Source organism: Embleya scabrispora DSM 41855 (assembly GCF_000372745.1).
GTDB lineage: Bacteria > Actinomycetota > Actinomycetes > Streptomycetales > Streptomycetaceae > Embleya > Embleya scabrispora.
The window spans coordinates 1-98,504 of record NZ_KB889685.1; the positions used below are offsets into that span (position 1 = coordinate 1).

Consider the following 98,504-nt stretch of genomic DNA (forward strand, 5'->3'; position numbering starts at 1 on the left):
ACCTGGATGATCTTCTGGATGCGGCGGACCTCGCACGCGTTGAAGGCGCAGCTCCAGGGTCGGTTGGACCAGGCGCTGGCGATGGGCACCGGCGCGCTGGTGCTGACCGCGTTCCTGTCGGTGGGCCGCGAGGGCCTGGAGACCGCGGTGATCGTGTGGGGCACCGCCCGCTCCACCGGCGAGAACACCGACCCGATGATCGGCGTCGCCCTCGGCCTGGCCACCGCCGTCGTCCTGGGCTACCTCTTCTACGCCGGCGCCGTCCGGATCAACCTGGCCAAATTCTTCCTGTGGACCGGCGCCGGCCTGGTCGTCGTCGCCGCCGGCGTACTCGCCTACGGCGTCCACGACCTCCAGGAGGCCGACTTCCTCCCGGGCCTGACCGACCGCGCCTTCGACATCAGCGACACCATCCCCCCGGACAGCTGGTACGGCACCCTGCTCAAGGGCATCCTCAACTTCCAACCCGACCCCACGGTCCTCCAGGTCACCGTCTGGCTGCTCTACCTCGTCCCGGTCATGGCCCTGTTCTTCCTGCTCCCCAAGGGCGGCACCAAGAACCCGGCGCCGGCGCCGCAAGAGACCGCGACAGCCGCCTGAGCACCGCGCCAGGCATGCGCGAAGGGCCCGATCCCAGGTGCGGATCGGGCCCTTCGCGCAGGTGAGCGACGCGGCTTGGGAAATACTCAGGCGAACAACGCCTTGCCCCAGTAGTCGTCCGCACCGCGCACCCCGCCAGGGCAGGCGAACAGCGCCGAACCCACGTGCTGGATGTACTCGTTCATCGTGTCGTTCGCCGCCAACTGCTGCTGGAGCGGGATGAAGCCCTTGCGCGGGTCGCGCTGGTAGGCCAGGAAGAACAGGCCCGCCTCCAGCCGGCCGAGCCCGTCCGAGCCGTCCACGAACGAGTAGCCGCGGCGCAGGATGGTCACACCGTTGTTGGAGTCGGGGTGGGACAGCCGCACATGCGACTTCTCCGGCAGCGCCTTGAGCGGGACCACGTCGTGCTCGCCGGTCGCACCATGCGGCGCGCCGACGCCCTTGGACCGGCCGATGATGTCCTGCTGCTCCTGCAGCGAGGTCCGGTCCCAGGTCTCGATGTGCATCCGGATCCGGCGGGCGACCAGGTACGACCCGCCGCTCATCCACTGCGGGCCCTCGCCGGCCGGCACCCACACGTGCTCGCGCAGTCGGTCGGTCTCGGTACCGGCGATGTTGCGCGTGCCGTCCTTGAACCCGAACAGGTTGCGCGGCGTCATCGCCTCGGGCGTGGTCGAGGAGGTCTTGCCGAAGCCCAGCTGGGACCAGCGCACCGACACCACGCCGAAGCCGATCCTGGCCAGGTTGCGGATCGCGTGCACCGCGACCTGCGGGTCGTCCGAGCACGCCTGGACCGCGATGTCGCCGCCCGAGCGCTGCGGGTCGAGCTTGTCACCCGGGAACAAGGGCAGTTCGGCGAGCACCTCGGGCTTCTTCGCGGCGATCTGGAACCGGTCCTTGCCGTCCTTGGTGAACAGCGTGGGGCCGAACCCGACGGTGAGCGTGAGGTTGTTCGGCGGCAGGCCGACCGCCTCGCCGGTGTCGTCCGGCGGCGACTGTGGGACGCCGCTGTCCGCGCCGGTCCCGATCGCCTTGCCGGCGGTCATCGCGGCCGCCGCGGCGGTCCACTGCTGAAGCATGCGCACCAGCTTGGCGCGGTCGTCGGTGATCACGTCGAAGACGCAAAAGTGCAGCCGGTCCTGCACCGGCGTGGCGATACCGGCCTGATTGACGCCGTGGAAGTCGACCGCGCCCGGGGTCGGCGCGGACGACTTGTCGTCGGTCCCGGTGACCGCGGTGGCCACCCCGCCGGCCGCGGCGGCTCCGACCACGAGCGCACCGCCGGTCCAGCCCAGCAGGGCCCGCCGGCTGAAACCGTCGCCCGCTTGCTCGACCGCCTCGGTGCCGTGTTCGATCTCGGTCATGGTGCCCTCCCTATGGACGTTCGGTGCGGCGGCAGGCGTGCTGCGTCCGGCCTGGTGAAGCGGCCGATTGTTGGCGCGTTGCGACGTGGGGCATGACTAGGCGACGACGCCGGCCAGCTTGGACAGCGGCTCGCCGAGCGCGTTGACCGCGTCCGAGAGCTCCTTGCGCTTGGCGTCGTCGACGGTGTCGTAGGAAACGTAGCCCTCGCCCTGCTTGTACTTGTTCAGCAGGCCCTGGATCTTGGCGAACTCGCCGTCGAGGGTGCCGGCCAGCGCCGCGTCCTTCTCCGCCACGTACGGCTTCAGCAGGTCGAACGCCTTCTTCGCGCCGTCCACGTTGCCCACGAAGTCCCACAGGTCGGTGTGGCTGAACGCCTCTTCCTCACCGGTGACCTTGCCGGTGGCCACCTCGTCGAGGAGTTCCTTGGCGCCGTTGGCGATCGAGGTCGGGGTGATCTCGGCCGTGCCCACCTTCGACTGGAGCGTCTTGAGGTCGGCCAGCAGGCGGTCGGCGTAGCCCTTGTCCGCGTCGGTGATCTGCCCGGTCGTCCACAACGTCTTCTCGATCCGGTGCCAGCCGGACCACTCCTGACCCGGCTCCAGGTCCGCCTCGCGGGCGTCCATCTGCGGGTCGAGGTCGCCGAAGCTCTCCGCGACCGGCTCGATGGTCTCCCAGCCCAGGCGCGACTTGGGGTAGAGGTCCTTGGCCTTGGCCACGTCGCCGGCCTTGACCGCGTTCACGAACTCGGTGGCGATCGGCAACATCCGGTCGACGGTCTCGGTGGTGAAGGCGCGGTAGTGCGCGACCGCCTGGGCGAGTCGGGGGTCGACCGGCTTCTCGGCGGGCGTGCCGGCGACGGTGACGGTCTGTCGTATGCCGTCACCCTTCATGCCGGGCTTGCAGGCGACCTCGTACTTGCCGGCCTTGATCTCGAAGTTCAGCGTCGCCGAGGTGCCGGGGCCGATGTTCTCCCGCTCGGTGACGATCCGGTCGCCCTGGGCGTAGACGTACAACTCGGTGACCTGGCTGCCCTTGTTGGTCACCTTGATGCTGTTCTTGCCCGCCGACCAGTCCTTCTTGGCGACGTCGCACGACTTGTCCTTGGCGGTGACCTTGACCGCGTCGCCGGAGGATTCGTCACTGCTGCACGCGGTGAGCGCCAACGGCAACGCGAGCAGCAGCCCGGTGCCCAGCACGCGGACGGCGGGGCGGCGACGGACAACAGACATGGACTCTCCCGGGGACGAGAACAAGCGAAGACGGGTCCATGCCCGGCAGACGGACGACAGGGACCAGCGGAAATACAAAAGGGACAAAAAGCAATTATTAGGCAAGGCTAACCAAGCCTAGGCTTGGCTTATTTTGTCAGCCGAATGCCCCCATACAGTCAAGCCGAAGTAAAGGCGCGCCTCGTCGAGCGTGGATCGCATCACGTCCGGCCGGGGATCTCCGGCGCGGCAAAGCATGGCAAGCCGGGGAAATCCGTAGAGTCGGGCCGAGTCGGCGCAATCCGGAGCCCTGGCAATCACCTCGGAGCAGCCCGGCGGGGCAATGTGGCGGGCAACCCGCCGGGGCCTTGGCAGCCGATGCGAGCGCTCGCGCCCCGGACCCGGGCGTCGCGGCGATGACGGCTCCGGCGCCCGATGCGGTGATGGGCGACCCCGCCTCGTTCGCCCGCCCGCCCGGAGGGTTGCCCGCTCGCACGCCTTGCCCGCGCACACCCGTTCGCGTGTCACGGCACCCGCTCGGACACGAACGGCGCCGCCCGGCCGTCGGCCCGATCGCCGCAAACGTGCCGGTCACCGGGTCGATCCCGAGCACCGGCGGCGCCGGTCCGGCGGATCACGGCGAGCGGAGTGGGACCGAGGGCTAGGACCATTGGTTACTCATGAGTAGCATGGGGCTCGTACCCATCGCAGGAGGAGTGTGCGCTCGTGCCTCGTAACGTCCGGGACGTCGTCTTCGTAGACGGCGTCCGTACCCCCTTCGGCAAGGCCGGCCCCAAGGGCATCTACCACGAGACGCGAGCCGACGACCTCGTCATCGCGTGTATCCGTGAGCTGATGCGCCGCAACCCGTCGCTGCCGCCCGCCCGCGTGGACGAGGTCGCCATCGCGGCCACCACGCAGATCGGCGACCAGGGCCTGACCATCGGCCGCACCGCGGCGCTGCTCGCGGGTCTGCCGCGCGAGGTGCCCGGCTATTCGATCGACCGCATGTGCGCGGGCGCGATGACCGCGGTCACCACGGCCGCCGGCGGCATCGCGTTCGGCGCCTACGACGTCGTGGTCGCCGGCGGTGTCGAACACATGGGCCGCCACCCCATGGGCGAGGGCGCCGACCCGAACCCGCGGATCATCTCCGAGCAGCTCGTGGACCCGTCCGCGCTGGTCATGGGCAACACCGCGGAGAACATCCACGACCGCTTCCCGCAGCTGACCAAGGAGCGTGCCGACAGGTTCGCCGTGGGCAGCCAGGACAAGGCCGCCAAGGCGTACGCCGACAACAAGATCCAGCCCGACCTGGTGCCGGTCGCGGCCCGCTCGGTCGAGCAGGGCTGGGGCCTGTCCACCGTCGACGAGCCGATGCGCCCGGGCACCACGCTCGATGGCCTCGGCGCGCTGAAGACCCCGTTCCGTCCGCACGGCCGGGTCACCGCGGGCAACGCGGCCGGCCTCAACGACGGCGCGACCGCGTGCCTGCTCGCCTCCGAGGACGCCGCGCGTGAGCTGGGTCTGCCGATCAAGATGCGGCTCGTGCAGTTCGCCTTCGCGGGCGTCGAGCCCGAGGTGATGGGCATCGGCCCGGTCCCGGCCACCGAGAAGGCCCTGGAGCGCGCCGGCCTCACCATCGAGGACATCGGCCTGTTCGAACTGAACGAGGCGTTCGCGGTCCAGGTGTTGTCCTTCCTGGACCACTACAAGATCGCCGACGACGACCCGCGCGTGAACAAGTACGGCGGCGCGATCGCCTTCGGCCACCCTCTCGCCTCGTCCGGCGTGCGCCTGATGACGCAGCTCGCGCGCCAGTTCGAGGAACACCCCGAGGTCCGCTACGGCCTGACCTCGATGTGCATCGGGCTCGGCATGGGCGGGACCGTCATCTGGGAGAACCCGAACTGGACTGCGGACAGCGCGAACTCCGAGGGGAACGACAAGTGAGCGACCTGACCCGACTGGCCGCCGAGGTCTTCCCGGACGAGCTGGTCTCGCACTTCCCCGTACGCGTGCTCGACCTCCCGGGCGGCGCGGGCAAGTTCGCGCTGATCACGATCGACAACGGCTTCGACCACACCAAGCCGAACACGTTCGGCCCGGCCGGTCTGGGCGAACTGAACGGCGCGATCGACAAGGTCGAGGCCCTGGCCGCGGCGGGCGACATCGTCGCGGCGGGGGTGACCGGCAAGCCGTTCATCTTCGCGGTCGGCGCCGACCTCAAGGGCGTGGAGAAGGTCGGCCTGCGCGAGCACGCGCACGCCATCGGCAAGGCCGGCCACGACACGTTCAAGCGGCTGACCACGCTGTCCGTGCCCACCTTCGCGTTCTACAACGGCGCGGCGATGGGCGGCGGCGTCGAGATCGGCCTGGCCTGCACGTACCGCACCATCTCCACCGCGGTGCCGGCCTTCTCGCTGCCGGAGTGCTTCCTGGGTCTGGTCCCCGGCTGGGGCGGCTGCGTACTGCTGCCGAACCTGATCGGCCCGGACGACGCGGTCACCGTGATCATCGAGAACGCGCTGAACCAGAACCGGCAGCTCAACGGCCCCAAGGCATTCAAGCTCGGGATCGCGGACGCGCTGGTGGAGTCCGCCGACTTCCTGGCCCAGTCGCTGGTGTGGGCGGCCAAGGTCGTCTCCGGCGAGATCGTGGTCGAGCGAGCGGAGATCGACCGCGGCGCCGGTTGGGACGCGGCGATCGAGCGAGGTCGCGCGATCGCCGACTCGAAGGTGCACGGGGCCTCCCCCGCGCCGTACCGCGCGCTGGAGATCATCGACGCGGCGCGCTCCGCGCGATTCGGCGACGTCGCCTCGCTCCAAGCCGGCTTCGACGCCGAGGACGACGCGCTCGCCGACCTGATCATGGGCGACGAACTGCGCGCGGGGCTGTACTCGTTCAACCTGATCCAAAAGCGCGCCAAGCGCCCGGCCGGCGCCCCCGACCGAAAGCTCGCGCGCCCGGTCACCAAGGTCGGCGTGGTCGGCGCCGGGCTGATGGCCTCGCAGCTCGCGCTGCTGTTCGCACGTCGCCTGCGGGTGCCGGTCGTCCTGACCGACATCGACCAGGAGCGCGTGGACAAGGGCGTCGGCTACGTGCACGCCGAGGTCGACAAGCTCCTGCTCAAGAAGCGCGTCTCGGCGGACGCCGCGAACCGGCTCAAGGCGCTGGTGACCGGCTCGCTGACCAAGGACGCGTTCGCGGACGCCGACTTCGTGATCGAGGCCGTGTTCGAGGAGATGTCGGTCAAGCAGCAGGTGTTCGCCGAGGTCGAGGCCGTGGTCTCGCCGACCTGCATCCTGGCCACCAACACCTCGTCGTTGTCGATCACCGAGATGGCCGCCAAGCTGGCGCACCCCGAGCGGGTCGTGGGCTTCCACTTCTTCAACCCGGTCGCGGTCCTGCCGCTTTTGGAGATCGTCCGCGCGGAGCAGACCGACGACGGTGCGCTGGCCACCGCGTTCGCCGTCTCCAAGCAGCTCAAGAAGACCTCGGTCCTGGTCAAGGACGCCCCGGCATTCGTGGTCAACCGCGTCCTCACCCGCTTCCTGGGCGAGGTGCTGGCCGCGGTCGACGAGGGCACCCCGATCGAGGTCGCCGACAACGCGCTGGCCCCGCTCGGCCTGCCGATGTCCCCGATGGTCCTGCTCGAACTCGTCGGTCCGGCGATCGCCGCACACGTCGCCGAGACCCTGCACACGGCCTTCCCGGACCGCTTCGGCGTCTCCCCCAACCTGGAGCGCGTGGTCAAGGCCGGGAAGCGCTCCTTCCTGACCTGGGCCTCGGGCACCCAGGAGGTCGACCCCGAGGTCACCGCCCTGCTGGAGGTGGGCAACTCCCCCTCCACGGAGGAACAGGTCCGCGACCGCGCCTTGGCCGCCCTGGCCGACGAGATCAACCGCATGCTCGAAGAGGGCGTCGTCGCCGCCCCGCAGGACATCGACCTGTGCATGATCACCGGCGCCGGCTGGCCCTTCCACCTGGGCGGCATCACGCCATACCTGGACCGGGTGGGCGTGAGCGAGAAGACGGCGGGCAAGCGCTTCCTGCCCGCGGGCGTGGCCTCCGTGCCGCAGTAGCGGCTCGCGGCTGGGCGTGGGTGTAGGGCTCGGTGGGACCCGGGGTGGGTCCCGCCGGGGTCCGTGTCCGCGGCAGGCAACCGCACGCAGGGGTGGCTCCGTTGTTCGGAGCCACCCCTGCGGGGTTTTCGGGCCGGAGTCGGGTGAGGGGTTCGGCTAGGGGTCGGGTGGAGGATTCGCCTCGGGATCGGGCGAGGGATTCGTCCTGGGATCGGGCGACGGCTGGGGCGGGGAATCGGGCGACGAATTCATGGGTGGATCGGTCGAGGGGGCCCTCGGCAACGCCAGGACGTGGAGCGCGTGATCGCAGGCGGCGGCCTCGTCGGTGAAGTCGGCTACCACGTGCCATGCGCCGCGCTCGAAGACGCCGGTCTGCCAGGCCTCGGCGACTCGGCGCAGGAACACGAACTCGGGTGGGAGCGGTACGGGTTCGTGTGCGTCCTGAATCCACATCTCGCCCGGCGCCACGCCGCCTCGGCGCAGGGCGAGGAAGAGCTCGTGGCGATCCACCACCGCTCAGCGTGTCGGGGCGGCGGCAAGCAACGCGGATCCGGCCGGACCGTCGTCGTCGGGCTTGAGGTAGTCGTGCTCCAACAGCCATTTGACGTTGAGCCGTTGACCCTCGCCCGGGTTCACGAAGACCGGGTCCAGAAGGATCTGCCGTCCGCCGCCGGGCTGTTCGAACCACGCGGCGATGCGTCCCTGCCAGACCTTGAACGGCCGGGTGACCTCGTAACGGTGGTAGCCGCAGGGAAAGGCCGAATCGCGCGTCATCAGGTTCTGCGGCGGCAGGGCTCGCTTGGCGTACCGGTCGCCGGCGGGGGCGAGGAAGCTGCCGTACTCCGACCCGAAACGATCCAGGTCCTGACCGACCCGCAGGGTCGTCTCGTGCTTGTCGAGTTCGCCGTCGGTCCGGGCGAAGCCGTCGTCGGGCGGGTACTTCCAGACGTTCGCCTCGTTGTTCCAGTACTTGTCCAGGAACGCCGCCGATGACAGGTTTCCGGTCCGCCGGTAGCCGGACAACAGCGGGCCCACCGGCCGCTCCGCGCGGGTGGGCAGGTCATCCGGACCCAGCCGCTCGTCCCCGTCCAACGGCTTCACGCACACGACCCGCGCCGAACCCGTGCCGACGGCGGCGAACTTGGACTCCACGGGAGCCGCCTGGACGGTTCCGGCGGCAGCCAGCACGACACCGGCCAGCACAGCCCCGCCCGCCACCGCGACCAATCGCCCTCTTGCGAACATCCGCACGTGCCGCCTCTCGAGATCGCCCATCAGGAATAAGCCACTCATATCGCCCGGGGAGTCTTCGGCGGTGCTTCACCACTGCGAAGTCACCCGAAGGGATGCAGATCGCGCGGTGCGGCGGGGTGGCGGGGGTTCGGTGGGGCTGGGTTCGTGGCGGGGGGTTCGGTGACGGGGGGTTCGGTGGGGCTGGGTTCGGTGGCGGGGAATGGGTGGCTGGGAACAGGGCGGCAGGCGAGGAGGGCGACTGGGGACGGGGCCGGGCTCGGTGCCCGTCGAGGGGGCCGGCCGGGGTGCACGGCAGGATTGGGGGGTGAATGATCTGATTCGGGTGCCACAGGTCGGTGAGATGGAGCGGCTTCGCGAGATCGAGGTGGCGGCCGGGATGGCCTTCGCAGCGGTGGGGATGCCCGAGATCGCGGCGGACGAGCCGTTGTCCGTCGAGGAGTTGCACGCGTACCGGGCGGGCGGGCGATGCCTGGTGGTCGGAGCTTCGACGGAGTCGGCGCTGGGCTATGTGATTTGGGACCTCGTGGACGGCGCCGCGCACATCGAGCAGGTGTCCGTGCATCCCGACGGGGCGCGCCGGGGTCTGGGGCGGGCGCTGATCGATCGCGTGCAGGCGGACAGCGGGCTCGCGTTGACGTTGACCACGTTTCGGGATGTGGCATGGAACGCGCCGTACTACGCGCGGATCGGGTTCGGCGTACTCGACGCCGCCGAGGTGACGCCGGGCCTGGTGGCGATCCGGGCACACGAGGCGGCCATCGGGTTGGATCGGTGGCCTCGGGTGTGCATGCGGCGATCGGTCTCGTGGCGATCGGTTTCCTGACGACACTCTCGGGACGACGGGTCTCGTGACGACCGGTCTCGTAACGGCCCGACTTCTGGGGAGTGCTCACCTGGAGAACGGTTGACCGGCTACCGGTCCACCGACCACCGGTCTCGTAGTGTGCGTTCGCCTTCGATCTCGACATGGTTTACGAAATTCCCGGCAGTCTTTGCCGATTTCCCTGCCATTGCTGACGGCCGGTCAGCTAGCTTCTGCGCATGACGGATGCGCTGGGGGCAACGGACGAGTCCGCCGAGGTGGGCGGGACGGACGAAGCCGGCGGAGCGGACGAGGCCGGCCAGACGGGAGAGGCCGACAGATCGGACGGGGTCGACGGAGCGGACGCGCAAGCCGAGCCGACCTCGACGCCCGAGCGCAAGCCCTGGTCGCGGCGCCGCAAGGCGGTCGTGGGACTGGTCGCGCTGCTCACGCTGTCGCTGTTCGTGGTCGGTGGGTGCACGGTCTGGGTGGTGTACTCGCTCAACGCCAACATCAAGCGCATCGACGGAGTCTTCGACCGATCGAGCATCCCCGCCGCGGGACCGCGCCCACCGGCCGATCCCACCGCCGGCCGAGCGCTGAACATCCTGCTCGTCGGAATGGACGCGGCGGCGGCCGGCGCCGACCCCGAGGCGCTGGAGGGGCGGCGCAGCGACACCATGATGATCCTGCACCTGCCCGCCGGTCGGGCCTCGATCTCGGCGATCTCGCTGCCGCGCGACTCGTGGGTGTCGATCCCGGGACGCGGCGAGGCCAAGCTGAACGCGGCCTTTTCGTGGGGCGGCCCCGCACTGCTCGTGGCCACCATCGAGAACCTGACCGGGGTACGGATCGACCACTACGCGGCGGTGGACTTCGGCGGCTTCAAGGGCATGGTCGACGCGCTCGGCGGGGTGACGGTGGACGCCGACAAGGGCCGGGCCGAGCTGGACGGCAACGAGGCGCTCAAGTTCGTACGGCAGCGGTACGGGCTCGGTCGGGGCGACCTCGATCGGGTGGCGCACCAGCAGCAACTTCTGGGCGCGATCGCGGAGAAGGTCACCGCGGAGGGCGTGCTCGGCAGCCCGCTGCGCACCGAGAACCTGTTGCAGTCGCTGACCAAGTCGCTGACCGTCGACGACAACCTCAACTTCAAGGCACTGCTCGACCTGGCCACCGACCTCAAGGGCATCAGCGAAGCCGACCTGGCGTTTCGCACCGCCCCCGTCGCCGGCTTCGGCGAACGCGGAGGCGGCCAGAGCGTGGTCCTGCTCGACGACAAGCGCTGCAAGGAACTCTTCGCCGCGGTCCGCGCCGACATCCCCTGGCCGGAGCCGGCTCCCGGCGAACTGTGGCGGCCCTGAGCCCGTCACAAACGCCGCGTCGAGCGCACGGCGCAGTCGAGCGCTCAGCACAGTCGATGCAGGGCGCGGCGCGCGGCCTTGACCACCTCGGGGTCGGGGTGGGCAGCCTCGGCGAAGCGCAGCACGTCCTCGGCGCAGGGGTGGCCCATCGTCGCGAGTTCGCCGAAGACCACGTCGGCGCCCGGGCCCTGGCTGCCCGTCACCTCGGTGAGCAGGCCCAGTACGGCCGCCTCGTGCCGGCCGAGCAGCGCCGCGGCGGCGTTGTCCGCGGTCAACCAGGCCAGCGTGCGCAAGGTCGCGGGTGGCACTTCCTGGTCGTGGGTGAGGCGCCAGTTCCATACGTGCGGGGCGAGGGTGGGGTCGGCGACGGCCTCGGCGAGGGCGTGTTCGACGGCGGCCTCGGGCAGATCGGCGTCACCCACGTGGGCGAAGAGCATGAGCCGCTCGGTGGGGCCGGCCGCGCCCGCAACCGCACACAGTTCGGACAGCGCGGCGTCGACCGGGCGGCACGCGATCCAGCTCGCGAACGTCCGCGTCGCCACCGGTCGCGGCCATGCCCCCATCGCACCGAGCAGCCGGGCGCCCGACGCCGCGGTGTAGTCGTCGACGGTGGCGACGGGCAGCCCCTGCTCACGAAACATCCGGTGCACGAGCGTGCCACCGAGGCCGGTCAGCGTAATGCCCTCGGCGGTGCGCCGAACAATGCCGAGCGCGGCCAGCCGATCGGCGAGCAGGATCACCCCGACACGGACCCGATCGAGCAACTCGTCAGATGCCCGATCGGCGGGCACGGTGGCGGGCGGGCGCGGGTCGGTCGCGGGTGCAGGCGGGTGGGGGTCGGGCCCAGATGGGCTCAAGCCGGTCGCAGGCGCTGGCGGACACGTGTCGGAAACGGGCGGGCGCAGGTCGGCCGCAGGCATAGGCGGACGCGCATCGGACGCGGGCGCACGCGAGTCGGGCGCAGGCGCAGGCGAACTCGAGTCCGTCGCGGGCGAACTCGAGTCCGTCGCGGGCGCAGGCGGGTGCGAGTCGGTCGCGGGCACGGGCGGATACGGGTCGGTCGCCGGCACAGTCGCAGGCGGGTGCGAGTCGATTGCGGACGCAGGCGCAGGCGGGTGCGAGTCGGTCGCGGGTGCAGGGGCAGGCGTGCGCGAATCGGTCGCGGGCGGACGCGAGTCGGCCTCAGGTGCGGGCCGGCGCAGGTCCATCGCAGGCAGGCGTGACTCGGGCGCAGACGAGCGCGGGTCGGGCGTACCCGCAGCCGCAGCGCACAGTCGGCCCATCTCCCGGACCAGGTCGGGCGCGTCCAGGATCCGGCCGAGCGCGAACGCCTCGTCGTCGGCCGGCGGCTCGGTGGGCAGCGTCCGAACCACGTGGTCGAGGTCGCGACGCACCGCCAGGCCCACGAACAGTGACACCGGGAGCGGTCCGCCGAGTTGCACCAGGCCGGTGAACAGCGACGCGGCAAGCCCCTCGGGGACGTCCCATCGCTGCTCGTGGGCCTCGCCGAAGGTCGCGTTGTCCTCGGCCACCACCACCATCGCGCGCGCGGCGAGCGCGATCAGCTCGCGGTCACCGCCCTCGCGCCACACCCGCAGGCCGTCCGCGACGTGCACCGCGCCGTCGAGCAGGACCAGCAGACCGGTGCCCAAGGCAAGCGTCCAGCGCCGGTGCAGGGCATGCTCGCCCCGAGCGGTACGGGGCGGGCCGGCAACGGGGCGACAGGGTTGCTCGGGGATACCGAGATCGACCATGGCCCGGCGTGCGACCTCGTCCGTCAGTACCTCCTCCCCGGTGACCGGCAGTGGCCCGTGCTCCTCCACGTACTCCGCGAGCGCCGCCGCCTGCGCCAACAGCGGCGACATCCGAGCAGCCAGCGCGCACTCGGAGGTGGGTGGCACGTACAGCGGCGGCAGCGCGGGCTCGCTCGGCCCACCGCCCGGGCCGGTGAGCGGAGCGGGCACGCCGAGTTCGAGGAAGCGGGTGCGCAGCCCGTACAGTCCCAACGGGGTCAGCCGCACCGCCATGAACGGCGCGCCGCCGCCCACGAGCTCTCGGATCTCCAGGACACCGAACGCCCGCAGGTCGTCCATCTGGTGGGCCAATGTCAGGCCGGTGAACAGCGCCGGATCGGCCACCGAGGGCGACCTCGGCCGGCCGTCGGGCGTGTACGAGAGCAGTTCGAACAGCCCGCCCATCGGCACCCACCGCCCCGCGTGGTCGTACAACTCGCGCAACAGCTCGCGCATCACGTCGCCGCCGCGCAACACATGCCCGGCACGACGCACCGCCGGTCGCCCGGTGGCCTCGCCGACCGCCACGCCCTCCCACAGGCTCGACCACACGCGCAGCACGTCGCACGGCCGACCGACCGCCAAGGCCCGGGTAAGCGCGCCCGCGGTCGCGATGGTGCGGCCGACCTCGATCAGGCCCGCCGCACAGGCGATCGACCAGACATGGTGCAACGGCTCGACGTCGCGTGCGCTGCGAACACCCGCAACCGGTGCGTCGATACCCAGCAGTGACGCGGCCTCGGCGGCCGGCACCCGGCACAGGACACCGGTCGCGGTCACCGGCCGCCCACGACCGACCCAGCGGGCGAGGGTGAGCGCAGCGGCGAACGACGGCGCCGCCGACGCGGCCCGAGCCAACTCGCGCTCGTCCGGCAGCCGAACCGCCGGCAGCGCCCTACCGCGCCCGAAGCCAGTCGCGTAGCCCGCCACAAACAACTTCTTCGCCGAGCCCCAGCAGGTCGAATCCGCCATCCGGGCCGGGAGCTCGCCCTCGTGTCGATCCAGCACCGCGAGCAGCGGGTCGAGCCGGTCGCTGTCCGGATGCAGGGGCCCACGCTCGCGCAGGAACTCCAGGAACAAGCGCAGCGCGGGCACCACCAGACCCACCGTCTCCTCGCGGGGCAGCGCGACGTGCGCCGGCACCAACGTCTCCAGCAGCGCGTTCAGGTCGCCGGCGCGCCAGTGGGTGTGGTCGTCGATCCGCAGGCAGGCAACCCGCAGATCGAGCAACGTGCCCACGACGTCGATCATCCGCTCGGCGTCAGGGGCCGGCCGGCCCGCTCGCGAAAGCCACGTGCCGAAGTCGGCCACGATGCCGCAGGAATCGGGAGATAGCGCCACGTCGCAGAGCGTAGTGAGCGCCGCATCCGCTTCGCATGGATTTCGGACAATCCATGCGAAGCGGCAAGAGGCCGGCCCGAAGCGCTGTCGAGGAGCCCCCAACGCCCGTCCACGTACCCGCGCACGCACGCACTGACAGCCACTCACAACGCCGCCTGCGCCCACGACCACACTCGCCTACATCGGCACCCGCGCCCGCGGCCACCGACGCCTGCACCCTCTGACGACTGCGGCCCGCGCTCACCGACGCCTCCGCCGGCACCCGCAACCGATGCCACCGGCAACTGCGACCGCACTCGCCCGCACCCGCGACCACGGCCACGTGCCATGAACAACCGCAACCACACGCGCCGGCATCGCCGCCCGGGCCCTCCGACGACTACACCCGCATCCGCCGACGACCTTGCCCGCACCCCACTCGCTCATCGGCGCCGGGCGCCCTACGACTGCCGGCCTCGGCACCCGCGCCCGCGCCCGCAGGCATCGACCTCGGTGCCCGTCCGCACCCACCCCCGCCGGCACGGCACCTGCGCTCGCGACCACACACCCACGGCACCGGCTACCGGCTACCGGCTACCGGCTACCGGCTACCGGCTACCGGCTACCGGCTACCGGCTACCGGCTACCGACAATCTCAACCGCCGACACCCACACCCGGTGGCCTCACCTACCACCATCCGCGCCTGGCCCAACGCAGGGCCGCACCCGCGTCCCGCGTCCCCAACCGCTCGCAGGCGCAAGCACACGCCGGGCCTCTCGCCGGCGCCCGCCAACACCAACCGGCACTCGCGCCCAAGCCCCATCGCTCCGGCGCCCACCAACGCCGGCCGACACCGGCACCGCACCCGCCGGGGGCGTACGCCGCCTCGCCCACCACCTCACTCCCCCGCAAACCAACGCCCCCTCGCACCCGCACCGCCCCCACCGCCGCCAGGCACGCGTGTACGACCCGCACCGAACGGTGATGTCCGCCACTTTTGCTGACTAAGCGTCAGATCACCTGCGGACCTGCGTGAACACCCGCGCTCCGGCTCGGAAAAAGACAGCCGTCTCCCTTCAGGTGACGGGTCGTCAGGTGGCATGGTGACCCCAGCGCAGAGCACGGCCCGCGACGGCGGCCCCGCGCCGAGGCGACAACGTACGCGATCCACAGTGAGGTGCCCCCGTGCTGCTCGACCCTTCCGCCGCCCTGCTCACCGATCGCATCGCCGTGGTCACCGGCGCCGCCCGGGGAATCGGCGCGGCGACGGCCGTCGCACTGGCCCGGTTCGGCGCGGACGTCGCCATCTGCGACCGCGAGCCGATCGGCCTCCAGGAGACCGCAAAGGCGATCGAGGCGAGCGGCCGTCGGACGCTCGCGGTCGAACTCGACGTCCGCGACGGCGACGGCGTCGAGCGCTTCCTCCACGAGGCGCACAGCACACTCGGCGGTCTGGACATCCTCGTCAACAACGCCGGCGGCGGCTTCTGGTCGCCGTTCATGGAGGTCCGCCCCAAGGGCCAGACCGCACTGGTCGACGAGAACTTCACCTCCGTCACGCACGTGATCCGGCACGGCGCCCCGCTCATGCGCGAGGGCGGCTCGATCGTCAACGTGACCAGCATCGAGGCGTTCCGCGCGGCACCCGGCTTCGCGGTGTACGCCGCGATGAAGGCCGCGGTCGAACAACTCACCAAGTCGCTCGCCCTCGAACTCTCGGATCGCCGCATCCGGGTCAACTGCGTCGCCCCCGACGCGATCCCCACCCCCGGCGACGCCGGCCTCGCGGAGACGTTCGAGACCGACGAAGGCGCCTACGACTACGCCGCCAAGGTCCCCCTCGGCCTGGGCACACCGGACGACTGCGCCGCCCCGATCGTCTTCCTCGCCGGCGATCTGGCCCGCTTCGTCACCGGCACCACCCTGCACGTCGACGGCGGCACCATGGCCGCCTCCGGCTGGGTTCGCCGCCCGGACGGCACCTTCACCCCCTGACCGAAAGCGCCGGCGCCCGCACCCGTCGGCCCCGCCCGCGCCCCGGGGCTCCCGAACGAGCCACCGAAGCAACCCGAACGCACCCGAACCCACCGACCGATCACCTCGCCCCGACCAGACCGCGGAACTGGGAGTGCAATGGAATTCGGCATCTTTCTTCAGGGCTACAACCCGTCGTTCCGGCGTGAGGGAAACCCCAACGCCGAACACGAAGCGCTGATGAACGACATGGACTTCGCGATCGCCGCCGACCGGGCCGGCTTCAAGTACGTCTGGCTGAGCGAACACCACTTCCTCGACGAGTACTCGCACCTGTCCGCCAACGACGTCATGTGCGGCTATCTCGCCCACGCCACCGAGCGGATCCACATCGGCTCCGGCATCTTCAACCCGCTCCCCCAGGTCAACCACCCGGCCAAGGTCGCCGAGCGGGTCGCGACGCTCGACCACCTCACCAAGGGCCGCTTCGAATTCGGTACCGGCCGGGGCGCCGGCAGCCACGAGATCCTGGGCTTCCTGCCCGGCATCGAGGACATGTCCGAGACGAAGGCGATCTGGGAGGACGTGATCCGCGAGTTCCCGAAGATGTTCCTCCAGGACACCTACGAGGGCTACGACGGCACCTACTGGCAGCTCCCGCCACGCAAGATCCTGCCCAAGCCGTACGGCAAGTCACACCCCGCCATGTGGTACGCCGCCGGCAGCCCGCCCTCCTACGCGATGGCCGCCCGCATGGGCCTGGGCGTCCTCGGGTTCTCCATCGGCGATCCGGCGAGCGCCGAGAAGCTGGTGGCCGGATACAAGCGCGAGATCGGCAATGCCGAACCGATCGCCGACTTCGTCAACGACAACGTGCTCGCGGTGAGCACCGGCTTCGTCGCCGAGACCAGGGAACAGGCGGTCGCCAACGCGGTCGCGGCCCGGCCGATGTACCTCACCAGCAACGTCTTCCGCTATCACGACACATTCCCGCATCCCGAGGGCATCCCGTACTGGCCCGAGCTGATGCCCGACCTGACCCCCGAGCTGGTCGAGTTCGCCGCCGACGCCGGCGCGCTGATCTGCGGTGCGCCGGACGGTGTGCTGGATGCGGTCAAGGCGTACGAGGCGGTCGGCGTGGACCAGCTCGTCCTCGGCTTGGGCTGCGACAACCGCGAGAACACGCTCAAGACCATCGAACTGTTCGGCAAGCACGTCATCCCCAAGCTCGACACCGAGCCGGAGCATCGCACCACACGCTTCCGCCGGCTGGCCTGATCACCCCCGCCCGGTCGGCGTCCCCGACCGGGTCCGTTCCGCCCGACACGTGTCACCGCACGACCCGAAAGGCAGTCATGAGCTTCAAGGAATACCCGATCCGGGTGGGCAGCATGCTGTTCACCGCCGTGGACCCCGAGCGCGGCCACGAGGTGGGCTACAACCGCTGGTACGAGCGCGACCACTACTACGCCGGCTGCATGATCGGCCCCGGCATGCTCGCGGGAAGCCGCTGGGTGGCCACCGCCGACCTCAAGGCGCTGCGCTTCCCGGCCGACAGCGACGTGGTCCCCGACATCGAGGCGGGCTCCTACGTCGCGATCTACTGGATCAACGACGGCCAGTTCGACGAGTGGAACGCGTGGGCGGTCGACCAGGTCAACTGGCTCTACGGCAACGACCGCGGCTTCCAGCACCGGATCCACGCACACACCGGCATGTACCTGCACGACAGTCGCTGGTACCGCGACGAGGACCCGGTCCCGCTGGAACTGGCCCTCGACCGCAACTACCAGGGGTTGGTCTCGCTCGCCGTGCAGCGCGCCGAGGGCACCACGCAGGAGGACCTGGAGGCGTGGTTCTCCGCGCAGTTGCCGGACTTCCTCAAGGGCTCGCCGATCGCCTCGGTGGCAGCGTGGACCGCAGTGCCGCTCAAGGACGACGCTCCCGCGTTCGTCCCGCGCGACCCGAACGCCGCGACCCGCAGCATGCAGTTGTACTTCCTCGAGGGCGACCCGCGCGAGAGCTGGGACGCGTTCAAGCAGTGGGCCGAGCGGATCGACGCCTCGGGCATCGGCCGGGTCACCTTCTGCGCCCCGTGGATTCCCACCGTGGTCGGCACCGACAAGTACACGGACGAACTCTGGGGCTGAACCCCGACCGTCGTCCATGACGTGTGCGGGCCCGGGTCGAGTCGGCCCGGGCCCGCACACGTCACCGAACAACGGTCACCGAACAAGCGTCACCCTCACCGCAGTCGGCTGTGCTGCTTCCCGTAGAAGAAGTAGACGAAGAACCCGGCCAACATCCATGCCACGAACCGCAGCCACGTCTCACTGCTGAGGTTGATCATCAGCCACAGCGTGGCCACCATGGACAGGATCGGCAGCCACGGCACGAGCGGCACCCGGAACGCGCGCGGCAGCTCGGGCCGGGTCCGGCGCAGGATCAGCACGCTCGCCGCGACCACCAGGAACGCGAACAGCGTGCCGATGTTGACCATGACGTCGATCTCGTGGATCGGGGTGAACCCGGCGATCGCCGCGACCACCACCGCGATCAGCATCGTGCTCATGTGCGGCGTGCCGTACTTGGGATGCACCTTCGCGAACAACGGCGGCAGCAGCCCGTCCCGACTCATCGCGAAGAAGACCCGACTCTGCCCCATCATCAAGATCATGCACACGGTGGTCAGACCGGCCACCGCGCCGATGCTGATGATGGTCGCGATCCAGCCCTTGCCGACCGACCGGAACGCCTCCGCCAACGGCGCCGACGGCGAGAGCATGTCGTAGCGCTGCATGCCGACCACGACCAGCGACACCGCCACGTACAAGATCGTGCAGATCACCAGCGAGCCGAGGATCCCGATCGGCATGTCGCGCTGTGGCTTGCGGGTCTCCTCGGCGGCGGTGGCGACCACATCGAATCCGATGTAGGCGAAGAACACGAGCGCCGCGCCGGAGAAGATCCCCATCACACCGTAGATCTGCGGCTCGAACCCGAACAGGGTCTGCACGAGCGGCGCCTTGAGCCCACCGTTCCCGGCCCCGGGCGGCTGCGAATCAGGCACGAAGGGTTTGTAGTTGCCGGTCTTGATGAAGAAGAGACCGGCGAAGATCACCAACAACACGATCGCGATCTTGACGGTGACCATGACGAGGTTGAACCGCGCCGAGAGCTTGACCCCGAACACCAGGATCGTCGCGACACCGAGCACGAGCAGCAGCGCGGGCAGGTTGACCTTCCCGCCGTCGCCCGGTGCGGCCGTGATCGCCTGCGGCAGATCGATGTTCGCCTGCGAGAGCAGCGAGGTCAGATATCCCGACCAGCCGATCGAGACCACCCCGACGCCGAGCGCGAGTTCGAGAATCAGGTCCCACCCGATGATCCACGCGGGCAGTTCGCCGAGCGTGGTGTACGAGAACGTGTACGCGGAACCCGCCACCGGAACCGTGGACGCGAACTCGGCGTAGCACAGCGCGGCGAGCCCGCAGACGAACCCCGCCAGCACGAACGACAGCGCCACGGCGGGCCCCGCGTAGTCCTTGGCCGCCGTACCGGTCAGCACGAAGATGCCCGTGCCCACCACCACGCCGACGCCGAAGACCATCAGGTCGAGTGCGGACAACTCCCGGCGCAGGCCGTGCCCTTCGGAGACATCGGTGTCCTGGATGGACTGCTCGATGTTCTTGGTACGAAACAAAGCGTTGGCCATGGCAACACCTCCTGGTGGCGGAGACCGTTGCCATGATCGAGGCTTTCACTCCTGTTTTCGGGTGACCGATCCTCGGCGCGTCAGGGTGATCTTCGAACTCGTCCCGAGGAGTCGAACCCGGACACCCGCAGACCGGAGCCCCAAAACCTTGGGGAAGCCGAAAGAAGACCGGGAAGCCGGGAAGCCGGGAAGCCGGGAAGCCGGGAAGCCGGGAAGCCGGGAAAAGCAAAACGATCCCGGGGTCGTGAGCGAAAGCCCCTGGCTTCTCGCCCCCGCCCTCGGGATCGTCGCGACGTGCGCGCCCCTCGGTCAGGCCGTCGTCTCGTGCTGCTCCGCGTCCGCGTCCACGGTCTTCGACGCGATCTCCTCGACCACCTGGCGTGAAATGTCCTGGGCGTTCAGGCCGATCCGAACCAGGATGTCCGACCGCTCCGCGTGGTCGAGGAACTCCTGCGGAATGCCGAAGTCGCGCAGCGGTACGTCCACCCGCGCGTCCCGCAGCGACTGCGCGATCGCCGAGCCGACGCCACCGGCCCGGCCGTTGTCCTCGATCGTGACCACGAGCCGGTGCCGGGCCGCCAACGGCGCGAGCCCGGCCGGGACCGGCTTGATCCAGCGCGGGTCGACCACGGTCGCCGCGATGCCCTGGTCGGCGAGCCGGTCGGCGACCTCGACCCCGATCTCGGCCATCTGCCCCACGGTCACGATCAGCACGTCGCCGCGCTCACCGCCACCGTTGCGCTCGGGGCCGGTGCGGCGCAGCACGTCCATGCCGTCGATCCGGCCGATCGCCTCGATGTCCGGGCCCACCGCGCCCTTGCCGAATCGCACCACGGTCGGCGCGTCGTCGACCTCCATCGCCTCGCGCAACTGGGCACGCACCTGCGTCGCGTCGCGCGGTGCGGCGAGCCGCAGGCCGGGCACGACCTGGAGGATCGACATGTCCCACATGCCGTTGTGGCTGGCGCCGTCCGGCCCGGTCACACCGGCTCGGTCGAGCACGAAGGTCACGCCGCACTTGTGCAGCGCGACGTCCATCAGGACCTGGTCGAACGCGCGGTTGAGAAAGGTCGCGTACACCGCGACCACCGGGTGCAGTCCGCCGGTCGCCAGGCCCGCCGCCGAGGTCACCGCGTGCTGCTCGGCGATCCCGACGTCGAACACCCGGTCCGGGTGCTTGGCGGCGAACTTGTGCAGCCCGACCGGGATCAGCATCGCCGCGGTGATGCCGACGACGTCCTTGCGCTCGTCCGCGATGGCGACCATCTCGTCGGCGAACACCGACGTCCACGACGCGCCCGACTTCTTCACCGGCAGGCCGGTCTCGGGGTTGATCACGCCCACCGCGTGGAACTGGTCCGCCGCGTCGTTGACCGCGTGCGCGTAGCCCCTGCCCTTTTGGGTGATCGCGTGCACGATCACCGGCCCGCCGAAGCCGCGGGCCCGGCGCAGCGCGTTCTCCACCGCCTCGACGTCGTGCCCGTCGATCGGACCCACGTACTTCAGGCCCAGGTCCTCGAACAGACCCTGCGGCGCGACCGCGTCCTTGAGGCCCTTCTTGGCGCCGTGCAGCATGTCGTAGACCGGTCCGCCGACCACCGGGGTGCGGCCCAGCACACCCTTGCCCCACTCCAGGAAACGCTCGTAGCCGCGCGTGGTGCGCAGCGTGGCGAGATGGTCGGCGAGGCCGCCCTGGGTCGGGCCGTACGAACGCTCGTTGTCGTTGACCACGATGATCACCGGGCGGTCCTTGGCCGCCGCGATGTTGTTCAGCGCCTCCCATGCCATGCCGCCGGTCAGCGCGCCGTCGCCGATCACCGCGACCACGTGCCGATCGGTTTGACCGCGCACCTGGTACGCCTTGGCCAGGCCGTCCGCCCAGGACAGCACCGTGGAGGCGTGCGAGTTCTCGATCACGTCGTGCTCGGACTCGGCACGGCTGGGATAGCCGGACAGTCCGTCGGCCTGACGCAGTTGCCCGAAGCCGTCCTTGCGGCCGGTCACGATCTTGTGCACGTAGCTCTGGTGCCCGGTGTCGAAGAGGATCTTGTCGCGCGGCGACTCGAACACCCGGTGCATCGCGATGGTCAGCTCGACCACACCGAGGTTGGGACCCAGGTGACCACCGGTCTTGGAGACGGACTCCACCAGGAAGGTGCGGATCTCGTCCGCGAGCTGCGCGAGCTGCTCGGGCGAGAGGGCCTTGAGATCACGGGGTCCTCGAACGCTGTCCAGCAGGGCCACCCGTTCCTCCTTCGTCGGATCCGTCACCGCCCCCACGGGTCTGCGTGCAGGAGAGGCGTCCATCGAGTCTAGACGCGGCGAAGCCGGCCGATGGTTCGCATCCGGGTACACCGATGAGCCATCCGTGCGCGACAGCTCACGCCGAGGCGCCCGCTACCTGCATCTCGGGCGCGCGTTCGATGGCGAAGGGGGTCATCTCGCTCATCACCATCGCCATCGCGCCGAGCACCTCGGCCCGCTCGCCGAGCGACCCGGTGACCACGCTCAGCCGGCGCGACGCGCTGGGGATGGCGTACCGCCCGACCGACTCGACGATCGGCGCGATCAGCAGGTCGCCGGCGCCCGCGAGGTCGCCGCCGAGGATGATCCGTTGCGGATTGAGCAGGTTCGTCAGGCTCGCCACGCCCACGCCCACGTGCCTGCCGGCGTCCGCGACCACCCGCCGGCAGCCCGCGTCGCCTGCCTTGGCGAGTTCGATCATCCGCTGGATGGTCAGGTCGGTGCCGTGGCTGCCGCGCAGCAGGTCGAGCAGGTAGGAGGCGTTGGTGAAGGTCTCCAGGCAGCCCCGATTGCCGCACCGGCACACCGGCCCGGACTCGTCCAGGGTTATGTGACCGATCTCGCCCGCGGTGCCGCCAGGACCCCGGTACAGCCGGCCGCCGATCACCAGTCCCGCGCCGACACCGCCGGACACCTTGAGGTAGGCCATCTCCGTGCAGCCCACGCCCGCGCCCCATACGAGTTCGCCCAGCGCGCCGAGGTTGGCGTCGTTGTCCACCAGGACCGGCAGGCCCAGCCGAGCCTGCATCGCCTCGCGCGGGTGGCAGCCCACCCAGCCCGGCAGGATCGTGGTCGAGCCGAGCGCGCCGGTGTCGATGTCGATCGGGCCGGGCACGCCGAGCCCGACGCCGGTGACCTCGCCCCGGACCGCGCCGGCGCGCTCCAGCAGCACGCCCAGCAGGCGATCCGCGAGCGCGAAGCCCTCGTCGGCGGAGGAGTCGACGTCGATCGGGACGTGCTCCTCGGCGAGCACCCGGTGCGCGAAGTCACCGATCGCCACGCGCAGGTGGCGGTGGCCGAAGTCGATGCCGACGACCACGCCCGAGGCGCGGCTGAGCGAGACGTTGCGGGCCCGCCTGCCGCCGGAGGATGTGGGGGTCACCTCGACCATGTCGAGGGCCTTCAACTCCCGTACGATGTTCGACACCGTCGCGGCGGACAGCCCGGTACTCCTGGCGATCTCGGCCTGGGTGAGCGCCCCCGCCATGCGCACCGCGTGCAGGACCCGATCGAGGTTGGCCCGGTGCAGCGAGGACTGGGACCCGGACGAATGCGACCCTGACGGCTGGGCCTTGGAAAAATGGGCCCCCGTTATGCCGTCGGACATCTGCGATCCCCTCGCCCCGGTGCATCTGACGCACTTGATGTGTGCAAGTCCTGAACTCTATTGCGCCCTCCGTATGGGCAGAAGAGTCAAATCTGAACGCAGGCGTCATGATCGGGCCTCTATTCACCACCGCCGGACCGGCGGACGCATGAAACGTTACAAATACACCTTTCGCCCCGCGTCGCGGCCGCGCATCCGGCGGCCGTGGCCGATCGCGCGGTTGCGACCGCTGCCCGCGACGTAGCGCACGTCACAGTCGGGGCTCCCAGCGTTCGCCCCCGAGGGCCTCCTCGACCAGCCGAACCGCACGCTCGGTGGCCGCGGCGCGCGAGCCCTCGTACTCGTACATGCGCAGCGCCGCCTCCACCGCCTGCACGGGCACCCGCTCGGCAAGCTCGACGCGCGCGGTGCCGTAGCCGTGTCGGGCGGCAGCGAGCGCGGCGGCGACGTGCTGGCGGGCCATCCGGGCCAGGATCAACGGGTGTTTGCGCAGTACGTCGTGGCTTCGATAGCCCGGTGGGCACAGGTCGAACAACCAGGCAACGGCCGTGTCCTCCCAGCCCGCGACGCCGGGCGGCCGAACGCCTCTCGGCCATCCGGTCGGGGCGATTCCGTCCCTGCCTCGGGGCTTGGGTTCGGCCCCGTTCCCGGCCGTGGCACGCGTGAAGCGACCCGGCTGCTCCCAAGCCGGGGTGTCGCGATCGCCATTGCCGTACATATGTTCGATTATGCGCGGTGGCCGACCGGGAATGCACACGTGGATCATGGAGGGGGATATCCCGCACTCGCGTTCGACCCCGGCGTCGTCGCACCCGCGCCCGCCGTACCTCCGCTCCACCCTTCGCTCACTTTGTTCGACTCGCGTATGACTCCAGGAGGACCCGTGATCCAGGTCGACAGCGCCGGCGACGAGGCCGCATTCGCCCACATACCGCTGGTCGGCGTGTGGCGAAACGGCTTCCTGGAGTCGATCCACCACGGCACGGCCGTACTCACCGGCACCGACGGCTCGGTGGTCGAAGGACACGGGGCGGTGGACGCGCCGATGTTCCCGCGCTCGGCCAACAAGCCGTTCCAGGGACTGGCGATGGTGCGCAACGGGCTGGACCTGGAGGGCGAGTTGCTCGCACTCGCCTGCGCCAGCCACTCCGGCGAGACGTTCCACCTGGAGGGGGCCCGACGAATCCTGGCCCGCGCCGGGTTGCCGGAGAGCGCGCTGCGCTGCGTACCGGACCTGCCCCTGGGCACGGCGCAGCGCGACGCGTGGCTGGCGACCGGCAAGGGCCCCGAGCGGATCGCGATGAACTGCTCGGGCAAGCACGCCGCGATGCTGCTCACCTGCGTGCACAACGGCTGGTCGACCGAGGACTACCTGGCGCCGGAGCACCCGTTGCAGCGGGCCGTCCGCCAGGCGGTCGAGGACATCGCCGGCGAACCGGTCGCGGCCGTCGGCGTGGACGGGTGCGGGGCGCCGCTGTTCGCCATCTCGCTCGCGGGCCTGGCCCGGTCCTTCGGCCGCTTCGCGGGGGCCGCCGAGGGCACCGGCGAGCGGCGGATCGCGGACGCGATGCGCGCCCACCCGGAGTGGGTCGCGGGCACCGGTCGCGACGTGACGAGGCTGATGCGGGCCGTCCCGGGCCTGCTCGCCAAGGATGGCGCGGAGGCGGTGTACGCGGTGGGCCTGCCGGACGGGCGTGGCGCCGCGGTCAAGATCGCGGACGGGGCGACGCGGGCCCACATCGTCGCCATGGCGGCGCTGCTGCGGCGCATGGGCGTGGACGAGCAGAGCCTCGCCCCGTTCGCCCACGCACCCGTGTACGGCGCCGGCGAGGTGGTCGGCGCCATCCGCGCGTTCCCCCTTTTGAGTGAACCAGCGCGCTAACCCTGTCGCCCACATGGGCCGAGCGCAAAACTGACCCTGCGGCCGGTTGGGAAGCCAACCGGCCGCGCCAATCGCCCGCGCATGCACGAGGACGCCGCCCGCAGGTGCGAATGCGGGCACATCGCCCGCGGACGCAGGTGCAGGCGCAGACACCCGCAGAGGCACGCGTCGGCCGTTCAACTCTCCGAGCGGCGTGCGAGCGCCCGGCCGGAAGAACCTCCAGCCGGCCTGTCCCCAACCCGTGTCGAGAACTTGACCGCGCACGCAACAGAACACCGGGCCGGGCCCCGAAGGAACCCGACCCGGTGCGTCGATGCGTGCGACGGTCAGCCCTTGTTCACCAGCGAACGCAGCACGTACTGCATGATGCCGCCGTTGCGGTAGTAGTCCGCCTCGCCGGGGGTGTCGATACGCACGACCGCGTCGAACTCGACGCCGGTGTCCGTGGTGACCTTGACGGTCTTGGGGGTGCGGCCCTCGTTGAGCGCGGTGATGCCCTCGAACACGAAGGTCTCCTCGCCGGTGAGGCCGAGGGTGGCAGCGCTGTGGCCGGCCGGGAACTGCAGCGGGATGACGCCCATGCCGATCAGGTTCGAGCGGTGGATGCGCTCGTACGACTCGGCGATCACCGCGCGCACCCCCAGCAGCGAGGTGCCCTTGGCGGCCCAGTCGCGAGACGAGCCCGAGCCGTACTCCTTGCCCGCCAGCACCACCAGCGGGATGCCGGCGGCCTGGTAGTTCACCGACGCGTCGTAGATCGTCGACACCGGGGCGCCGGCCTGCGTGAAGTCACGCGTGAAGCCGCCCTCGGTGCCCGGCGCGATCTGGTTGCGCAGGCGAATGTTCGCGAACGTGCCGCGGATCATCACCTCGTGGTTGCCTCGGCGCGAGCCGTACGAGTTGAAGTCCTTGCGCTCGACTCCGTTCTCGGCCAGGTACTTGCCCGCCGGGCTGTCGCCCTTGATCGAACCCGCCGGCGAGATGTGGTCGGTGGTGACCGAGTCGCCGAGCTTGGCCAACACGCGCGCACCCGCGATGTCCACGACCTGCGCCGGCTGCATCTGCATGCCCTCGAAGTACGGAGGCTTGCGCACGTAGGTCGACTGCGGGTCCCACTCGAACGTCGCGCCCGTCGGGATCTCCAGCGACTGCCAGCGCGAGTCGCCCGCGAAGACGTCGGCGTAGCGGTCGATGAACATGTCCTGGTCGATCGAGGAGGCCACCACCTCGGCGATCTCCTCGTCGCTCGGCCAGATGTCCGCGAGGTAGACCGGCTTGCCCTCGGAGTCCAGACCCAGCGGCGCGGTGGTGATGTCGATGTCCATCGACCCCGCGAGCGCGTACGCGATCACCAGCGGCGGCGAGGCCAGGTAGTTCATCTTGACGTCGGGGTTGATCCGACCCTCGAAGTTGCGGTTGCCCGAGAGCACCGAGACGACCGCGAGGTCGGCGTCGTTGACCGCCTTGGAGACCTCCTCCGGCAGCGGGCCGGAGTTGCCGATGCAGGTCACGCACCCGTAGCCGACCAGCGAGAAGCCGACCTTCTCCAGGTACGGGATCAGGCCCGCCTTCTCGTAGTAGTCCATGACGACCTTGGACCCGGGCGCGAGCGTGGTCTTGACCCACGGCTTGCGGGTGAGGCCCTTCTCGACGGCCTTCTTGGCGAGCAGCGCGGCGCCGAGCATGACCGAGGGATTCGAGGTGTTGGTGCACGAGGTGATCGAGGCGATCACGACCGCGCCGTGGTCGATCTCGTACTCGACGCCGTCGTCGCCGATCACCTTGGTCGGGTTGTGCACGCGACCGTTCAAGCCGGTCGGCGCGTCCGAGGCCGGGAAGGACTCCTTGCCGGACTCGTCGCCGTTGGTGACGTAGTCCGCCAGCGCGTCGCGGAAGCGGACCTTGGCCTCGGCCAGCACCACCCGGTCCTGCGGGCGCTTGGGACCGGAGATCGAGGGCACCACGGTGGAGACGTCGAGTTCGATGTACTCCGAGTACTCCGGCTCGTGGCTCGGGTCGTGCCACAGGCCCTGGGCCTTCGCGTACGCCTCGACCAGCGCGAGCTGCTTCTCCTCCCGGCCGGTCAGTCGCAGGTAGATGATCGTCTCGGCGTCGATCGGGAAGATCGCGCAGGTGGAACCGAACTCCGGCGACATGTTGCCGATGGTGGCGCGGTTGGCCAACGGCACCGAGCCGACGCCCTCGCCGTAGAACTCGACGAACTTGCCCACCACACCGTGCTTGCGCAGCATGTCGGTGATGGTCAGCACGACGTCGGTGGCCGTGACGCCCGGCTGTGCCTTGCCGGAGAGCTTGAAGCCGACCACGCGCGGGATCAGCATGCTGACCGGCTGGCCGAGCATCGCGGCCTCGGCCTCGATGCCGCCGACGCCCCAGCCGAGCACGCCCAGGCCGTTGACCATCGTGGTGTGCGAGTCGGTGCCGACACAGGTGTCGGGGTACGCCTGCCCGTTGCGAACCATGATGGTGCGGGCCAGGTGCTCGATGTTGACCTGGTGCACGATGCCGGTGCCGGGCGGTACGACCTTGAACTCGTCGAACGCGGTCTGGCCCCAGCGCAGGAACTGGTAGCGCTCCTTGTTGCGGCCGTATTCGATGTCGGTGTTGATCTCGAACGCGTCCGGACGGTTGAACACGTCGGCGATGACCGAGTGGTCGATGACCATCTCGGCGGGCGCGAGCGGGTTGATCCGGGAGGCGTCGCCACCGAGGGCCTTCACGGCCTCGCGCATCGTGGCGAGGTCCACGACACACGGCACGCCGGTGAAGTCCTGCATGATCACGCGCGCCGGCGTGAACTGGATCTCTTCGCTCGGCTCGGCCTTCGCGTCCCAGCCGCCCAGGGCACGGATGTGATCGGCGGTGATGTTCGCGCCGTCCTCCGTGCGGAGCAGGTTCTCCAGCAGGACCTTCAGGCTGTAGGGGAGGCGCTTGCTGCCCTCCACCTTGTCCAGCCGGAAGATTTCGTACGACTCGTCACCCACGTTCAGGGTGGAGCGAGCGTCGAAGCTGTTCGCGGACACGACGGTCTCCCTTGATCTTGTGCGTTTCTCCCGCATCCTGCCGACACCCACTCGACGTACGCCAAGCAAGGTGACCCTAACCAGGGATGCCGGGGTCTGCGCCCCGCAGATATCTTGATGTCAAGACAAGTCTAGTCTAGGCCCCGACTCGTCCGTGCGGGTACCCGCCACACACGGGCCGACCCGTCGGTCGGGGATTCCTCCGAGCGATCTCCCCCACACGCGGGCGTGCGCCCCTAACATGCGGGACAGCGAGTCGGGCACGACCCACCGAGTGGGTCCGGCACGTGGCCCAGAGCAGGCGCTCGGAATACGAGCGCGTCGGGTGGGCCGGCGACGAGGGGGATGACGCCATGAAGCGGATCCGGATCGGCGTATTGGGCGCGGCTCGCATCGCGCCGGCCGCGCTGGTCAAGCCCGCACGGCTGATTCCGGAGGTACAGGTCGCCGCGATCGCCGCCCGCGACGCGGCCCGTGCGGACGCCTTCGCTCGGCGCCAGGGCATCCCGCGCGTGCACGCGGACTACGCCGCTCTGATCGAGGATCCGGAGTTGGACGCGGTGTACATCCCGCTGCCCAACGGGCTGCACGCGCACTGGACGATCCGAGCGCTGGAAGCCGGCAAGCACGTGTTGTGCGAGAAGCCGATGGCGGCCAACGAGGCCGAGGCGCAGGAGATCGCGGACGCCGCAGCACGCGCGGGTCTGATCGCGATGGAGGCGTTCCACTACCGGTATCACCCGCTCGCGAGCCGCATGCGCGAGATTTTGGACGACGGCGAGTTGGGCGAGATCCGCCGCATCACCACGTCGATGTGCTTCCCGTTGCCGCTGCTCGGCGACATCCGCTACCGCTACGACCTCGCGGGCGGGGCGCTGATGGACGGTGGCTGCTACGCCGTACACCTGATGCGACTGCTCGCAGGCGACGACGCGACCGACCCGATCGAGGTACTGGACGCGCATGCCCTGACGATCCGCAAGGACCGGCGGGTGGATCGTGCGATGTCGGCCCGCCTGCGGCTGCCGGGCGGTGCGACGGGCACCGTGCACGCGTCGATGTTGTCCCGACGCGTGCTGGACATGCACGCGCACGTCGTGGGCACCCGGGGCGAGATGCGCGTGCTGAACTACCTGATGCCGCACCTGCCACACCGGTTCACCGTGCACACGGGCAGGCTCAGGCGGCGCGAACACCTGGGCGAGGCGGCGCGGACGCCGACGTACCGCCTGCAGTTGCAGGCCTTCGCGGACGCGATCCGGCTCGGCGAGGCGACGCTGACGCCCGCGCTCGACGCGGTGCCGACGCTGCACGTCATGGACGCGATCTACCGCGCGGCGGGACTGCCGCTGCGCGGACAGGCCCCGGCCACTCGGTGAGGGCGGAGGGCGAGGAGAGCCGGGCGCGAGTACGCAATCGATGCCTGAAACACCCGCGTTACCCGACTCTTCCGAAGCCTTCGTCTCGCTCGCTCAGCGCATGATGTAGTGCAGGATCACGTCGTGGACGTGGCGGCCCTTGTCGTCGCTGCGGAACTCCACGCTGTAGGTCTGCGTGCCGACGTGGATCGCTATTTCGCTGGAACTCAGGTACGAGCCGGTGAAGCTCTTGTTGGAGACCATGCTCACGCTGCTGATCTTCGAATAGGGCAAGGAGGTGATCGCGATCTTCTTGCCGACGAAACTGTTGTCCTGGATGATCGCGCGGCGGTCGGTCAGCCCGATGAACCCGGTGCCGACGCCCTTGGCGTCGTAGACGGCGATGATCTGCTCGCCCGGCAGCAGCCCGCTCTGGATCTTCTCCAACTGCTCACGCTTGTCGAAGACGACGTTTTCCGCCCCGCTCATCCTGTGCTCCTCCTCGTTGACCTGCGGCACCCAGCCTAAGGCTGCTGGATCAGCGCCATTCGCTCGTCGCGTGGAAGTGTCGCAACGTGTCTTCGTACGCGGCGAGATCCATGTTCTGCCGCGCGAGCCACTCGTCGGAGTAATACGAGTGCGCGTAGCGCCCCCCGCCGTCGCACAGCAGTGTCACCACCGAACCGGTCCGACCCGCGGCGCGCATCTCGGCCACCAGACGCAGGGCGCCCCACAGATTGGTGCCGGTCGAGCCGCCGGCCTTGTGTCCGGTGCGCCGGTGCAGGTCACGCATCGCGGCCACCGACGCGGCATCGGGGACCTTGATCATCCGGTCGACGATGTTCGGCATGAAACTTGCCTCGACCCGAGGCCGGCCGATGCCCTCGATCCGCGACGAACACGCCTCGGTATACGCCGGGTCGTGGGTGCGCCATCCGTCGAAGAAGGCGGAGTTCTCGGGGTCCACGACGCAGATCTTGGAGTGGTGTCGGCGGTAGCGGACGTAGCGGCCCATGGTCGCGCTCGTGCCGCCCGTCCCGGCGCCGACGACGATCCACTCGGGAATGGGGTGCCGCTCCTGCGACATCTGCTCGAACACCGACTCGGCGATGTTGTTGTTGCCCCGCCAGTCGGTGGCGCGCTCGGCGTAGGTGAACTGGTCCATGAAGTGCCCGCCGGTCTCCGTCGCGAGCGCACGCGAGACCTCGTACACCGTCGCGGCGTCCTGAACCAGGTGACATCGACCGCCGTGGAACTCGATCAGCTCGATCTTCTCGGGGCTGGTGGTGGCGGGCATGACCGCGACGAAGGGCAGGCCGATCTGGTTGGCGAAGTACGCCTCCGAGACGGCCGTCGAACCCGAGGACGCCTCGATCACGGTGGTGCCCTCCTCGATCCACCCGTTGCACAGGGCGTACAGGAAGAGCGAGCGCGCCAGGCGGTGTTTGAGCGAACCGGTCGGATGCGTCGACTCGTCCTTGAGGTAGAGGTCGATCCCCCACTCCGCGGGCAGCGGGTAGGCAAGCAGGTGAGTGTCGGCAGAACGGTTGGCGTCGGCGCTCACCTTGCGGATGGCCTCGTCCACCCAGTCGCGAGTCTTCGCGCTGAAACGGTCCACATCGCTGTCCACCGACGTCACGTCGACTCCCCTGGCTTGTTCGTATCCCCGTGCCGGGTTCCGGGTGGCGGGGCTGCGGAATCGATGGTGATCGACCCCGGCCCAGGCTACGGGCCGACGCGCGGATCCCTGGGTCAACCCCTCGAATGGCCCATGAACTGCGCATACGTATTCTCGGCCGGAAGTTGTGACGTGTCGGGGGGTCCGCCGCGTCTATGGGGTGGGTACGCGCGAGGGCGCGTAGGGACGAGGAGGGTTTATGGCGGGCTTCGACGCTGAGCCGGCCGATTTCCTGGAGTTCGCCAACGCGTGCAGCGGTCGGCTGTTCCGGACGGCGTGGCTCCTGTGTGGCGATTGGCATCTCGCCGAGGACCTCGTGCAAACGACGCTGGGCAAGTTGTACCGGGCCTGGAAGCGGGTCAGTCGGGCCGACAGCCCGGAGGCGTACGCGCGCACTGTGCTGACACGCACCTACCTGTCCCACCGACGAAGGCTGAGCAGCACCGAGCAGCCCTATGCCGACCTGCCGGAGGGCTCCGGTCCCGAGGAGGACCAGGCGTTGCGGTTGACGCTCCTGAAGAGTCTGGCCGAACTGCCGCCCAAGGATCGGGCGGTGTTGGTCCTGCGGTACTGGGAGGACCTGAGCGTGGAGCAGACGGCGCGACAGATGGGCGTGTCCGAGGGTGCTGTGCGGAGCAGGTCGATGCGGGCGCTGGAGAAGTTGCGGGGCGTGCTCGGAAGCGAGTCCGGCTGGCTCTCCGCCGCCTGAGGGGTCACTGAGTACACCGCCGGCACGGCCGTACGGCTGGTGAGCAGTACGACCTGCGTTCACACGGATGGCACGGATGGCGAGGAGACAGTAGGTCCATGGGGTCTGACGAAATGGAACTGGCGGCCGTGATGCGGACGTCGGCGTCGGGGCTGATCCCCCCGGCGGGATTGGTCTCGGGCGGTATCGCCAGAGGCAGACGGATGAAGCTGGTACGGCGCGTCCAGGTGGGCGTGTCGACCGCGGCGGTGCTGGCCGTGGCGGGCACGACCCTGTTCGTCGCCTCGGACCGAACCGACGGCGGCCCCGGAGAGGTGGCGGGGCCGGCCGGCCCGACGGCGGTGGTGTCCACGCCGCCCACCACCCCGCTCGCGCCCAAGACTCGGCCGACATTGCCCGTCCCGTCCGGGATGGCGCCCGTGCTGCCGCCGCTGCTGTTGCATTCGCTTCTGCCGCTGCTACCGGGGGGTCTGGTACCCACCCAGATCACCGGGGTGGACCACAGCGATATGACGGCCACAGGCGTGTACAGCGCCGGTGCCACCGTGTCGTTGGTCTTGGAGGACTCCGCCGGGCCCACTCTGATCTCGGTGTCGGTGCAGCAGACCGCCGAGAGGGCTGACGAGGCAGGGTGTCCTCACCAGGAGGGCAGCACCAACGCCGCGTGCTCGGACTACAGGACTCCGGACGGCAGTCGGGTGGTGGAGCGGCAGGACTGGGTCTACCCCGCGGCGCCGGACACGCCGGAGAACCGTGCCGACGGCAAGGCCGGTCCTTCGGGACGAGGGCCCAAGGATTGGTCCGTTCGAGTGGTGCGTCGCGACGGTGTCGTAGTCACGATCGATGAGATCGCCTCCCGCGAGGAGAAGGGGGATATCGGCCGCGATACACCGCTCCTGCCGATGGAGCGGCTGCGCTCGATGGCGATCGCCCCGGTCTGGCAGGTGTGGGTAACCGTGAACGCCAACGAAACGGCGGCGAAAACCCCACCCACCGTCAACTACCAGTCCTCGTTTCGCCCGCAAAAGTACGACCTCCCGACATCAACGGCCGTGCCGTCAACGGCAACCCCCAGAGGAGCGGGGCCGGAGAACGGGACCGGGTCGATCCCTCGAACGGAAGTTCCCTCCAGGTCGATTCCCGAAAGCGGTCCGGAGTCCTGAGCATCTTTGGTGCCTGCCGGGCATGACTGGCCGTCGACCGGGCAGGCGCCGGGTGTCGAGCCCCCGGGCGCCTCTGACTCCCCCCTCACGCTCCGGGGGTTCGATGACGTCCCTGCTTCCTCGTCTGGGATCCTGAGGCGGGGTCCTGCCGACCCCGGGGAGACTTCGAGGGAGGCGGTCGCAATGGCCGAGGGCATAGGGATCGGTCTGGGCGGCGTGGGGTTCGAGGGCGGCTACGCGCAGTACGGTCCGGCAGACCCCGAGGATCGTGCCCGGCACATCCTGGAGGTCTTCGAACGGGCCTTCGGCGCACTGATCGACGGCGACCCTGCCGCGTTCCGGGTGAAGTTCCGCAAGATGGCGTCCTCGGCGTTCGCGTTCTACCGAGGCACGGCCTGCCTGTTCTACGCCGACCTCGACGGTCGCGAGGACCCCTTCCTGGACGCACGCACCTCGCGGGTGTGGATCCATGGGGACCTGCACGCGGAGAACTTCGGCACATATATGAACGCGGACGGCAAGCTCGTGTTCAACGTCAACGACTTCGACGAGGCGTACGTCGGTCCCTGGACGTGGGACGTCAAGCGCTTCGCGGCGAGCCTCGCGCTGATCGGGCACGGCAAGGCCCTCAGCGACGACACGATCGCAGCCCTCGTCACCGGCTACGGTGCGGCCTACCTGGACCAACTCCGGTTGCTGACCGACAAGACCACGCCGCAGGATGCCGCGCTGACTTTGGCGACGACCGGGGGCCCGCTGCTCGAGGTGCTGCGGCAGGCCCGGTTGCAGACCCGCATCGGATTGCTCCGCTCGCAGACGGTCGTGGTCGACCACGAACGGCGCTTCGCCCTGTCCGGTGGCGCGTTCGAGTTGTCGGACGACATCAAGGCGACGGTGCTGGAGGCCTTTCGGCGCTACCTCGACACGCTGCCTCCCGCGACCCGGCAGCGGCCGGACACCTACGACATCAAGGACGTCGTCGGTCGGCGGGGGGTCGGCATCGGCAGCGCCGGGCTGCCCTCGTACAACCTGCTGATCGAGGGCAACACGGAGGCGCTGGAGAATGACGTGATCCTGTACATGAAGCAGGGCCAGACACCATCGGTGAGCCACCACGTCACCGATCCCCAGGTGCGGTCCTACTTCGAACACGAAGGCCATCGCACCGTCATCTCGCAGCGCGCCTTGCAGGCGCACGCGGATCCGTGGCTCGGCTACACCGACATCGACGGGGTCGGGCAGCTTGTCGCCGAGGTGTCGCCGTACGCGAACGACCTGGACTGGTCGGACCTGAACGAGGTGGACACGATCGCGGAGGTCGTGGAATACCTGGGCCGCGCCACCGCTACGATGCACGCCGTCGCGGACGAGGAAAGCGGTCACACTCTCGTCCCGTTCTCGACCGAGGACGCGATCCTGGAGGCGATCGAGCAGGACGAGGAGGGCTTCACGGCCTCACTCGTGGACTTCGCGCACGCGTACGGAGCTCGTGCCCGAGCCGACCACGCCATCTTCGTCGACCTCTTCCGCAACGGGCTGATTCGGGGGTTGTAGGCACCGCTCACAGCTCCGAGTCGGCGTCACGGTGCTGTCCGATTCCCGCCGGCCACTCCCACGGGAATCGGGTGACACTTGTCGACGTGATGGACGACGAGCAGTGCTACCGAGCGTGCAGCAGCCGGGACAGTCGGTTCGACGGCTGGTTCTACATGGCGGTCACGAGCACCGACATCTACTGCCGGCCCAGTTGCCCGGCGGTCAAGCCGAAGCGGGAGAACGCGCGGTTCTACCCGTCTGCGGCGGCCGCGCAGGCGGCGGGGTTCCGGGCTTGCAAGCGCTGCCGTCCGGACACCTCGCCGGGCTCGCCGGAGTGGGATGTCCGTGCCGACGTGGTCGGGCGCGCCATGCGCCTGATCGCGGACGGGGTCGTGGATCGCGAAGGCGTCGGCGGCCTCGCGGCTCGGCTCGGGTACAGCGATCGTCAGTTGAACCGTCTACTGATGGCCGAGGTCGGCGCGGGCCCTCTGGCGCTCGCCCGCGCCCGTCGGGCGCAGACGGCCAGGGTCCTGCTGGAGACCTCCGATCTGCAGATCGCGCAGGTCGCGTTCGCAGCCGGATTCGCAAGCGTGCGGCAGTTCAACGACACCGTCCGCGAGGTGTTCGGCCGCACCCCCACGGAGGTGCGTGGACGGGCCGGCGCCCGGGCCGTCGAACCGGGTGAGATCCGGCTGAGGCTGCCCTACCGGGAGCCGATCGCGCTCGGGCACGCGCTGGACTTCCTGGGGCTGCGGGCGGTGCCGGGTGTGGAGGAGTACGTGGACGGCGTCTACCGCCGGGTGTTGTCGCTCCCGCACGGCACCGGCGTGGTCGAGCTCTCGCCCGGCCCTTCATGGGTGTGGTGCCGCCTCGTCCTTGCCGACTTGCGCGACTTGGGCGCCGCCGTGCAACGCTGCCGGCGCTTGCTCGACTTGGACGCGGATCCGCTTGCCGTGGACGAGGCGCTCGGGAGTGCCGAGCTCGGCGACGGCGGATTGGGCGCACTGGTCCGCGCCACACCCGGCCTGCGTTCACCGGGCCATGTGGACCCCGACGAACTCGCCGTCCGAGCCGTGCTCGGCCAGCAGGTCTCGGTCGCGGGCGCCCGCACCGTCGCAGGTCGGCTGACCTGCCTGTACGGCAAGCCGCTGGCCGCGCCACAGGGCGGGCTCACCCACGCGTTCCCGACCGCGGCCGCGTTGGCCGACGCGGATCCGGCGGATCTACCGATGCCCACAGCACGCAAGAAGGCGATCTTCGCGCTCACCGGGGCGCTCGCGTCCGGAGCGGTCCGCCTCGACCCGGGTGCGGACCGTCGGGCGGCGGAGGCAGGCCTTTTGGCCCTTACGGGTATCGGGCCCTGGACGGCGTCGTACATTCGACTGCGGGCACTCGGCGATCCGGACGTGTTCCTACCGACGGATCTGGGCGTCAAGCACGCGCTCGCGCGCTGGGGGCTCCCGGTCTCGGCCGCGCAATCGTGGTCCCCGTGGCGCTCGTACGCGTTGCACCACCTGTGGGCGGGCCTGTCCGCAGCATCCACCGTCTCGGTGAAGGAAGTCGCATGAACCAGGACGCCCTGTTCGAGGTCGTCGAAATGCCCGACCCGAACGTGCCCCCGACCACGTTCAATGCCCCCCTCGACGGCCCCCGCCGATACGCGACGATGGACTCCCCTGTGGGCGAATTGCTCATGATCGGTGACGGGCAGTCGCTCACCGCCCTCTACATGGCGTCCACGCCGGGCGCGGACTGGGTACGCGAGCCCGGTGCGTTCGCTCAGGCGAAGGCGCAGTTGAGCGCTTACTTCGCCGGCGAACTGCGCGAGTTCGACCTGCCGTTGGCGCCGGCCGGCACGGCCTTCCAGCTCAAGGTCTGGTCTGCCCTGACCACCATCCCGTACGGACACACGATGTCCTACGGTGCGCTGGCCACGAGGTTCCTCGGGCAGCCGACCGCCTCCCGTGCGGTCGGACTCGCCAACGGCCGCAACCCGATCAGCATCATCATCCCGTGCCACCGGGTGATCGGCGCCGACGGCACGTTGACCGGTTACGCAGGCGGGTTGCCGCGCAAGCAGCGCCTGTTGGCTCTGGAGAACATCCGCGTCACCGGGTAGTCGGGCCGCTTTCGAGTGCACTGGCACGGTCGCGGGGCTCATGACTGGAACGCCCGCCGCACGAGTCCCGCGACCCTCCCTCGGCGGAGCGTGTCGTGCCAGGTGAAGCGCAGGACGAGCGCGCCGACGAGGGCCAGGTCGTTGGCCCGGGACTGGTCGCGGAACAGCGCGTCGGGCCGCGAATGCACGTCCGCTCCGTCCGCCTCGGCGAAGATCGGCCGCAACCCGGTCAGCCATGCGAGATCCACGCGGGCCCGGCCGCCGCCGGGCAGTGCGACCTCGTGCTGCAACTCGTCCGGTGCGACCCCGCCTCGAACGCAGTCGAGCCGCACTCGCGACTCCAACGGGCTTTCGGCCCGCGCGTCCGCGATCTCCAGTAGCGGCCGCACCTGCCCCGCCCCGGGCCGGCCCGCCGCCGCCCGCTCGACCGCTTCCAGCTGCGCCGCCTCGACCAAGCCCAGATGCAGCGCCGAATCGAGGATTGCCAATCCGTCCTCGGGCGCGAGCCTGGGCAGCAGGTCGGCGAGCGTCCGCACCGGCGTCGTTACCGGAAAGCCGTCCACCATCACGATCTCGTCCGCTGGCAACCGTCGCCGATGCGCCACCATGCCGGGCCCACCACGACGCGACGCGGTATAGGGCGTCGCGATGTGCACGGAATCCACGCGTGGCACGCCACGCATCCCGTGCACGTGGGCCGCACTGTGCAATACGCCCACGGCTCGCTCGCCATAGGCCGCGAGCCCGGCGCGCAACAGCCCGCGCGAGGAGAGCGCACATCGATCGGCATCGACGAGCCCCACGCCGCGCGCGAGCTCGCGCACCCTCCCATCGCTGACGAGCCTGCGCCACACCCGCCCGGACACTCCGGCGGACAGCGCCTGTTCCCGCGTTACCACCCCGTCGTGCTGCCATGCCAACCCCCGCAAGACTCGTACGGCCTCTTCCATTCCCGGATCCTGGTCCGCACGGCCTGCGGCGCGGTGCGGGTGGATGTCATCTGTGGACAACTCGGCTCTTGTGGACGACTTGGGGCTCGCTTTGCCGGATTCGTGGACGATCTTCAGCCGTTCGACACCTTCATGATCATTGCGGGCCGCCGAGCGGTCGGGACCAACCGGTGTGATGGGTGGGTCCCCGCATCCCCCTCCGTCCCCGAGGACCGCCATGCCCAACTTCCGCAAACACCGGCGCCTCGCGGCAGTGTGCGCCGCGCTCGCCCTCACCGCAGGCGCAGGCGCCGCCTATGCCGAGAGCCGTCCTGCCGCTCCCCACGTCTCCGCCCCGGTGAGCGCGGGCCCCGCCGCAGCGCCTGCCAAGGTGTCCTTCAATGTCGTCAGTGACGTGCAGGGCGACCTAGCGGACTTCGGCCGCGCACTCGACCAGATGAAGGTGATCAACCCGAACAGCGGCGCGCTCGTCGTCAACGGCGACATCACCCCGCGCGGCTACAAGTCCGAGTACGACCAGGTGAAGCAGGTCCTGAACACGCGTCCGCACCCGGCGAACACGTTCTTCACGATCGGCAACCACGAGTTCTACGTGCCCAAGTACTGCAATCCGGACAAGCTGTGTCAGGAGACCTGGCCCAACGGCACCACCGAGCAGTCGCTCTTCCAAAACTTCTACGACTTCACCGGGCTCGACAAGGTCTATTACGAGCGCGTCGTCGACGGCGTCCCGATGCTGTTCCTCGGCACCGAGAAGTACATGAAGTACAGCGACCCCACCAAGTGGGACGAGGTGTGGTTCAGCGAGGAGCAACTGACCTGGCTGGAGCAGCGGATGAACTACTGGGAGGCGCAGGGCAAGCCGACCTTCGTGTTCTCGCACCACGTCCTGCCGGACACGGTCTCGGGCACGCGTAACAAGCTCTACAAGTCGGACTACCTCCAAGCCGACCGGATCATGAAGATCCTGGGTGCCCACAAGGACGCCGTGCTGTTCACATCGCACACGCACTGGGATCTGAACCTGTCCGACTGGGCCGTGCGCAAGGTCGTGCCGGGGACGGGCAACCTCGAGGGCTTCACCGTCGTCAACACCGGTGCCGTTCAGACCCAGTGGACCGACGACGGTTCGGGCGGCGAGAGCGCGCTGAGCGGCTTGGAGAACAGCGGGCTCCAGGTCGAGGTCGCAAACGACCGGGTGACGATCAAGGCCCGAGACTTCCGGCGCAACCAGTGGGTCAAGGAGATGAACGTCCCGCTGCACACCAAGTGCGCGGCGGCCAAGCCGTGGACCGAGTCGATGACGTACACGAACGGCGACACCGTCGTGTGGAACAACCACACGTGGCGTGCCAAGTGGTGGACGCGTGGCGAGGCGCCGGGCACGACCGGCCAGTGGGGCGTGTGGGAGGACCAGGGCGCTTGCTGATCGCCCACGACAAGACCTGAAGGGGTGGGGTCGTCGGCGGCGGCCGGTCCCACCCTTTCGGCAACCCCGGTGGCACCTCGCGGCTTGACGCATTCGGCGCAGGCCCGTGAAGCCCACGCCGCATGCGGTCGCAGGTGGCTGCGGCTCCTTCTGCGGCGGCATTCCGCAATCCGGCAAACCGCTATGGCGCGCCACGGCAGTCAGGCCGTCCGGGCCGGTCGTGGCCGCGGTCACGAAAGGCGAAGGCGACCCGACCGATCACTTCACTCGTCAAGTCGAGATCCTTGCGGGCCGCTCAATGGCCGACCGCCGGCGATGGGGACATACGCGGATCGCTTCGTGTGAGGCTCCGGCCCCCGCCACGGTCTCCAGGCGTCCGCGCCGGGCCGACCATCGGGTCGATACGCACAAGCGTGAGGTCCCCCTTGTCGAGTATGCCCGCCCGCCGTCGCGCGGCTGCCCACCGGGCGAGTTCGCGAGGACTTCCCGCCGCGGGCTCGCGCAGTTCCTCCCATGGCCGCCCACCTGCCAGCGCGGTGCGCAGGAACCACGCGCCGGCCGTGTCGTTGGCGACGTACAACAGATCGCGGTCGGTCCAGGTACCGCGCGCGCACCGCACCCGCCGTGCCACCGCAGCGGGGTCCGCGCCGTTGCTGGTCGCGACATCGGGCCGTCGGGAGGAGGGAAACACCCGCCAAAGCCGGTCGCCGCGGACCTGGAAGAGATAGGCGTCGCCGAGCACCGCGGCCGCCCATTGGCCCCGTCCGGACAGCCACGGATGCGGCGCGACGTGCGCGGCGAGCACCGCGGAAGCATGTGCTCCACGCTCCAACTTGCGCAGTTCGTAGGGCTGTACGGGCATGCCGCGCCGATCCCGCTCGACCAGATAGCGCCTGGTCAGCTCGGGCCATCGGTCCGCCGCGCGCGCCAGCACGTCGGCGAAGCCCGTTCCCCCACACAGGAGCGGAGTGGGCGCCGCGCCGCAGGCTCGCACCAGGAGTTCGGCCCAGCGCCGGGCGAGCAGACTCTCCGCGGCGCCGTCCGCGAGAGCCACCCGTAGCGCGCCCGGCCGGTCCACTCGGGCGCGCCTGCACGCGGGTCCGGCCGGCGGCAGAAACCCCCGCCCGGCCCCGTCGCCGACCCAGACCGCGTCCTCGTACTCCAGAGGTTCGCCTTCGTACCGGTGCAGCGCCAGGACCGTGACGTTCGCGCGCACCGTGCCGTCTCCTCTGTGGTGGTACGAGAACCGCTCAGCCGCGCACGTCCGCAATCGGGTTGGGGATGTCGACGTAGACGGACTGGGTCTCCAACGGAACTTCGAGTTCGTCGAGACCCGCGACACGGGTGAGCAGATTGGCCTTGCACCGCAGTGTGGCACCGTCGAGGAGGCGGTCCATGAGCGGGCGCCCGGCGGGGTGGTCCGCACGCGTGCGGATCAGCCGGTCGCGGAAGATCGCGATCAACGCCCCTTCGTCGGCCAGCCCTTGTGCGCCCATCGCGCCGACAAGGCCGAGTACGTTGTTGATCGCGAGGTAGTAGCCGAGCCGTTCGTCGATCACGTGGTCGGAGCACCAGGTGCCCAGGTCCCGGCCCGCGCCGGGGAGCCAACGGGCCAGCCGTGCACCACGTTCGGCCGAGAAGTAGTAGCCCTGATTGCCGCGGTAGCGCCCGCCGATGGGTCGGCCGTCCGTGTCCAGTACGACCAGGGTGTTCTGTTGATGCGCCTCCAGCCCGAGGCCATACTCCCCGTGCAGCCACAGGATCGGCGCGACCAGGACGTCCAGGTAGCGGCGGAACCACGATTCGGCGGTCTCCCGCAGCGGCGTCGCGGTGCGTGCGGCGAGCGCATACAGCACGTCGGCGAGCAGCGACCTCCCCCGCTGCAGGTCGGGCCGCGGCGCAGCCAGCCCCGCGATGCAGTGCACGCGATCACGCGGGCCGAACGGGTTGTCCCGCACCACGAGTTCGAGCCCCGACTCGCCACGACCACCGGGGATGTCGACGGCGATCCAACCGAGATCGCGCAGCACATCGAAGCCGGGATGGGCGGAGTGCATGACGCGCTTGAGGCCGGCGTCGAGCATCCGGTGCACGGCGAGACCTCGGCGCAGTTCGCTGCGGTGGTTCTCCCGACGGGAGTTGGTGATCTCGACGCCGAGCGAGGTTTTGAGCATGACGGGCGCGCCGGTGCGGTACACGGTGCGCAGCGAGGAGGTCGCCGACCACGCGGGCCCACCGGGGCCCAGGTCGCGGAGCAGGCCACGTTCCAAGAGGGCGGCGACGCCGGGCCTACTCAACACGTCGCGGGCTTGCCATGGGTGCGCCGGCAGCGCGACCATGCCCGGCGGCAGGCTTACGTCACCTTCGGCGAGCCCGGCGAGCACGACCGGTACGGGACGCCCCAGATCGCCGTCGTGGACCGCGACGGAGGGATCGACGGCGAACCAGTGCAGCGGGAACGAACCACGCAATTCCGGCGAGTAGCGAGGCGATGAGGGTCCGTACATGCCCTGGCGGGACGCCGGCGAGGGATGCATCGGATGGCCGAGCACAATCGACTGCTCGGTGCACATGAACGGCGTCGTGCCGGGAATGTCCTCGGGCGCCTTGCGGCGCTCGGCGAGGTGGTGTGCGATCCGCCGGGTCGAGTCGATCACCCGATCGGTCATGTCGGCGATCGCGGTGATCGAGCCGACCCGCCCGTGCGCCGCCTCGATCGCAAGCAGCACGGCCAGCGTGGTTGCGTCGAGTGCGACGCCGCTGCTCAGTCGGACCGGCCCGAAGCGGTGCATGCCGGTTTCCGAGCGATACAGGATCGGCGCGACGACGGTACTGGCGGTCGCGGGCAGCGGTAGCCGTAAAGGACCGTCCACCGGGACTGCCGTGCCGCTTTCGCGGATGCGGCAACGCAGCAGATTCTCGATGGCTGCGTGGTCGGCGGCACGTGCGGGTACCGGGTCGAGCAGTGGGTCGCTCGATACGTGGTCATCGGTGCCGATGTGTCGCGCGGCGCCGAGTACTGCGCCGGGGCGCGGGTGTTCGAATTCGAGATGGGCCGGGTGGGCTCGCGCGGGCGAGGGTTCGTCCCCGGCCGGGCCCGGAATGGGCTTTCGAGGGCTGCCCGGTCGCGCCGGCTCCGGAAGCGCCTCCGCGGATGTCGACATGTGCGGTACGTACCTCCCCTGGGTCTGCACGGCCGTGGGTCGGGCGACGGTTCGAATCGTGGACGCGGCCCGTTCGCCACCGCTCCGAGGGACGTTCACCGTACGGCAATCCGCCGGTTATCAGAATCATGTCCCGCATCGGGCTCCCGTGTGCGGGCTTTGCGTGATGGCAACCCCTTGTCGTGATCCGCGACGTCTGCGGTCGCCAACCCCTCTGCGGACCCGACCCGTTGTGCCGATGTCGTCATCGAACAGCCGCGGGGGCTCGTCACCACCGTACGAACGCCTCCATAAGAGCGATGTCAGGTACCGGACATGGCGGTTCCGGTGCGGTTTCGCGTTCCCCGGATGAGGATGCCATCGGGACGAGTGGACCGTGGCGGGTCCGCCGGCCTGCCCGGATCGTCGATGCGGGCGATCGATACCGAACGGGTTGCACATCTCGCACCCACAAGGAGTTTGCGCCATTTTTGATGGATCGGGGTACTGGTGCCAAATATGGTCGCCGTAATCCCCTCGTTCCGTTGAACGTCACCATGGACCGACTGCCTGCGGTTACGATACGAACGCTCCTGTGTCGTAGGCATCGAGGGCCGTAACCGGCCCCTCCTCCCGCCCGTCCGCGCACCCACCCGCAGACTGCCCTGCCGACGTGGCGGGGCGCCGTCGCCGGCCGAGCGTCGACCGACGAGATCCCTCGCACGTTCGTTTCGCTCTCGTACAGGCTGCGACTGTCGATCCGCGCTGCGGCGAAGGCGGTGGTGAGTACGTGCAATTGACGCTGATCATTGCCTCGATCGGGTGAATGACGACCGTGGCGAACGTGCTCCTTTGAGGTGGCCTTGTTGTCGACCGGCGCCGGCGCTCCGAACACTCGGACCCTGTCGGGCGTTTCGGCAATGAGATGGGGTCGTTGAAGGACCAACGGGCGCGCCGTGAACACCACCGACCCTGGACCGAGGACGGCGACGGGTTGCGAGGCGAGGAGTACTGGGAGGGCGGGGACGATGAAACGGGCGCGCGGACTCAGGCGACCGGCCACGGCAGGATCACCCACAGGGTCTTGCCGTCCGGGTGTGCCTCGATGTGGATCTGGCCGCCGAATTCGGTGACGATGTTGCGCACGATGAGCAGGCCTCGACCGGAGGTGTCGTCGACCGTTTCCAACAGGGCGACCGGACGGTAGGGGTGGCGGTCGCGTACTCCCAACCACAGCCAGCCGTCGTGCACCGTACAGGTCACCGAGACCTCCGGTGACAGTACGGCGGCGTGTTCGACGGAGTTGGTGATCAGCTCGGAGGCGACCAGCTTCAGGGCGTAACCCAGGTCGTGCCCATAGGGCAGCCCCCAGTAGGTCAGATGGTCCGCGAGAGCTCGTCGGGCCTGGGCGACCGAGGCCGGTTGGGCGGGCAGGGTGAACCAGCAGGATCGCTCGTATCCCGTTCCCATGTCACCCCTTTCGGCACCGCGCCTCAGCGTACTGACCGGCGCGCTTGCGGGCGCACGGTTGACGATTCGTCATATCGCTACGATTCGATGATCGGTCGCGTGTGTGAGTGAAGGTCGACATGGGCAAGACCATCGCAGTCCACGTCCCTCCCGGCGTGTGATTGTGAGCGCCGAACAGCGGCATTCCTCTGCGAATGACCGGATTGTGCACGGTGCGGATTCCAGAAGGGTGACTACCTGTGGTGGAAGATCTCGATGCCGTCGAACAGGCCATGTTGGCCAACCTTCTCGACGGTCGGCGGCCTCGTCGGCGCAGCTCGGAGACGCCGACCCGGTCCAATCGACAACACCAGCCCCCGCAGCAGCAGCGCCGTCAGGCGCAGTCGGCTCCGCGTGCGGTCATTCCAGCGCCGGCGCCCACCGCGGCACCCAATCGAGACGCTACGCGCGTTCTCGACATCGGCCGCGTGATCAAGCAGATCGACCCCCGGACCACGCCCGAGCAACGACACGCGATGGCGACTAGTTGGACCCAGATGGACATGACGGCCGCTCAGGTGCTGGCATGGCTGACCGCCGGCATCCTGCCCACCGAGTACAAGCTGGCGGCCCTGTGCCTGGAGCGGGGCCTGACCCCGCAGGACATGAAGACCCGTCTGGACGGCGTGCGCGTGGTCGAGCGGCTGCGCAGCGAGGGCGTGGACGGTGTGGTGGCGCAGTTGCGCAGCGGCGCCGCGTAGGCGGGCCGCGCCGAGGGGCATCGCAGGCCGGGCCGGTGGTGATCATTGACATGGTTCATTACCAAGCCTAGCTTTTAGCGATGTGAAGGATTCGGGGGCGGGTTCCGCCGCCCCGCATACTCTGACGCACCGCCAGATCTTGTTGGTCTTCTGCGGGTTGATGCTCGGCGTCATGCTGGCATCGCTCGACGCGACCATCGTGTCAACGGCGATGCCGACGATCGTTGCCGACCTCGGCGGGCTCGAACACCTGGCGTGGGTGACCACCGCGTACACCCTCGCCACGGCCGTCTCGATCCCGCTGTACGGAAAGCTCGGCGATGTCCACGGCCGCAAGCGGCTGTTCCAGTTCGCCATTGTGGTGTTCCTCGCAGGCTCGATGTTGTGCGGCACCGCGCAGTCGATGGGCGCGCTGATCGCCTTCCGGGCGATCCAGGGGCTCGGCGCCGGTGGGCTCATGAGCAACGCGCAGGCCATCATCGGTGACCTGGTGCCGCCCGCCGAGCGTGGTCGCTACCAGGGGTTCATCGCTTCCACGGTCGCGTTCTCGACTGTGTGCGGGCCGCTGATCGGCGGCTTCTTCACGGAGGCGCTGTCGTGGCGATGGGTGTTCTACGTGAACATCCCCTTGGGCGCGGTGGCGCTGATGGTCACGTCCGTGGTGCTCAAGCTGCCGCGCAAGGCCTACACCAAGCGTCCGTTCGACGGCTCCGGTCTCGTTCTGCTCACCTGCGGGACCAGTGCCCTGATCCTGTTCACGAGTTGGGGCGGGACACAGTTCTCCTGGGTCTCCGCGCCGAGCCTGGTGCTGGCGGTGACGGCGGTCGCCATGCTCGCCGGCTTCGTCTTGGTCGAGCGGCGTGCGGTCGACCCGTTGATTCCCTTGCGGCTGCTCTCGCGCAACACGATCGTGCGGGTCGCGTGCCCGCTGACGATGGTCACCGGTTGCCTGACCCTGGGGATGAGTACGTTCCTGCCGATCTACCAGCAGATCGTGCGCGGTCATGGGCCGACCGAGTCGGGGCTGCTGCTCGCCCCCATGATGCTCTCGATGATGGTGTGCTCGACGTTGTCGGGCCGGTTGATCTCGCGGATCGGCAAGTACAAGCGCTTCCCGTTGATCGGCACCCTGCTCGCCGCGGCCGGGCTCGTGGTGTTGTCGCTGCTGGGCACGAACAGCCCGTACTGGCATCTGCTGATCGGACTGATGGTGCTGGGATTCGGTCTCGGCACGATCGGACCGGTGACCACACTCGCGGTGCAGAATTCTGTCGAGCAGTCGGACATCGGCGTGGCCACCGGCCTGAACTCGTTCGCGCGCTCGATCGGTTCGGCTCTGGGCGCGGCCGTGCTCGGTGCGGTGTTCGCACACGGGCTGGCCGACGGGACCGGGAGCAGCGGTGCCGGCGAGACCGGCATGGGGGTCACCCGGCAGGCGATCGACGCTTTGCCGGCGGGGCAGCGAGAGGCGACGTTGCTCGAATTCACGGACGCGCTGGACGCGGTGTTCCTGGCGGGCGTCCCGATCGCGATCCTCGGCTTCGTGCTCGCGTTGATGCTGCGGGAGATCCCGTTGCGTCGGGGGCCGAAGCACGTCACTGCCGGATCAGCGGGCACCGGACGCAAGTTGTCCGAGGCCGGCTGACAGATCGCGTAGATCTTCCGCCGCGTCCCAGGCCCAGTGATTGGGGTTGCCGGCGAGCGCTTCGTCGGTCTCCAGTCGGCGCAACGCGAGCCCCGCCAGGTCGAGGACCAGGTCGATTTCGCCCTGGCCGTTCAACCGGTTCAGGACGACCACGACGTCACACACACGCCGGGTGAGACTGCGTTCGGGGATGCCCTCGATCAACCGGGAGAGGCCATAACCGGCCATCAGGCCCAGGATCATGCCGCGTATGGCCGACAGGTCGCGCCCTTCCCTGGCCGGTTCGAACCGGCGCCACCAGCGCACCCACGCCTCGGGCTCGGTGGTCGCACGAGCCTCGATCGCGGTGCGGCGCGGCGGGACGAGCCCCGACTGCACGGACCCGGCGAGCATCAGCCGTTCCAGAGCCGCGTCCACCGCGACCTCCAACTCGGGGTGCGGCGCCGGTCGCTCGAAAGTTCGACTGTGTTCGGCGGCGGTCAATGCCATCGTCGTCATGCGATGTATTGGAGCGGAGTGTCGCATTGCCCCGCCCTGCGATCACTCGAACGAGGGACACTGTGTCGCATGAACGAGTGGGAACTGTGGCGCCAGGACGACAACGGCGCGCGTTTCCGGATCCGGGGATACGCCGATCGCATGGCCGCGATCGCCGGCCGATTGGTGATCGAATCCGGGATGCCGCACAAGCAGTTGTATTGGGTGGCGGGGCCGCCTACCCCGACCTGCCCCACACCGGGTGATGCGGCGGAGCGGATTGCGGCCCTGTCGGCGGACCACGAGCCGATGGCAGCCGCGTTCCTGGCGTCCTTCCGGCGCGTGGGGGCATCGTTGTGCGACGACCGCCACATCGACCCCGACACGGTGGCGGCTTTGTTCCAGGTCGCGTGGGAGCAGGCCGAGCCCGGACCGGCGCGCGAATACGAATCCGATGGCAAGTACACGCCCGAGGACGAAGGCGAGCCGGCGCAGGCACCGGCGCTCGACCGCGCACGGGACCATCTGACCCACGCCGCGGCCGTTTTGCGGGCCCTGGACCCGCACGCGAATCTGCGCCTGCAGGATCTGCTCGACCTCGTCACGCGCATGCCGCGCTGACGTTCCGGTCCCCCAGGGGGCGTGGACACTCATCGACTCAGGGGGGATCGATGCGCGAGCTTCAGGCCGTTGACCCGCCTCGGATCGGGCCGTACTCGATCCATTCCCGGCTCGGCGCCGGCGGCATGGGTCGCGTCTACCTCGGCCGTTCGCCCGGCGGGCGGCCGGTCGCGGTCAAGGTGATCCATGCCGAACTCGCCCAGGATCCCGACTTCCGGGCCAGGTTCCGGCGCGAGATCGATGTCGCCAGGCGGGTGCAGGGGTTCTTCACCGCGCCGGTCCTGGACGCCGACGCGGACGCCGACGAGCCGTGGCTGTCCACTGCCTACATACCCGGGCCGTCGCTGCACGCGCGGTCGCCGAGCAGGGGCCGCTGCCCGTCGAGGCCGTGCGTGTGCCGGCCGGTGGCCTCGCCGAGGCTCTGGCCGCGCTGCATGCCGCCGGGGTCGTGCACCGCGATCTGAAGCCCTCCAACGTGCTGCCGGCCCAGGACGGCCCGCGCGTGATCGACTTCGGCATCTCACGCATCGGTGAGCAGACCGCGCTGACCCGCACAGGCAGCACGGGCAGCACGGTCGGTTCTCCCGGCTACCTCGCCCCCGAGCAGGCCCTCGACGCGGAAGTGGGGCCACCCGGGGACGTGTTCGCACTCGGCGGCGTGCTGGCCTACGCCTCCACCGGGCGCCCGCCATTCGGCGGCGGCCGGGTGGAGGCGGTGGTGTATCGCGTGGTCCACGGCGAGCCGGACCTGGACGGCGTCCCTCACGAGTTGCGCGGTCTGATCCAGTCCTGTCTGGCCAAGGAACCTGCGGACCGCCCGCCTGCGGGACAGGTGTTGACCTACCTCCAGGAACTCGGCGTCGACGCGCACGCGGCGCCCGATGCCTGGCTCCCGGAGGCCGTCACCACGATGCTCCCGCCGCATCAGGCCCCCATCGGCGGCCCACCCGAGCTCACGCCCGGGCCGGCGCGCCCGCCCTCGGTCCCACCCTCGCCGAGGCCGCCCGCCGACCTTGCGCCGCCGTCATTCACCCGCCCGCAACCCGTGCAGACGTTCCACGCGACGCCTCCTGTGCCGCCCCGACCCTCGACCCATCCGGCGACGCACATCTCCTCTCGCGCCGCGCTGCCGCCGCCCGAGCCCCGCAGTCGCGGTCGTGCCGGGCCGATCGCCGCAGCCGTGGTGGCTTGTCTGCCGGCCGTCGGCACGGCGGTGGCGGTCCCGAACCTGATCCACGAGGACGCCCGGGCCGCGCGCAGGACGGATCCGCCGACCTCCAAAACCAGCCAGGGCGGCACCACCGCCGCCGCGAACGGCGCTACTCCCCAAGGCGCCACGTCCACTGCCTCGGCCTCGCTCACGACCCCCGGGCCACGCCCGCCGGCGACACCTCCCAGTGCTGGCCGGTGAGACCCGACACAGCCGCCTGGGCATCACGTTCGTCGTGCCGACGGGCTGGACGGTCGAGCAGGGTACGGACGGCCCCCACGTGATGTGTGTGCTGCCGCCCACCACGCTTCTGGGTCGCCCCAACGACGGCTGCGCGGTGGACGGCGTGGAGATCCGCCTGCCCGATCCGCCCGGCGACGAGTGGGGACGGGCGCTGGACCTCGAATCCGGATCCAGCCGGGTCTGGCAGGGCGACGCCTGGTGCCGCGGGGCAATACCCCGCGGCACCGCGATGACCACGTCATCGACGATCGTCGAACGCGGGTTCCGCCCGGTCGGACCCAAGACCGCCGATTACCGGCGCTGGTCGGCCGGTTGCGACAACGGCTCGACGTATCACCCTCGGGTGTGGTGGCTGCCGGTCACGAAGCTCTCCATCGAGACCTTCGCGATGCCGCCGAGTCTGGACGCGACGGTCGATCGGATCGTCGCGTCCTTCGATTTCTCGGGCTATTCGGGAGCCCAGGGTTGACGACCACCCGCCATGGCCGCCGTCACGGCTTCTCCCAGATTTGGAAGGCCCGAACCGTAAAGGGGACCTCGGGCACGAAGACGCCCTCGCCCGGATACGTGCTGAAATCCCCTTCGGTGGCGCACTCCCTGCTCTGATACATCGTCACGTAGCGATCCATGCGGTTCGCGAAGGACAGTGCGTCGACCCCGTTGGGCAGTGACACGCACTGCTCGACGTTTGCGCCGGTCAGTTCGAAGGTCGCCGCCGGCGCACCCGCGAAGCCCGGCTCGGTCCAAAAGCACACCTGTCCGGGCGAGCACAAGGTTGCCGCGGCAGCGGAGGCGGAGGCGCTCGGTGCCCCCACGGTGGTCAACAGGCTCGTGGTCAAGGCCAGCGCGCAGACAAAGCGACGTCGCATGCGATTCATGAGAACTTTCCCGTTCGTCGAATCCGTTGCCCCGGTTCCGACGTGAGTCCAGGGTCGCTCAGGAAAGGGCGAAGTGCCTGCGAACGGACGCGGATTTACCTCGAAAGAGTGCATTCAAGATCGTCTCGCCTATCTCGGAACCAGAGTGCGAAACGTTTCGTCAATGTAGATATCGGCTCATTCGGAGGCTGTCATGGCTGTTGTATCCGTCCCTCGTCGCCATCTCGTCCGCTCCGCGCTCGGCGTCGCCGCCGTCGTCGGCATCGCCGCCACCACGGTGCTGTCGGGCACCGCCCAGGCCGCCGCCGGCACCACATACCTCACCAACATCCGCACCGGGCAACACGCGACCTACGACCGTGTGGTCCTGGACTTCTCCGCCGGCGTGCCCGCCTACGGCGTCACCGGCACCAGCAGCCTGGAACAGTGCGCGAGCGGGAAGCCGGTCAGTTTCCCGAACAGCGCCGAGTACGTCGAGTTGGACATCACGAGCGCGGCTCACGACGACAACGGCAACGCCACCTACACCGGCCCGCGCACCGTGGTGACCAACATGCCCTCGCTCACCGGGTACGCGGTCACCTGCGACTTCGAGGGCAAGCTCAAGGTCGGCATCGGCTACAAGAGCAACGTGCAGCACGTGGTCACGTCGGTGCTGACCAATCCGAGCCGCATCGTGATCGACGTCAAGCGCTGACCGACGGCCGGGCCGCGGCACGCCGCGGCCCGTACCCGTCCCGGGTCATCGCGTCCCGGTCATCCGTCGTTCGACCGCCGCCAACTCGGCGGTGGTCAGCACGTTCGGCGTACCCACCGCGAGCGAGCGCACGTAGACCTCGCACAACCACTCCAGGATTCTGGTGCGGTCGTATGCCTCGATCAGATCCCGCCCCAGGGTCACGCCTCCGTGGTTGGCCAGCAGCGCCCCGCTTCGACCACCCGCGAGCGCCGCCCGCACCGAGTCCGCCAACTCCGGGGTTCCGTAGGTCGCGTACGGGGCGACCCGCACATCGTGGCCGCCGAGCAGCAGCACGTTGTAGTGGATCGCCGGCAATACCGGCAGGGTCGTTGCCACCACCGCGCCGAACACGGCATGCGTGTGCACCACGGCCCCGGCGCGCGGATCGCTCTCGTACAGCGCGAGGTGCATCGGGGTCTCGGAGGACGGCGCCCGCGTACCCTCCACCACCGCGCCCGTCAGGTCCACGACCGCGCACTCCGCCGGTGTGATGCGCTCCAACGGGGCGCCGGAGGGCGTAATCGCGACCAACGAGTCCCGGCGCACGCTCAAGTTGCCCGAGGCACCGACCACCAGGCCGCACTCGACGATCCGGCGTCCGAACTCGCATAGCTCGCGACGCTCGTCCTCCAACAGCACCGAGGCCTCCCCAACCGGGATCCGCCCGGATTCGCTCTGGCACCACCACGACCGGCCGGGACGACATCGCCCCAACGAATCCAATCAGATCGGCGTGCTCGGATCCCGCCGTGGTGCCACGATTCGAGTCCGCCGGCGACCACGGCCCTGGTCGTGGCGGTGTCGACCGCCCCCGCCACGACCAGGGCGGGAGGACGGGCAGACGCGGCGGCGAGTACCCGTATCCGGTCCGAGTCGGCGTCGCCCACCCACCCGGCCACCGCCGCGTCGGGGTCCGCCGCCCGCAGCGTCACCGCGGCCCCGGCCAAGGCCGCGACGGCGCCTTCGCGAGCGAAGTACCAGCGGTGTCCCGGGTCGACCGGCAAACGGAAAGCAACCGGCCGCCCACCGCGACAACGCGGCACCGACGACATCGTCCCGACCGCGCGTCATGTCCCGTCCCCCTCGGAAGGATCTCCCGAGTCACCATCCGACCGCCGGGGGCTATCCCTCGAAAACCGGGAGCCGGGCACAATGCCCGCCCGACGGGTCGTCCAGGATGCGACGCGGGCGGGAGCCCCGAAGGCATCACGACCGCAAGCCGCGAGCCGCGACCCACAGCCGGGCCAACGAGCAACGGCCGGCAACCGCCGCCAACGGTTCGTCCTCAAGCCCGCCACGCACCCAGGCCACGAGATCATCCACGAAGTCGCCCCGTCACCCCCGATACAGCCGCGCGACCACCTCCTCGATCGTGGGCTCCCGCACGGACACGTCCCGCAATCCCCCGTCGCGCGCGATCGTGGCGATCAGTTCCCCCGCCGGCACGCCGTCCAGGGCGAAGGTGACCCGCCTGCCGTCCGCCTCGATCGCCTCGATCGCGACCCCGGGCATCCGCACGTCCAGCGCACGCGCCTCGTCCAGGTCGACGACCACGCGCCGGCGCGACCCGTAGCGTGCGTGCAGGGCCTCCAGCGTCCCGTCGTGCACGACCTGCCCGCAGTCGATCACGATCAGCCGCCGGCACAGGTGCTCGATGTCGGCGAGGTCGTGCGTCGTGAGCACGGTCGTGACGTCCCCGCGTGTGCCGATCTCGGCCAGGAAGGCGCGCAGCGACTGTTTGCTGACCACGTCGAGCCCGATCGTCGGCTCGTCCAAAAACAACACGTCCGGACCGTGCAGGAGTGCGGCCGTGATTTCGCCGCGCATGCGTTGTCCGAGCGAGAGTTGGCGCACCGGTGTGTCCATGAACTCGTCCAGTTCGAGCATCGCCCGACACTGCCGGAGCCGGGCCTCGTGCTCGGCACGCGGCACCGCGTAGACGAAGCCCAGCAAGCGGAACGATTCGCGCAAGGGCAGGTCCCACCACAGTTGCGAACGCTGACCGAAGACCACCCCGATCCGGCCTGCGAGCCGGCGCCGGCGGGGCACCGGCTCCAGGCCACAGACCCGCACGTGTCCCGAGGTCGGCGTCAGGATGCCGGTCATCATCTTCAGTGTGGTCGATTTGCCTGCCCCGTTGGGTCCGATGTAGCCGACCGTCTCGCCTCGCGCGATGCTCAACGCGACGCCGTCCACGGCGGCCACCGTCCTGGATTCCCGCCGGATGCGGCCGACCTTGCGCCGGACCGTGAACTCCTTGCGCAGGTCCCGCACTTCGATCATCGTCTCGGTCTTGATCGCGGTCATGGTCCCGGTGGCGGTCACGATCCCGTACTCCTGTAGTGCCGAATCCCCGTCCGCCACATCAGCAGCGCGATCAGCCACGCGAACGCCGCGACGGCCGGGGAAAGCCAGGCGAGCCAGTCCGGCCCGCCGAGTGGATCCGCGTGCCCCGTCAGGAACAGCGCGGGGTGATACCCGACCAGCGCGAGGCCGACCCCGTAGCCGAACACCCGGCGCAGCAGCCCGGGGTAGATCGTCGCCGGGTAGCGTGCGAACTCCTTGCCGCCGTAGGTGAACGCGTTGGCGATCTCGCCGGATTCGACGAACCAGAACGCGACACAGGCACCGGTCACGAACACCGCGGCGAACAGCGCGCAGCCCGCGATCGGGGTCAATACGAGCATCAGTACGCGCGCCGGCGTCCAATGCGGAGCCGCGTACACGAGGACGACCGCGAGCAGCACGGACGACTGCGCGACCCGGCCGATCCGGCGTAGCGCGAAGTCGGTGGCGAGCAGTTGCGGCAGTACGCGCAACGGGCGTACCAGGATGGCGTCGAGCATGCCCTTGCGCACGTACAGCGACAGTCGTTCGATGTTGCCGACGAGCAGGTCCGCGAGGTCGAAGGCGAACACCGCGAGCGCGGACATCACGAGCACCTCGCGCAGCCCGAACCCGCCCACCGTCGGCGAGACCCGGAACACCACCAGGACGACCGCGGCCTCGACGAGCGTGCTCAGCGCGCATGACGCGACGTCGACACCAAACGATGTGCGGTACTGGGTCTGGCTGCGGATCTGGGCCTGCACCAGGCGCCCGTACGCCCGGCTCACACTCCGCTCAGCCACCCTGGATCACCAGCTTGTCGGTCGCGGCCCGCTGCACGCGCAGGACGAGTGGCACCAAAATTGCGACCCAGACGAGTTGGAGTACCACGCTGCCGATCTGCTGTGCGGGTCCGGGGCGTTCGACCACGACGTCGAGCGGGATCTGGAACAGGCCGGGGAACGGGGTGCCGAACCACAGCACCACCTGGGCCCAGTCGGGCAGGAAGCGCAGCGGAAAGAAGGTGCCGGCGAACACGCCGGAGGCGAGCAGCCACACCGCGCCGAGGCCGCGCGCGTCGAGGAGCCAGAACGCGCCGAGGTTGACGAGATAGCGCAAGGTGAAGCTGAGTACCGTGCCCAGGATCAGCGAGAGCACGAACAGCGGAATCGTGTAGGGGCGTTGCGGGATGTACATGGTGAACATCAGCGCGCCGGCGAGGACGGGTACCAGCATTCGGGCGAGCACCGCGTAGGCGGCCCGGCCGAGGTCGGCGGCCAGGAATGCCTCGAACGGGTCGATCGGGCGCAGCAGGTCGGCGGTCACGTCGCCGCTGCGGACGCGGTCGGCGAGTTCGTTCCAGGTCCAGGCGTGTACGACGCTGAGGATGCCCTGACCGACCCAGACGTAGGTGGCGAGCTGGGCGGCGTCGTAGCCGCCGGGCCGGCGTCCGTCCTCGGTGAGGGCTCGCATCAGCGAGTAGATCATCACACCGAAGACGGTGTTGGTGAACAGACCGGCGAGGGCGGCCTGCCGGTAGGTGGACCAGCGGCGAAAGCCCGCGCCGACGAGTGCGCCGAAGCGGTACAACCGGGCCCGTCGGTCCGGCGGGTGGTCGACCCGCAGTGGGCGCGCGAAGGCGAACGTCATGGTGAAATCCCTTTCCCCGGGCAGCGTGCGGCGTCGGCGAGGCCGACGGGACACGCGACTCCGGGCATACCGAAGTGACCTCGGGCTGAGGTGTGGGGATGCTCACTCTTGGTTTCGTTGCGCCGAGCCTGATGCGTGTCGAACGCCGGCCCCGGCCCGCAACACCCCGGGCAAGGCGAGCAAGAGTAGCGGACGAGCGGGGACGTTTCACCCCGGTTTCGCTGACCCGTACGGGTGGGCACCCGATTTTTTCGCCGCAAAGGATGAACCGATCAACCCACTCGTGTGACGATCGTGCGCATGGTGCAGCAGTTGGGCAAGGGACAGAACACGCCGGTGGCCGCCGCGAAGGTGCGCGCGGTCTTCGTCTGGCGGCCGGGGCCGAGTACGCCCGGCCTGGACGCGTCGGCGCTGTTGTTGGGTGCGTCGGGTCGCGTCTCGGGCGACGCCGACTTCGTGTTCTACAACCAGCCGACCCATCCCTCCGGCGCGGTTCGCCACGTCGGCAAGGACGAGGGGACGTGGTCGCGGGACGCGCTGGAGATCGATCTGGGGTCGATTCCGGCGGGCGTGGATCGGGTGGTGCTCGCGGCTTCGGCGCACAGCGGCACCTTCGCGGGCATCCGTGATCTGCACCTGTTGGTGAGCGATCCCGGGGCCGAGGTGGACCTGGTCCGGTTCGACATCGCGGACGCGACCGTGGAGACCGCGATGCTCGCGGGCGAGTTGTACCGCCGTGGTGGGGCCTGGAAGTTCCGGGCGATCGGACAGGGCTACTCGACCGGGCTGGAGGGGCTCGCCACCGACTTCGGCATCACGGTGACGGCCCCGCCCCCGCCGGCACCGGCGCCTCCTCGGGTGCAGGCCCCCGCGCCGCCCCCGCCGGTGTCGACGACGCCGCCGCCGGCGCCCCGGCTGAACGTCCGCAAGCCCGAGCCCGCGCGGCCGCCGGCCACCCCGCCGCCGGCGAGCACACCGAGCAGGCCGCCCGTGCGGTTGAGCAAAGTGACGCTGACCAAGGCGTCGCCGATGGTGTCGCTCAGCAAGGAGGGCATCACCGGCAGCCGGATGCGGGTGAACCTCAATTGGGTGCAGGCAGCTCCCGGGCGGGGCATGCTCAAGAGGTTGATGGGGCCGACCGACCTCGACCTGTGCTGCTTGTGGGAGCTGAACGACGGCTCCAAGGGCATCGTCCAGGCGCTCGGCAACATGTTCGGCTCACCGGACAAGCCGCCGTACGTGTTCCTGGATGGCGACGACCGCACCGGCGCGAACACCGCCGGCGAGAACCTGTTCATCAACCTCGACCACAAGAGCAGCTTCAAGCGGCTGCTGATCTTCGCGTTCATCTACAAGGGCGTGACGTTCGACGACGCGCAGGCGGTGGTGACGCTGACGCCGGCGACCGGCCCGGAGTTGGAGATCCGACTCGACGAGACCGGCGGCGCGGCCCGCTCGTGCGCGATCGCCCTCGTCCAGAACCAGGGCGGGGACCTGACCATCCAGCGCGAGGTGCGCTACATCAAGGGCAACCAGCAGAAGGTCGACCAGGCGTACGGCTGGGGCCTGCAGTGGCGGGCGGGCACCAAGGACTGACGACGAGCCCCTGCACGGGGCCACGAGACGAGTGCCGTCGCGGGCGCGTCCGGTCGCGAGCGCACGTGTACATGGGCGCAGGAGCGGGCGCTGATGCAGGCGCGGGCGCCGACAGTGGCCGGCGCCGTCCTGGTCACGCGTCGTCGGGATGCGTCCCCTCGGGGCGCACTCCGATGCCGGGCAGGTCGACGTAGCCGCCCGACGTCCACGCTCGGGTGCGCAGCCGACGCACGCCGTCGATCCCCCAGAACGCGAACGCCTCCAGGATCGAATCGGCCGCCGCGACGGCGTGTTCGGCACCGGGTCGCAGCCATACCTGGCGACCGTTGCCGGGTACGTTGCCCAGTTCGAGGCGGTCCTGCCCGACTCGGATCTCGACCGTGTGCGCGGGTTCGGCGACGTCGCCCAGCACCAGCAGGACCGGTTCCACCCACCCGACCAGCGGCATGTCCACGACCAACGAGGACAGTACGCGCGGCAGCGCATCGCGGAAGTCCGCCCAGTCGCGTGGGTCCGGCCCGAACGGCAGGAACAGTTCGGCCAGGCTCATGTCGGGCCGGCTCACGCACCAGATGTAGGGCAGTTCGGCCAGCGAACCGGCCCGTTCGAAGCCGTGCCGTTCGAACGCCTCGCCGGCGCGCGTGGGGAACAACTCCATGACGAGCGCCTCGTTCTCGTCGTCCCGGGAGAGTCGCAGGGTGATCCGTCGCGACCGCCAGCGCAGCCACGCGGCGGGCCCACCCCGCCACGGTGCCGGGCCCAAGGTCGCGGTCAGTGCCGCGCCGAGTCTGGTGTGCGCGGCGTCCAACTCCCGCCCGCGATCGCGGACATAGGGCACAGCGCCCCAGGCTCCGGCACCGTAGGCGTACTGGCCGGGCACGGACGGCCCCTGGAACCCGGGCATCGGCGGCGGCGGATCCACCCGCACCGGCAGCGGGGCGGTGAAGCGTACGCACGGCGCGCCCTCGGCACGCTCGCCGGATTCCCCCCGGCACAGCAGCCCGGGTATGCCGGTCTCGATGGCCACGTGCCCGTCCTCGTCCGGGCGCGTCTCCCAGCCGAGCCGCCCGGCGGTCTCCTGGAGGGCTTCGACGGACCAGTCCCCCCACTCGGCGCCTCGGGCGGCGAGCAGCGTTCGAGCGAGTGTGTCGGCGGCAGGCATCACGGAGACGGCCATGCTCGACATGGTCACAGCACACGGGCCGATCGGACCAGACCCTTTGCCGATCCGCGCTCGAAAAGATCGTCGTCGGAACCCGCGCCCGCACGCGCGTGCGCCGCGATCGAGGCCACCCGCGACCCGGGTCGACCGGTGCCCGCGGCCGACGACGCACACCCGCCGGCCGCAGCACCGGCCCCTTCCATCGCCCGGTCGCGCCCTACAACAGGCTGGTCTCCGGGTACTTGCCGCTCGGGGTGACGATCGTCCCGGCGTTGCCCCGGAGGATCTCGGCGGCCTGGTCGAGTGCGCCGATCGCAGCCATGTCGCCGGTCATCTCGACAAAGCGGCAGATCGCGTCGACCTTGGGGCCCATCGAGCCGGCCGGGAAGTCACCGGCGCGCAGTTGCATGGGGGTGGCGTTGGTGATCTCCTGCGCGTCGGGCTGTCCGAATCCGCGGACCACTCGGGGGACGTCCGTGAGCAGCAACAACACGTCCGCGTCCAGGGCTTCGGCCAGCAGGGCCGCGGTTAGGTCCTTGTCCACCACGGCCTCGACGCCGGTGAGTTGGCCGAGTTCATTGCGCACCACCGGTACGCCGCCGCCACCCGCACACACCGCGACGGCGCCGGAGGCGAGCAGTTGCCGAATCAGGCGGGTCTCCACCACGCGGGCGGGTTTGGGTGAGGGCACCACTCGGCGCCACCACTTGCCGTCCGGCTTGACGATCCAACCGCGCTCCCTGGCCAGCCGCTTGGCCTCGTCCTCCTCGTAGACCGGGCCGACGAACTTGGTCGGGTCCTGGAAGGCGGGATCGGCGGTGGAGACGAGGGTCTGGTTGATCAGCGAGCACACCTGCCGGCCCGGCAGTGCGTTTTGCAGCGATTGGAGCAGCCAGTAGCCGATCATGCCCTGCGTCATCGCGCCCAGCACGTCGAAGGGGTAGGGCTGGCTGAGCGACTGGTCGGCGGCGGACTGGAGAGCGAGCACCCCCACCTGGGGGCCGTTGCCGTGGGTGACCACGAGTTCGTGTTCGCGAGCCAGCGGGGCCAGCGACTTGACCGCTTTTTGGATGTTGTGCAGCTGGATGTCGGCGTCGGGCTTGTCCCCGCGCTGAAGCATCGCGTTTCCGCCGAGGGCGACAACGACGCGCATGGTGGATCCCTTCGGTCCGGGCGGCGATCGCGAACGGCTACCGGCCGATCACAACGTCGCGATAGATCAGGATGAATAGGGCGTTTTGCAACCACGAACGGCCCGGGTACCGGTGGTCCGGTGCCCGGGCCGCGCCGATCCTCGTATCGTGCGCTAGTCGCCGAGCGTGGCGACCATGACGGCCTTGATCGTGTGCAGTCGGTTCTCGGCCTCGTCGAAGACGATCGAGAAGTCCGACTCGAAGACCTCGTCGGTGACCTCCAGCGCCTCCATGCCGGTCTTCTCGAAGATGTCCTGGCCGACCTTGGTGTTGCGGTCGTGGAACGCCGGGAGACAGTGCATGAACTTGACCTTGGGGTTGCCGGTCGCCTTCACCACGTCCATGTTGACCTGATATGACTTGAGTTGCGCGATCCGGGTGTCCCACACCTCCTTGGGCTCGCCCATGGACACCCACACGTCGGTGTAGAGGAAGTCCACGCCCTTGACGCCTTCCGCGACGTCGACGGTGTGGGTGATCCGGGCGCCGGTCGCGACCGCGATCTCCTTGGCCTTGTCGACGATCTCCGGGGCGTTCCACAACTCCTTCGGCGCGACCATGCGTACGTCCATGCCCAGCAGCGCGGCGGTGATCAGCAACGAGTTGCCCATGTTGTTGCGGGCGTCGCCGAGGTAGGCGAACGAGACGTGGTGCAGCGGCTTGTCGGAGTGTTCGCGCATGGTGAGCATGTCCGCGAGCATCTGGGTGGGGTGCCACTCGTCGGTCAGGCCGTTCCACACGGGCACGCCCGCGTACTTGCCGAGTTCCTCGACGTACTCCTGCTTGCTGCCGCGGTACTCGATGCCGTCGTACATCCGCCCGAGCACACGCGCGGTGTCCTTCATCGATTCCTTGTGCCCGATCTGCGAGCCGCCCGGGTCGAGGTAGGTCACGCCTGCGCCCTGGTCGTACGCGGCGACCTCGAACGCGCACCGGGTGCGGGTGGAGGTCTTCTCGAAGATCAGCGCGATGTTCTTGCCGACGAGGCGCTTTCGCTCGATGCCCGCGTACTTGGCGGCCTTCAGGTCCGCGGCGAGGTCGAGCAGGTGGTTGAACTCCTTGGGGGTGAAGTCCAATTCCTTGAGGAAGTTGCGGTGACGCAGATTGAAGGCCATGGCTCCAGGCTTCTCTTCGGACGGGATCGAAAGGTCGACGAAACGGTCGGGCCGGACGTCGCACGACGAATCGCACAACGCATCGCTCGCGGGCTCGGACGACGATCACACGGATCGGCAAACCGCCAGGTTAGACGGCCTCGCGCTCCACCGGACAGCTCATGCAGCGCGGCCCGCCACGACCGCGACCGAGTTCGCTGCCGCGGATGGTGACCACTTCGATGCCGTTCTTGCGCAGGTAGGTGTTCGTGGTCACGTTGCGCTCGTAGGCGAAGACCACACCGGGCTCCACCGCCAGCACGTTGCAGCCGTCGTCCCACTGCTCGCGCTCGGCGGAGCGCACGTCCTGGGTCGCGGCCAGGACCCGGATGTCGGACAGATCCAGGGCGCTCGCGATCGCCTTGTGCATGTCGTGGGCCGGGTGGTCGGTGACCTTGAGCTCCTTCTCGTGCTCGCCCGGTTCGATCGTGTACGACGGCAGCATGCCCATGCCGGCGTACTTGGTGAACGTCTCGCCGTCGAGCATCGTCATCACCGTGTCGAGGTGCATGAAGGCGCGCTTCTTCGGCATGTTCAGCGCGACCACCTTCGTCGCGGAACCGTGCTTGAACAGCGAGCGGGCCAGCGCCTCGACGCCCTGCGGGGTGGTCCGCTCGCTCATCCCGACCAGGACGGCGCCGTTGCCGATGACCAGGACGTCGCCGCCCTCCATCGAGGCCGGGAAGCTGCTCTGGCCCGGGTTCCATACGTTGAAGTCACCCTTGGCGAAGTTCGGGTGGTAGTTGTAGATCGCCTCGAAGTGCACGGTCTCGCGGCGGCGGGCGGGCATCATCATCGCGTTCACCGCGACGCCGTCGTAGACCCAGCACGAGGTGTCCCGGGTGAAGATGTGGTTGGGCAGCGGCTTGAGCACGAAGTCGTCCACGTCCATGGTGTGGAACGCGACGCTGTGCGGCTCCTGCATGTACTCGAGGACTTCACGCTTGGTGATGCCGCCGACCAGGTAGCGGACCAGTTCATTGGCGTCGAAGCCCTCGAACAGCACGCGCAGTTCGTCCACCGCCAGCAGGCCGAACTCGCGCTCGTCGAAGACCCGGTCCAGGACCATCTTCTTGGCGGCCGGCTCGCCGGAGAGCGTCTCGCGCAGCAGGTCGGTGAACAGGTGGACACGAATGCCGCGATCGCGCAGCGCGTCCGCGAAGCCGTCGTGCTCCTCGCGGGCCCGCTTGACCCACAGCACGTCGTCGAACAGGAGCTCGTCCTTGTTCGTCGGGGTCAGCCGCTTCATCTCCAGATCCGGGCGGTGCAGGATCACCTGCTTGAGACGACCGGTCTCCGACTCGACGTGGAACCCCATGGAATGGTCCTCCTGACCGTTGCTGACTGCGGTGTGCTTTCCGGCCATCGGGACCGGGCCTGGTTGCGGCGGTGGTTTCGGTGCTGGTTCGCTGGTGGATTTCGGTTCCGGCTCGGTGCCGCTCGCGTTTTCGCTTGCGTCTGCGAATGGTCTTTCCGGTTCCGAGGGGTACGACGCGCGCCGGGAGCGCGCGCCGCGCTAATCGCGCATGTCCACGGTGACGTCCTCGTCCTCGACGTACGTCGCCTCCTTGCCGCCGGGACCGTATTCGCCGCGCGACGCCTTGACCCAGATGTAGACGGGGATGCCGAGCAGCAGCATGATCAGGCTCTTGAGCACCGCGTCCGAACCCGCGCCGTAGACCATCCACAGGGTGAACAGGAAGCCCACCCCGGCGATGGTGAGGTCCTTGGCCAACGCCGCACGGCTGACCGGGCGCTCGCGGGTGACCAGCCAGAACAGCTGCGCCGACGCGGAGAACAGGTATGGGATCACGGTGGTGACGGTGGCCAGCAGCAGGATCGTCTCGAAGGCGTCCTCGGACCACAGGTAGTTCACCGCGACCACGACCGAGGTCAAGACCGTGGCGACCCAGATGCCGAAGGCGGGCACGCCCGCCCGATTGACCGAGGCGAACGGCGCCGGGAACATGCCGTCCTTGGCCGCCGCGTAGGGCATCTCCGCGCACAACATGGTCCAGCCGTTGAGCGCGCCGATGCCCGAGACGATCGCCATCGCGGCCATGATGCCGCCCCAGACGCCACCGCCGAACATGTTGTTCAGCGCGTCGGAGAACGGGGCCGAGGAGTCGACGAGTTGTGCATGCGGGACGGTGCCCATCACCGCGATCGTGCTGAGCATGTACACGGCGGCGCAGGCGAGCGTGCCGTAGATCGAGGCCCTGCCGATGTTGCGTTCGGGATCCTTGACCTTCTCGGCGGCCACCGACGCGGCCTCGATACCCGAGTAGGCGAACACCACCAGCGCCGCGGAGACCTGGAGTGCGCCCAGGAAGCTCTTGCCGCTCGCGTTGAACTCGCCGAAGTTGCCACTGTCGACGAAGAACAGCCCGACGATGGCCACGAACATCAGCGGAACGAACTTGAGCACGGTGGTCACGACCTGGAACAGGCCCATGTTCTTGACCCCGGACAGGTTGATCAGGGCCGGGATCCACAGGCCGACCAGGGCGATCGCGATCTTGCCGGGCTTGGAGTCCCAGTGCAGGAAGTAGTTCACGTAGCCGACCCAGGCCACCGCGATACCGGCGTTGCCGGCCCAGGCGGTGATCCAAAACGACCACGCGTTCAAGAATCCGGGGAATTCTCCGAACGCCTCGCGGGCGTAGGCGTAGGGGCCGCCGGCCGCCGGGACGCGTGCGCCCAACCTGCCGAAGATCGCCGCGATCGCCAGGGCGCCGACGGTGACCAGGCCGAAGGCGAGGATGCTGATCGTGCCGTATTTGGCGAGGGTGGCCGGCAACAGGAAGATCCCGGTGCCCACGACGCCACCGACCACGAGCGCGGTCGCCTGTGGAAGGCCGAGGGCGCCCTGCGAGGCGTCGCCGGCAGCGGGTTCGGCCGCAGGTTCGGCCGCGGGTGGCGCCGCCGGGGCCTGGGGATCCACCGCGTGGCTCATCGCTGCTCCTCCGTGTGTCGGGGGGATCCGGCGCCGAGTGTTCGGCTCCGTTTTCCACCACATGGGGATCCTGCACCCGGAGTCGGGCGCTGACCTCCGACACAGGTCACGACCTGCGACGACGCTCGGACCGATGGACCCGGGACCTTCGACCCGGTTCGATCGACACAGGACACTGAAGCGACATACCCGCAAGTTTCCGGCAATCACGCACACAAGGGCGGCATCCGCGCCGGCACGGATACCGCCCTTGCTGCGAACAGGTGACGCAGCCTCAGAGCCTGGAGTCCACCGGCTCCGACTCCAGCGCGAGGACGGCGAAAACCGTCTCGTGCACGCGCCACAGCGCCTCGCCGGCCGCCAACCTGTCCAACGCCTCGGTACCCAGTGCGTGCTCGCGCAGCGCCATCGAGCGTTTGTGCCCCAGCCCACGATTGCGCAGCCGTTCCAGGTTCACCGGTTCGGTGTAGTCGGCGCCGTAGATGATCCGCAGGTATTCCGGCCCACGGCACTTGACCCCCGGCTGCACCCGCCGGTTCGCCACCCGCGCGGCCTCGCCGGCGAGCGGCTTGACCACCATGCCCTCACCGCCGGCGGCGGTCAGCTCGGTCCACCACTCGACGCCGGCCGCGACCTGCTTGTCGTCGGTGACGTCCACGATCAGCCGGCCGGTGGATGCGAGCAGCCCGGAGGGGTCGGCCGCAACGAGTCGGTCGGCGAGCGCGAGATGCCATGCGTGGTCGTGACCCAGGTAGGACCCGCCGCGCCCGGCGAGCACCTGGAACGGCGCGAAGCGCAATCCCGTGAGCCCTTCGGTCTCCCAGCAGTACCGGCCGTACGCGTCCACGAAGGCGTGCGCGTTGGCCTCACGGCCGCTGATGCGCTCGGCCAACGCGCCGACGTCGATCCCGCGTTCGAGTGCACGCGACAGCGCGGCGCCGGCGACCGGCAGGGCGGAGGTCGCAGCCGCACCCACCGACGCGTACTGCTGCCGCAGCAGTTCCTGCGCCTTGGCCGACCACGGCATCAGCTCTGCGTCGAACAGCAACCAGTCGGTGTCCAATTCGGCCCACAAACCCGCAGCGTCGATCGCCGCGCGCAGCCGCTCCAGGAAGCCGTCGGTGGTGGCCCGGTCGGGGAAGAAGCCGCGCCCGGTGCGGGTCCACACCGCGCCCGCGCCCATGCCCTCGTCCACGCCGAACGCCTCGCGTGCGGCGGCCTCGTCCCGGCACACCAGGGCGACCGCACGCGAGCCCATGTGCTTCTCCTCGCAGATCACCTCGGTGACCCCGTCCGCGCGGAACTGCGCGAACGCCTCGGCCGGATGTTCGAGCAGCCCCGGCAGCGTGCTGGTCGCGCACGGCGCCATCGTCGGCGGCAGGTAGACCAGCCAGCGCGGGTCGATGGCGAACCGGCTCATCACCTCCAGGGCTGCCGCCGCGTTCTCCTGACGTACCGTCACCATGCCCGCGCCGGCCGTCTCGATGTGCCGGCGACCGACCCCGCCGGGGCTCAGGTCGAGCACGTCGCCCAGGTCGAGGGTGCGCCCGTCCCGACCGCCCGGAGCCTGCGAGGCCATCGGCCGCACCGGCTCGTACCAGACCTGTTCGGCCTGGACCGCGACCAGTTCGCGCTCCGGCCAGCGCAGCGCGGTCAGGTCGCCGCCGAACACCGCGCCGGTATCCAGGCAAATCGTGTTGTTCACCCACACGGCGCGCGGCGTGGGCGTGTGGCCATAGACCACCGTCGCCTTGCCCCGGTACTCGTCGGCCCAGGGGTAGCGCACGGGCAGGCCGTATTCGTCGGTCTCGCCGGTGGTGTCGCCGTACAGGGCGAAACTGCGCACTCGCCCGGACATCCGACCGTGGTACTTCTCCGGCAACCCCGCGTGGCACACCACGAGCCTGCCCTCGTCGAGCAGGTAGTGGCTGACCAGGGACTCACAGAACTCGACCACCTCGCGGCGGAATTCCTCGCTCTCCCGTGCCAATTGTTCGAGCGACTCGGCGAGTCCGTGGGTGGTCTTGACCTGCCGGCCCTTGAGCGCGCGCACCAGCTTGTTCTCGTGGTTGCCCGGCACGCACAGCGCGTGGCCGGCTCCGACCATGCCCATCACCAGGCGCAGTACACCCGGGGTGTCCGGTCCGCGGTCGACCAGGTCGCCGACGAATACGGCGGTCCGGCCTTCGGGGTGTGCGGCGTCGACCGGTCGCCCCGCCTCGTCGCGGGCGATCCCGTAACCGAGTTCGACCAGCAGCGATTCCAACTCGGCGCGGCAGCCGTGGATGTCGCCGATCACGTCGAACGGGCCGGTCAGGTGCCGCAGGTCGTTGTATCGGCGCTCGTACACGACCTCGGCGCGTGCGACCTCGTCCACGCCGGAGAGCACATGCACCTTGCGGAAGCCCTCGCGTTGCAGGCCACGCAGCGATCGGCGCAGGTCCCGGTGCTGACGCTGGATCACCTGCGGAGGCAGGTGCATCCGGTCCGGGCGCGCGGAGTTGCGTGCCTGGCATTCGGCCTCGGGGATGTCGAGCACGATCGCGACCGGGAACACGTCGTGGTCGCGGGCGACCTTGACCAGTTGCGCGCGGGCCTCGCGTTGCACGTTGGTCGCGTCCACCACGGTCAGCCGGCCGGACGCGAGGCGCATCCGGGCGACGTGGTGGAGCAGTTCGAACGCGTCGCTGGAGGCCGACTGGTCGTTCTCGTCGTCGGCGACCAGTCCGCGGAAGTAGTCGGAGGACAGCACCTGGGTGTGCTTGAAGTGGGTGCGGGCGAAGGTCGACTTGCCCGCGCCGGTGGTGCCGATCAGGACCACCAGGCACAGGTCGGGCATGGTCAATGCGCGGCGGGCGCTCGCGTCGTGGGTCATGCCGTTGCTCCGGTGCCTTCGTCGTTGGCGGTGGGGGTGAGTGCGAGTGCGGGTGTGTCACGGGCATGTGGGATGCCGGCGACGTCGGTCTCGGTACGGGTGAACACGACCATCTGGGTCGAGGGGCCGACCTCGGGGTCGATCTCGCCGACCGGTTCGAATCGGGTCGCGTAGCCGTACTTGGCCGCCGCCCGCTCGGCCCAAGCGCGAAACGTGGCGCGGTCCCATTCGAAGCGGTGGTCGCCATGCCGCATGGCGCCGGCCGCGAGGCCCTCGCCGCCCTCTTCCTCGGGGGCGTAGCGCACGTTGTACTCGACGTTGGGCGTGGTGACCACGACGGTCGCCGGCCGAGCCGAGCCCAGGACGGCGTATTCCAGGGCGGGCAGGCGCGGTTCGTCCAGGTGCTCGATCACCTCGCACAGCACGGCCGCGTCGTAGCCGACGAGCCGCTTGTCGGTGTAGGTCAGTGCACCCTGGATCAGCCGCACGCGATCGCGCTGCCGCTCCGACATCCTGGCGAGCTTGAGCTTGCGCTCGGCGATGGTGAGCGCGCGGGTGGATACGTCGACGCCGACGATCTCGCGAAAGCGCGGCTCCCTGAGCAGCGCCCCGATCAACTTGCCGTCGCCGCAGCCCAGGTCGAGCACGCGCTCGGCCCCGGCCGCCCGCAGGGCCGCCAGGATCGCGTCCCGCCGCTGCCTGGCGAGCGTCGGGGGACGCTCGTCCGCACCTGCGCCCTCGCCGGCGACCCCCACGTCGCCGGTCGCCGGCGCATTCGCGAGGACCGCGATCGCAGGCACGGCGGCCGTAGGCACAGCCGCGACGCCCGCAGGCGCGACGCCCTCGGTCGCCACCGCCCCCACCACACTCACCGGCCCCACACCCGCGAGCACACCCGCAGCCGCAGGCGTCACCTCCACCCCGGCGTCCGCACCCTCCGGTGGCACACCTGAGACCACGCCTGCGACCGCAACCGCGACCGCACCCGAGTCCTCGCCTGCCTCCGCGTCCTCGCCGGCGTCGTCCGGTATCGCGTTGTCCAGGTTCTCCGGCGCGGTCTCGTCGACCTCGGCGAGGCGCTCCATCGCGCTGCGGGTGAGGGTGGGGCGGCGCGAGAGGTAGCGGCTCGCGATCAGGTCGCGGTCCGGGTGCGCGGACAGCCAGCCCTCGCCGGCGCGGAGCAGCTTGTCCACCTCGTCGGGCGCGACCCAGTAGTGCTTCGCGTTGTCCAGGACCGGGAGCAGCACATACAACTGCCGCAGCGCGTCCGCGAGCAGCACCGTGCCGCTCAACGCGAGCCGCACATAGCGCGATTCACCCCACGTCGGGAAGCGCGAGTCCAGCGGAATCGACTCGATCGCCACGTGGCATCCCAGCGGCTCGAACAGCCGCCGGACCATCTCCTCGCCACCGCGCGCGGGCAGCGCGGGCACCTCGATCTCCAACGGCATGGGCAGCGCCGCAAGTTCGGGGCGCGCGTCGCAGCGCCCCTGCATCGCGGTGCGAAAGACCGTGCCGAGCGCAACCGCGAGCAGCGACGACGCGGCGTAGGGCCGGTCGTTGACGTACTGCGCGAGCGCCAGGTCGGGCGAGCCCTTGGCGCCCTTGCCCCGCTTGACCCCGCGCGTGAGCGCGATCGGGTCGACGTCGAGCAGCAGCGCCGCGGTGCAGCGCGCGTCGTTTGCCTCGGGGTAGAAGACGTGTGCTTCGCCGTAGGTCGTGGAGAACCGTTGCGCCTTCCCGGGGTGCTTGTGCAGCAGGAAGCCGAGGTCGGTTGCGGGCTGATGAGTGGTTGCGATGGTCAGGAACACCAGGCCGATTATGTGCCAGGCACCCGGTCACCGACGATCGCTTTTCACCGGTGCGCACCCCTCGGCACGGCCTCGGCCGCGTACACCGCCGGGCCCTTCGACACGTCCCCCGACACGCCTGCGGCCGCGCCCTCACTCGGCGACGTCGACGGACAGTTCCACCACCGTACGGCTCGCGCTCCCGGGGGCGCCCGCGACCTCTCGCGGGCAGTGCTGCCGCACGGTGCCCAGGTCGATCGACAACTCCTGCTCGGCGGCCGCCCGCACGAGCGCGGTGAACGCCGGATGCACGGCGGTGTCGTCGTCGGGGTCGTCGTCGGTGACCACGTGGTCGGTGGTCAGTTCGCGACCGGCCTCGCGCGTGCCGGTGATCGTCCGTCGTCCGGGCACGGACCAGCCCTCGGGTAGGGGTGCGGCGAGCGGCACGCACAGCCCGACCTCGGTACCGGCGTCGTCCGCGGGTCGCCCCAGGTCCAGCCAGAACGCCCCGGTGGGCGCGATGCCGTCCGCGTGCAGGCTCGCGTACAGGTCCAGTAGGGCAGCCTCGATCGCGGCATCCACGTCCACCACCGCGTCGCCGGGCCCCGCGGTCGCCGCGTCCGCGCCCGCGCCCGCGCCCGCAGGCAGCACCACGTACTCGACCACGCCGACCCACGCCCGAGGCGGGGTCGGGCGCAGGCGCACGTCGTAGTCGAACCCCCCGCCCGCGAGTACTCGCTCCGCCGCCGCGAGGGCTCGATCCTCGCGCGCCCGTTCGACCGAAACCGCCTCGCGTCGCGCACGCAGCGCCTCGTGCGCGGAGCCGCCATCACTCATCGCGCCGCGGATCGCCGCGAGCGGTACACCGGCCGCGCGCAGCGCGCGGACCAGGCCCGCCTGTTCGAGTTGGCCGACCGTATAGCGGCGGTAGCGCGTATGCGGGTCCACGTCCGCGGGCACCAGCACGCCCTGTTCGTCGTACCAGCGCAGCGCCTTGACGGTCAGGCCCGTGGCGCGGGCGAAGTCTCCGATGCCGAGGAACATCCTCATCACCTCCGATCAACCACGGTGCCCTCTCCCGTAACGGGAGAGTCCACTGCGGGGGCGCGCCGCCACGATCGTCACGATCGCGGCGGGCGCGCGGCCCGGGTCACCAGTCGTCGGGCTCGGTGACGGTCAGCAGGCGGACGAATCTCTCGTAGGACACCTGGCAGCTCTCCAGGCGCTCGTAGGTGCGGGCCGACAGGGCGACGGGGGCGCTGGGTTCGAGAGCCACGCTCCAGAACCAGCCCGGCGCACCCGTGGCCCGCCCGATGACGGGCACGAGGTCGGCCACCCGGCGACGTAGCCGGTCCAGTTCGATACGGCAGGCCCCCGCCGTGACATGGCCCCGAGCGGACCGCGCGAGCACGCGGCCGTTCGGGGCGATGAGCCGCCACCGCACGTGCTGCTCGGCGTCCAGGTGGACGTCGTAGCGCGCGTGCCGTTCCGGCGTACCGTCCGGGGCCCGCGACTCATCCGAAGCGACCGGCGACATAGTCGGCCGTCCGAGGGTCGCGGGGAGCGCCGAAGATCGCGGTGGTGGGTCCGGCCTCGACGATGTGGCCGGGGGTGTTCTCCGCCGCGAGGAAGAACGCGCAGTGGTCGGACACGCGTTGGGCCTGCTGCATGTTGTGCGTGACGATCACGATGGTGATGTCCTCGCGCAGCTCGCCGATGGTGTCCTCGATCCGTCGGGTGGACGTCGGGTCGAGTGCCGAACACGGCTCGTCCATGAGCAGCACGTCCGGGTCGACCGCGAGCGAGCGGGCGATGCAGAGACGTTGCTGCTGGCCTCCGGACAGCGCGCCGCCGGGTTGCCTGAGCCGATTTCTCACCTCCATCCACAGGCCGGCCCGCACCAGGGAGGACTCCACCACGGCGTCCTTGTCGGCGTTGCGCACGCCGGTCAGCTTCAGGCCGGCGACCACGTTGTCGTAGATGGACATCGCCGGGAACGGGTTGGGCTTTTGGAAGACCATTCCGACCCGTCGCCGGGTCTCGATCGGACGACGGGTGGAGTCGTAGATGTCCTCGCCGTCGAGCAGGACCCGGCCCGCGAGTTGCGCGCTGGGCACGAGTTCGTGCATCCGGTTGAGGATGCGCAGGAAGGTGGACTTGCCACAACCGGACGGCCCGATCAGGGCCGTGACGGAGTTGGCCGCCATCACGAGGTCGACACGTTCGAGCACCTTGTGGGTGCCGAACCAGGCGCTGACGGCCTCCGCGGTGAGCGTCGAGCCGCGCCCACCGGCGGATTGAGCCGGTAAAGGCTGGGTCTCGGCTGCGGGGGCGAGAGTCGTCGCACCGCTGTCCGGGCTGGTCACGTGCGGAGCCTCCGGGGTGTGGAGTGGGACGGGACGAGAGCCGGCGTCAGAGCGTCGCCGGGAGTACGCGAGCGGCGGATTCGTACAGTGCCCACACGACGGCGAGCACGACCGGGGTGCCGAGCAGGAGCGTGACTCGGCGATCGGGGTGACGGCGCAGCACCCAGACCAGGACGACGAGTACGAGCGTGAACGCCTGCGCCCACAGCAGCAGTCGCACGCCGGCGTCCGCGTAGCCGCCGGTGCCCTTCTCGTCCGCGCGTAGACCTTGCGGGCGGCGACCCTCCTGGGCCTTGGGGGCTCCCTGAAGCTCGGCGATGACGACGGTGCGGCCCCCGGGTCGGATCCACGAGTCGGCGGTGATCAGCACGAGTCGGTTCTCCCGGCCGGGCGCGAGCACGTCGTCCTTGCCGTTGGCGACGTGCCGGCGCTCGACCACCTTGTAGGTGAACTCGCCCTGCTGGGTGGTGGCTTCGATGCGTTGGCCGACACGCAGTCGGGAGAGGTCGCGAAAGGGGCCGCCGTAGGTGTGCGCGCGGCCCATGATCACGCTGTGTCCGCCCTGGCCGGGCAGGCCGCTGGTGCGCAGGTGTCCGGGTCCCTTGGCGAGCGAGTCCGCGGTGGTGCCCTCGACCACGACCTGGCGTACGCCGATCGCGGGGATACGCAGCATCGCGACCGGATTGCCCTTGTCGATGTCGCCGCCGAGCGGGCCGACGTCGCGGTAGAGCTCATCGGAGAGCCGGTCGGCCAGGATGCTCTGGTCGCGGGCCTGTTGGATGTCGGAGACCACGTACAAATAGCCGACGAAGCCCGCGATGAGCAGTGCGAGCAGTGCGACCGAGGCGCCGGCGATCGTGTACGGGTCCGCGCGCTCCGCCTGGGGCTTGGCCGCGATTGCGGGCGGTTGTCCGCCGGCGCCTGCGGGTGCGCTCGCGGGCGCCTGTTCGGTCGCGGGCGCGGTCGCCGGCGCGGTCGCGGGCACCTTGGAGACGGTGTCGGCGGTCATGCGGCGGCCCCCTGGCGACCGATCAGGCGCACCACGGCGGCCACCGGTGGCGGCCAGTTGCCGGTGCGGCGCTTGTGTCCGAGCGAGAGCAGTACCGGGCAGGCGATCAGCGCGGCCCCGCTCACGCACATCAGGACCAGCAGCACGAGCGCGGACGGGTCGCCGTCGAGCGCGTCCTTGATCACGTTGGCGACCGAGGGGAACGGGCCCTTGTCGGTGGGCGGCGGGGCGGCCGCGCCGACGGGGGCGGTGGAGGGTGCGGTCGAGGGCGCCGCGGTGGGGGTGCCGCCGGGGTCGGCCGTGTCCGGGGTGTTCGGTCCGCCGTTGCCGGCGCTCGCACCGGCCGAGTTGCCGGTGTTGTTGCCCTGGTCGACGGGCGCGGTGGTGGGCGGCGGCGTTTCGCCGGTCCACTTGGGCGCGTCGGCGATCTTCTTGCGGGCGTCGGTGATCTGTTGCTTCTGCGCGTCGCTGAGCGGGATGTAGCCGGGCGGCAGCGCGCCGGGCTGGAAGCTACCGGTCTGCACCTGGCCGGCCGTCGCCGCGTAGGCGAGGAAGGTGTCGATCTTGGCCGCCTTGGCCGCGGTGAGCTTGTCCGTGGAGACCATCGCCACGTTGGTGACGGTGAGCGGGTAGGCGTTCGCGACCGTGCTGCGGAAGTCGTTGGCCAGGGTCACCCCGTCCGGGCCCGGCGTGGCGGCGGCGAGGCCGGCTCGCACGGTCGCGGGGTCGGTCGGGTCGACGAAGTTGCCCGCCGCGTTGCGGATCTTGGCCACCGGGGTGCCCATGCGCGTGGCCGCCTCGACCGAGGTGATCGCCATGACGTTGTGATAGCCGTACTTGTCCTGGCCGTCGTCCTTCGGGCCGACTTCGGTGATGCTGCGGTTGGTCGGTACCGAGTTGCCCAGCCGGTTGACGATGTCCTCGTACACCGACTGCGGCACGTTCGTGTTGGCGAGCATCTCCAGTCGGTTGGTGTACACCGCCATGGGGTAGGTCGCGGAGCCGACCCGCCACTCGGCGGGACACACGATGCCGTTGGCGTCCGGCGTGCCGGAGAGCCAGGTGAGGGTCTCCGGGTCGGAGGTCAGCCATTGGGTCAGCGCCCAGATGGTGTCGTCCTGGACTCCCCGCAGGATCGGGGTGCGCACGGCGACCGGCCACGAGTGCTCTTCGTTGATGGCCGTGAACTCCGGATCCTGGGACAACTGCAGGATCGCGCCGGGACCGTGCGGCGCTGCCGGGTATGCCCCGGTGATCAGCTTCGCGACCAGGCGCGGGGTCAATTTCATCGATGTGATGGGCAGGTGCGTTCGGACGTCGTCGATGTTGAACGAGAACGCCAATGCGCCGTTGGTCAGCGGCGCGTACACCGTCTTCGCCTTGTCCCGGATACCCGCCAGCGGCACCGGACGCGCGCTGTCGAGGGGGCCGGCGATGGGCTGTTGGGTCACCCCGACGTCGACACTGTTGTTGAGGAAGACCTCGCGCGCACTGGGGCCGGAGCCCGCGCTCACCGTCATGTTGACGGTGTTGGTCCGGGCGGTGCACAGCCCGAACACCCAGGAGGAACCCGCCTGGGTGAACTCGCCGGCCCCGTTGACCGAAAGGTCGGGGTGCTCCATGCCGGGGCACGCGTCGGGTGCGGGCACGAAGGACAACGGCGTGAGCGCGTACTGACCGGCGGCGAAGGCCATCGCCATCTCGGTGTCCTTGGGACCGTACGACAGGCCCAACTCCACGTTCTCCAACGGCTTGAACGAGGAGACCGTGCTTGCCTCGGCCGGCGTCACGAATACCACGATCGAGCACACCTGGCGGTCGGAGCAGCCGAGTTCGGGCAGCCGCAGCGCCGGCCGTACCTGGATCCACGCCTGCCCGGATCCGTCGGCGGCGGTGGGCAGTCCGGTCTGCTTGGTGGAGGCTCCCGGCGGTACCGAGTCGGGTTGCTTGACCTCTTCGCCGTTCTCGGTCCAGCGCGGCGCCCAGCAGTCGCGAGGCTGAGGCGAGGTGCCCTTGCACTGCATCACCACGACGCTGTTGGTACCGGCGGCCAGGGTGAAGCCGGTCCACTTGACCAGGATGCGCTGGTTGACCAGGTTGGTGCTCTGCGACACCGTCACGGCCGGGCGACTCGGTTCGGCCGCGCCGGCGGAGCCGGCGACCACACCGAGCCAGCCCGCGAGCAGCGCGACGCACAGCGCGATGACACCGGCGACGGACAGGGCGCGTCCCTGCGAGGCGGTGGATCGTTCGGTGCCGCTCACGGCAACTCCACTTCTCTCACCCGCGTCCGGGGTCGACTCACCCCGACGAGGGCGACCCGCGCCGATCCTCGCGCGGCGCGGCGGTACCGGGGGAGCGGAAACCGACACGGTGTTCGAAAGTTCGTCTGCGCCGCACGGACCGGACATCTCCCGGCCACTCGACTCGGCCACGTCACGCGATTCAGCGCACATCGGGCCCACGCCCTCGACCGATGCGGCTGTACAGGAACGGCGCGCCGAACACGGCGGCCGCCAGGCACACCAGGGTCAGCGCGTAGAACCACACCGGCGGCAGCGGCGGCGAGTCGCCTGCTTCCACCGATCCTGCGCTGACCGGTCCGGCGGGGCCGGACTTGTCGCCGCCGACCACGACTTCGCCGGTGCCCTGGTCCACAGTGGCGCCGGCGCCGTCCGGGCCCTGGGTGGCGGGGCCGGAAGCGACCGGCGTTTCACCGGGCTTGGGCGTGTTGCCACCGTTGCCGTTGTTGTTCTGGTTGTTCGTGCCACCACCGGGAGCGTTTTGCTGGGGCTGCTGTTGCTGCTGCTTTTGCTCCGGCGGCACCCAGGCCGGGTCGAAGGTCGGGTTCGGGCAGGCGTCGTACTCCGCCTTGGTCGGCTTGGTCAGGTTCGCCGGCAGCGCGCCGGGGTCGGGTGCGCCGGGGATCGACTTGATCGCGTCGTAGCCGAAGCCGACCAGCTTGGGCGGCAGCGGCGAGTAGCCCAGTTCCGGGGCCCGGGCCTGCCCGGCGCACAGGAAGTACTTGATGAACTTGCCCAGCGTCTCGCCCTTGGCCTCGTCGAAGCCGAACTGCTTGGCGGCGGGCACGATCATGTAGCTGTAGCTGGAGATCGGGTAGGCGCGCCGATCGGGGTTGGTGTAGACGTCGTCCAGGATCTGCGTACTGTCCTGGTTGAGCCGGGCCTTGGTGAGCGCGACCGACACCGCGTCGGAGGTGGGCTGGGTGTACACGCCCGCGGTGTTCTTGACCGAGGCCACCGGGAACTGGCGTTGGATGGCGTAGGCGGTCTCGACGTAGGTGATGCCGCCCTCGCCGTAGCCGGCGGCGACGTAGTTGGCCACGCCCTCGGACCCGGCCTGCGCCTTGGTCGCGCCCTTGACCGGGAACTCCGAGGTCATGCCGCCGGGGAAGAACGGTCGCCAGATGTCGTTGACCTGGTTGGTGAGGAATGCGGTGAACTGCGCGGTGGTGCCCGACCCGTCGGAGCGCACGACCGGTGTGATGGGGGTCGCCGGCAGGGCCAGCGCCGGGTTGTCGTCCTTGATCGCCTTGTCGTTCCACACCCTGATCTGGTTGGTGAAGATGCCGGCGATGGTGCGCGGCGACAGTTGCAGGTTGCGCACCTGTTGGCCGCGGATCTTGAGGTTGTACATGAACGAGGTGCCGCCGGCGACGATCGGCAGGTACTTGAACCTGGTGTTCGAGCCCGCCAGGGCGGCGAGTTCGTTGGTCGAGGCACCGGTGCGGTCGACGTAGTTGCCCTGGAAGGGAATCTCCGAGACGGCGAAGTCGACCAGGTGGTGCATGAAGTCGGTGCGTCCGGCGGTGGAGCCGTTGGGGGTGTAGTCGATAGCCAGGCCGCGGGCGGCGACGTCGACCGCCCATTGCATGGTCGCGGGCGCACTCCACGTCGAGCCGCTGCCGTGGATTCCGGTTGCGGCCGAGGCGGTGCCGGTCGGCAGGGCGAGCAGCGGGACACTGAGCAGGCAGGCGATCGCCAGTCGTAGCAAGAGCGCGGGGCGGCGCTTGATCTGGGTCATGAAGTGGGCTCCGGGGTGAGGGACTTGGCGACGGCGGTGGCACGCCGACGCTTGCGACGACCGGACTCGCCGGGGGCGCGCCCGCCGATCAGGCGCGCGAGGGTGAACAACACGAGGACGATCAACAGCAGGGCCACGCCGGCGCCCCACGCGAGGGAGTTGAGCTCGTCGCTGGGCGACTTGTAGTTCACCCAGATGAAGTACGGCAGCGAGTTCTGCACACCGCTGAACGGGTTCCAGTTCATCCCGGCGCTGCCGCCCGCGACCAGCAGTACGGGTGCGGTCTCGCCGACCACGCGGGCGCAGCCGAGGATGACGGCGGTGACCAGGCCGCTGCGGGCGGTGGGCAGTACGACGTTCCACAGCGTGCGGAACTCGCCCGCGCCCAGCGCCAGCGACGCCTCGCGCAGGCCGTTGGGCACCAGGCGCAGCACCACCTCGGTGGCGCGCGTGACCACCGGCATCATCTCCACCGAAAGCGCCAGGCCCGCGGCCAGGCCGCAGAAGCCCTGGCCGAGCGAGATGACGAAGAAGGCGTAGACGAACAGGCCCGCGACCACCGAGGGAATCGCGGTCATCGCCTCGACCACCACCCGCACCACCCCGGCGAACCGGCCGCCGACCTCGTTCATGTAGATCGCGGCGATCACCCCGAGGGGGACGCTCAACACGATCGCGATGCCCATTTGTTCGAACGTGCCGACTACGGCGTGCGCGGCGCCGACCGCGACCCCGTCGGCGCTCAGCGCGCTGAAGTGCCGCTGGGTCGCGGTGAAGAAGTCGGCGTGCAACATCCGGCCGAAGCCCTTGACGAAGACGTAGCCGATGACGGTGGCCACCGTGCCGACCATCAGGGCCGCGCCGGTGGAGATCACCGCGCCGGCGACGCGGTCGCTGGCGGCGACCCGGTCCAGGCGCATGCGGGTGGCGATCGCGTACAGCAGCAGGAAGCTCGCGTAGGCGGTGATCAGGTAGCCCTGCCAGCCGGAGACCGGCAGGATGCGCCCGTACAGCACCCACGCGAAGCTCGCGCCGGCGACCGCCGCGCCGAGCGCGACGCCGATGTCGTCGGGGGCCACGCGGCGCAGCGCCACGCGGGTTTCCTCCGGTGGTCGCGGCGCGGGCGGCGGCGCGTCGGGTCCGGGCCGAACGATCGGCTCGGTGACGGTCATCGTCGTGGATCCCCTCGGTGGTGGGTCTGGTGGGGCCGGCGGCGCTGTGTGTCCTGGTTCAGATCTCGGTGGACTTGCCGCTGCGCGAGCGCGCGACAAGGACGCCGGCGACGGTGTTGACGGCGAGGGTGAGCACGAACAGCGCGAGGCCGGCGGCCATCAGCGCGGAGATCGACTCGGTGTCGGCCTCGCCGTACTTCAAGACGATCAGCGAGGAGATCGTCGAGCCTTGGCCGTCGAGGATGCGGAACGAGAAGTCGGTGTTGAAGGAGATGATCATCGCGACGGCGATGGTCTCGCCCAGGGCTCGGCCCAGGCCGAGCATGATGCCGCCGATCATGCCGCCGCGTCCGAACGGCAGGACCACCGCGCGGATCACCCCCCAGCGGGTGGCGCCGAGCGCGAGCGCTCCCTCCTTCTCGCCGGGCGGCGCCTGGCCGAACACTTCGCGGCTGACCGAGCAGCAGATCGGGATGACCATGGTGGACACCACGACGCCGGAGATGAACAGCGAGGAGCTGAACTGGCTGTCCACGAAGCGGGCCTTCACGTCGATCGTGCGGATCTCGAAGATCGGCAGGAAGTCCAGGTTGACGGCCAACCACCGGCTGACCGGGATCAGTTGGGGCTGCAGCACGAAGAAGCCGAAGATGCCGTAGATGATGCTGGGCACCGCCGCCATCAGGTCCACGGTCGAGGTGAGCAGGCCGCGCAGGCGCCGGGGGGCGAACTCGGTGATGTACAGGGCCGCGGTGAGTGCGATCGGTACGGCGACGACGAGCGCGACGATGGCCACCAGGATGGTGCCGGTGAGCAGGCCGCGAACACCGAAGGTGCCGCTCTTGGGCTCCCACACGTCCTCGGTCAAAAATCCCCACCCGGCCCGGTCGAGCGCGCTGCTGCCCTGGTAGAGCAGGTAGCCGCCGATCGCGACGAGCAGTCCCAGGACCAGGATCGCCACGCCGCGCGTGGTCCAGCGGAACGCGTGGTCGGCCCTGGTCCGACGGACCACGATCCGCCGGGGCGAATCGATGAACTCCGGCGATTCGGGTGCGAACACGGGCGGATGTGCCATGGCTGTCGGCTCCTGAAGGCGGGTGGCGAACCGACCTGACCGTTCGTCATGTCGCCCGGCGATCAAGCCGGATACCCCTCGCCTGGAGACAACCAGAGCGCAGCCCCTCGGCAACTGTCCGCTACGGAAACAGCCGGTGCCGAGGGTGTACGGCAGGCGTCGTAACCGTGCCGTACGGGTTCCGGTGTATCCGGTTTCCGTTACAGGTGCGGCCCGTTCGCGTCGGCGCCTCGCCCGGCCCGGTCCCGTTTCCCTGCCGGACATCCCACGACGATCAAGCCGCCGGCAGCGTTGTCGGCGTCGGCCACTGCGGTCGACGGCCAGCAAATGCCAAGAGAGAGTTGAGACTTCCCATGTCCAGCGTCTTCAGCATGCGCAAGACCGCCACCGTACTGGGCACCGTCGGCGCCGCCATGGCCCTCGTCGTCGGCGCCAACGCCTCGGCGAACGCGAACACCTACGTCAACGCCGGCTCGGACACCCTCCAGAACGTCACCAAGGCGCTGTCGACGGAATACGCGAACAACGTCGATCCCAACGGCAACAACTGGATCACAGTGAACGCCGGTGTCGCCGCCGGTGGCGTCAACACGGGCAAGCCCGCGTGCAACACGCAGTACGGCTCGACCGCCAACCCGTGGCCGAACGGCTCCGGCGCCGGCATCAACGCGCTGCTCGCCGAGCGCGCCGGCACCAGCGCCAACTGCCTGAGCTTCGTGCGCTCCTCGCGCGGCCCGAAGGCCGGCACCCCCGAGGCCACGCTGACCTTCGTCCGGGTCGCCGGCGACGCCGTCACCTGGGCCACCAAGAAGCCCGGTGCGCCGACCAACCTGACCCAGGCTCAGCTGCAGAACATCTACAAGTGCACGATCACCGACTGGAACCAGATCAACTCCAGCCTGTCGGGCACGATCGAGAAGCACATCCCGCAGGCCGGTTCCGGCACCCGCCAGGAGTTCATCGACAAGGTGCTCGGCTTCGACCCGACCGCCGCCTCCAACGGCGCGTGCGCCGCGACGGTCAACCAGAACGCGCAGGAGAACCGCGGCGACGCGCCGCAGATCCTCAGCAACAACGCGATCATCCCCTACTCGCAGGCCGCGTACGGCGAGCAGACCACCCCCGCGTCGGGCGTGGCCAACCACACCGGTGGCTTCACCACCCGCAGCATCGGCGGCCTGGCGCCCAACGCCGGCGGCTTCGTCGGCAACCGTTCGGTCTACTACGTCTACGACCCGCTGGACACCGAGAGCGACGTCGACGCGCTCGGCTTCATCAACTGGGCCAAGGACCCGGCGCAGCGCCCGATCTGGGCCACCTTCGGCTTCGTCGCCTAGTCGACGCCCGAGCCGAACCGCACCACGTGATCAGTGGCGGGCCGTCCCGGTCGGGGGACGAGGGACGGCCCGTCCCCTCACGAAAGGACGCGATGAGAATCGCGTTCACGAAGCAATCGGATTTCGGCGCGGCTCCCGATCAGGGCCACCTTCGGGTCGAGTCCCCATCGGCGCCGGACCAAGACGCTCCGGTTCGCGGATCCACGCTCCGATGCCTCCTCGAACCGTCGTTCATTTCCCGGTGGCGGATCGCTCATCCATCCGCCACCGCGAACCCCTGACGTTTCCCTCGCGGATGCCCAACGGGCCGCCGCGTGCTGTTTGGCTCGATCCCACTGACCCCGGAAGGGCATTTCATGAAGCTCCGTCGTCTGCTCGCGCTCACGGTCGCGGTTCCGGCCGCGCTGGCGATCGCCGCCGTGCCCGCCATCGCGACCGACAGCGGTTCCTCCTCGGCCGCCGCGACCGCCACGGGCACGGTGAAGGTGAGCCCGCTGTACGGTCCGGCCGACAGCACCGGCAAGGCGACCGCCCGTGCGAGCGTGCCGTGCGGCCCGGAAGCGACCGCGTTCCGGTTCGTGGTGCGCTCGCCCGACGCCATCGACCGCGTCTTCGGCGGTTCCTTCCTGGGTACGCCGCTGGCCGCCGACCATGTCGCGGACTCCTCGGTCGTCGGTCCGCGGGCGCTGTTCCCGATCGGTTCCGAGACGCAGGAGGGTGTGGCGCACAAGCTCGTCACCCAGTGCTACACGACCGTGGACGATGTCCTGACGATCACCGAGCCCGCGTCGGTCGACGTGAAGATCAACAACGGTGTGTGGTCCACGCTTTCGCCCGAGGTCCGCGCGCTGCCGACCAAGATCGGCGCGCTGCGCTTCGGTCTGGTCCTGTTCCGCGGCTTCGCGCCCGGTGAGCACGTGGACGGCGCCGTGCGCGCCGCCGACGGCACCAGCACTCCCGTCTCGCTCCAGCCGCAGATTGCCCCCGACGGCACCTGGGGTGGCGCGCTGCTGACGCTCCCGGCCACCGTCGCCGACGGTTCCTACACGCTCGTGCTCTCGGGCACGAACTCGAAGGCGACCTCCTCGGTCGCGATCACCCTCGACTCGTCCCGCCTGTGGTGGTGACGCGGCGTCGGTGACCACGCCTTGGGCCGCCGGGATTCATCCCGGTGGCCCACTTGCGATCCGTCCCCGTTTCCTTTACTTCTCAACGGAGTTGACCTGATGAGCCTAAGACTCGCGCGCGTGTTGGCATCGTGCGGAGCCGGGCTGCTCGTGCTGTCGGCGCTGCCGACCATCGCGGCGGCCGCCGACGGGGGCTCGCCCGCGCCGACGATCATCGTCGACCCGGGCACCGGTACCAGCGCCACCCTCGTGACGTTGAAGGCCACCGCGCCGTGCCCGCAACCGGCCACCAACTTCCGCTGGGTCGTATCCGGCGGCACCTTGACCACGCCGCGGTTGATCGGCGGATCCCTGGGCGATCCGCTGCCCGAGGACCGGATCCCGGTTCGGCCCGCGGAGATCCGGCTCTTCTTGGGGAGCACGGTGTTGACCGGCACGTTCAAGCTGGCTTCGGAGTGCCTGGACAACGCGGGACTCGTGCTGAACGAACTCGCGTCGATCGACATCACGACGGCCGACGGCCCCGACGGCAGGACGTGGACCGCGGTCGCTCCACCGACCACGCCGCCGACCACCGACCCGCCGACCACTCCCCCGACCACCCCGCCCACGACACCACCCACGACCCCGCCGACCACCCCGCCGACCGGAAACGACGAGACGCTGGTGGTCACGCCCGACACGGGGCCGATGGACCAGAAGATCACCCTCGCTTCCTCGAAGGCGTGCCCCTCGACGGCGACCAAGTTCCTGTTCTGGATGAAGTCCCCGGGGAGCGACGCGGAGGAGCGCCTCGGCGGGTTCACTCCACCGGCCTTGCCTACGGACCGTAAGCCCGTACTCACGAACAAGCGCATCTTCCAGATCGAGTCTCCGCAGAACGGCAACTACCACGTTCGCGCCCAGTGCCTCGACGACAGCGGGACCGTGCTGGTCGAAGACCTCGCGCGCGTCGACCTGTTCGCGACCAACGGCACCTGGAAGGTCGTCGAGCGGGTCATCCCCTCCGGGCGCTTCGACGACACCGTGTCGATCCCGGATGCGGTCCCGGTCAGTGTCCACCTGAGCCTGAACGGTTTCCCGGCCAAGGAGGACTTCACGGCCGTCATCACGAAGCAGGGCGACGCCGCCTTCCCGTCCACGGAACTGTTGAAGGACAAGACGAGCGACAAGGGCGACTTCGTCGCCAATCAGGCGATCTTCCCCCGAGACGCGGCACCGTGGGTCGACGGGAACTACGTGCTGACCGTCACCGCGACTCCCTCCGGTACGAAGGTGGAACTTCCGTTCACACTTCGGCGAGTCCGCGCCGGGGCGACCAACGGTTCGAGCGCCGGCACGACGACCGGCACGACGGCCGGAACCACCGCCGGTACGACAGCGGGCACCACGACCGGCACCACCACCGGGTCGACCGCAGGGGACACCGCCGGCACCACCACCGGCACCACTACCGGGACGACCACGGGCACCACGACCGGCACCGCCTCCGGCACCTCCGCCGGAAGCGGTAACGGCGGTGGCGGCGGTGGCCTCGCGCACACCGGTGCCCTGCTGGATCCGCGGTTGCTGGGCACCGCCGGTGGCACGCTCCTGCTGATCGGCGGCGTCATGTGGTACCGCGCACGCGGCACCCGCAGCGCGCTGCTCGCCGGCAGCGGCACCTTCGGCACGGACGACGGGGACACTCCGGCGACCGTCTGACGACGAGGGAACACTCTCGACGACCGCCCGCCGTAGCACCGGGGCGGTGGGGTGAAAGAGGGGCTCTGTCGCAGCGCACGGGCTGCGACAGGGCCCTTTCCCGCGTCCCGGACGGTGCTGGGCCCGTCGGCTCAGCCGAGCTGGGACATCACCTCCGAGGCGATCAGCTCCAAGTGGTCCAGGTCGTGCAGGTCCAGGACCTGGAAGTAGATCCGAGACGAGCCGACCTCGGCGAACCGGCCGATCTTGTCGACCACTTCGGCAGGCGAACCGGCCAGGCCGTTCTCCTTGAGTTCGGCTGTTTCGCGGCCGATCACCTCGGCGCGCCGGGCCACCTCGGCGTCGTCCTTGCCCACGCAGGCCACGAGCGCGTTCGAAAAGACCATGTCCTGGGTCTTGCGGCCGTGCTCGACGAGCGCGTCGCGTACACGGTCGAACTGCTGCGCGCTCGTCTGCACCGATCCGAACGGGACGTTGAACTCGTTCGCGAAGCGCGCGGCCAGCGCCGGCGTGCGCTTGGCGCCGAAGCCGCCGATCAGGATCGGCGGGTGCGGACGCTGCGCGGGCTTGGGCAGTGCCGGCGAGTCGGCCAGCGAGTAGTAGCGCCCGTCGTAGTGGAAGGTGTCGCCGACCGGGGTGTCCCAAAGGCCGGTCAGGATGTCCAGTTGTTCCTCGAGCCGGCCGAACTTCTCGCGCGGGAACGGAATCCCGTAGGCGGTGTGCTCCTGCTCGAACCAGCCCGCGCCGATGCCCAGTTCGACCCGACCACCGGACATCGCGTCGACCTGCGCGACCTGGATCGCGAGCACGCCCGGCAACCGGAACGTCGCCGCCGTCATCAGCGTGCCCAGCCGGATGCGCTTGGTCTCCCGGGCCAATCCGGCGAGGGTTATCCACGCGTCGGTGGGACCGGGCAGGCCGTCGCCGCCCATGTGCAGATAGTGGTCCGAGCGGAAGAAGGCCCCGAAGCCGAGGTCTTCGGTGGCTCTGGCCACGCTCAGGAGCGTGTCGTAGGTCGCGCCCTGCTGGGGTTCGGTGAAGATACGGAGATCCATACGCCCATCCTCTCCCGGAGACGAACGTCACGCGGGCCCCGAGCGCCCGCACCACGCCGGGCGCGACCGCACGCGCCGCACCGGCGCCGGTCGGGCCGGCCCCGAGGGAGCGGATCGAGCGCACCGCCCGGGACTCGATCACGCGAGCCGTGCCGGAAAGGGCACCACGTGTGCCGCGGCGCGGCGCCGGCGCGGTGGGATCGCCGGGGCGTGCCGATGCGGTCGGCCCGACCATGTCGCGGTCTCCTCGGCCGCGCGCAGCCGAACCAGGTTGCGAAAGACGATCGCCCACGCCGCCGCGCAGGCCCGGCGCTCGGCGGGCCTCAATCGGGCCCAGTCCCCGCAGGGGTTGTCCGCCACCCCCTGTCGGGCCAGCAGGGTGAGCAACCTGGCCGCCCGTCCGAGCACCCGGGCCGCGCCCGCGATCGGCACGCCGGCCGGATCCCCGCCCGGCAGCGGAACGACCGTGGTGCTCTCGGGGCCCACGATCCGGCCGACGATCTCCCGCGCGTCCCCGAGTTCGTCGGCGACCCGACACAGGCAGCCGCCTCGGTCCGGCTTGCCGCTCCACGCGTGCACCACCTCCTGCACGGTGTGCAGCGCGAGTGCGACGGCGGCCAGCGCGCGTGGCGTGGAATCGACGGTGGCCAGCTCGTCGTCCAGTTCGGCGAACGTCTCGATGGTGTGCATGGTCGCTCCCTCGTGCAGTGCTTGTCCGGCCGCCCGGAGTCCGTCCGGTGTGTTCACGACGTCCCCAGATTGCGCCCGAGAGTCGGACGAATCGCCCGCTGTCGAACAATCTGTGGACAACCAAGCGGATTTTGGCGGCGTTTCACTCGTCGGGGTGACGTACGTGGAGGTTGTCCACAGGGAGCCGGCACACAGAGTGACCGCGTGCCAACCTGATCGTTTCCCGAGAAGGCGCCTCGATCGGCTCCCGAGCGAGCGTCACCTTCAGGCCGGCGCCTGTGGGCAGCGGCGCCCGCAGGCAATCGGCATGCCGGCACACCGCACGCCGGCACGAACAGGCAGCACGCAGTAGGCAGCACGAGCACACGGCTCAGCACACTTCAGGGGGTGGTGGCATGTCCCGCACCGACGGCGCAGGCACGACGGGCTACGCGGTCGATACCGGCGAATTGCACGGACTGGTTCGGCGCCTGCACAACATCGGCGCCGACTATCTCGCCCGCGGCTGCTTCGCCGAGCCGGCCCGGGTCGCGGCCTACACCGCACTGGGCACCGACGCCCTGGGAGCGCTTCCGGGCGCCGCCGAGTTGACCGAGCGGCACCGTCTCGCCGCGGCCCGGATGGTGGAGCTACTGGCGCAGATTCGGGCCGAGTTGGCCACCACTCACACCGAACTCGGTCGCACCGCCGACCGGTTCACCTCCACCGAGACCGAGGTCGGCACGCTGTTGCGTACGGCGGCCTCGCGATGAGCGCCCCCGAGGCCGTGGACGCGTACGCAGCGATCCACGCGGCCCGCCCCGGCGAGGTCGGCGCGGCGGCCGACGGCTGGCGGCTGGCCGCCGCCCGGCTGGCCGAGTTGCGCGATGCGCTCGCCGAGACCGGCCGACGCGGCTCGCGGATCTGGACCGGCGGCGGCGCCGAGCGATTCACCGCACGCTGTCACTCGCTGGCCGACGCCGCAGATCGGCTGGCCGCCCAGGGCATCGCGCTGCACGAGCACCTCGACGAGGCGGCCCGCGCGCTGAGCCTGGCCCAGGAGCACGCCACCGACCCGACCGCCGCCAAGGTCGCCGCCGCGCGTCTGGAGGGCGTGTATCGCGACCTCGGCGAGCGGCTGCCCGTCCTGCCCCGGCCACCGCGCGCCGACAACACGTCGGGCGCCACTCGACCGGCCGCGATCACCGGCGGCCCGAACCCGACCCGACCGTGCGCGGCAGCCACCGCCCCACCCACCGATCCCAGCGGCTCCGCCGGTCCCATCGATTGCCGCGACCACATCGACACCGTCGACCCCGCCTCCCTCGAAGCCGTACCGACGTCGACGGACACCTCGAACCGGCCTTCGCCCCCATCCCCCGCCATCCCAACGGCATCCTGTGAGCCGCCGGAACCCCCGGAACCCGTGGCGGTACCTGCGGCATCCGAGGCCCTCGCGGCACCCCAGGCGCCCGCAGCACCGCCACCGCCACCAGCGGCCACCTGCATGGCCGCCATCACGCCGGCCGCGCTCCCGCCCGATCCCCCGACCACTCCCGCAGCCGCTCTCCCCCCGCCCCCCGCGATCGCCTGCGCGCTCCCGCCCGCGCCACCGGCACCATCCGTCGTGGGCACCCCGCTGCCCCGCGAACCCCGCCAGGTCCATCCGGCCGGGATCGGCCCGCGCGTGCGCCGCGCGGCCCCACCGCCATCGCCCCCGATCGCCCCGGTGACCGGCATCCGGGTCGCGCCCGGCCTGCGCGGCGTGGGCGGCATCGGCGACCGTCCGCCGGCCACCCACGACGCCGCGCACGCCGCCGGGCCCGTCCCCGACCTCCTCGGCGGCACCGCCCGGGATGCCACCGCCCTCACTCCCGGGTCACCCACGTGGGTGACCACCCCAACCACCACCCCCTCCACCGGCGGCGCCCTCACCACCCCCTCCACATCCGCCCGCCCACGCCCCCGCACCGGCAGCCGCTACGCCACCCACCCGGCCGAAGCGTGGTGGACCGACCCGCAAGCACCCCCGCAACCCACCTGACCGGGCCCACACCCGGGCACATCCACAGCCCGCCCCAAGTCCACACCCACCGAACCCCGACGACCCACCCTCAACCAAACCGAGCCCGACCGAGCCGAGCCGAGCCGAACCGAACCCGACCGAGCCGAACCCGAGCCGAGCCGAAACCGACCCAAGCAAAGCCAAGCCACACCAAGCCAACCCGGACCGCACACCCACCCCGACACGCACCAGGGCCGCCCCGACCAAGCCGGGACGGCCCTGTACAAAAACGCCCTACAACCTTCCGCCGACCCGCATCAAGATCGACTCAAGCCCCAGCCCAACGGCAGCGACCCAGCAGCCCAGCAGCCCGACGAGCCGACGACCCAAGCCCTCAAGCCCTCAAGCCTCAGCCGCCAACCCTCAACGCCGCCCCCGCCCACCGTCCCGCCTGGCCTCCCGAGGCGCCGGCTCCAAAATCGCCACCGACTCCACGTGATGCGTGTTCGGGAACAGGTCGAACGACCGCACCGACCGCAGCTTGAACCCGAAGCCCGCGAAGTACGCCACATCCCGCGCCAGCGCCGCCGGGTCGCACGCCACATACGCCACCCGACGCGGGGTCAGTCGGGCGATCCGCTCGACGACCGCCTTGCCCGCGCCCGCGCGCGGCGGATCGAGCACCACGATGTCGGCGCGGCGCAGGAAGCCGGCCCGGCTCAGCACCTTCTCCACCGTGCCGGTCTCGAAGCGCGCACCCGGCACGTCCCGAAGGTTGTGGATCGCGTCCTCGACCGCCTGCTTGGAGCTCTCGATCCCGATGATCGTGTCGCTGTCCGCCAGCCGCTCGGAGATCGCCCCCGCGAACAGTCCGACCCCGCAGTACAGGTCGAGCGCCAAGTCGCCCGGTCGCGGCTCCAGTCCCTCCACGACGGCCTGCACGAGCACGTCGGCCGCAGCCGGATGCACCTGCCAGAAGCCGCCCGCCGAGACCTTCCAGGTGCGTCCCGCGGCCACCTCGCGCACCGCCGGGCGGCCGTGCACCTTGCGCACCCGGCCCTTGTCGTCGGCCCGGAACACCGACACCGCGCGGTTCAGCTCGACGATCGGCATCCGCCCGTCCGCGCCCTCCGCGGGCACCACGGTGACCGCGCGGTCCAGCGAGCCGGTCGCGGAGACCGCCTCGACCGAGGCCACGCCGGGCCACTCGTGCGCCTCGATGCCCAGTTCCTCGACGCCGGGCGCCGCGATCGGGCAGGAGTCGATCGGCTGCACGTCGTGCGAACGGTGCTTGCGCAGGCCCGCGCGGCCGGTCGCCGGGTCCACGGTGAACTGCACCCGGGTGCGCCAGCCGAGGCCCTCGGCCATCCCGGGAGGGCTGTCCACGGCCTCGACCTCGACGTGTACGTCGACCTTGCCGAGTCGCAACAACTGCTCGGCCACCACGTCCGCCTTGAGCCGGCGCTGCGCCGCGGGCTTGGCGTGCTGCCAGTCGCAGCCACCGCACATGCCGGGCCCTGCCACCGGGCACGCGGGGGTGATCCGGTCCGGGGAAGCGGCCAGCACCTCGACCACGTCGCCGCGCAGGAAGCGCGAGGTGGGCCCACCGTCGGTGATCTCCACGACGGCCCGCTCACCCGGGAGCCCGTGCCGGACGAAGATGACGCGGCCCTCGTGGCGGGCCACGCAGTGCCCGCCGTGAGCGACCGGGCCGATCTCGACCTCGTACCGCTCACCCCGCAGGGACTGGTCCGATTCGGGGGTGGTCGATCCGACAGGCACGGCACTCCTCATACAACTCGTACAACATCGACAGGGGCTTCGGTGGTCCCTCGGCCGGCGGCGCCCGACGGCGACGCCCGGGGACGACACGGCGACACAAAGAAAGCGCCTCACGGAGGTGGGCGCGCATCCAGGGTAGTCCCTACCCGAAGAACCCGCGCCCACCTCCGTGACACGCCGCCCGCGCACCCGNGGTTCACGTCCCCCGCTCGAACTCCCCGCTCAGGACTCTCCGCCCGACCGCTTCTCCGGCCGCTCCGCCGCCGCCCCCCGCTTGGCGTCCCCGCCCCGCGGCGTCCGCGCCGGCCCGCGCCGCACCGAACCGGGCGCGACCCACGCCTTGGGCTCCTTCAGCCGCTCGGACGACTCGAGCTGCCACGGCACCGAGGTGACCATGACACCGGGCGTGAACAAGAGCCGACCCTTGAGCCGCAGCGCGCTCTGGTTGTGCAGGATCTGCTCGTACCAGCGGCCGACCACGTACTCGGGGATGTACACGTTCACCACGTCGCGCGGGCTGGACCGGCGCACCGACTTCACGTACTCGATCACCGGCCGGGTGATCTCGCGGTACGGCGAGTCGAGCACCTTGAGCGGTACCTCTATCCCGCGCTCGTCCCATTCCCGGCGCAGCGCCTCGGTCTCGGCCGGGTCGACGTTGACGGTGACCGCCTCGACCACGTTGGGGCGCGAGTACCGGGCGTAGGCCAGTGCCCGCAGGGACGGCTTGTGCAGCTTGGACACCAGCACGATCGCGTGCACGCGCGAGGGCAGCTTGGTGTCGTCGATCTCGACCGCGGCAAGCTCGGCGGCGACCCGGTCGTAGTGCCGGCGGATCTGCTTCATCAGCAGGAACAGCACGGCCATCGCCGCTATCGCGATCCAGGCGCCCTGGGCGAACTTGGTCACCAGCACGATCACGAGCACCGTGCCGGTCATGAACAGACCGAACGCGTTGATCACCCGGCTGCGCATCATCCGGCCGCGCGCGGCCGGGTCGGTCTCGGTCTTCAGGTGCCGGGTCCAGTGCCGGATCATGCCCGCCTGGCTCATCGTGAAGGACACGAAGACGCCGACGACGTAGAGCTGGATCAGCTTGGTGGGTTCGGCGTCGAAGGCGATGATCAGCACGATCGCGAACGCGGCCAGCATGATGATGCCGTTGCTGAACGCGAGCCGGTCGCCGCGCGTGTGCAGTTGCCGGGGCAGGTAGCGGTCCTGGGCCAGGATCGAGCCCAGCACCGGGAAGCCGTTGAACGCGGTGTTCGCGGCCAGGATCAGGATCAGGCCGGTGACCGCGAGCACGAGGTAGAACAGCGGCGAGGCGAACGTGCCGCCGAAGACCGCGTCGGCGACCTGCGCCACGACGGTCTTTTGTTCGTAGTCGGCGGGCGCTCCCTGGATCTGACTGGCCGGGTTCTCCGCGAACCGCACCTTCGTCATGTTGGCCAGCGCCAGCATGCCCATCAGCATGGTCACCGAGATGGTGCCCATCAGCAGCAGCGTGGACGCGGCGTTCTTGCTCTTGGGCTTGCGAAACGCGGGGACGCCGTTGCTGATCGCCTCGACACCGGTGAGCGCCGCACAGCCGGAGGAGAAGGTGCGCAGGAGCAGGAACACCAGGGCGAAGCCGCTGAAGCTGTCCTCGGCCTCGATGTGGAATCCGGCGCTCTCGGCCTCCATGTTCGCGCCCGCGGCGCCGCGGATCAGACCGAACAGCGTCATCCCCAGGATGGCCGCCATGAAGGCGTAGGTGGGTACCGCGAAGAGCTTGCCCGACTCGCGGACACCGCGCAGGTTCATCGCCATCAACAACAGCACCAGGCCGACCGCCAACAGCACCTTGTGCGATTGCAACGCGGGCACCGCGGAGGCCATGTTGGCCACCCCGGAGGAGACCGATACCGCCACGGTCAGCACGTAGTCGACCAGCAGCGCGCTGCCGACCGTCAAACCGGCATTGGGCCCGAGGTTGACGCTCGCGACCTCGTAGTCACCGCCGCCGCTGGGATAGGCGTGCACGTTCTGGCGATAGGAGGCGACGACGGTCAACATGACCACGACGACGGCCAGACCGACCTTCCACGAGAAGTGGTAGGTCGCCATTCCCGCCATGGAGAGGGTGAGCAGGATCTCGTCCGGCGCGTACGCGACGGAGGACAGTGCGTCGGAGGCGAAAATGGGCAGCGCGATGCGCTTCGGCAGGAGAGTCTCGGACAGCTTGTCGCTGCGCAGGGCTCGGCCGACGAGGATGCGTTTGGACAGATCGGTCAGTCTTGACACGCAGGTGATCGTAAGCCCATCGACTTTCGCCGGGCCGGGGGCATGCCGTAAGGCGCCCACGTGTAACGTCTCGGCGAGGTCTGCCACCCTGGTAACACCACAAACGAGCATCAGACCGGGCACAACGGACCATATCCGGAAGGACGGCCGTGCACATCGTCATCATGGGCTGCGGGCGCGTGGGATCCACGCTGGCCCAGACGCTCGAGGAACTGGGGCATTCGGTGGCGGTCATCGACCGCGATCCGTCCGCGTTCCGCCGGCTGGGGTCGCACTTCTCCGGCCGCCGGATCAAGGGCATCGGCTTCGACCAGGACACCCTGCGCGAGGCCGGTATAGAAGAGGCCGGCGCGTTCGCGGCGGTCAGCAGTGGTGACAACTCCAACATCATCGCGGCGCGCGTCGCCCGCGAGACCTTCGGCGTGGAGAACGTCGCCGCGCGGATCTACGACCCGCGCCGGGCCGAGGTCTACGAACGCCTGGGCATCCCGACGGTGGCCACCGTGCGCTGGACCGCGGACCAGATGTTGCGCCGGCTGCTGCCCAGCGGCGCGGAGCCGCTGTGGCGCGACCCGTCCGGGAGCGTGCAGCTGGCCGAGGTGCACGTGAACTCGGCGTGGGTGGGCCACCGGGTCACCCGGCTCGAACAGGCGTCGGGCGCGCGCGTAGCCTTCGTCACCCGTTTGGGCGAAGGCATCCTGCCCACCTCCGAGACGGTGATCCAGGAGGGCGACCTCGTGCACGTGGTCATGCACCAGGCGGATGTGGCCGCCGTCGAGGCGGCCTTCGAAAAAGCGCCGGAGGAGAGCTGATGCGGGTCGCAATCGCGGGCGCGGGTGCGGTGGGTCGCTCCATCGCGGCCGAGTTGTTGGAGAACGGCCACGAGGTCCTGCTCGTCGACAAGGCCCCGGACGCCATCAAGGTGGACAGTGTGCCGCAGGCCGAGTGGCTGCTCGCCGACGCGTGTGAGATCTCCTCGCTCGACGAGGCCGCGCTCCAGCGCTGCAACGTGGTGATCGCCGCGACCGGGGACGACAAGGCCAACCTGGTCGTCTCGCTGCTGGCCAAGACCGAGTACGGGGTCCCCCGCGTGGTGGCCCGGGTGAACAACCCGAAGAACGAGTGGCTGTTCAACGAGGCGTGGGGCGTGGATGTCGCGGTGTCCACACCGCGGCTGATGTCGGCACTGGTCGAGGAGGCGGTCAGCGTCGGTGACCTGGTCCGCCTGATGCGGTTCAGCCAGGGCGACGCCAACCTGGTCGAGCTCACCCTCCCGGGCGACGCCGCCCTCGTCGGCACGCGCGTCGGTGACGTGGCGTGGCCCGAGGACACGGCGCTCGTGACGATCATCCGCGAGGGCCGGGTGCTGGTGCCCGGCAAGGACGACTCGCTCGAGGCCGGCGACGAACTGCTGTTCGTCGCGGCGCCGCACCGCGAAGAGGAACTGGAAGAACTGCTGTCGGCCTGACCGACGGTGCGGTGGATCGCATGCTCAGGCGGCGGCCAGGTCACCCATGACCTGGTCCGCCTCCTCGCTGAAGGCGCGCGCGATCGGCTCCCTGTCGTACGGGCGCAGCCGCCTGCGGAAGTCCGCGAGGAAGTCGTTGCACTGGGCGGACGAGAGGTTGCCCGCGATCCGCAGTGCCTCGGTGGCCTTGCCGCAGGCCGCGTCCAGGTCGCCCTGGGCCAGGTGGGCCGCGGCCATGAAAGTGGTGTCCTGGGCACACCGGCGGGATGCGCCGGCCCGGCGCAGTTTGATCGACTCGCCCGCGAAGTCGTGGATCTTGTCCGGCAGGCCGAGGTCGCGGTGGCTGTGCGCGAACTCGTGTTGCAGCTCCGATTCGTCGAAGTAGTTGCACCAGGACGGGTCGTCCTCGATCGTGCCGGCCGCGTCCAGGTGCCGCTCGGCGACGCCCATCGCCCGCTCGCACCCGCGCCGATCGCCCAGCGCCGCGTAACCGCGCGCCTCCATCGCGGCCACGATCGCCCGCGCCCGCGGGCTCAGCTTGGCGCCGGCCCCCTGTTCGGCGGCTTGGGCCAGTTGCACCGCCTCCCAGCCGTGCCCCAGGTACACCGACTGACAGGCCATGTTGGCCATCACGTACGCCCCGTAGGCCGGGTCGTCGGCCGCCTGCGCCAGCCGCAGCGCCTGGATGTGGTAGCGCTGGGCGAGCGCGTGCCGGCCGGAATCGAAGGACAACCAGCCCGCGAGTTCGGTGAGTTCGGCGACGGCACGGAACAGCCTGCGGCCGACCTCGTCGCCGTAGGAGCCGGCCAGTTTGGTGCGGGCGACGCCGTTGAGGTGGTTGACGACGGTGTCCCGCAGATCCCCGCCGCCTTGCGCGCGGTCGAGTCGGCGAAAGGCCAGGACGGTCTGGTGGATGCGTAGGACGTCCGCGTCGCGCACGGTGGTGGGGCCGCGCGAGGCGAGCTTCTCGGGCTCACCCTCGGCCCGGGACGCGGTCGACCAGAAGAGCGCGGGAGCGGCGAACGCCCCCACGCCGAAGGCCGTGTTGGCCAGGAAGGTACGGCGGTTCATGTCTCTCTCCGACAATTCGGCCACGGCGTGTCTGACTTCGGCCGCGGTCCGGGCGACTTTCAGCCCGTCGAAGGGGTCGGGGTTCGGTGGCCGCAGATCCCGCAGCCCCAGGTCCGCGACCGTGAGTTCGCATCCCAGGCGCCGGCCGAGGGCCTCGACCAACAGCTCCGGAATCGGCCAACGCGGCTGGGCACCCTCCAGCCAACGGGCCACCGAGGTGTGGCTGCACCCGAGGTGCAGCCCGCGTCGCTCGGCGACCGCGTTGACCCAACGGGCCAGTTCGCGCCGGGAGAGACCGGCTTCCGCTACCAATGCGATGAGGTCACCGTTTCCGGCCACCGTCCCCGCCTCCTTCGTTCACTGGAGGTCTAACGGGGACGCTAATCGCACGGTTACGGGATCATGCAGGAATGGCCGATTGGACCGCACATGGCCCTAATTCTCCGGAATCGACCGGGGCGAGTCACCCGAATGATCACGTCGGTGATCACTTCGGCACCCCACCGCACCCGGGCACGGTGCGGCTCGAATCATGCGCCGCGACAAGGCGGCGACCCCGGGCCGACGGGTCACCCATCGGGCGAGCCGGGGCATCCGCCACCCGACCCGCCCGCACGACCCCGCCGACGCCGGCCGGTCCGACCGCTTCGCCCGCAGCCGGCCCGGCCCGCTCAATCCGCGTAGCGGTCTTCCCGTCGCTCGTCCCTGGGCTCGATGACCGGCGCGGCCTCGACCGCCACCGAGCCCTCCTGGGTATCCTCGTCGTCCTCGTCGGCCGGCTTCACCGGCGGCGGGGCCTTGGACATGATCAGCCACGTGATGTAGCAGACCACCAGGAACGGCGGCACGCCCAGGGCGACCTTCGCGATGCCCAGCGCGGTGACGTTGCCGGTCCAGTAGATCGGGATCTGGATCACGATCCGCAGCACGAACATGACGAACCAGACCCAGGTGGCCTTGCGGTACGCCGCGTATCGGCCGGGGTTTTGTCGCCACGTGAAGTTCTCGCCCAGCGCCGGGCCGAGCACGACACCGATGAGCGGCCAGCGCACCAGGATGGAGATCAGGTAGGCGAGCGCATAGCCGCCGGACAGCAGCATCCCGAACGCGTAGAAGTTCTCGGCCTTGCCGGACTTGACCGCGATCCAGCCGGCCAGCGCGACGCCCAGGAAGCCGCCGAGCGCGTGTTGCAGGGTCTCCCGGCGCGCGATCCGCACGATCGCGAACACCAGCGCGACGCCGCCGGCGGTCATCGCCGAGGTCCAGGTGGAGTGGCTGATCGTGAAGGCGATCACGAAGACCAACCCCGGCACGGTCATGTCGATCATGCCGCGCACGCCGCCGAAGGCGGCGATCATCGACGCCGCGCTGTCGGTGGGGGCCGGCTGCTCGCCGGCCGCGTCGGGGACGGGTTTTTCCATGTGGGCGGTCACTCGTTCACTCTCGGCCGACGGGGCGCAGCTCGTACCTGGGGTTGAACAGGACGGGGCGGCCCGCAGTGGTGCTCACCCGCCCGTGGGCGACCAACTGCCGCCCCGGCTCGATCCCGGCTATCCGCCGCCGACCGAGCCAAACCACCGACAGTGCGGCCGAACCGTCGTAGAGCTCGGCCTCGAGCGCGGGCACGCCCGCCCGCGGCCGGAAGGTCACCGTCCGCAGCGTGCCGCCGACCGTGATCAGGTCGCGCTCGACCACATCCACGATCTTGGTGCAGCCGAGCCGCTGGGTGTCGTGCAGCAGCTCCTCGGCGTGCAATTCCTCATGGGTGGAGGTCCACCGATCCAGCATCCGCCGCAATCGCCCGGTTCGACGCTCCACCCCGGCTGCGCTACCACTCATGCCGGCAAGGGTACCGCCTATCCAACGGCCCTCCACTGCCCGAAAGCGCCCGTCGAGCGGGCCCGCGCCCGACCGGGCGAGGCCGCGAGCTATCCCTCGAACCGATAACCCATCCCCGGCTCGGTCAACAAATGCCGAGGGTGCGAGGGGTCGTGCTCCAGCTTGCGGCGCAACTGGGCCATGTAGACCCGCAGGTAGTTCGTCTCCGTCCCGTACTGCGGCCCCCACACCTCCTGCAACAGCGCGCGCTGGCTGACCAGCCGGCCGGCGTGCCTCACCAGCACCTCCAACAGATGCCATTCGGTCGGGGTCAGCCGCACGTCGGCGCCGTCCCGAGAGACCCGTTTGGCCGCGAGATCCACCGTGAACGAGTCGGTGACCACGACCGGCGCCTCCTCCTCGGGCACCGCGCGGCGCACCGCCGCCCGCAGGCGCGCGAGCAACTCGTCCATCCCGAACGGCTTGGTCACGTAGTCGTCCGCACCCGCGTCCAGCGCCGCGACCTTCTCCGCCGACGCGTGCCGCGCGGACAGCACGATGATCGGGATCCTGGTCCAGCCGCGCAGCCCCTTGATCACCTCGACCCCGTCGATGTCCGGCAGACCCAGGTCGAGCAGCACCACGTCCGGATGCCGGTCGGCGGCGGCGGTCAGCGCCGCGGTGCCGTCCACCGCGGTGTCCACGTCATAGCCGCGGGCCTTGAGGTTGATGGCCAGGGCCCGCACGATCTGTGGCTCGTCGTCGACGACCAGGACCCGTGTCATCGTTGTTCCTCCCAAGTGGTTCGCTCCTCGGCCGCGGGGATTCGCCCCTCGGCTTCGCCCGCGCCCGCGAGCCCCGCCGTCCGCAACGCCAGCACCATCGTCAGTCCTCCGCCGGGAGTGTCCTCGGCCGTCAGCGAGCCCTCCATGGCTTCGGCGAAGCCACGCGCGACCGCCAGGCCGAGTCCCACCCCATTGCCCTTCGGCGCGTCGCCCAAGCGCTGGAACGGCTCGAAGATCCGCTCCTTGAACTCGTCCGGCACGCCGGGGCCGCGGTCGGCCACCCGCAGCTCGACCCGATCCTTGAGCGCGCCCGCCGACACATGCACCCGGCGGCCCGGCGGATTGTGCTTGACCGCGTTCTCGACCACGTTCGCCAGCACCCGCTCCAGCAGGCCCGCGTCCGCGCACACCGCGGGCAGCGTCTCGGGGATGTCCAGCGCCACCCGGTCCTCGGCGACGCCGGCCAACGCCCCCGGCACCACCTCGTCCAAGCCGATGTCGCCCATCAGCGGGGTCACCGTCCCGGTCTGCAACCGGCTCATGTCCAGCAGGTTTCCGATCAGCGTGTCCAGCCGGTCCGCACCGAACTCGATCGCCGCCAACAGCTCGGCCTCGTCCTCCTCCGACCAGCTCACGTCCTCGGCCCGCAGGCTGGACACGCTGGCCTTGATCGTGGCCAGCGGCGTACGCAGGTCGTGCGAGACCGCGGCCAGCAGCGCGGTCCGGATCCGGTTGCCCTCCTTGAGCCGGCGCGCCTGGGCCGCCTCGGCGACCAACTGCCGGCGCTCCAAGACCACCGCGGCCTGCGCGGCGAACGCGCCGAGCACCCGGCGGTCCTCGGCGGGCAGCACCCGCCCCGACAGGGCCAGCGCCAGCGAGTCGGACACCGGCACCTCCACGTCCGCGTCCTCGGGCCTGACCGCCGGATGCGGCCCCACACTGCCCACGCACATCCACGGGCTGTGGTGCTCCTCGCGCTGGAGCAGCGCCACCGACTCCATCGCGAACGTCTCTCGCACCCGGTCCAACAGCGCCGGCAGCGCCTGCTCGCCGCGCAGCACACTGCCCGCCAGGAAGCTCAGCGTCTGCGCCTCGGCCTGACTTCGCGCGGCCTGATGGGTACGTCTGGCCGCCAGGTCCACCACCGAGGCCACCGACAGCGCGACCAGCACGAAGATGCCCAGCGCGAGCATGTTCTCCGGGTCGTCGATGGTCAGGTTGTGCAGCGGCGGCGTGAAGTAGTAGTTGAGCAGGATCGAGGACACCACGGCGGTGAGCATCGACGCCCACAGTCCGCCGATCAGCGCGACCATGACGGTGACCGTCAGGAACAGCAACATCTCGGTGGACAGGCCGTGACTGTCGCGGGTCGCGTCCAGCGTGTAGGTGAGCGCGGCCGGACCGATCACCGCCACCGCCCACGACGCGATCCGCCGGCCGCGCCCCAGCGGGGAGCGCATCGGGCGCAGCACCCGTCCCACGCCCGCGTGCTCGTGGGTGACGATGTGCGTGTCTATGTCGCCGGACTGCGCGGCCACGGTGGCGCCCACGCCCGGGCCGAACAGGTACTGCCAGGGCTTGCGCCGGCTGCTGCCGAGCACTATCTGCGTCGCGTTCACCCCGCGCGCGAAGGACAGCAGCGCGGTGGGCACGTTCTCGCCGACCACCGAGTGGAAGGTGCCGCCGAGCGACTCGACCAGCGCGCGCTGCCTGGCCAGCGCCTCCGGGGAGGCGCCGGTGAGACCGTCGCTGCGCGAGACGTACACCGCGAGCAGTTCGCCGCCGGAGCCGCGGGTGGCGATCCGAGCGGCCCGACGCAGCAGCGTTTCCCCTTCCGGGCCGCCGGTGAGCCCGACCACGATGCGCTCCCGGGCCGGCCAGGTGGCCTCGATCCGGTGTTCGCTGCGGTACTGCTGGAGGTATTCGTCCACCCGGTCCGCGGTCCACAGCAGCGCGAGTTCGCGCAGCGCGGTCAGGTTGCCGACCCGAAAGTAGTTCGACAGTGCCGCGTCGACCTTCTCCGGCGCGTACACGTTGCCGTGCGCCATCCGCCGGCGCAGCGCCTCCGGCGCCATGTCGACCAACTCGATCTGGTCGGCCCGGCGGGCCACCTCGTCGGGCACCGTCTCGCGCTGCGGAACGCCGGTGATCGACTCGACCACGTCGTTGAGTGATTCGAGGTGTTGCACGTTCACCGTCGAGATCACGTCGATCCCGGCGTCGAGGAGCTCCTCGATGTCCTGCCAGCGCTTCTCGTTGCGCGAACCGGGCACGTTGGTGTGCGCGAGTTCGTCCACGAGGGCGATTTTGGGTCGCCGCGCGATGACGGCGTCCACGTCCATCTCGGTGAACGAACCGCCTCGGTGGATCATGTCCCGCCGGGGGACGACCTCCAGACCTTCGAGTGCTTCCTCGGTGGTGGGTCGGCCGTGGCATTCCACGAAACCGACCACGACGTCGCTGCCGCGCCTGCGCCGACGTTGTCCCTCGCCCAACATCGCGTAGGTCTTGCCGACGCCGGGCGCCGCACCGAGATAGATCCGGAGCTTGCCGCGTGCCATGTCACCCATTCTCTGCCTCGGGTCGGGGAGTACCGACACCGGCACTCCCCGACCCCGTGCCCACCACGACCGCCGGGATCAGCCGGCGAGCTTGGCGAGCGCGATGTTGAGATTCAGCACGTTCACGCGCTCCTGGCCGATGAATCCGATGTCGGCGCCGTCCACGTGCTCGTCCACCAGCGCGCGCACCTCGGCCACGTTCAGGCCGCCGCGCTCCCTGGCCACCCGCTCCACCTGGAGCAGTGCGTACGCCTTGGAGATGTGCGGGTCCAGGCCGGATCCGCTCGCGGTGACCGCGTCCACCGGGACCCGGTCCTCGCTCACGCCGTTGAACTTGGCGACCTGCGCCTTGCGGTCGGCGATGAGCTTGACGAAGGTCGCGTTCTCGGGGCCGTAGTTGGACGCCCCCGAGGCGAGGCCGTCGTAATTCGCGGCCGACGGACGCGGCTGGAACCACCTGGGGTCCGGCAGCGTGCCGACCCCTTCGGCCTGCTCGGCGGTCAGCGCGCCGCCGCCCTGGAGGTAGGTGTAGCCGGCGCCGTCCGCCGTGGCGATCACCTCGCGGCCGTCCGCGTCGAACTTGCGCGGGTTGCCCTGGGCGTCGACCAGGTCGAAGGACTGGCCGATCAGGCTGGAGCCGACGTCCTTGCCGTTGACGCTGACCATCGAGCCGTCGGCGTTGTCCTTGAACAGCGCCTGCGCGACGCCGGTCATGGACAGCGGGTAGAGCACGCCCAGGAGCACGGTGAGCACGAGGAAGGCTCGAAGGGATGCGCCCAGGACACGGATGCGGGTACTGAAGTTGGTTGCCATCTGAATCAGCCGATTCCGGGGATGAGCGAGACGAGCAGGTCGATGAGCTTGATCCCGACGAACGGGGCGACCAGGCCGCCGAGACCGTAGATCCGCAGGTTGCGGCCGAGCAGCTTGTCGGCCGACATCGGCCGGTAGCGCACACCGCGCAGGGCCAGCGGAATCAGCGCGACGATGATCAGGGCATTGAAGATGACCGCCGAGATGATCGCCGACTCGGGGGTGGCCAACTGCATGATGTTGAGCTTGTCCAGCGGGGCGAGCGCCTCGGCGCCCTTGATGCTCGCGAACATCGCCGGGATGATCGCGAAGTACTTGGCGACGTCGTTGGCGATCGAGAACGTGGTGAGTGCGCCGCGGGTGATCAGCAACTGCTTGCCGATCTCGACGATCTCGATCAGCTTGGTCGGGTTGGAGTCGAGGTCGACCATGTTCCCGGCCTCTTTGGCCGCCGAGGTGCCGGTGTTCATCGCCACGCCCACGTCGGCCTGGGCCAGTGCGGGCGCGTCGTTGGTGCCGTCGCCGGTCATCGCGACCAGCTTGCCGCCCGCCTGCTCGCGCTTGATCAGCGCGAGCTTGTCCTCGGGGGTGGCCTCGGCCAGGAAGTCGTCGACGCCGGCCTCGTCCGCGATCGCCTTGGCGGTCAGCGGGTTGTCACCGGTGATCATCACCGTGCGGATGCCCATCCGGCGCAGTTCGTCGAACCGCTCCCGCATGCCCTCCTTGACCACGTCCTTGAGGTGGATCACGCCCAGGATCCGGGCGCCGTCCACGTCCTCGACCGCGACCAGCAACGGCGTGCCGCCGGCGGCGGAGATGCCGTCGACCAGTTCGCCGGACCGGGCCGGGACGGCGCCGCCGCGCTCGGACACCCACGCGTTGATCGCGGAGGCGGCGCCCTTGCGCACCATCCGCACGCCCTTGTCGTCGCTCAGGTCCACGCCCGACATCCGGGTCTGCGCGGTGAAGGCGATCCACTCGGCGTGTGCGAGTTCGCCCTGATGCCGCTCGCGCAGCCCGTACCGCTCCTTGGCGAGCACCACGATCGAGCGGCCCTCGGGAGTCTCGTCCGCGAGCGAGGACAACTGCGCGGCGTCGGCCAGCTCGGCTTCGGTGACGCCGTCCACCGGGACGAACTCGGACGCCTGCCGGTTGCCCAGGGTGATCGTGCCGGTCTTGTCCAGCAGCAGCGTCGACACGTCGCCCGCCGCCTCCACCGCACGCCCCGACATGGCCAGCACGTTGCGCTGCACCAGTCGGTCCATGCCGGCGATGCCGATCGCCGACAACAGCGCGCCGATCGTGGTGGGGATCAGGCAGACCAGCAGCGCGACCAGGATGATCATCGACTGCTCGGCGTGTGCGTACATCGCGATCGGCTGCAGGGTCACGACCGCGAACAGGAAGACGATGGTCAGCGACGCGAGCAGGATGTTGAGCGCGATCTCGTTCGGCGTCTTCTGCCGGGCGGCGCCCTCGACCAGGGCGATCATCCGGTCGATGAAGGTCT

Annotated in this window: 77 protein-coding genes and 1 pseudogene; 30 read left to right on the plus strand and 48 right to left on the minus strand. The window is 70.0% G+C overall.

The window, feature by feature from the left end; all coding sequences use genetic code 11:
* Positions 1-600: FTR1 family iron permease (locus A3IC_RS57555; RefSeq protein WP_020554071.1), on the plus strand; the 600-nt coding region annotated here is incomplete at its 5' end.
* A gap of 86 nt (positions 601-686) precedes the next feature.
* On the opposite strand, the gene efeB is transcribed toward A3IC_RS57555, so the two are convergent.
* Complete coding sequence (efeB, locus tag A3IC_RS0131520; protein WP_020554072.1) at positions 687-1,964, minus strand: iron uptake transporter deferrochelatase/peroxidase subunit; 1,278 nt, start codon at positions 1,962-1,964, stop codon at positions 687-689.
* Between the two features lie 96 nt (positions 1,965-2,060).
* The gene (gene efeO / locus A3IC_RS0131525) at positions 2,061-3,194 is read right to left on the minus strand and encodes an iron uptake system protein EfeO (RefSeq protein ID WP_040877464.1); all 1,134 of its coding nucleotides are present in this window, start codon (positions 3,192-3,194) and stop codon (positions 2,061-2,063) included.
* A gap of 705 nt (positions 3,195-3,899) precedes the next feature.
* On the opposite strand from efeO, the gene A3IC_RS0131535 reads away from it, so the two are divergent.
* Positions 3,900-5,126 (plus strand): thiolase family protein, encoded by a 1,227-nt coding sequence (locus tag A3IC_RS0131535; RefSeq protein WP_020554075.1) that lies wholly within the window; start codon positions 3,900-3,902, stop codon positions 5,124-5,126.
* Positions 5,123-7,258 (plus strand): 3-hydroxyacyl-CoA dehydrogenase NAD-binding domain-containing protein, encoded by a 2,136-nt coding sequence (locus A3IC_RS0131540; RefSeq protein ID WP_020554076.1) that lies wholly within the window; start codon positions 5,123-5,125, stop codon positions 7,256-7,258. Before A3IC_RS0131535 ends, A3IC_RS0131540 begins: the two co-directional genes overlap by 4 nt.
* Before the next feature lie 156 nt (positions 7,259-7,414).
* On the opposite strand, the gene A3IC_RS66920 is transcribed toward A3IC_RS0131540, so the two are convergent.
* Complete coding sequence (locus tag A3IC_RS66920) at positions 7,415-7,768, minus strand: hypothetical protein (protein WP_158696163.1); 354 nt, start codon at positions 7,766-7,768, stop codon at positions 7,415-7,417.
* Between the two features lie 6 nt (positions 7,769-7,774).
* Entirely contained in the window at positions 7,775-8,533 is a 759-nt protein-coding gene (locus tag A3IC_RS0131550; RefSeq protein ID WP_020554078.1) for a TNT domain-containing protein, read from the minus strand.
* Between the two features lie 283 nt (positions 8,534-8,816).
* Here A3IC_RS0131550 and A3IC_RS0131555 point away from each other — a divergent pair, with 283 nt between their 5' ends.
* Positions 8,817-9,335 carry a GNAT family N-acetyltransferase gene (locus tag A3IC_RS0131555; protein ID WP_020554079.1) on the plus strand — a complete coding sequence of 173 codons (519 nt, stop codon included), beginning with the start codon at positions 8,817-8,819 and terminating at the stop codon, positions 9,333-9,335.
* A gap of 218 nt (positions 9,336-9,553) precedes the next feature.
* A complete protein-coding gene (locus A3IC_RS57565) occupies positions 9,554-10,678 on the plus strand; it encodes an LCP family protein (RefSeq protein ID WP_020554080.1) in 1,125 nt (374 codons plus the stop codon).
* A 44-nt stretch (positions 10,679-10,722) separates the two neighbouring features.
* On the opposite strand, the gene A3IC_RS0131565 is transcribed toward A3IC_RS57565, so the two are convergent.
* Entirely contained in the window at positions 10,723-13,812 is a 3,090-nt protein-coding gene (locus tag A3IC_RS0131565; protein WP_158696164.1) for a hypothetical protein, read from the minus strand.
* Between the two features lie 1,165 nt (positions 13,813-14,977).
* On the opposite strand from A3IC_RS0131565, the gene A3IC_RS0131570 reads away from it, so the two are divergent.
* The 3 genes from A3IC_RS0131570 to A3IC_RS57570 all read left to right on the plus strand — a co-directional run bounded on the left by A3IC_RS0131570 (position 14,978) and on the right by A3IC_RS57570 (position 17,916).
* Positions 14,978-15,787, plus strand: a complete 810-nt coding sequence (locus A3IC_RS0131570; protein WP_020554081.1) for an SDR family NAD(P)-dependent oxidoreductase — start codon at positions 14,978-14,980, stop codon at positions 15,785-15,787.
* A gap of 138 nt (positions 15,788-15,925) precedes the next feature.
* Positions 15,926-17,044 carry an LLM class flavin-dependent oxidoreductase gene (locus tag A3IC_RS0131575; RefSeq protein ID WP_020554082.1) on the plus strand — a complete coding sequence of 373 codons (1,119 nt, stop codon included), beginning with the start codon at positions 15,926-15,928 and terminating at the stop codon, positions 17,042-17,044.
* Positions 17,045-17,121: 77 nt separating this feature from the next.
* The gene (locus tag A3IC_RS57570; RefSeq protein WP_020554083.1) at positions 17,122-17,916 is read left to right on the plus strand and encodes a hypothetical protein; all 795 of its coding nucleotides are present in this window, start codon (positions 17,122-17,124) and stop codon (positions 17,914-17,916) included.
* Positions 17,917-18,011: 95 nt separating this feature from the next.
* On the opposite strand, the gene A3IC_RS0131585 is transcribed toward A3IC_RS57570, so the two are convergent.
* The 4 genes from A3IC_RS0131585 to A3IC_RS0131605 form a co-directional block, all read right to left on the minus strand.
* Entirely contained in the window at positions 18,012-19,481 is a 1,470-nt protein-coding gene (locus tag A3IC_RS0131585) for an amino acid permease (protein WP_020554084.1), read from the minus strand.
* Positions 19,482-19,790: 309 nt separating this feature from the next.
* Positions 19,791-21,725 (minus strand): 1-deoxy-D-xylulose-5-phosphate synthase, encoded by a 1,935-nt coding sequence (gene dxs / locus A3IC_RS0131590; protein ID WP_052173907.1) that lies wholly within the window; start codon positions 21,723-21,725, stop codon positions 19,791-19,793.
* 136 nt (positions 21,726-21,861) lie between these two features.
* A complete protein-coding gene (locus A3IC_RS0131595) occupies positions 21,862-23,112 on the minus strand; it encodes an ROK family transcriptional regulator (protein ID WP_052173901.1) in 1,251 nt (416 codons plus the stop codon).
* Positions 23,113-23,362: 250 nt separating this feature from the next.
* On the minus strand, positions 23,363-23,830 hold the full coding sequence (locus A3IC_RS0131605; protein ID WP_020554087.1) for a hypothetical protein: 468 nt from the start codon (positions 23,828-23,830) through the stop codon (positions 23,363-23,365).
* Between the two features lie 165 nt (positions 23,831-23,995).
* Here A3IC_RS0131605 and A3IC_RS0131610 point away from each other — a divergent pair, with 165 nt between their 5' ends.
* Positions 23,996-24,994 (plus strand): asparaginase, encoded by a 999-nt coding sequence (locus A3IC_RS0131610; protein WP_020554088.1) that lies wholly within the window; start codon positions 23,996-23,998, stop codon positions 24,992-24,994.
* A gap of 326 nt (positions 24,995-25,320) precedes the next feature.
* Here A3IC_RS0131610 and acnA read toward each other — a convergent pair whose 3' ends face one another.
* Positions 25,321-28,038, minus strand: coding sequence for an aconitate hydratase AcnA (gene acnA, locus A3IC_RS0131615; protein WP_020554089.1), 2,718 nt, complete (start codon positions 28,036-28,038; stop codon positions 25,321-25,323).
* A gap of 353 nt (positions 28,039-28,391) precedes the next feature.
* On the opposite strand from acnA, the gene A3IC_RS0131620 reads away from it, so the two are divergent.
* Positions 28,392-29,417, plus strand: coding sequence for a Gfo/Idh/MocA family protein (locus A3IC_RS0131620; RefSeq protein ID WP_026218978.1), 1,026 nt, complete (start codon positions 28,392-28,394; stop codon positions 29,415-29,417).
* A gap of 93 nt (positions 29,418-29,510) precedes the next feature.
* Here the strand turns inward: A3IC_RS0131620 and A3IC_RS0131625 are convergent, their stop codons facing one another.
* Both A3IC_RS0131625 and cds1 read right to left on the minus strand, forming a co-directional pair.
* A complete protein-coding gene (locus A3IC_RS0131625) occupies positions 29,511-29,885 on the minus strand; it encodes a PH domain-containing protein (RefSeq protein WP_026218979.1) in 375 nt (124 codons plus the stop codon).
* A 49-nt stretch (positions 29,886-29,934) separates the two neighbouring features.
* Entirely contained in the window at positions 29,935-31,035 is a 1,101-nt protein-coding gene (gene cds1, locus A3IC_RS0131630) for an L-cysteine desulfhydrase Cds1 (RefSeq protein WP_020554092.1), read from the minus strand.
* Positions 31,036-31,273: 238 nt separating this feature from the next.
* On the opposite strand from cds1, the gene A3IC_RS0131635 reads away from it, so the two are divergent.
* The 5 genes from A3IC_RS0131635 to A3IC_RS0131655 all read left to right on the plus strand — a co-directional run bounded on the left by A3IC_RS0131635 (position 31,274) and on the right by A3IC_RS0131655 (position 36,601).
* Complete coding sequence (locus tag A3IC_RS0131635) at positions 31,274-31,783, plus strand: SigE family RNA polymerase sigma factor (RefSeq protein ID WP_020554093.1); 510 nt, start codon at positions 31,274-31,276, stop codon at positions 31,781-31,783.
* Positions 31,784-31,881: 98 nt separating this feature from the next.
* A complete protein-coding gene (locus A3IC_RS0131640) occupies positions 31,882-32,946 on the plus strand; it encodes a hypothetical protein (RefSeq protein ID WP_158696165.1) in 1,065 nt (354 codons plus the stop codon).
* Positions 32,947-33,129: 183 nt separating this feature from the next.
* A complete protein-coding gene (locus A3IC_RS0131645) occupies positions 33,130-34,500 on the plus strand; it encodes a DUF2252 domain-containing protein (protein WP_020554095.1) in 1,371 nt (456 codons plus the stop codon).
* A gap of 89 nt (positions 34,501-34,589) precedes the next feature.
* Entirely contained in the window at positions 34,590-36,050 is a 1,461-nt protein-coding gene (locus A3IC_RS0131650; RefSeq protein WP_040877465.1) for an AlkA N-terminal domain-containing protein, read from the plus strand.
* Complete coding sequence (locus A3IC_RS0131655) at positions 36,047-36,601, plus strand: methylated-DNA--[protein]-cysteine S-methyltransferase (RefSeq protein ID WP_020554097.1); 555 nt, start codon at positions 36,047-36,049, stop codon at positions 36,599-36,601. The genes A3IC_RS0131650 and A3IC_RS0131655 overlap by 4 nt, the downstream gene beginning before the upstream one ends.
* Positions 36,602-36,639: 38 nt before the next feature.
* Here the strand turns inward: A3IC_RS0131655 and A3IC_RS57575 are convergent, their stop codons facing one another.
* The gene (locus tag A3IC_RS57575) at positions 36,640-37,500 is read right to left on the minus strand and encodes a PDDEXK family nuclease (protein WP_158696166.1); all 861 of its coding nucleotides are present in this window, start codon (positions 37,498-37,500) and stop codon (positions 36,640-36,642) included.
* A 268-nt stretch (positions 37,501-37,768) separates the two neighbouring features.
* Between A3IC_RS57575 and A3IC_RS57580 the strand changes: the two genes are divergently transcribed.
* Complete coding sequence (locus A3IC_RS57580; RefSeq protein WP_158696167.1) at positions 37,769-38,980, plus strand: DUF4073 domain-containing protein; 1,212 nt, start codon at positions 37,769-37,771, stop codon at positions 38,978-38,980.
* Between the two features lie 295 nt (positions 38,981-39,275).
* On the opposite strand, the gene A3IC_RS57585 is transcribed toward A3IC_RS57580, so the two are convergent.
* From A3IC_RS57585 to A3IC_RS57590, 3 genes are all read right to left on the minus strand, one after another.
* On the minus strand, positions 39,276-40,196 hold the full coding sequence (locus A3IC_RS57585) for a hypothetical protein (protein WP_020554100.1): 921 nt from the start codon (positions 40,194-40,196) through the stop codon (positions 39,276-39,278).
* Between the two features lie 34 nt (positions 40,197-40,230).
* Complete coding sequence (locus A3IC_RS0131675) at positions 40,231-42,144, minus strand: IucA/IucC family protein (RefSeq protein WP_106669067.1); 1,914 nt, start codon at positions 42,142-42,144, stop codon at positions 40,231-40,233.
* A gap of 1,026 nt (positions 42,145-43,170) precedes the next feature.
* Entirely contained in the window at positions 43,171-43,593 is a 423-nt protein-coding gene (locus tag A3IC_RS57590; protein ID WP_020554102.1) for an ATP-binding protein, read from the minus strand.
* Positions 43,594-44,060: 467 nt separating this feature from the next.
* Between A3IC_RS57590 and A3IC_RS0131685 the strand changes: the two genes are divergently transcribed.
* Both A3IC_RS0131685 and A3IC_RS57595 read left to right on the plus strand, forming a co-directional pair.
* Entirely contained in the window at positions 44,061-44,333 is a 273-nt protein-coding gene (locus A3IC_RS0131685; RefSeq protein WP_020554103.1) for a hypothetical protein, read from the plus strand.
* An 82-nt stretch (positions 44,334-44,415) separates the two neighbouring features.
* The gene (locus A3IC_RS57595) at positions 44,416-45,978 is read left to right on the plus strand and encodes an MDR family MFS transporter (protein WP_020554104.1); all 1,563 of its coding nucleotides are present in this window, start codon (positions 44,416-44,418) and stop codon (positions 45,976-45,978) included.
* Here A3IC_RS57595 and A3IC_RS0131695 read toward each other — a convergent pair.
* The gene (locus tag A3IC_RS0131695; protein ID WP_158696169.1) at positions 45,940-46,476 is read right to left on the minus strand and encodes a hypothetical protein; all 537 of its coding nucleotides are present in this window, start codon (positions 46,474-46,476) and stop codon (positions 45,940-45,942) included. The two genes, A3IC_RS57595 and A3IC_RS0131695, sit on opposite strands and share 39 nt — an antisense overlap.
* Positions 46,477-46,617: 141 nt before the next feature.
* Between A3IC_RS0131695 and A3IC_RS57600 the strand changes: the two genes are divergently transcribed.
* The 3 genes and pseudogenes from A3IC_RS57600 (at position 46,618) to A3IC_RS62890 (ending at position 48,998) form a co-directional block, all read left to right on the plus strand.
* Positions 46,618-47,076, plus strand: coding sequence for a hypothetical protein (locus A3IC_RS57600; RefSeq protein ID WP_169400950.1), 459 nt, complete (start codon positions 46,618-46,620; stop codon positions 47,074-47,076).
* Positions 47,077-47,257: 181 nt separating this feature from the next.
* Positions 47,258-48,487, plus strand: a pseudogene (locus A3IC_RS62885) (serine/threonine-protein kinase); the annotation flags it as partial.
* Positions 48,474-48,998 carry a hypothetical protein gene (locus A3IC_RS62890; protein WP_020554108.1) on the plus strand — a complete coding sequence of 175 codons (525 nt, stop codon included), beginning with the start codon at positions 48,474-48,476 and terminating at the stop codon, positions 48,996-48,998. The pseudogene A3IC_RS62885 and the gene A3IC_RS62890, both read left to right, overlap by 14 nt.
* A gap of 22 nt (positions 48,999-49,020) precedes the next feature.
* On the opposite strand, the gene A3IC_RS0131715 is transcribed toward A3IC_RS62890, so the two are convergent.
* A complete protein-coding gene (locus A3IC_RS0131715; RefSeq protein WP_020554109.1) occupies positions 49,021-49,398 on the minus strand; it encodes a peptidase inhibitor family I36 protein in 378 nt (125 codons plus the stop codon).
* A 202-nt stretch (positions 49,399-49,600) separates the two neighbouring features.
* Between A3IC_RS0131715 and A3IC_RS57615 the strand changes: the two genes are divergently transcribed.
* Positions 49,601-50,104 (plus strand): AMIN-like domain-containing (lipo)protein, encoded by a 504-nt coding sequence (locus A3IC_RS57615; protein WP_020554110.1) that lies wholly within the window; start codon positions 49,601-49,603, stop codon positions 50,102-50,104.
* A 45-nt stretch (positions 50,105-50,149) separates the two neighbouring features.
* On the opposite strand, the gene A3IC_RS0131725 is transcribed toward A3IC_RS57615, so the two are convergent.
* The 4 genes from A3IC_RS0131725 to A3IC_RS0131740 all read right to left on the minus strand — a co-directional run bounded on the left by A3IC_RS0131725 (position 50,150) and on the right by A3IC_RS0131740 (position 54,124).
* Positions 50,150-50,785 (minus strand): class II aldolase/adducin family protein, encoded by a 636-nt coding sequence (locus A3IC_RS0131725; RefSeq protein ID WP_020554111.1) that lies wholly within the window; start codon positions 50,783-50,785, stop codon positions 50,150-50,152.
* Positions 50,786-51,481: 696 nt separating this feature from the next.
* Positions 51,482-52,471: an ABC transporter ATP-binding protein gene (locus tag A3IC_RS0131730; RefSeq protein ID WP_020554112.1), complete on the minus strand. Its 990-nt coding sequence runs from the start codon at positions 52,469-52,471 to the stop codon at positions 51,482-51,484.
* Positions 52,468-53,277 carry an ABC transporter permease gene (locus tag A3IC_RS0131735; protein ID WP_211232319.1) on the minus strand — a complete coding sequence of 270 codons (810 nt, stop codon included), beginning with the start codon at positions 53,275-53,277 and terminating at the stop codon, positions 52,468-52,470. Before A3IC_RS0131735 ends, A3IC_RS0131730 begins: the two co-directional genes overlap by 4 nt.
* Positions 53,270-54,124, minus strand: coding sequence for an ABC transporter permease (locus A3IC_RS0131740; RefSeq protein WP_020554114.1), 855 nt, complete (start codon positions 54,122-54,124; stop codon positions 53,270-53,272). Before A3IC_RS0131740 ends, A3IC_RS0131735 begins: the two co-directional genes overlap by 8 nt.
* A gap of 300 nt (positions 54,125-54,424) precedes the next feature.
* On the opposite strand from A3IC_RS0131740, the gene A3IC_RS0131745 reads away from it, so the two are divergent.
* Complete coding sequence (locus tag A3IC_RS0131745; RefSeq protein ID WP_079026802.1) at positions 54,425-55,720, plus strand: TerD family protein; 1,296 nt, start codon at positions 54,425-54,427, stop codon at positions 55,718-55,720.
* 133 nt (positions 55,721-55,853) lie between these two features.
* Here A3IC_RS0131745 and A3IC_RS0131750 read toward each other — a convergent pair whose 3' ends face one another.
* The 15 genes from A3IC_RS0131750 to pstC all read right to left on the minus strand — a co-directional run bounded on the left by A3IC_RS0131750 (position 55,854) and on the right by pstC (position 76,516).
* Positions 55,854-56,897: a hypothetical protein gene (locus A3IC_RS0131750; RefSeq protein ID WP_158696170.1), complete on the minus strand. Its 1,044-nt coding sequence runs from the start codon at positions 56,895-56,897 to the stop codon at positions 55,854-55,856.
* 202 nt (positions 56,898-57,099) lie between these two features.
* Entirely contained in the window at positions 57,100-58,035 is a 936-nt protein-coding gene (gene arcC / locus A3IC_RS0131760; RefSeq protein ID WP_020554118.1) for a carbamate kinase, read from the minus strand.
* Between the two features lie 153 nt (positions 58,036-58,188).
* The gene (gene argF / locus A3IC_RS0131765) at positions 58,189-59,190 is read right to left on the minus strand and encodes an ornithine carbamoyltransferase (RefSeq protein WP_020554119.1); all 1,002 of its coding nucleotides are present in this window, start codon (positions 59,188-59,190) and stop codon (positions 58,189-58,191) included.
* Between the two features lie 130 nt (positions 59,191-59,320).
* A complete protein-coding gene (locus A3IC_RS0131770; RefSeq protein ID WP_026218982.1) occupies positions 59,321-60,547 on the minus strand; it encodes an arginine deiminase in 1,227 nt (408 codons plus the stop codon).
* Positions 60,548-60,745: 198 nt separating this feature from the next.
* A complete protein-coding gene (locus A3IC_RS0131775; protein WP_020554121.1) occupies positions 60,746-62,185 on the minus strand; it encodes an APC family permease in 1,440 nt (479 codons plus the stop codon).
* 274 nt (positions 62,186-62,459) lie between these two features.
* The gene (locus A3IC_RS0131780; RefSeq protein ID WP_020554122.1) at positions 62,460-65,060 is read right to left on the minus strand and encodes a polynucleotide kinase-phosphatase; all 2,601 of its coding nucleotides are present in this window, start codon (positions 65,058-65,060) and stop codon (positions 62,460-62,462) included.
* Positions 65,057-66,871, minus strand: a complete 1,815-nt coding sequence (locus tag A3IC_RS0131785) for a 3' terminal RNA ribose 2'-O-methyltransferase Hen1 (protein WP_020554123.1) — start codon at positions 66,869-66,871, stop codon at positions 65,057-65,059. The genes A3IC_RS0131780 and A3IC_RS0131785 overlap by 4 nt, the downstream gene beginning before the upstream one ends.
* A 132-nt stretch (positions 66,872-67,003) precedes the next feature.
* A complete protein-coding gene (locus tag A3IC_RS66925) occupies positions 67,004-67,894 on the minus strand; it encodes a MerR family transcriptional regulator (RefSeq protein ID WP_020554124.1) in 891 nt (296 codons plus the stop codon).
* Between the two features lie 106 nt (positions 67,895-68,000).
* Positions 68,001-68,387, minus strand: a complete 387-nt coding sequence (locus A3IC_RS0131795) for a YegP family protein (protein WP_020554125.1) — start codon at positions 68,385-68,387, stop codon at positions 68,001-68,003.
* Positions 68,365-69,081 carry a phosphate ABC transporter ATP-binding protein gene (locus tag A3IC_RS0131800; RefSeq protein ID WP_245599737.1) on the minus strand — a complete coding sequence of 239 codons (717 nt, stop codon included), beginning with the start codon at positions 69,079-69,081 and terminating at the stop codon, positions 68,365-68,367. Before A3IC_RS0131800 ends, A3IC_RS0131795 begins: the two co-directional genes overlap by 23 nt.
* Before the next feature lie 181 nt (positions 69,082-69,262).
* The gene (locus A3IC_RS57625) at positions 69,263-70,225 is read right to left on the minus strand and encodes a sortase (protein WP_020554127.1); all 963 of its coding nucleotides are present in this window, start codon (positions 70,223-70,225) and stop codon (positions 69,263-69,265) included.
* A complete protein-coding gene (locus A3IC_RS66930; RefSeq protein WP_020554128.1) occupies positions 70,222-72,489 on the minus strand; it encodes a hypothetical protein in 2,268 nt (755 codons plus the stop codon). Before A3IC_RS66930 ends, A3IC_RS57625 begins: the two co-directional genes overlap by 4 nt.
* 181 nt (positions 72,490-72,670) lie before the next feature.
* Positions 72,671-74,269 carry a phosphate ABC transporter substrate-binding protein PstS gene (pstS, locus tag A3IC_RS0131815; RefSeq protein ID WP_020554129.1) on the minus strand — a complete coding sequence of 533 codons (1,599 nt, stop codon included), beginning with the start codon at positions 74,267-74,269 and terminating at the stop codon, positions 72,671-72,673.
* Positions 74,266-75,441 (minus strand): phosphate ABC transporter permease PstA, encoded by a 1,176-nt coding sequence (pstA, locus tag A3IC_RS57630; RefSeq protein ID WP_020554130.1) that lies wholly within the window; start codon positions 75,439-75,441, stop codon positions 74,266-74,268. Before pstA ends, pstS begins: the two co-directional genes overlap by 4 nt.
* Before the next feature lie 58 nt (positions 75,442-75,499).
* Entirely contained in the window at positions 75,500-76,516 is a 1,017-nt protein-coding gene (pstC, locus tag A3IC_RS0131825) for a phosphate ABC transporter permease subunit PstC (RefSeq protein ID WP_020554131.1), read from the minus strand.
* 353 nt (positions 76,517-76,869) lie between these two features.
* On the opposite strand from pstC, the gene A3IC_RS0131835 reads away from it, so the two are divergent.
* The 3 genes from A3IC_RS0131835 (at position 76,870) to A3IC_RS70245 (ending at position 80,684) form a co-directional block, all read left to right on the plus strand.
* Positions 76,870-77,853, plus strand: coding sequence for a PstS family phosphate ABC transporter substrate-binding protein (locus tag A3IC_RS0131835; protein ID WP_020554132.1), 984 nt, complete (start codon positions 76,870-76,872; stop codon positions 77,851-77,853).
* 356 nt (positions 77,854-78,209) lie between these two features.
* The gene (locus tag A3IC_RS0131840) at positions 78,210-78,980 is read left to right on the plus strand and encodes a hypothetical protein (RefSeq protein WP_020554133.1); all 771 of its coding nucleotides are present in this window, start codon (positions 78,210-78,212) and stop codon (positions 78,978-78,980) included.
* A gap of 99 nt (positions 78,981-79,079) precedes the next feature.
* Positions 79,080-80,684 (plus strand): hypothetical protein, encoded by a 1,605-nt coding sequence (locus tag A3IC_RS70245; RefSeq protein ID WP_191864164.1) that lies wholly within the window; start codon positions 79,080-79,082, stop codon positions 80,682-80,684.
* Positions 80,685-80,815: 131 nt separating this feature from the next.
* Here the strand turns inward: A3IC_RS70245 and A3IC_RS0131850 are convergent, their stop codons facing one another.
* Positions 80,816-81,739, minus strand: coding sequence for an LLM class F420-dependent oxidoreductase (locus tag A3IC_RS0131850; RefSeq protein WP_020554135.1), 924 nt, complete (start codon positions 81,737-81,739; stop codon positions 80,816-80,818).
* 138 nt (positions 81,740-81,877) lie between these two features.
* Positions 81,878-82,429, minus strand: a complete 552-nt coding sequence (locus A3IC_RS0131855) for a hypothetical protein (protein WP_158696171.1) — start codon at positions 82,427-82,429, stop codon at positions 81,878-81,880.
* A 395-nt stretch (positions 82,430-82,824) separates the two neighbouring features.
* Here A3IC_RS0131855 and A3IC_RS0131860 point away from each other — a divergent pair, with 395 nt between their 5' ends.
* Positions 82,825-83,181: a hypothetical protein gene (locus A3IC_RS0131860; protein WP_020554137.1), complete on the plus strand. Its 357-nt coding sequence runs from the start codon at positions 82,825-82,827 to the stop codon at positions 83,179-83,181.
* The gene (locus A3IC_RS0131865; protein ID WP_026218985.1) at positions 83,178-84,452 is read left to right on the plus strand and encodes a hypothetical protein; all 1,275 of its coding nucleotides are present in this window, start codon (positions 83,178-83,180) and stop codon (positions 84,450-84,452) included. Before A3IC_RS0131860 ends, A3IC_RS0131865 begins: the two co-directional genes overlap by 4 nt.
* Positions 84,453-84,836: 384 nt before the next feature.
* On the opposite strand, the gene A3IC_RS0131870 is transcribed toward A3IC_RS0131865, so the two are convergent.
* Both A3IC_RS0131870 and A3IC_RS0131875 read right to left on the minus strand, forming a co-directional pair.
* Positions 84,837-86,207: a class I SAM-dependent RNA methyltransferase gene (locus A3IC_RS0131870; protein ID WP_052173906.1), complete on the minus strand. Its 1,371-nt coding sequence runs from the start codon at positions 86,205-86,207 to the stop codon at positions 84,837-84,839.
* Positions 86,208-86,417: 210 nt separating this feature from the next.
* Entirely contained in the window at positions 86,418-88,478 is a 2,061-nt protein-coding gene (locus tag A3IC_RS0131875; protein ID WP_020554139.1) for an APC family permease, read from the minus strand.
* 131 nt (positions 88,479-88,609) lie between these two features.
* Here A3IC_RS0131875 and A3IC_RS0131880 point away from each other — a divergent pair, with 131 nt between their 5' ends.
* Both A3IC_RS0131880 and A3IC_RS0131885 read left to right on the plus strand, forming a co-directional pair.
* Complete coding sequence (locus A3IC_RS0131880; RefSeq protein WP_281174551.1) at positions 88,610-89,290, plus strand: potassium channel family protein; 681 nt, start codon at positions 88,610-88,612, stop codon at positions 89,288-89,290.
* Positions 89,290-89,946: a potassium channel family protein gene (locus A3IC_RS0131885; RefSeq protein WP_020554141.1), complete on the plus strand. Its 657-nt coding sequence runs from the start codon at positions 89,290-89,292 to the stop codon at positions 89,944-89,946. Before A3IC_RS0131880 ends, A3IC_RS0131885 begins: the two co-directional genes overlap by 1 nt.
* Before the next feature lie 24 nt (positions 89,947-89,970).
* Here A3IC_RS0131885 and A3IC_RS57640 read toward each other — a convergent pair whose 3' ends face one another.
* The 7 genes from A3IC_RS57640 to kdpB form a co-directional block, all read right to left on the minus strand.
* A complete protein-coding gene (locus A3IC_RS57640) occupies positions 89,971-91,356 on the minus strand; it encodes an NsdA family TPR-like regulatory protein (protein WP_020554142.1) in 1,386 nt (461 codons plus the stop codon).
* Between the two features lie 332 nt (positions 91,357-91,688).
* Positions 91,689-92,438: a DUF3159 domain-containing protein gene (locus A3IC_RS0131895; RefSeq protein WP_040877469.1), complete on the minus strand. Its 750-nt coding sequence runs from the start codon at positions 92,436-92,438 to the stop codon at positions 91,689-91,691.
* A gap of 16 nt (positions 92,439-92,454) precedes the next feature.
* The gene (locus A3IC_RS0131900; protein WP_079026800.1) at positions 92,455-92,856 is read right to left on the minus strand and encodes an OB-fold nucleic acid binding domain-containing protein; all 402 of its coding nucleotides are present in this window, start codon (positions 92,854-92,856) and stop codon (positions 92,455-92,457) included.
* 89 nt (positions 92,857-92,945) lie between these two features.
* Positions 92,946-93,620 (minus strand): response regulator, encoded by a 675-nt coding sequence (locus A3IC_RS0131905; RefSeq protein WP_020554145.1) that lies wholly within the window; start codon positions 93,618-93,620, stop codon positions 92,946-92,948.
* Positions 93,617-96,181, minus strand: coding sequence for a sensor histidine kinase (locus tag A3IC_RS0131910; protein WP_026218986.1), 2,565 nt, complete (start codon positions 96,179-96,181; stop codon positions 93,617-93,619). Before A3IC_RS0131910 ends, A3IC_RS0131905 begins: the two co-directional genes overlap by 4 nt.
* A 78-nt stretch (positions 96,182-96,259) precedes the next feature.
* A complete protein-coding gene (locus A3IC_RS0131915; protein WP_020554147.1) occupies positions 96,260-96,994 on the minus strand; it encodes a potassium-transporting ATPase subunit C in 735 nt (244 codons plus the stop codon).
* Between the two features lie 5 nt (positions 96,995-96,999).
* Positions 97,000-98,504: potassium-transporting ATPase subunit KdpB (kdpB, locus tag A3IC_RS0131920; protein ID WP_020554148.1), on the minus strand; the 1,505-nt coding region annotated here is incomplete at its 5' end.

Coding starts and splice junctions, on each gene's coding strand:
- efeB (WP_020554072.1), bottom strand. CDS start 1,964: ATGACCGAGATCGAACACGGCACCGAGGCGGTCGAGCAAGCGGGCGAC.
- efeO (WP_040877464.1), bottom strand. CDS start 3,194: ATGTCTGTTGTCCGTCGCCGCCCCGCCGTCCGCGTGCTGGGCACCGGG.
- A3IC_RS0131550 (WP_020554078.1), bottom strand. CDS start 8,533: ATGGGCGATCTCGAGAGGCGGCACGTGCGGATGTTCGCAAGAGGGCGA.
- A3IC_RS57565 (WP_020554080.1), top strand. CDS start 9,554: ATGACGGATGCGCTGGGGGCAACGGACGAGTCCGCCGAGGTGGGCGGG.
- A3IC_RS0131575 (WP_020554082.1), top strand. CDS start 15,926: ATGGAATTCGGCATCTTTCTTCAGGGCTACAACCCGTCGTTCCGGCGT.
- A3IC_RS57570 (WP_020554083.1), top strand. CDS start 17,122: ATGAGCTTCAAGGAATACCCGATCCGGGTGGGCAGCATGCTGTTCACC.
- A3IC_RS0131585 (WP_020554084.1), bottom strand. CDS start 19,481: ATGGCCAACGCTTTGTTTCGTACCAAGAACATCGAGCAGTCCATCCAG.
- A3IC_RS0131595 (WP_052173901.1), bottom strand. CDS start 23,112: ATGTCCGACGGCATAACGGGGGCCCATTTTTCCAAGGCCCAGCCGTCA.
- A3IC_RS0131605 (WP_020554087.1), bottom strand. CDS start 23,830: ATGTACGGCAATGGCGATCGCGACACCCCGGCTTGGGAGCAGCCGGGT.
- A3IC_RS0131620 (WP_026218978.1), top strand. CDS start 28,392: ATGAAGCGGATCCGGATCGGCGTATTGGGCGCGGCTCGCATCGCGCCG.
- A3IC_RS0131625 (WP_026218979.1), bottom strand. CDS start 29,885: ATGAGCGGGGCGGAAAACGTCGTCTTCGACAAGCGTGAGCAGTTGGAG.
- A3IC_RS0131635 (WP_020554093.1), top strand. CDS start 31,274: ATGGCGGGCTTCGACGCTGAGCCGGCCGATTTCCTGGAGTTCGCCAAC.
- A3IC_RS0131640 (WP_158696165.1), top strand. CDS start 31,882: ATGGGGTCTGACGAAATGGAACTGGCGGCCGTGATGCGGACGTCGGCG.
- A3IC_RS0131645 (WP_020554095.1), top strand. CDS start 33,130: ATGGCCGAGGGCATAGGGATCGGTCTGGGCGGCGTGGGGTTCGAGGGC.
- A3IC_RS0131650 (WP_040877465.1), top strand. CDS start 34,590: ATGGACGACGAGCAGTGCTACCGAGCGTGCAGCAGCCGGGACAGTCGG.
- A3IC_RS0131655 (WP_020554097.1), top strand. CDS start 36,047: ATGAACCAGGACGCCCTGTTCGAGGTCGTCGAAATGCCCGACCCGAAC.
- A3IC_RS57580 (WP_158696167.1), top strand. CDS start 37,769: ATGCCCAACTTCCGCAAACACCGGCGCCTCGCGGCAGTGTGCGCCGCG.
- A3IC_RS0131675 (WP_106669067.1), bottom strand. CDS start 42,144: ATGTCGACATCCGCGGAGGCGCTTCCGGAGCCGGCGCGACCGGGCAGC.
- A3IC_RS57590 (WP_020554102.1), bottom strand. CDS start 43,593: ATGGGAACGGGATACGAGCGATCCTGCTGGTTCACCCTGCCCGCCCAA.
- A3IC_RS0131695 (WP_158696169.1), bottom strand. CDS start 46,476: ATGACGACGATGGCATTGACCGCCGCCGAACACAGTCGAACTTTCGAG.
- A3IC_RS57600 (WP_169400950.1), top strand. CDS start 46,618: ATGGCCGCGATCGCCGGCCGATTGGTGATCGAATCCGGGATGCCGCAC.
- A3IC_RS0131715 (WP_020554109.1), bottom strand. CDS start 49,398: ATGCGACGTCGCTTTGTCTGCGCGCTGGCCTTGACCACGAGCCTGTTG.
- A3IC_RS57615 (WP_020554110.1), top strand. CDS start 49,601: ATGGCTGTTGTATCCGTCCCTCGTCGCCATCTCGTCCGCTCCGCGCTC.
- A3IC_RS0131740 (WP_020554114.1), bottom strand. CDS start 54,124: ATGACGTTCGCCTTCGCGCGCCCACTGCGGGTCGACCACCCGCCGGAC.
- A3IC_RS0131745 (WP_079026802.1), top strand. CDS start 54,425: ATGGTGCAGCAGTTGGGCAAGGGACAGAACACGCCGGTGGCCGCCGCG.
- A3IC_RS0131750 (WP_158696170.1), bottom strand. CDS start 56,897: ATGGCCGTCTCCGTGATGCCTGCCGCCGACACACTCGCTCGAACGCTG.
- arcC (WP_020554118.1), bottom strand. CDS start 58,035: ATGCGCGTCGTTGTCGCCCTCGGCGGAAACGCGATGCTTCAGCGCGGG.
- argF (WP_020554119.1), bottom strand. CDS start 59,190: ATGGCCTTCAATCTGCGTCACCGCAACTTCCTCAAGGAATTGGACTTC.
- A3IC_RS0131770 (WP_026218982.1), bottom strand. CDS start 60,547: ATGGGGTTCCACGTCGAGTCGGAGACCGGTCGTCTCAAGCAGGTGATC.
- A3IC_RS0131775 (WP_020554121.1), bottom strand. CDS start 62,185: ATGAGCCACGCGGTGGATCCCCAGGCCCCGGCGGCGCCACCCGCGGCC.
- A3IC_RS0131780 (WP_020554122.1), bottom strand. CDS start 65,060: ATGACCCACGACGCGAGCGCCCGCCGCGCATTGACCATGCCCGACCTG.
- A3IC_RS66925 (WP_020554124.1), bottom strand. CDS start 67,894: ATGTTCCTCGGCATCGGAGACTTCGCCCGCGCCACGGGCCTGACCGTC.
- A3IC_RS0131795 (WP_020554125.1), bottom strand. CDS start 68,387: ATGTCGCCGGTCGCTTCGGATGAGTCGCGGGCCCCGGACGGTACGCCG.
- A3IC_RS57625 (WP_020554127.1), bottom strand. CDS start 70,225: ATGACCGCCGACACCGTCTCCAAGGTGCCCGCGACCGCGCCGGCGACC.
- pstS (WP_020554129.1), bottom strand. CDS start 74,269: ATGACCCAGATCAAGCGCCGCCCCGCGCTCTTGCTACGACTGGCGATC.
- pstA (WP_020554130.1), bottom strand. CDS start 75,441: ATGACCGTCACCGAGCCGATCGTTCGGCCCGGACCCGACGCGCCGCCG.
- pstC (WP_020554131.1), bottom strand. CDS start 76,516: ATGGCACATCCGCCCGTGTTCGCACCCGAATCGCCGGAGTTCATCGAT.
- A3IC_RS0131835 (WP_020554132.1), top strand. CDS start 76,870: ATGTCCAGCGTCTTCAGCATGCGCAAGACCGCCACCGTACTGGGCACC.
- A3IC_RS0131840 (WP_020554133.1), top strand. CDS start 78,210: ATGAAGCTCCGTCGTCTGCTCGCGCTCACGGTCGCGGTTCCGGCCGCG.
- A3IC_RS70245 (WP_191864164.1), top strand. CDS start 79,080: ATGAGCCTAAGACTCGCGCGCGTGTTGGCATCGTGCGGAGCCGGGCTG.
- A3IC_RS0131850 (WP_020554135.1), bottom strand. CDS start 81,739: ATGGATCTCCGTATCTTCACCGAACCCCAGCAGGGCGCGACCTACGAC.
- A3IC_RS0131855 (WP_158696171.1), bottom strand. CDS start 82,429: ATGCACACCATCGAGACGTTCGCCGAACTGGACGACGAGCTGGCCACC.
- A3IC_RS0131860 (WP_020554137.1), top strand. CDS start 82,825: ATGTCCCGCACCGACGGCGCAGGCACGACGGGCTACGCGGTCGATACC.
- A3IC_RS0131865 (WP_026218985.1), top strand. CDS start 83,178: ATGAGCGCCCCCGAGGCCGTGGACGCGTACGCAGCGATCCACGCGGCC.
- A3IC_RS0131870 (WP_052173906.1), bottom strand. CDS start 86,207: ATGAGGAGTGCCGTGCCTGTCGGATCGACCACCCCCGAATCGGACCAG.
- A3IC_RS0131885 (WP_020554141.1), top strand. CDS start 89,290: ATGCGGGTCGCAATCGCGGGCGCGGGTGCGGTGGGTCGCTCCATCGCG.
- A3IC_RS0131895 (WP_040877469.1), bottom strand. CDS start 92,438: ATGGAAAAACCCGTCCCCGACGCGGCCGGCGAGCAGCCGGCCCCCACC.
- A3IC_RS0131900 (WP_079026800.1), bottom strand. CDS start 92,856: ATGAGTGGTAGCGCAGCCGGGGTGGAGCGTCGAACCGGGCGATTGCGG.
- A3IC_RS0131905 (WP_020554145.1), bottom strand. CDS start 93,620: ATGACACGGGTCCTGGTCGTCGACGACGAGCCACAGATCGTGCGGGCC.
- A3IC_RS0131910 (WP_026218986.1), bottom strand. CDS start 96,181: ATGGCACGCGGCAAGCTCCGGATCTATCTCGGTGCGGCGCCCGGCGTC.
- A3IC_RS0131915 (WP_020554147.1), bottom strand. CDS start 96,994: ATGGCAACCAACTTCAGTACCCGCATCCGTGTCCTGGGCGCATCCCTT.